Annotated in this window: 103 protein-coding genes and 1 riboswitch (2 of these 104 cut by a window edge); of the genes, 43 read left to right on the top strand and 60 right to left on the bottom strand. The window is 43.9% G+C overall.

Going from position 1 to position 115,343, the window contains the following annotated elements:
- Nucleotides 1-295 carry the 3' end of a kynureninase gene (gene kynU, locus GLV98_RS08870; RefSeq protein WP_160914119.1) on the top strand. Its footprint begins 983 nt before the window's first position, so only the last 295 of its 1,278 coding nucleotides appear in the window; its start codon lies off the left edge, out of view; it ends in the stop codon at nucleotides 293-295.
- A 14-nt stretch (nucleotides 296-309) separates the two neighbouring features.
- On the top strand, nucleotides 310-939 hold the full coding sequence (gene kynB / locus GLV98_RS08875; protein WP_160914122.1) for an arylformamidase: 630 nt from the start codon (nucleotides 310-312) through the stop codon (nucleotides 937-939).
- A gap of 157 nt (nucleotides 940-1,096) precedes the next feature.
- Here the strand turns inward: kynB and GLV98_RS08880 are convergent, their stop codons facing one another.
- From GLV98_RS08880 to GLV98_RS08885, 3 genes are all read right to left on the bottom strand, one after another.
- Entirely contained in the window at nucleotides 1,097-2,623 is a 1,527-nt protein-coding gene (locus GLV98_RS08880; protein WP_160914124.1) for a BCCT family transporter, read from the bottom strand.
- A gap of 159 nt (nucleotides 2,624-2,782) precedes the next feature.
- Nucleotides 2,783-2,956, bottom strand: a complete 174-nt coding sequence (locus GLV98_RS19970) for a hypothetical protein (RefSeq protein ID WP_202409967.1) — start codon at nucleotides 2,954-2,956, stop codon at nucleotides 2,783-2,785.
- Nucleotides 2,957-3,017: 61 nt separating this feature from the next.
- Complete coding sequence (locus tag GLV98_RS08885) at nucleotides 3,018-4,496, bottom strand: phytoene desaturase family protein (protein ID WP_160914126.1); 1,479 nt, start codon at nucleotides 4,494-4,496, stop codon at nucleotides 3,018-3,020.
- 659 nt (nucleotides 4,497-5,155) lie between these two features.
- On the opposite strand from GLV98_RS08885, the gene GLV98_RS08890 reads away from it, so the two are divergent.
- The 3 genes from GLV98_RS08890 (at nucleotide 5,156) to asnB (ending at nucleotide 8,829) form a co-directional block, all read left to right on the top strand.
- On the top strand, nucleotides 5,156-5,704 hold the full coding sequence (locus GLV98_RS08890; RefSeq protein ID WP_337193733.1) for a sigma-70 family RNA polymerase sigma factor: 549 nt from the start codon (nucleotides 5,156-5,158) through the stop codon (nucleotides 5,702-5,704).
- Nucleotides 5,686-6,846 carry a hypothetical protein gene (locus GLV98_RS08895; RefSeq protein ID WP_160914130.1) on the top strand — a complete coding sequence of 387 codons (1,161 nt, stop codon included), beginning with the start codon at nucleotides 5,686-5,688 and terminating at the stop codon, nucleotides 6,844-6,846. Before GLV98_RS08890 ends, GLV98_RS08895 begins: the two co-directional genes overlap by 19 nt.
- 99 nt (nucleotides 6,847-6,945) lie before the next feature.
- Nucleotides 6,946-8,829 carry an asparagine synthase (glutamine-hydrolyzing) gene (gene asnB / locus GLV98_RS08900; protein ID WP_160914132.1) on the top strand — a complete coding sequence of 628 codons (1,884 nt, stop codon included), beginning with the start codon at nucleotides 6,946-6,948 and terminating at the stop codon, nucleotides 8,827-8,829.
- 40 nt (nucleotides 8,830-8,869) lie between these two features.
- Here the strand turns inward: asnB and GLV98_RS08905 are convergent, their stop codons facing one another.
- The 3 genes from GLV98_RS08905 to GLV98_RS08915 all read right to left on the bottom strand — a co-directional run bounded on the left by GLV98_RS08905 (nucleotide 8,870) and on the right by GLV98_RS08915 (nucleotide 13,735).
- Complete coding sequence (locus GLV98_RS08905) at nucleotides 8,870-10,117, bottom strand: aminopeptidase (RefSeq protein ID WP_160914134.1); 1,248 nt, start codon at nucleotides 10,115-10,117, stop codon at nucleotides 8,870-8,872.
- Nucleotides 10,118-10,248: 131 nt separating this feature from the next.
- A complete protein-coding gene (locus GLV98_RS08910) occupies nucleotides 10,249-12,144 on the bottom strand; it encodes an ABC-F family ATP-binding cassette domain-containing protein (RefSeq protein ID WP_160914136.1) in 1,896 nt (631 codons plus the stop codon).
- 169 nt (nucleotides 12,145-12,313) lie between these two features.
- The gene (locus GLV98_RS08915) at nucleotides 12,314-13,735 is read right to left on the bottom strand and encodes an alanine/glycine:cation symporter family protein (RefSeq protein ID WP_160914138.1); all 1,422 of its coding nucleotides are present in this window, start codon (nucleotides 13,733-13,735) and stop codon (nucleotides 12,314-12,316) included.
- A 325-nt stretch (nucleotides 13,736-14,060) separates the two neighbouring features.
- On the opposite strand from GLV98_RS08915, the gene GLV98_RS08920 reads away from it, so the two are divergent.
- From GLV98_RS08920 to GLV98_RS08930, 3 genes are all read left to right on the top strand, one after another.
- The gene (locus GLV98_RS08920) at nucleotides 14,061-15,173 is read left to right on the top strand and encodes a Fe(3+) ABC transporter substrate-binding protein (RefSeq protein WP_160914140.1); all 1,113 of its coding nucleotides are present in this window, start codon (nucleotides 14,061-14,063) and stop codon (nucleotides 15,171-15,173) included.
- A 191-nt stretch (nucleotides 15,174-15,364) separates the two neighbouring features.
- Entirely contained in the window at nucleotides 15,365-16,975 is a 1,611-nt protein-coding gene (locus tag GLV98_RS08925; RefSeq protein WP_160914534.1) for an ABC transporter permease, read from the top strand.
- A 1-nt stretch (nucleotide 16,976) separates the two neighbouring features.
- Nucleotides 16,977-17,699: an ABC transporter ATP-binding protein gene (locus GLV98_RS08930; RefSeq protein ID WP_160914143.1), complete on the top strand. Its 723-nt coding sequence runs from the start codon at nucleotides 16,977-16,979 to the stop codon at nucleotides 17,697-17,699.
- Between the two features lie 38 nt (nucleotides 17,700-17,737).
- On the opposite strand, the gene GLV98_RS08935 is transcribed toward GLV98_RS08930, so the two are convergent.
- The 3 genes from GLV98_RS08935 to GLV98_RS08945 all read right to left on the bottom strand — a co-directional run bounded on the left by GLV98_RS08935 (nucleotide 17,738) and on the right by GLV98_RS08945 (nucleotide 20,338).
- Nucleotides 17,738-18,259 (bottom strand): acyl-CoA thioesterase, encoded by a 522-nt coding sequence (locus tag GLV98_RS08935; RefSeq protein WP_089653695.1) that lies wholly within the window; start codon nucleotides 18,257-18,259, stop codon nucleotides 17,738-17,740.
- Nucleotides 18,260-18,323: 64 nt separating this feature from the next.
- Entirely contained in the window at nucleotides 18,324-19,655 is a 1,332-nt protein-coding gene (locus tag GLV98_RS08940; RefSeq protein WP_160914145.1) for a sensor histidine kinase, read from the bottom strand.
- Nucleotides 19,652-20,338: a response regulator transcription factor gene (locus tag GLV98_RS08945; RefSeq protein ID WP_160914147.1), complete on the bottom strand. Its 687-nt coding sequence runs from the start codon at nucleotides 20,336-20,338 to the stop codon at nucleotides 19,652-19,654. Before GLV98_RS08945 ends, GLV98_RS08940 begins: the two co-directional genes overlap by 4 nt.
- Before the next feature lie 192 nt (nucleotides 20,339-20,530).
- Between GLV98_RS08945 and GLV98_RS08950 the strand changes: the two genes are divergently transcribed.
- Nucleotides 20,531-21,679, top strand: a complete 1,149-nt coding sequence (locus GLV98_RS08950; protein ID WP_160914149.1) for a S1C family serine protease — start codon at nucleotides 20,531-20,533, stop codon at nucleotides 21,677-21,679.
- Nucleotides 21,680-22,469: 790 nt separating this feature from the next.
- Here GLV98_RS08950 and cls read toward each other — a convergent pair.
- The 8 genes from cls to GLV98_RS08990 all read right to left on the bottom strand — a co-directional run bounded on the left by cls (nucleotide 22,470) and on the right by GLV98_RS08990 (nucleotide 31,251).
- Nucleotides 22,470-23,912: a cardiolipin synthase gene (cls, locus tag GLV98_RS08955; RefSeq protein ID WP_160914151.1), complete on the bottom strand. Its 1,443-nt coding sequence runs from the start codon at nucleotides 23,910-23,912 to the stop codon at nucleotides 22,470-22,472.
- 164 nt (nucleotides 23,913-24,076) lie between these two features.
- Nucleotides 24,077-24,619, bottom strand: a complete 543-nt coding sequence (locus tag GLV98_RS08960) for a transcription repressor NadR (protein WP_160914153.1) — start codon at nucleotides 24,617-24,619, stop codon at nucleotides 24,077-24,079.
- A 78-nt stretch (nucleotides 24,620-24,697) separates the two neighbouring features.
- Entirely contained in the window at nucleotides 24,698-26,155 is a 1,458-nt protein-coding gene (locus GLV98_RS08965) for a glycoside hydrolase family 32 protein (RefSeq protein ID WP_160914155.1), read from the bottom strand.
- A gap of 169 nt (nucleotides 26,156-26,324) precedes the next feature.
- The gene (locus GLV98_RS08970) at nucleotides 26,325-26,822 is read right to left on the bottom strand and encodes a PTS sugar transporter subunit IIA (protein ID WP_160914157.1); all 498 of its coding nucleotides are present in this window, start codon (nucleotides 26,820-26,822) and stop codon (nucleotides 26,325-26,327) included.
- 189 nt (nucleotides 26,823-27,011) lie between these two features.
- Nucleotides 27,012-28,196, bottom strand: coding sequence for a methionine gamma-lyase (megL, locus tag GLV98_RS08975; RefSeq protein WP_160914159.1), 1,185 nt, complete (start codon nucleotides 28,194-28,196; stop codon nucleotides 27,012-27,014).
- Between the two features lie 73 nt (nucleotides 28,197-28,269).
- Complete coding sequence (locus tag GLV98_RS08980; RefSeq protein ID WP_160914162.1) at nucleotides 28,270-29,463, bottom strand: MFS transporter; 1,194 nt, start codon at nucleotides 29,461-29,463, stop codon at nucleotides 28,270-28,272.
- Nucleotides 29,463-29,891, bottom strand: coding sequence for a MarR family winged helix-turn-helix transcriptional regulator (locus tag GLV98_RS08985; RefSeq protein WP_160914164.1), 429 nt, complete (start codon nucleotides 29,889-29,891; stop codon nucleotides 29,463-29,465). Before GLV98_RS08985 ends, GLV98_RS08980 begins: the two co-directional genes overlap by 1 nt.
- A gap of 103 nt (nucleotides 29,892-29,994) precedes the next feature.
- Entirely contained in the window at nucleotides 29,995-31,251 is a 1,257-nt protein-coding gene (locus GLV98_RS08990; protein WP_160914166.1) for an EAL and HDOD domain-containing protein, read from the bottom strand.
- Nucleotides 31,252-31,396: 145 nt separating this feature from the next.
- On the opposite strand from GLV98_RS08990, the gene GLV98_RS08995 reads away from it, so the two are divergent.
- Both GLV98_RS08995 and rarD read left to right on the top strand, forming a co-directional pair.
- Entirely contained in the window at nucleotides 31,397-32,986 is a 1,590-nt protein-coding gene (locus GLV98_RS08995) for an FAD-dependent oxidoreductase (RefSeq protein ID WP_160914168.1), read from the top strand.
- Between the two features lie 108 nt (nucleotides 32,987-33,094).
- Complete coding sequence (rarD, locus tag GLV98_RS09000; RefSeq protein WP_160914189.1) at nucleotides 33,095-34,000, top strand: EamA family transporter RarD; 906 nt, start codon at nucleotides 33,095-33,097, stop codon at nucleotides 33,998-34,000.
- An 87-nt stretch (nucleotides 34,001-34,087) separates the two neighbouring features.
- Here the strand turns inward: rarD and GLV98_RS09005 are convergent, their stop codons facing one another.
- Together GLV98_RS09005 and GLV98_RS09010 are read right to left on the bottom strand one after the other, a co-directional pair.
- Nucleotides 34,088-35,053, bottom strand: a complete 966-nt coding sequence (locus GLV98_RS09005) for an NAD(P)/FAD-dependent oxidoreductase (RefSeq protein ID WP_160914191.1) — start codon at nucleotides 35,051-35,053, stop codon at nucleotides 34,088-34,090.
- 125 nt (nucleotides 35,054-35,178) lie between these two features.
- Nucleotides 35,179-38,346, bottom strand: a complete 3,168-nt coding sequence (locus tag GLV98_RS09010; protein ID WP_160914193.1) for an efflux RND transporter permease subunit — start codon at nucleotides 38,344-38,346, stop codon at nucleotides 35,179-35,181.
- A 117-nt stretch (nucleotides 38,347-38,463) separates the two neighbouring features.
- On the opposite strand from GLV98_RS09010, the gene GLV98_RS09015 reads away from it, so the two are divergent.
- Nucleotides 38,464-39,309, top strand: coding sequence for a TetR/AcrR family transcriptional regulator (locus GLV98_RS09015; protein ID WP_160914195.1), 846 nt, complete (start codon nucleotides 38,464-38,466; stop codon nucleotides 39,307-39,309).
- A 60-nt stretch (nucleotides 39,310-39,369) separates the two neighbouring features.
- Here the strand turns inward: GLV98_RS09015 and GLV98_RS09020 are convergent, their stop codons facing one another.
- The 3 genes from GLV98_RS09020 to GLV98_RS09030 all read right to left on the bottom strand — a co-directional run bounded on the left by GLV98_RS09020 (nucleotide 39,370) and on the right by GLV98_RS09030 (nucleotide 41,970).
- Nucleotides 39,370-39,825 (bottom strand): hypothetical protein, encoded by a 456-nt coding sequence (locus tag GLV98_RS09020; protein ID WP_160914197.1) that lies wholly within the window; start codon nucleotides 39,823-39,825, stop codon nucleotides 39,370-39,372.
- Between the two features lie 35 nt (nucleotides 39,826-39,860).
- The gene (locus tag GLV98_RS09025) at nucleotides 39,861-41,081 is read right to left on the bottom strand and encodes an NAD(P)/FAD-dependent oxidoreductase (RefSeq protein ID WP_160914199.1); all 1,221 of its coding nucleotides are present in this window, start codon (nucleotides 41,079-41,081) and stop codon (nucleotides 39,861-39,863) included.
- A 691-nt stretch (nucleotides 41,082-41,772) separates the two neighbouring features.
- On the bottom strand, nucleotides 41,773-41,970 hold the full coding sequence (locus tag GLV98_RS09030) for a DUF2188 domain-containing protein (RefSeq protein ID WP_146815073.1): 198 nt from the start codon (nucleotides 41,968-41,970) through the stop codon (nucleotides 41,773-41,775).
- 136 nt (nucleotides 41,971-42,106) lie between these two features.
- Nucleotides 42,107-42,217, top strand: a riboswitch (SAM riboswitch).
- 108 nt (nucleotides 42,218-42,325) lie between these two features.
- On the opposite strand from GLV98_RS09030, the gene GLV98_RS09035 reads away from it, so the two are divergent.
- Both GLV98_RS09035 and metX read left to right on the top strand, forming a co-directional pair.
- A complete protein-coding gene (locus GLV98_RS09035; protein WP_160914201.1) occupies nucleotides 42,326-44,020 on the top strand; it encodes an O-acetylhomoserine aminocarboxypropyltransferase/cysteine synthase family protein in 1,695 nt (564 codons plus the stop codon).
- A gap of 23 nt (nucleotides 44,021-44,043) precedes the next feature.
- Nucleotides 44,044-45,096, top strand: coding sequence for a homoserine O-acetyltransferase MetX (metX, locus tag GLV98_RS09040; protein WP_160914203.1), 1,053 nt, complete (start codon nucleotides 44,044-44,046; stop codon nucleotides 45,094-45,096).
- Nucleotides 45,097-45,145: 49 nt separating this feature from the next.
- Here the strand turns inward: metX and GLV98_RS09045 are convergent, their stop codons facing one another.
- The 11 genes from GLV98_RS09045 to GLV98_RS09095 all read right to left on the bottom strand — a co-directional run bounded on the left by GLV98_RS09045 (nucleotide 45,146) and on the right by GLV98_RS09095 (nucleotide 57,228).
- On the bottom strand, nucleotides 45,146-46,525 hold the full coding sequence (locus GLV98_RS09045) for a polysaccharide deacetylase family protein (RefSeq protein ID WP_160914205.1): 1,380 nt from the start codon (nucleotides 46,523-46,525) through the stop codon (nucleotides 45,146-45,148).
- Between the two features lie 800 nt (nucleotides 46,526-47,325).
- A complete protein-coding gene (gene kynA, locus GLV98_RS09050; RefSeq protein ID WP_160914208.1) occupies nucleotides 47,326-48,162 on the bottom strand; it encodes a tryptophan 2,3-dioxygenase in 837 nt (278 codons plus the stop codon).
- 13 nt (nucleotides 48,163-48,175) lie between these two features.
- The gene (locus GLV98_RS09055; protein WP_160914210.1) at nucleotides 48,176-48,820 is read right to left on the bottom strand and encodes a DUF4166 domain-containing protein; all 645 of its coding nucleotides are present in this window, start codon (nucleotides 48,818-48,820) and stop codon (nucleotides 48,176-48,178) included.
- Nucleotides 48,821-49,242: 422 nt separating this feature from the next.
- Nucleotides 49,243-50,769 (bottom strand): RQC-minor-2 family DNA-binding protein, encoded by a 1,527-nt coding sequence (locus GLV98_RS09060; protein ID WP_160914212.1) that lies wholly within the window; start codon nucleotides 50,767-50,769, stop codon nucleotides 49,243-49,245.
- Between the two features lie 82 nt (nucleotides 50,770-50,851).
- On the bottom strand, nucleotides 50,852-51,550 hold the full coding sequence (gene rpiA, locus GLV98_RS09065; protein WP_160914214.1) for a ribose 5-phosphate isomerase A: 699 nt from the start codon (nucleotides 51,548-51,550) through the stop codon (nucleotides 50,852-50,854).
- 899 nt (nucleotides 51,551-52,449) lie between these two features.
- Nucleotides 52,450-53,082: a response regulator transcription factor gene (locus tag GLV98_RS09070; RefSeq protein ID WP_160914216.1), complete on the bottom strand. Its 633-nt coding sequence runs from the start codon at nucleotides 53,080-53,082 to the stop codon at nucleotides 52,450-52,452.
- Complete coding sequence (locus tag GLV98_RS09075) at nucleotides 53,079-54,119, bottom strand: sensor histidine kinase (protein ID WP_160914219.1); 1,041 nt, start codon at nucleotides 54,117-54,119, stop codon at nucleotides 53,079-53,081. Before GLV98_RS09075 ends, GLV98_RS09070 begins: the two co-directional genes overlap by 4 nt.
- A complete protein-coding gene (gene liaF / locus GLV98_RS09080; protein ID WP_160914221.1) occupies nucleotides 54,116-54,835 on the bottom strand; it encodes a cell wall-active antibiotics response protein LiaF in 720 nt (239 codons plus the stop codon). Before liaF ends, GLV98_RS09075 begins: the two co-directional genes overlap by 4 nt.
- Before the next feature lie 67 nt (nucleotides 54,836-54,902).
- On the bottom strand, nucleotides 54,903-55,544 hold the full coding sequence (locus GLV98_RS09085; RefSeq protein ID WP_160914222.1) for a PspA/IM30 family protein: 642 nt from the start codon (nucleotides 55,542-55,544) through the stop codon (nucleotides 54,903-54,905).
- 21 nt (nucleotides 55,545-55,565) lie between these two features.
- Nucleotides 55,566-55,913 (bottom strand): flagellar basal body rod protein, encoded by a 348-nt coding sequence (locus tag GLV98_RS09090; protein ID WP_160914224.1) that lies wholly within the window; start codon nucleotides 55,911-55,913, stop codon nucleotides 55,566-55,568.
- A 214-nt stretch (nucleotides 55,914-56,127) separates the two neighbouring features.
- A complete protein-coding gene (locus tag GLV98_RS09095; RefSeq protein WP_423785007.1) occupies nucleotides 56,128-57,228 on the bottom strand; it encodes a M24 family metallopeptidase in 1,101 nt (366 codons plus the stop codon).
- Between the two features lie 181 nt (nucleotides 57,229-57,409).
- Between GLV98_RS09095 and GLV98_RS09100 the strand changes: the two genes are divergently transcribed.
- Nucleotides 57,410-57,811 carry a hypothetical protein gene (locus GLV98_RS09100; RefSeq protein ID WP_160914229.1) on the top strand — a complete coding sequence of 134 codons (402 nt, stop codon included), beginning with the start codon at nucleotides 57,410-57,412 and terminating at the stop codon, nucleotides 57,809-57,811.
- Nucleotides 57,812-57,846: 35 nt separating this feature from the next.
- Here the strand turns inward: GLV98_RS09100 and GLV98_RS09105 are convergent, their stop codons facing one another.
- Both GLV98_RS09105 and GLV98_RS09110 read right to left on the bottom strand, forming a co-directional pair.
- Nucleotides 57,847-58,434: a biotin transporter BioY gene (locus tag GLV98_RS09105; RefSeq protein ID WP_160914231.1), complete on the bottom strand. Its 588-nt coding sequence runs from the start codon at nucleotides 58,432-58,434 to the stop codon at nucleotides 57,847-57,849.
- A 132-nt stretch (nucleotides 58,435-58,566) separates the two neighbouring features.
- Entirely contained in the window at nucleotides 58,567-59,064 is a 498-nt protein-coding gene (locus GLV98_RS09110) for a carboxymuconolactone decarboxylase family protein (protein ID WP_160914233.1), read from the bottom strand.
- Nucleotides 59,065-59,176: 112 nt separating this feature from the next.
- On the opposite strand from GLV98_RS09110, the gene GLV98_RS09115 reads away from it, so the two are divergent.
- The gene (locus GLV98_RS09115) at nucleotides 59,177-60,625 is read left to right on the top strand and encodes an HsdM family class I SAM-dependent methyltransferase (RefSeq protein WP_160914235.1); all 1,449 of its coding nucleotides are present in this window, start codon (nucleotides 59,177-59,179) and stop codon (nucleotides 60,623-60,625) included.
- Nucleotides 60,626-60,679: 54 nt separating this feature from the next.
- Here GLV98_RS09115 and GLV98_RS09120 read toward each other — a convergent pair whose 3' ends face one another.
- Nucleotides 60,680-62,959, bottom strand: coding sequence for an ATP-dependent DNA helicase (locus GLV98_RS09120; RefSeq protein ID WP_160914237.1), 2,280 nt, complete (start codon nucleotides 62,957-62,959; stop codon nucleotides 60,680-60,682).
- 172 nt (nucleotides 62,960-63,131) lie between these two features.
- Between GLV98_RS09120 and GLV98_RS09125 the strand changes: the two genes are divergently transcribed.
- The 3 genes from GLV98_RS09125 (at nucleotide 63,132) to cysK (ending at nucleotide 65,719) form a co-directional block, all read left to right on the top strand.
- Nucleotides 63,132-64,058 (top strand): SGNH/GDSL hydrolase family protein, encoded by a 927-nt coding sequence (locus GLV98_RS09125; protein ID WP_160914239.1) that lies wholly within the window; start codon nucleotides 63,132-63,134, stop codon nucleotides 64,056-64,058.
- 17 nt (nucleotides 64,059-64,075) lie between these two features.
- A complete protein-coding gene (locus GLV98_RS09130) occupies nucleotides 64,076-64,711 on the top strand; it encodes a YpmS family protein (RefSeq protein ID WP_160914241.1) in 636 nt (211 codons plus the stop codon).
- A gap of 78 nt (nucleotides 64,712-64,789) precedes the next feature.
- Nucleotides 64,790-65,719, top strand: a complete 930-nt coding sequence (cysK, locus tag GLV98_RS09135) for a cysteine synthase A (RefSeq protein ID WP_160914243.1) — start codon at nucleotides 64,790-64,792, stop codon at nucleotides 65,717-65,719.
- Between the two features lie 509 nt (nucleotides 65,720-66,228).
- Here the strand turns inward: cysK and GLV98_RS09140 are convergent.
- On the bottom strand, nucleotides 66,229-66,840 hold the full coding sequence (locus GLV98_RS09140) for a trimeric intracellular cation channel family protein (protein ID WP_160914245.1): 612 nt from the start codon (nucleotides 66,838-66,840) through the stop codon (nucleotides 66,229-66,231).
- A 300-nt stretch (nucleotides 66,841-67,140) separates the two neighbouring features.
- Between GLV98_RS09140 and GLV98_RS09145 the strand changes: the two genes are divergently transcribed.
- The 4 genes from GLV98_RS09145 to GLV98_RS09160 all read left to right on the top strand — a co-directional run bounded on the left by GLV98_RS09145 (nucleotide 67,141) and on the right by GLV98_RS09160 (nucleotide 69,661).
- Nucleotides 67,141-67,677: a helix-turn-helix domain-containing protein gene (locus tag GLV98_RS09145; RefSeq protein WP_160914248.1), complete on the top strand. Its 537-nt coding sequence runs from the start codon at nucleotides 67,141-67,143 to the stop codon at nucleotides 67,675-67,677.
- An 11-nt stretch (nucleotides 67,678-67,688) separates the two neighbouring features.
- Nucleotides 67,689-67,835, top strand: coding sequence for a sporulation histidine kinase inhibitor Sda (sda, locus tag GLV98_RS09150; protein WP_160914250.1), 147 nt, complete (start codon nucleotides 67,689-67,691; stop codon nucleotides 67,833-67,835).
- A gap of 87 nt (nucleotides 67,836-67,922) precedes the next feature.
- Nucleotides 67,923-68,627: a YqjF family protein gene (locus tag GLV98_RS09155; protein ID WP_160914252.1), complete on the top strand. Its 705-nt coding sequence runs from the start codon at nucleotides 67,923-67,925 to the stop codon at nucleotides 68,625-68,627.
- 80 nt (nucleotides 68,628-68,707) lie between these two features.
- Nucleotides 68,708-69,661 (top strand): ring-cleaving dioxygenase, encoded by a 954-nt coding sequence (locus GLV98_RS09160; protein ID WP_160914254.1) that lies wholly within the window; start codon nucleotides 68,708-68,710, stop codon nucleotides 69,659-69,661.
- A 50-nt stretch (nucleotides 69,662-69,711) separates the two neighbouring features.
- Here GLV98_RS09160 and GLV98_RS09165 read toward each other — a convergent pair whose 3' ends face one another.
- On the bottom strand, nucleotides 69,712-71,661 hold the full coding sequence (locus GLV98_RS09165) for an aconitate hydratase (RefSeq protein ID WP_160914257.1): 1,950 nt from the start codon (nucleotides 71,659-71,661) through the stop codon (nucleotides 69,712-69,714).
- A gap of 318 nt (nucleotides 71,662-71,979) precedes the next feature.
- Here GLV98_RS09165 and GLV98_RS09170 point away from each other — a divergent pair, with 318 nt between their 5' ends.
- Together GLV98_RS09170 and GLV98_RS20250 are read left to right on the top strand one after the other, a co-directional pair.
- Nucleotides 71,980-73,260 (top strand): helix-turn-helix transcriptional regulator, encoded by a 1,281-nt coding sequence (locus tag GLV98_RS09170; protein WP_160914259.1) that lies wholly within the window; start codon nucleotides 71,980-71,982, stop codon nucleotides 73,258-73,260.
- On the top strand, nucleotides 73,257-73,379 hold the full coding sequence (locus GLV98_RS20250) for a hypothetical protein (RefSeq protein ID WP_272917285.1): 123 nt from the start codon (nucleotides 73,257-73,259) through the stop codon (nucleotides 73,377-73,379). The genes GLV98_RS09170 and GLV98_RS20250 overlap by 4 nt, the downstream gene beginning before the upstream one ends.
- A gap of 172 nt (nucleotides 73,380-73,551) precedes the next feature.
- Here GLV98_RS20250 and GLV98_RS09175 read toward each other — a convergent pair whose 3' ends face one another.
- The 6 genes from GLV98_RS09175 to GLV98_RS09200 form a co-directional block, all read right to left on the bottom strand.
- On the bottom strand, nucleotides 73,552-74,961 hold the full coding sequence (locus tag GLV98_RS09175; RefSeq protein ID WP_160914261.1) for an MBL fold metallo-hydrolase: 1,410 nt from the start codon (nucleotides 74,959-74,961) through the stop codon (nucleotides 73,552-73,554).
- Between the two features lie 170 nt (nucleotides 74,962-75,131).
- Nucleotides 75,132-75,641: a DUF6933 domain-containing protein gene (locus GLV98_RS09180; RefSeq protein ID WP_160914263.1), complete on the bottom strand. Its 510-nt coding sequence runs from the start codon at nucleotides 75,639-75,641 to the stop codon at nucleotides 75,132-75,134.
- 91 nt (nucleotides 75,642-75,732) lie between these two features.
- The gene (treR, locus tag GLV98_RS09185; protein ID WP_160914265.1) at nucleotides 75,733-76,446 is read right to left on the bottom strand and encodes a trehalose operon repressor; all 714 of its coding nucleotides are present in this window, start codon (nucleotides 76,444-76,446) and stop codon (nucleotides 75,733-75,735) included.
- 18 nt (nucleotides 76,447-76,464) lie between these two features.
- Nucleotides 76,465-78,147, bottom strand: a complete 1,683-nt coding sequence (gene treC, locus GLV98_RS09190) for an alpha,alpha-phosphotrehalase (RefSeq protein ID WP_202409968.1) — start codon at nucleotides 78,145-78,147, stop codon at nucleotides 76,465-76,467.
- Nucleotides 78,148-78,171: 24 nt separating this feature from the next.
- Nucleotides 78,172-79,581, bottom strand: coding sequence for a PTS system trehalose-specific EIIBC component (gene treP, locus GLV98_RS09195; RefSeq protein ID WP_160914267.1), 1,410 nt, complete (start codon nucleotides 79,579-79,581; stop codon nucleotides 78,172-78,174).
- A gap of 25 nt (nucleotides 79,582-79,606) precedes the next feature.
- Nucleotides 79,607-80,095, bottom strand: coding sequence for a PTS sugar transporter subunit IIA (locus GLV98_RS09200; RefSeq protein ID WP_160914269.1), 489 nt, complete (start codon nucleotides 80,093-80,095; stop codon nucleotides 79,607-79,609).
- 236 nt (nucleotides 80,096-80,331) lie between these two features.
- On the opposite strand from GLV98_RS09200, the gene GLV98_RS09205 reads away from it, so the two are divergent.
- From GLV98_RS09205 to GLV98_RS09220, 4 genes are all read left to right on the top strand, one after another.
- Entirely contained in the window at nucleotides 80,332-81,579 is a 1,248-nt protein-coding gene (locus tag GLV98_RS09205) for an MFS transporter (protein ID WP_202409969.1), read from the top strand.
- A gap of 59 nt (nucleotides 81,580-81,638) precedes the next feature.
- Nucleotides 81,639-82,187 (top strand): cysteine hydrolase family protein, encoded by a 549-nt coding sequence (locus GLV98_RS09210; RefSeq protein WP_160914271.1) that lies wholly within the window; start codon nucleotides 81,639-81,641, stop codon nucleotides 82,185-82,187.
- A gap of 197 nt (nucleotides 82,188-82,384) precedes the next feature.
- The gene (locus GLV98_RS09215; protein WP_160914273.1) at nucleotides 82,385-83,746 is read left to right on the top strand and encodes an MFS transporter; all 1,362 of its coding nucleotides are present in this window, start codon (nucleotides 82,385-82,387) and stop codon (nucleotides 83,744-83,746) included.
- An 86-nt stretch (nucleotides 83,747-83,832) separates the two neighbouring features.
- On the top strand, nucleotides 83,833-84,774 hold the full coding sequence (locus GLV98_RS09220; RefSeq protein WP_160914276.1) for a rhodanese-related sulfurtransferase: 942 nt from the start codon (nucleotides 83,833-83,835) through the stop codon (nucleotides 84,772-84,774).
- Nucleotides 84,775-85,334: 560 nt separating this feature from the next.
- Here GLV98_RS09220 and thiD read toward each other — a convergent pair.
- Entirely contained in the window at nucleotides 85,335-86,138 is an 804-nt protein-coding gene (gene thiD, locus GLV98_RS09225) for a bifunctional hydroxymethylpyrimidine kinase/phosphomethylpyrimidine kinase (RefSeq protein WP_160914278.1), read from the bottom strand.
- A 108-nt stretch (nucleotides 86,139-86,246) separates the two neighbouring features.
- Between thiD and GLV98_RS09230 the strand changes: the two genes are divergently transcribed.
- The 4 genes from GLV98_RS09230 (at nucleotide 86,247) to GLV98_RS09245 (ending at nucleotide 89,675) form a co-directional block, all read left to right on the top strand.
- The gene (locus GLV98_RS09230) at nucleotides 86,247-86,558 is read left to right on the top strand and encodes an MGMT family protein (RefSeq protein WP_160914280.1); all 312 of its coding nucleotides are present in this window, start codon (nucleotides 86,247-86,249) and stop codon (nucleotides 86,556-86,558) included.
- A gap of 44 nt (nucleotides 86,559-86,602) precedes the next feature.
- On the top strand, nucleotides 86,603-87,541 hold the full coding sequence (locus tag GLV98_RS09235) for a PD-(D/E)XK nuclease family protein (protein ID WP_160914282.1): 939 nt from the start codon (nucleotides 86,603-86,605) through the stop codon (nucleotides 87,539-87,541).
- 84 nt (nucleotides 87,542-87,625) lie between these two features.
- Entirely contained in the window at nucleotides 87,626-88,261 is a 636-nt protein-coding gene (locus GLV98_RS09240) for an SDR family oxidoreductase (protein WP_160914284.1), read from the top strand.
- Nucleotides 88,262-88,412: 151 nt separating this feature from the next.
- Nucleotides 88,413-89,675: a helix-turn-helix domain-containing protein gene (locus GLV98_RS09245; protein ID WP_160914287.1), complete on the top strand. Its 1,263-nt coding sequence runs from the start codon at nucleotides 88,413-88,415 to the stop codon at nucleotides 89,673-89,675.
- Between the two features lie 36 nt (nucleotides 89,676-89,711).
- Here the strand turns inward: GLV98_RS09245 and GLV98_RS09250 are convergent, their stop codons facing one another.
- Nucleotides 89,712-90,587 carry a 5'-3' exonuclease gene (locus tag GLV98_RS09250; protein ID WP_160914289.1) on the bottom strand — a complete coding sequence of 292 codons (876 nt, stop codon included), beginning with the start codon at nucleotides 90,585-90,587 and terminating at the stop codon, nucleotides 89,712-89,714.
- 197 nt (nucleotides 90,588-90,784) lie between these two features.
- Here GLV98_RS09250 and exaC point away from each other — a divergent pair, with 197 nt between their 5' ends.
- Nucleotides 90,785-92,305 (top strand): acetaldehyde dehydrogenase ExaC, encoded by a 1,521-nt coding sequence (gene exaC / locus GLV98_RS09255; RefSeq protein ID WP_160914291.1) that lies wholly within the window; start codon nucleotides 90,785-90,787, stop codon nucleotides 92,303-92,305.
- A 52-nt stretch (nucleotides 92,306-92,357) separates the two neighbouring features.
- Entirely contained in the window at nucleotides 92,358-92,726 is a 369-nt protein-coding gene (locus GLV98_RS09260) for a DUF779 domain-containing protein (RefSeq protein WP_160914293.1), read from the top strand.
- Nucleotides 92,727-92,767: 41 nt separating this feature from the next.
- Here the strand turns inward: GLV98_RS09260 and GLV98_RS09265 are convergent, their stop codons facing one another.
- A complete protein-coding gene (locus GLV98_RS09265; RefSeq protein WP_160914296.1) occupies nucleotides 92,768-93,043 on the bottom strand; it encodes a hypothetical protein in 276 nt (91 codons plus the stop codon).
- A 44-nt stretch (nucleotides 93,044-93,087) separates the two neighbouring features.
- A complete protein-coding gene (locus tag GLV98_RS09270) occupies nucleotides 93,088-93,822 on the bottom strand; it encodes a GNAT family N-acetyltransferase (protein ID WP_160914298.1) in 735 nt (244 codons plus the stop codon).
- Between the two features lie 102 nt (nucleotides 93,823-93,924).
- Between GLV98_RS09270 and GLV98_RS09275 the strand changes: the two genes are divergently transcribed.
- Nucleotides 93,925-94,932 carry an NADP-dependent oxidoreductase gene (locus tag GLV98_RS09275; protein ID WP_160914300.1) on the top strand — a complete coding sequence of 336 codons (1,008 nt, stop codon included), beginning with the start codon at nucleotides 93,925-93,927 and terminating at the stop codon, nucleotides 94,930-94,932.
- Between the two features lie 65 nt (nucleotides 94,933-94,997).
- Here the strand turns inward: GLV98_RS09275 and GLV98_RS09280 are convergent, their stop codons facing one another.
- Nucleotides 94,998-95,822 carry an STAS domain-containing protein gene (locus GLV98_RS09280; protein ID WP_160914302.1) on the bottom strand — a complete coding sequence of 275 codons (825 nt, stop codon included), beginning with the start codon at nucleotides 95,820-95,822 and terminating at the stop codon, nucleotides 94,998-95,000.
- A 111-nt stretch (nucleotides 95,823-95,933) separates the two neighbouring features.
- On the opposite strand from GLV98_RS09280, the gene GLV98_RS09285 reads away from it, so the two are divergent.
- Nucleotides 95,934-96,095: a hypothetical protein gene (locus GLV98_RS09285; RefSeq protein ID WP_160914305.1), complete on the top strand. Its 162-nt coding sequence runs from the start codon at nucleotides 95,934-95,936 to the stop codon at nucleotides 96,093-96,095.
- A gap of 283 nt (nucleotides 96,096-96,378) precedes the next feature.
- Here GLV98_RS09285 and GLV98_RS09290 read toward each other — a convergent pair whose 3' ends face one another.
- The 3 genes from GLV98_RS09290 to GLV98_RS19975 are packed head-to-tail and all read right to left on the bottom strand — an operon-like array spanning nucleotide 96,379 to nucleotide 99,119.
- Nucleotides 96,379-96,750, bottom strand: a complete 372-nt coding sequence (locus tag GLV98_RS09290; RefSeq protein ID WP_160914307.1) for a thiol-disulfide oxidoreductase DCC family protein — start codon at nucleotides 96,748-96,750, stop codon at nucleotides 96,379-96,381.
- Nucleotides 96,751-96,771: 21 nt separating this feature from the next.
- Nucleotides 96,772-98,517, bottom strand: coding sequence for an aminodeoxychorismate synthase component I (gene pabB, locus GLV98_RS09295; protein WP_202409970.1), 1,746 nt, complete (start codon nucleotides 98,515-98,517; stop codon nucleotides 96,772-96,774).
- Nucleotides 98,514-99,119 carry an anthranilate synthase component II gene (locus GLV98_RS19975; RefSeq protein ID WP_202409971.1) on the bottom strand — a complete coding sequence of 202 codons (606 nt, stop codon included), beginning with the start codon at nucleotides 99,117-99,119 and terminating at the stop codon, nucleotides 98,514-98,516. Before GLV98_RS19975 ends, pabB begins: the two co-directional genes overlap by 4 nt.
- Nucleotides 99,120-99,297: 178 nt before the next feature.
- Between GLV98_RS19975 and GLV98_RS09300 the strand changes: the two genes are divergently transcribed.
- The 3 genes from GLV98_RS09300 to GLV98_RS09310 are packed head-to-tail and all read left to right on the top strand — an operon-like array spanning nucleotide 99,298 to nucleotide 102,034.
- The gene (locus tag GLV98_RS09300) at nucleotides 99,298-100,653 is read left to right on the top strand and encodes a sensor histidine kinase (RefSeq protein ID WP_160914309.1); all 1,356 of its coding nucleotides are present in this window, start codon (nucleotides 99,298-99,300) and stop codon (nucleotides 100,651-100,653) included.
- Nucleotides 100,631-101,251 (top strand): response regulator, encoded by a 621-nt coding sequence (locus GLV98_RS09305; protein ID WP_160914311.1) that lies wholly within the window; start codon nucleotides 100,631-100,633, stop codon nucleotides 101,249-101,251. The genes GLV98_RS09300 and GLV98_RS09305 overlap by 23 nt, the downstream gene beginning before the upstream one ends.
- Before the next feature lie 60 nt (nucleotides 101,252-101,311).
- Nucleotides 101,312-102,034, top strand: a complete 723-nt coding sequence (locus GLV98_RS09310; RefSeq protein WP_160914313.1) for a Bax inhibitor-1/YccA family protein — start codon at nucleotides 101,312-101,314, stop codon at nucleotides 102,032-102,034.
- A 100-nt stretch (nucleotides 102,035-102,134) separates the two neighbouring features.
- Here the strand turns inward: GLV98_RS09310 and GLV98_RS09315 are convergent, their stop codons facing one another.
- The 3 genes from GLV98_RS09315 to GLV98_RS09325 all read right to left on the bottom strand — a co-directional run bounded on the left by GLV98_RS09315 (nucleotide 102,135) and on the right by GLV98_RS09325 (nucleotide 105,943).
- Nucleotides 102,135-103,424, bottom strand: a complete 1,290-nt coding sequence (locus GLV98_RS09315) for an alpha/beta hydrolase family protein (protein WP_160914316.1) — start codon at nucleotides 103,422-103,424, stop codon at nucleotides 102,135-102,137.
- Nucleotides 103,425-103,561: 137 nt separating this feature from the next.
- Nucleotides 103,562-104,734 carry an MFS transporter gene (locus tag GLV98_RS09320; RefSeq protein WP_160914318.1) on the bottom strand — a complete coding sequence of 391 codons (1,173 nt, stop codon included), beginning with the start codon at nucleotides 104,732-104,734 and terminating at the stop codon, nucleotides 103,562-103,564.
- A gap of 168 nt (nucleotides 104,735-104,902) precedes the next feature.
- Complete coding sequence (locus tag GLV98_RS09325; protein ID WP_160914320.1) at nucleotides 104,903-105,943, bottom strand: hypothetical protein; 1,041 nt, start codon at nucleotides 105,941-105,943, stop codon at nucleotides 104,903-104,905.
- A 152-nt stretch (nucleotides 105,944-106,095) separates the two neighbouring features.
- Between GLV98_RS09325 and GLV98_RS09330 the strand changes: the two genes are divergently transcribed.
- Nucleotides 106,096-106,848: an alpha/beta hydrolase family protein gene (locus GLV98_RS09330; protein ID WP_160914322.1), complete on the top strand. Its 753-nt coding sequence runs from the start codon at nucleotides 106,096-106,098 to the stop codon at nucleotides 106,846-106,848.
- Between the two features lie 605 nt (nucleotides 106,849-107,453).
- Here the strand turns inward: GLV98_RS09330 and GLV98_RS09335 are convergent.
- Nucleotides 107,454-108,845: an amidase gene (locus GLV98_RS09335; protein ID WP_160914324.1), complete on the bottom strand. Its 1,392-nt coding sequence runs from the start codon at nucleotides 108,843-108,845 to the stop codon at nucleotides 107,454-107,456.
- A 14-nt stretch (nucleotides 108,846-108,859) separates the two neighbouring features.
- Complete coding sequence (locus GLV98_RS09340) at nucleotides 108,860-110,137, bottom strand: sensor domain-containing diguanylate cyclase (RefSeq protein WP_160914332.1); 1,278 nt, start codon at nucleotides 110,135-110,137, stop codon at nucleotides 108,860-108,862.
- A 219-nt stretch (nucleotides 110,138-110,356) separates the two neighbouring features.
- On the opposite strand from GLV98_RS09340, the gene GLV98_RS09345 reads away from it, so the two are divergent.
- On the top strand, nucleotides 110,357-110,995 hold the full coding sequence (locus GLV98_RS09345; RefSeq protein ID WP_160914334.1) for a hypothetical protein: 639 nt from the start codon (nucleotides 110,357-110,359) through the stop codon (nucleotides 110,993-110,995).
- Between the two features lie 139 nt (nucleotides 110,996-111,134).
- Here GLV98_RS09345 and GLV98_RS09350 read toward each other — a convergent pair whose 3' ends face one another.
- The 3 genes from GLV98_RS09350 to GLV98_RS09360 form a co-directional block, all read right to left on the bottom strand.
- Complete coding sequence (locus GLV98_RS09350; RefSeq protein WP_160914336.1) at nucleotides 111,135-111,839, bottom strand: CAP domain-containing protein; 705 nt, start codon at nucleotides 111,837-111,839, stop codon at nucleotides 111,135-111,137.
- A gap of 80 nt (nucleotides 111,840-111,919) precedes the next feature.
- Nucleotides 111,920-113,056 (bottom strand): DEAD/DEAH box helicase, encoded by a 1,137-nt coding sequence (locus GLV98_RS09355; protein ID WP_423785008.1) that lies wholly within the window; start codon nucleotides 113,054-113,056, stop codon nucleotides 111,920-111,922.
- 727 nt (nucleotides 113,057-113,783) lie between these two features.
- On the bottom strand, nucleotides 113,784-114,224 hold the full coding sequence (locus tag GLV98_RS09360; RefSeq protein WP_160914340.1) for an SRPBCC family protein: 441 nt from the start codon (nucleotides 114,222-114,224) through the stop codon (nucleotides 113,784-113,786).
- Nucleotides 114,225-114,361: 137 nt separating this feature from the next.
- Here GLV98_RS09360 and GLV98_RS09365 point away from each other — a divergent pair, with 137 nt between their 5' ends.
- Nucleotides 114,362-115,343 carry the 5' portion of a Na+/H+ antiporter NhaC family protein gene (locus tag GLV98_RS09365; protein ID WP_160914342.1) on the top strand. The gene runs 428 nt beyond the window's last position, so the window shows 982 of its 1,410 coding nt (coding positions 1-982); the start codon lies at nucleotides 114,362-114,364; the stop codon falls past the right edge of the window.

The following is a 115,343-nucleotide window of genomic DNA, read 5'->3' on the forward strand; positions in this document are numbered from 1 at the left end:
GGACCTCATCCATCAGGAGATCTCAGGGCTTGGTTTCAGAGTTGGCAACCCTTTGAATGATGAGCACCGCGGGGGCCATGTCTGTCTCGTTCATGACGAGGCGGCAAGTATCTGTAAAGCGTTAAAAAAAGAAGCCATCATCCCTGACTTCCGTTCACCGAACGTCATCCGCCTGGCCCCGATCGCTTTTTATACGTCTTACGAAGATGTGTATGACGTCGTGTTAACCTTGAAAGACATCATGGAGAATGAAAAACAAAAGCAATTCAAAAATGAAAGAGACACCATCGCCTAAGGAGGTTTGTGATCATGAAATTCATCGATATTACGATGCCACTAAATAACGAAACGCCACCCTGGCCGGGAGATGAGCCGTTTGAATACAAGTTGACATGGTCCATGGAAGATACGGGATCAGTCAATGTTGGCCAATTTAAAGGCAGTAACCATATCGGGACACACGTAGATGCTCCCTATCACTATGATTCAGCCGGCTTGAAAATCGCAGACCTTCCCGTTGGTCGATTTTCAGGCCAAGCTCTAGTCGTGTCCGTAAAGGATCATTCGGTCATCACTAAAAAGCTGTTGGAAGATATAGACTTGAGCAAGGTAAGTAAAGTTTTATTTCATACAGATAGCTGGAAAGACCGCACCCGCTTCCCAGATCCATACACGGTCATCGGTGAAGATGTAGGTCCTTTTTTAAAACAGCATGACATCGACCTCATCGGCATCGATACCCCTTCTGTTGATCCTGAAACGAGCAAAGAGTTGAAAGGCCATCATACCCTCTACCAGAATGATATCTTAATTCTTGAAGGGATCGACCTTTCTCCAGTGTCTCCAGGAATTTATGAGCTTTTTGCTTTTCCATTAAAAATGGAGCAAGCTGACGGAAGCCCCGTCCGCGCCGTCCTGCGAACCATCGACGCTTCCTAAGCGGCTCCCGTTTTTTGAAGAATCAGTTTCAAGACGCTTATGTGGTCCTAGGAACTCTGGGGAAATGGTTCACTTTCCCGATTCCTTTTCTATATCTGCTTAAAGTTTAAAAAATGCCCAGGAGACTAGTCCTGGGCACTTTTCGTATAAGAATATTTTATTTCTTCGTGATGCGTTGGTCGATGGCCATCTTCTTCGCTACTTTTGGTGCGAGCCAAATCATTGGCAGCAGAAGAATGGATACAGGTACCGCTGTGACCACGATGAAGTTTTGAAGCTGAGTAATCCCACTGTCTCCTGTGATTAACAGAATAACAGCGATGGCGCCCATCAATACGGCCCAGAACACCCTAAGCCAGCTTTGTGGGTTTCCTTCTCCTGTGACGGCCATGGCAATCGTGTAGGACATGGAGTCACTCGTCGTTACAACGAAAAGAATCGTTAATAACAAGAATAACGGAGAAATTATGCTTGCTAGCGGGAATTGTTCAGTAATGGCAAACATGGCTGCCGGATTCCCTGCTTCATTTAGTGCATTGGATACAGATCCAGGATTGTTCAATTCAAAGAAAATTCCGGATCCGCCAAGGACTGTAAACCAGAACGTAGAAATAACAGGGGCAAAGACAGATACAGCAATGATGATCTCTCTGATTGTCCGGCCCCTTGAAATACGGCTGACGAGAATGGCCATCATTGGTCCATACCCGATGAACCATCCCCAGAAGAATACGGTCCATAGAGAAAGCCAACCTTCATCCCCTCGATACGTACTCATCGGAATGAATTGATCCACATAGTATCCGAACCCTGCCAAGAAGTGGTCAATGATAAAACCACCAGGCCCGAAGACGACGATGAACGCCATTAGTACAATGGCCATGCGGACGTTGAAGCTACTTAAAATTTGTATCCCTTTATATAACCCAGTGACTGCTGAAATCGTCGAGATGATCACAACGGCAAAAATAATGGAAAACTGTGTGCTGAACTGATTAGGAATCCCGAAGATTTCCTGAAGTCCGTAACTCGCTTGCAGACCAAGGAAACCAATTGGACCAATCGTCCCTGCCGCTACTGCAATGACGGAGAAGGCATCAATAATCGTACCTAACCAGCTGTGGCGTAATTTTTCACCAAAAATCGGGTATAGCAACGTTCTAGGTTTCATTGGCATGCCTTTATGATAGTGGCCATACATCATGACGACTGCACTGATCGTACCAAGAATAGCCCATGCCAGGAATCCCCAGTGCATAAAGCTTTGCGCCAATGCTGGGTTGATGGCTGCTTCTGTACCAGCTTCAATTCCAGACTGAGACGGGGGCACAGTCAAAAAGTGCCACATCGGTTCAGCGGCTGCCCAGAAAACGCCTCCGCCAGCCAACAGAGTGGCCATAATGATGGATAGCCATTTGTATAATCCTATCTCAGGCTTTTCCATATCCCCCATTTTGATTTTTCCATAACGTGAAAAAGCTAAATATAACCCTACAAAGAAGGTAGCCAGCATGAGCACTTGCCAAAAAGCACCGAAGTACTTGGCTGACCATGCAAAGCTATCACTAACGATCATTTCAATCAAATCAATATCAATGAGTGCAAGAATAACGAAGAGGACTAATAATCCTCCACTTATAACAAATACCGGCCAGTCAATACGGCCTGAGTTTTTATTTTCCATAGTTGTCTCCTTTAATTCATAATGTGTTTGAATGCACAATGTACAACTTTATCACTCTTTTTATTATGGTGTAAAGCTATTTCCTTTATCCTTTAGGGGGATGGTTTTTTAAAAAGAAAGGCATGAAAAAGGCGATCCCTTGAAAGAGATCGCTTCTCTTTAATCTTCTTTAGACTCAACCTTATGATCTTCCTGCCTTCTCTGGCATTCCTTACAAAGATTGATTTCCCTCTCTTCTTTGATCTGAAGCGGTTTGCCACAACGCTGGCACTCATCATAGTTATTCGGATTTGTTTGGAATCCTGGCATTTCATTGCTTCCATCATTATACATATAAGTTCATCTCCTTCTCTTTTACCTTTTCTTTTCTTATTCCCTAATCGCTTTTCGTTAATCATCTCGCCATTTCCTTTGCCGCCGTCATTCCTGACAATGTCACCCCTAGTGTTCCAGCGCCAGGGAAAACCGTATCCCCACACTGATAAACATCCGGAATTCCAGTGCGAATGGAATAACTGTTTAGCCAGCTATATTTTCCAGTAGGTGTGTACCCCCCCACTTTTCCATATTTTCTTCTCAACCACTTTTGAAAAGTAATCGGAGTTCCGGGAAGAACGAGATCTAACTCTTCTTTAAAACTGGGGAAGTAAAAATCCACCGTATCCAGGAGTCGGTTCTTCATTTGTTCTTTATCCGCTTCATATTGTTCCGAATTCCACCAAGGTGAAATGGATGTGTGAGTGGAGATCGTCAATGAGCGTTTTCCTGCAGGCGCCATCGTTGAATCGTGCGGATGAGATAGAGACATTAAAAACTGCCCCCCATCATGAAGGTCGTCCGGGTGATCTGGATCAATAAACTGGTGATACAAAACATCATCTCCTTCAAAAATCGACCCATCCACACCTCCATGAATGATAAACGCTCCCCATGAATCCATTTTTTCTTCTTTTAACGCTTTAATATAGGATTGTTTACCCATATCTTTTGATACCGTATCATGGAAATTGTGAACTGAATTGTTCAATAGAACCTTTTGCGCTCGAAAGACTCGATCACGTTTCGTATGAAATTCAAAATGCTGGCCGTTTTTCTCTACTTTATGAATGGGATGACGCATATAAAGGTCGCTCCCTGAATCCTTAATGAAAGATGCCAAACGTTCAGCAACCGCGGCGAGACCTCCATGGACAGCATAAGCGCCTTTATGGAATGTTTGTAACGCAGCATACCCGAGAAACGCCGGGCAATGTTCAACACTTGTTTGTACACTATCCATCAATTCGCCATTCAAAAAAACTCGGAAAAGACGATGATTATGAAGACCATACTTTTTAAGCCGATCTTCCACCGTCTGATTCATGAACGGGAGAATTTGCAACGCATCTTTGTTCACTAATGGTACGAAACGCATGAAATCTTTCAAGGTTCTTGGAGGAAATACAGGAAGACCTTCCGTCAAACGATCGACAATCGCTCCGACTCTATACACTTCGTCATAGAACGATTGAATGGCAGAAGATTGTGTTGGAAAAACTCTTTGAATCTCTTGATACCATTGATTGCGTTCACGAAAATAATGAATGGTTCGATCCGGCATGTGAATGTCCATTATGGTATCCAGCAGCGTCATAGTCGGCGTTTCGATACTCAACTGGTCAAAGAGTCGACGGAGAACCCCTCCTTCTTCAAATCCCATCCCAAGGGTTGCTCCTGACTGAAAACGATAGCCGTTCCGTTCGAATTTCCCCGCACTGCCTCCGAGTTCATTGGACGCTTCAAAGACGGCAACTTTCATTCCTTTTTGGGCGAGAGAAGCTGCAGCTGCCAGACCACCAAAGCCTGCACCTACAACTCCAACATCATAAATCATCCACTCACCTCCCTCCCCTTCTTTTCCCCCATCTCCCCATTTTTAGGCGTGACGAATGTTCTTAAGGTATATGGCAGGATTGTGGAAGACTTGATTTCGAGATGGCTGGGGGACGTTGCTGAGTTGAGCGTCAGGGGTAACTGGGAAGCTACTCGCTTTCCTGTGAGGGAGTCTCGCAGCTTCACAATCACCCCATTCCATGAAGGTGAGAAACGATCCCCTTCACTGTGGGAGGGTGCCTTCCACTATCCTGGTTTTATAAGCATAAAACGCTCTATAACAAGCTTTCCGCATTCTGAACAGCGTCCTTAGGAGTTCATGCCCTTCGGATTACCTTGTGCATAAATGCAGCTTATTCCGGTAGTGGTTTCGAGATACTTATATAGCAAAGGGGCGGAGGGGAATGGCGAGACTCCTGCGGGGAAAAAGTGCATGGTGAGACCCCACAGGACGCAGTCCGAGGAGGCTCACCGCGCTCCCGCGGAAAGCGAGCTATTCCCCGCAGCCCCCATCCACTCAACAATGACCTCGAAACTGAGTCTTCCACATTCAGGAGCTTTAGAGGAGAAAATTTATGGATTTATTGAAGAAATTTGTATTTTTGCAGACCTTTTGGATGAGACACTCGTCTAATGAAGAGGAAAGGAGAGGAAAGCCTGGTGTCCGTACATACACAAACTCATTACACACGCGAGGAAGCGGTTGAGTACATTATGGACCAATACGGAGAATCGTTGAAACGAACCATTTTTACATATGTGAAGAATCACCATACCACAGACGATATTTTTCAGGATGTTCTCCTGCAGATTTATCGGAAGTGGGACAGGTTCAACGGAAATTCCCAATTGAAGACATGGGCGATGAGAATCGCCATCAACCGATGCAAAGATTATTTACGATCCCCTATTCACCGCATTAAAATCGCTACAGATAAATGGCGCGAACAAAAAGACCCTCACTATACGGAGCAAAAAGTTGTCCAAAAGGAACAGTGGGATGAAATAGCGGAAGCCATCCTTCATCTCCCTGTCAAATACCGGGAAGTCATGATTCTCACTTTCCAGCAAGATATGACGCAGAAACAGATTGCTGAAGCGACCGGCACACCTTTAAGCACGATTAAAACAAGGATGCAGCGTGCACGTCAACTGCTTAGAGAAAAAGCAGATGAAGGAGGGATAGACCCGTGGATCATCAACGAATAAAAGAAGCCATCAACCGTCAAATTGGGGAGGATCCTTTATTCACAGATAGAGATAAAGAACGCTTTTATAAAAACAAGCTGAAACGACGGCCACGTTTCCCTGCTGCTCCGAAAATTGTTACGGTCCTTCTTGCTTTCATTGTCTTGAGCGGATCCTTTTATACCTTTATAAAGACAGACTGGTTTGAGCAACCTTCTTCACCGACACAAGAAGAAAAAGACCCAACAGAAGAAACACCCCCTGCTCCTGATCCGGATCCAGAAGAACCTACCCATGTAAAGGTTGAAAAGCTCAAGGAAGTCATTACTTCTATCCCGAGCAAAAGCAAGATGAAAGTCGCCATTGATCAATTTAAAGGAACCGAAGTTGAATTCAAACTAGCAGATACAGAGAGTGCAGATGGAAAAGAGTATGAATTGTATGAGAGTTATTATGCATTCGCCAGGCGGATCGAATCAGGAAATCAGCCTGCTTATGACGGCCCTCTCCCTCCCCCAAAAGAAGCCTTTGAAAATGGTGAGATAGAAATTTCTATGAAGCTTAACTGGGTAGAGGGGGGAGAGCGGGTTTTACTAAATGAAGCGACACTCCTTTACTTATCAGAAGAAGGAGATCTGATCGAAGAAAACTACAAAGTACACGAGCGTGAACGAAATTTCATCAAGGTTAAAAATCCGAATGAACCCGTCGTCATGGACGACTTAATCCTTCGCTCCATTGCAAGATCTGTAGATAAAGAGCCGGATGCCATCACAAAGCGCGACCTATTATATTTAGAAGAATTGACGATAAACGCTTCCCATTTGAGTGGCATCTACGAAGTAGACGAAGATATTGAATATTTTAAAGCGATGCAGTCGCTTTTCGTGCTGAAGCTGAATCAAGCCATCATTCCAGGCGAGTTATTAAAAGAAGTTCCTTACTTGGATCAGGCGACTTTCGTCGGCCCTACCGTCGACGACTTGAGTCGTGTCAAAGAAGGGCTACAAACCATCACGTACTTGAATCTGATTAATTCCTCATTTAGAGGTACGGCTGAAGATATTCTTGAACTGAAATCTTTGAATATTGTCAGGGTCGACCCGGCCGTTGTTCCTAATTACGAAGATTTACAATTTGAAGGTATGGACGTTCGGTGGTAATCAACAGAAAAAATAGAAAAGGGTACGGGGACCTGCTTCCGACCGGAGGCGAGCTCCCCTCCCCTATTTAGTATAGGATTTTAAAAAGGAGGAATTTCCATGTGTGGAATTGTTGGAATTTTCAATAAAAACGGCGTTGAAAATCATGCACTCATCCAGGACATGATGGAAAAAATTCATCACCGCGGACCAGACAATCAAGGTTCATATACAAACCGAGAAATCAGTTTAGGATTTAAGAGACTGACGATTATCGATGTTTCTGAAAATGGAAATCAACCGATGTTCAGTGAACATGATCGCTATGTGATGATTTTCAACGGGGAGATCTATAATTTTCAAAGCTTGAAAGAGGATTTACTTTTAAAAGGGCATACGTTTCAAAGCCAGGCGGATAGTGAAGTTGTCCTTCATGGGTTTGAAGAATACGGCCCTTCGATTTTGAAAAAGTTACGGGGCATGTTTGCTTTTTCCATATGGGACAAAGTGGAAGAACGTCTCTTTCTTGCCAGGGACCCTTTCGGTATCAAACCGCTTTATTATACGCATGAAACGACAGACGGTTCCTTCTTGTTTGGTTCAGAAATCAAATCGTTTCTCCCTCACCCGGGATTCCGCAAATCATTCAACCTTGAAGCCCTGCAGCCCTATCTCACCTTTCAATATTCGGCTATGGAGGAAACATTTTTCGAGGGCGTGTACAAACTTCCCCACGGCCACTATATGATCCATGATGGAAAAGATTTTGAAATTCAACCTTACTGGGAGCCTTCTTATTCTGAACAGACAACGGATTTAAATGAAGCCATAGAGAAAATCCAGGAAGCAATGGAGGATTCCATCCGTCATCACAAAATCAGTGATGTTGAAGTAGGATCTTTCCTTTCTGGAGGCATTGACTCCAGCTATGTGACAAGTTTATTGAATCCGAATAAAACATTCTCCATCGGCTTTAAAGATTACGAAGGCATGTTTAATGAAACAACACTCGCTGAAGAGTTATCACAAAAAATAGAAGTGGAAAACCATAAACGGTTAATTTCAGCGGAGGATTTTTTCCAGGCGGTTCCTACGATTCAGTATCATATGGATGAACCCCACGCGAACCTTTCTTCCGTCCCTCTTTTCTTCTTAAGTGAATTGGCTAAAGAACATGTGACGGTTGTTCTCTCAGGAGAAGGAGCCGATGAACTTTTTGGAGGATATGATTGGTACAAGATTAGTCCTGAACAGAAGATCTATGAAAAAGTGCCGTTTACCATTCGCAAATCCATTGCCACTGTTTCTTCTAAGCTTCCTAAAAATAGAATCACCAGATTTTTGAAGAGTGGCGGAGAGAAAATTGAAGAAAAATTCATCGGACACGCAAAAGTCTTCCGCCCTGAGGACGCTCGCGAAGTCCTTAAACCCGCTTACCGGCAGAATCGTAAACCCGCAGACCTTTTATCAAAGACTTATGCCAAAGTTTCCGGAGCGAATGATTCGACCAAGATGCAATATGCCGATCTTCATCATTGGCTCCCTGGGGATATTCTTCAGAAAGCCGATAAAATGAGCTCCGCTCACTCTCTTGAGTTACGTGTTCCTTTTTTAGATCCAAAAGTAATGGAAGTCGCATCTTCTCTCGCTCCTTCCTTAAGAGCGAATGGCAAGGACACAAAGTATGCCCTGAGAGAAGCGGCTAAGTCTGTGCTCCCTGAAGAATGGGCGAACCGTAAAAAGGTCGGCTTTCCAGTCCCTATCCGTGATTGGCTGAGACAAAAAGAATACTATGACTTAGTGAAAATATCTTTAACATCTGAAACAGCTCAAGAATTTTTCCATACTGATACGTTAGTCCAGTACTTGGACGACCATTACGAAGGAAAAGGAAATCATCATCGTTATATTTGGACTGTTTATGTGTTCCTTCAATGGTATGACGTCTACTTTGGAAAAGAGGTACACCTACAAAAAGAAGATACACACCTCGCTTATGCATAACAAAACCGGCAGCCTTCATGCGCTGCCGGTTTTCGTTGTTTTATTCGAATGTAATGGCCCAGCTTCCTTTACGCATAACCGGTTCTGTCGTTCCGTCTGCTCGTACGCCATCAATATCAAGCTCACCGGATCCCATCATGAAATCAACGTGCGATAAACTGTCATTCACACCATTCTGATCAAGTTCTTCTGCGCTCATATCTGACCCGCCTGTCATGTTGTTCGGATAAGCTTTTCCGAGGGCAAGGTGACAAGAAGCATTCTCATCATAAAGGGTGTTATAGAAAATCAAACCAGATTGAGAAATCGGTGACTCATGCGGGACAAGTGCCAATTCCCCAAGTCTGCGTGAGCCTTCATCAGTTTCAAGAAGATGCTTGAGTGTTTCTTCGCCTTCTTCCGCTGTGAAGTCAACAACTTTCCCCTCTTTGAACGTCAAGGTGAAATTGTCGATGACGTTTCCACCATAGTTCAACGGTTTCGTACTGGAAACTTTCCCATCGACTCCATATTTATGAGGGGCTGTAAATACTTCTTCTGTCGGCATGTTCGGATTGAATTGGACTTTACCTTCCACCGTCTTCGAAGGTCCACCCTTCCAGATGTGTCCTTCAGGCAGAGCTACTTCAAGATCCGTACCGGGGGCTTTGTAAATCAACTTCTGGTACTGTTTTTCATTCAAATATTCACGAGCTTTGATCAAGGTTTGGTTATGCTCTTCCCATGCAGCTACCGGATCTTCACGATCGACACGGACAATACTGAAGATTTGCTCCCAAAGCTTTTCCACAGCTGTATCTTCATCTTCACCAGGGAAGATCTTCTGTGCCCACTTAGGAATCGGAATACTGACGATCGACCATTGGATCCGGTCATTCATCGTATAGTCACGGAACTTGGACATCGCTTCTGATCTCGCTTTTGTAGCAGCTGCGACTTTACTTGCATCAATGCCTTTCAAAAGATCAGGATCTGTTGAACGAATTGAAAGGATGGCCGCTCCCTGCTCCGCGAAGTACGTGTATTGCTGTTTCTGCCACTCTGGAACGTCTGATAACGTCTCCTGGTCAGCATGTTCATATTTCATGCGTGTCAGTTCATCATCGCCCCAGTTAATATGTACATCTTTCGCTCCCATTTCGAAAGCTTTGCGTGCGACGATGCGCGTGAAGTCCGCTCCAGCAATCGTAGAGTTGATCATTAGTAATTGATCCTTTTGCAAATTGACGCCTGTACGTAAGGCTAATTCCGCATATTTTTCCAAGTTTTCTTTGCTTGGCATTTTCATAATTACACTCCTCCTGACTAGGTTTGTATCCGTATTCATTATTCCATAAAACGCACAGAACTACAAAAATAAGCCGATCATTATATAAAAAAAAGAGAGCGGAAAACAAAGGTTCTCCCCTCTCCATTCAGTCATTCATCCTCTGCCCCTTCAACAATTAAGGAAAGCTCTTCCCACCGTTCCATTTTGGCTTCCAATTCGGATTCAGCTTCATCTTTTTCCTTTGAAAGTTCCTGGACACGATCGTAGTTCGTCGCTTCTGCCGCAAGCTGCTCATCAAGAAGTTCAACCTTCTCTTCCAAAGCAGAGATATCGTCTTCAATTGTCTCCCATTCTTGCTTTTCGCGATAGGATAGCTTGCGTTTCCGATTCGCCCGGCGTGTATCTTCTTGAGTGGAAGGCTTCTTGTTTACTTGTTCCACCTTCTTCTCATCTTTTCTCTTTTCAAGGTATTCCGTGTAATTGCCGTAAAACTTCCGGACGTCTCCATCCCCTTCAAAAGCTATCAGGCGGTCAACGACACGATCTAAGAAATATCGATCGTGTGAAACCGTAATGACGACACCTGGGAACTGTTCCAAATAGTCTTCCAGCACACTAAGCGTCTCTGTGTCGAGATCGTTGGTCGGTTCGTCTAAGAAAAGAACATTCGGTTCGCTCATCAGTACTCGAAGTAAATACAAACGACGGCGTTCCCCTCCAGAAAGACGCTTAATATAAGTCCACTGCTGCGGTCGGGGGAATAAGAAACGCTCCAGCATCTGTTCTGCTGTAATTTCATCCCCATCGGCTGTCGTAATGACTTCCGCTACTTCTTTAATATATTCAATGACTTTCAGACTCTCATCGAGTTCTCCGTGATCCTGTGTGTAATAGCCTATTTTCACGGTCGAACCGATGTGGACGCTTCCGGCTGCCGGGTGGATTCGTTCAGCCATAATGTTCAGCAATGTCGTTTTACCTGATCCATTCGGCCCGATGATCCCAAGTCTTTCTCCCGGCACCACAAGATAATCCAGGTCGTCAATCAACGTTTGTTCCCCAAAGCTGTGGGTAATTCCCTCCAGCTCTATAACCTGATTTCCTAATCTTGTTGAACCGATCGCCATTTCCACGTTTTCCTTCTTCGTATCAAAGGTTTCTTCCTTCATGGTTTCCACGCGCTGTTTACGAGCCTTTTGTTTGGTTGTTCTCGCTTTCACACCAGCTTTCAACCAGGCAAGCTCTCTACGTAGCGTATTTTGGTGCTTTTGTTCAGCCTGACGCTCCCATTCTTCTCTTTCCGCTTTTTTCTCAAGAAACGTTTCATAATTCCCCTCATAGATATACAAACGGCTTTTATCCAGTTCATAAATCAAATTCGTCACACGATTCAAAAAGTACCTGTCGTGCGTGACAATTACGAGAGACCCTCTATAAGAAGCTAAATGCTCTTCCAGCCACTCAATCGTTTCATTATCAAGATGGTTCGTAGGCTCATCCAACAAGAGCAAGTCGGCCGGCTGAATCAGAGCTTTCGCAATAGCGACCCTTTTTTTCTGTCCTCCAGAAAGTTCGCTGACCTTCTTATCGAAAAACTCGATCCCCAACTTGGATAGGACCGTTTTGGCCACCGTGTTGGCTTCCCAGGCCCCTTTCTCATCCATCTTCTGCTGAAGGTCAAGCATACGTTCCTGGACACGCGAATCTTCCGGATGAGCTGCTAAGTCCAATAGAACTTTTTCATAGGCTCTCATGACGACCATGATCTCCGCATCGCCATGATAGATTTGCTCCAGAACTGTTTTGCTTTCATCTAATTCCGGTTCCTGTGGCAAGTATTCCACCGTGAAATCCTTCGCATGATCCATATTTCCTGAGTCTCCACTCTCTATGCCTGCAATGATCTTCATTAGCGTGGATTTCCCCGTACCGTTCACTCCAATCAGACCGATCCGCTGTTGGTTGGAAATCGTGAAAGTAAGGTCGTCGAACAGATCTTTATCTCCATAACTTTTACTCAATTGATTGACTGATAGTAAACTCATTCCGCTCATCCCTTTTACTGAATATCTCTGTCCATCATATCACAACTGAACGTGTGAAGACTGATGCAGCGTTTCAGCCCTCGTTTGGCGCGAACGGGCATCCTATCAATGGATGCCACGCCATAAGAAAAACAGCCTCTGGACTGGATCCTAAGGCTGTTTATGTTTATTATCCTTGTTCTTTTTCTGAGGATTGGTCTCTTCTCCAGTATTCCATCCCGTCAACACCCGGGAGATGATCTTGATAAAAGACCGGATCTTTTCCTGCTTTCTTTTGCTTACGATAGTCTTGCAAGGCAGCATAGGCCACGGATGACAATCGGAAAATCGCGTACAAGTTAATTAATGCCATGATCCCCATCGTCAGGTCGGCCAGCGACCATACAAGGCCAAACTCTGCAATCGCACCGAACATGACCATAAACAGTACAGCCAATCTGTAAATGAAGATGGCCGTTTTGCTGGTTTTGATGAATTCGATGTTCGTCTCTCCATAATAGTAGTTTCCGATAATGGAGCTGAATGCGAAAAGGAAAATGGCGATAGCAATAAAAATGGCCGCCCATGTACCAAGTTGGGATTCAAACGCTTCCTGGGTCAGTTGAATTCCATCAAGGTCTGTCCCTACATAATCTCCAGCAAAAAGAATAATGACGGCAGTGGCACTACAAATCAGCAAAGTATCCGTGAATACACCTAATGTTTGAATCAAACCTTGTTTGACCGGGTGCGTGACTTCAGAAGTAGCGGCGGCGTTTGGCGCACTACCCATACCTGCTTCATTGGAGAACAAGCCACGCTTGATTCCAATTAAAATCATACCGCCGAACGTACCCCCGGCAACTTCACGAAAACCGAATGCACCGGCAAAAATCTGTCCAAACATCGTTGGCACTTGTCCAATGTTCACAACTAATACGTAGGCTGCAAGAATGATATAGAAAATAGCCATGATGGGAATAATGAACTGGGTCACTTGAGCAATTCGTTTCAACCCACCAAAAATAATAAGAGCTACAATAAAAGTAAGAATTCCGCCAAGCAGCCATTTATCCATATTAAAGGAATTTTCAAAAGCAAGACGGATGGTATTGGATTGCACGGAGCTGAAAACTAACCCGTACGTAAATGTGATGGTGATCGCAAAAACAATCCCCAGCCCTCTATTTTTTAACCCTTTTTCAATATAATAGGCCGGGCCGCCCCGATACTGATTTTTTTCAGGGACTTTATAGATTTGTGCAAGCGTACTTTCAATAAAGCTTGAAGCTCCACCAAGAATAGCTACAATCCACATCCAGAAAACGGCGCCGGGACCACCGACCGTGATCGCAGCGGCAACTCCTGCCAAGTTTCCTGTACCGACACGTGAAGCGGTACTTATAGCAAAAGCCTGGAAGGGAGAAGTTCCCTTTTTGCCTTCTGCAGAAATGGATCGCTTATCAAAGAGAACACGAAACATTTCTGGTATGTAAGTGAACTGGGCAAAATTCAGTTTGATCGAAAACCATAATCCTAAGCCGAGCAAGGCGGCAACGAGAATAGTCCCCCACATCCAGTCGTTCAGAAAAGCAAGTATATCTTCCACCATAATCTTCACCTCTCTAAGTATTATTTTCCATTTTAAGTCATTTCCCAAAACCGCTTACAAACAAACACAAAACTCCAAGAACTCAACTATTTTACCACAGGTGCTCCAATACCCTCTACTTCCTATTTGAGAAAATCCTACTTCTCTAACACTCCCTATACTTCAAAAATTAGTTCGAGACGTTTGTTGAGTGGTGGGTAATACTCTAAATGAAAAAAATTCTCAATATTCACTTGACTTCTTTGCTCAATCTATTAGAATTGAATCTGGAATGAAAATCATTATCAATGATTGATAAAAATTTTACATAAGAGGTGGAAAGAACATGAGAAACAAATGGTTTTTAATGAGCTTCATCCTTATCCTTTCTATGTTCGTACTCGCTGCTTGCGGTGGAGACGATCAGGAAGAAGCAACAGAATCAAATGAAGAAGAAACAACAAACACAGAAGAAAACAGTGAAGAAAATGCGTCAGAAGAAACTGGCGGAGAGGTCAACCTATATACTGGTCGTCACTATGACACAGATCAGGAGCTTTATGACAAGTTCGAGGAAGAAACAGGTATTAAAGTGAATGTGATTGAAGGAAAAGACGATGAATTGATTGCACGTCTTGACCGTGAAGGCGAAGCTTCTGAAGCAGACCTTTTAATTACAGCTGATGCTGGACGTCTGCACCGTGCAAAATCACAAGAACTTCTGCAACCCATTGAAAGTGATGTATTAAGTGAAAACATTCCGGAGAAATTCCGTGATGAAGACAACAATTGGTTCGGATTAACGAAACGTGCTCGTGTCATTGCTTACCATAAAGAACGTGTAAATGAAGAAGATATTCAGACATACATGGACTTAACGAAAGATGAGTTTCAGGACAAAGTCTTGATCCGCTCCTCTTCTAACATCTACAACCAGTCTCTTGTCGCTTCTATGATCGCTACAGAAGGTGAAGAAGCTGCGAAGGAATGGGCACAAGGCATCGTGGATAACATGGCACGCGATCCTCAAGGTGGAGACCGTGATCAGGCGAAAGCTGTGGCTGCCGGTGAAGGTGATGTAGCCGTTATGAATACCTACTACATGGGTAAAATGTTGAATTCCGAAGATGAAGAAGAAGTTAAAGTTGCTGAACAGTTAGGGATTATCTTCCCGAACCAGGATACAACAGGGACTCACGTAAACATCAGTGGTGTCGGTGTGACAGCTAGCAGTCAAAATACGGAAAACGCTAAGAAATTCATTGAATTCCTTTCCAAAGAGGAAGCTCAAAAGCAATTTGCTGAAGCAAACTATGAATATCCAGTTAACCCTAATGTAGAGCCTTCTGAGCTTCTACAAAGCTGGGGTGAGTTCAAAGAGCAGGACATTCGTCTGAATGAACTTGGAGAGAACAACGACCGTGCGATTCAAATCATGAATGAAGTCGGCTGGAAATAATAAGTGTAGTAACCGCATCATGCCTTCCATGATGCGGTTTTTTCTATACAAAACAGTTGAGAACTGTTATCATTAAAGCGGACTCAACCTTGAGTGAAGAAAGCTCACTGGCTTTTTTCATTCAAGGCTGAGCGATTGGTAGAATAAAGGACGTGTCACGCTTGAATTTGTTACGTAAGCTTCCTGGATATATGAATATTTGGTCGATCCTCAGTCTAGCGATTGTCATCTTGATTCTCATTCCCAACGTGACGATCCTATTCAACTTCTTTACACAAAAGGCTGAAAACTGGAATCACATCCAGGAATACATTTTGCCGGATCTATTAAAAAATACCGGCTTGCTCATTGTTTTCACAGGGTTTTTAACCATCATCATCGGTACGAGTTTAGCATGGATTGTATCGGCTTATGATTTTCCTATGAAAAAGTTCTTTAAATGGGGATTGATTCTGCCACTGGCGATCCCTCCCTATATTGCAGGATACACGTACAATGGAATTCTGAACTATACAGGCGTTATCCAGACGACTTTAAGAAACAACTGGGGTATCGAGGTGGATCAGGTCTATTTCAACATTCTCAACCTACCGGGGGCCGTCTTTATATTCACACTCTTTCTCTTCCCATATGTGTACACAATCACAAGAGCTTTTCTGGCGAACCAGTCTGCCTCACTCATTGAAAATGCCAGGCTCCTCGGCCGCTCTCCGGTAGATATCTTTTTCAGGGTGGTTCTCCCTATTTCTCGTGGGGCGATTGTCGGAGGCGTGAGTCTTGTGCTATTGGAAGTATTAAACGACTATGGTGTCGTTCAATATTTTGGTGTACCGACTTTCAGTACAGCCATCTTTCAGACATGGTTTGGGATGAATGATCTTAATTCAGCCATCAAATTATCGGCAACCCTCATGTTTATCGTATTTGCCATCCTTACCCTGGAAAAAGTTCTCCGAGGCCGTAAAAAATATGCATCAACGACGGCAAAAGCTCGCCCCCTCCACCCTACGCAGTTACAAGGTTGGAAAGCATGGGGAGCTTTTGGATATTGTTTATTCATTTTCTTATTGGGGTTTCTTATCCCTTTCATCCAACTCGTCGACTGGATGTTGTTAACTTTTGAAAAAATCGCGTCTCCCGAATTTACAACGCTCATATGGAATTCACTTCTAGTCTCTTTCGTCGGTGCCTTACTGATTGTCTTGTTCGCTGTGATCATTGGTAACTTTGCCCGGATGCATCAGAGCGCATTATCAAAATCGGCAGCGAAAGTGACGATTTTAGGGTATTCTATTCCAGGAGCCGTCATCGCGGTCGGAATCAGTACCGTCTTCATTGGTTTAGATAGTGGCCTTTCACGTTTCTATGAAGCCACTGGTTTGGAAAGCCGCCTATTCTTGAGCACGAGCTTGATCATCCTAATTTCTGCTTACATCATTCGCTTCCTTGCGATCGGATACAATTCCATCGAATCTGGCTTTGATAAAATCGGAAATAAGTACACGGAAGCTTCAAGGATGCTCGGCATGAATATGACACGCACCTTTTTCAAGGTTGATTTGAAAATGATCAAAGCCCCGCTCATCAGTGGGTTTCTACTCGCTTTCATCGAAATCATTAAAGAATTGCCGCTCACTTTAATATTAAGGCCCTTTAATTTTGGAACACTATCCACGAATGCCTTTAAGTACGCGAGTGATGAACAAATTCATGAGGCTGCTCTTGCCTCCATCATAATCGTTGTGATCAGTGCCATTGCCGTTTTTGTTTTTCATCAAGTTTTAGAAAAGGAGTCGAATTGATATGTACGTTCAAATCAAAGATCTCTGTTTCGGTTATAAAAACGCACAAAATTTGACGATCCACCATTTCAACCTCGATATTGAACAAGGAGAGATCATCTCCATTCTTGGTGAAAGTGGCAGTGGAAAAAGCACGGTCCTGCGCCTTTTGTGTGGTCTTGAAACACCTTCCAAAGGAACCATAAAAATAGGTAGCGAGACGATGACCGATGAACGGACTTTTGTTCTTCCTGAAAAAAGAGGGATTGGCATGGTCTTTCAAGATTATGCCCTGTTCCCCCACATGACAGTTTACGAAAATGTTCAATTCGGATTGAAGAATTGGAAAAGAAAAGAGAGAAAGAATCGCGTACATGAAGTGCTTGAACTGGTGAATATGAGCAGCTATGCGAAAAGATACCCTCACGAATTGAGTGGTGGACAGCAGCAGCGAATTGCTTTGGCTCGTTCTCTTGCACCGGAGCCTTCCCTTCTCCTTTTGGATGAACCATTCAGTAATTTGGATGCAGACCTCCAGATTAAAATTAGAAGTGAATTAAAAGAAATCATCAAACAAACAGGCACAACTTCTATTTTCGTCACCCACGATCGCGAGGACTCGAGAGCAATTGCTGATCGCATCATTACAATGAGAGACGGCGCAGCCCACGATTGGGATTCCCTTTGTACAACGACCCGTGCTGAAGAAGAGGTGCGCCAACCGGAGCTCGTTCGGCTGAAATAAAGAAAAGCTTGGCTGCCTATAACGGCAGCCAAGCTTTTTTAGCAATCACGTTTCCAAGGAAGACTCGTTCCAAACTTCTCAGCAAGCTCCTTGGATTCTTTTCTTCTGTTTTTCCGATGTTCGTGGCGCTTCTGCGCATTCTCATGCAGCCACTTTTCTTCATCTGATTCAGGGTACACCCCTGGCACCGGGGATGGTTCGTTCTTTTCGTCCACGGCTACCATGGATAGAAAAGCGGTCGTACATACCTTTCTTTCTCCAGTCAAAAGGTTTTCCGTCGTTGCTTTGACGAACACTTCCATGGACGTGTTATGTGTCCATGTGACGAAGGCCTCTAGGCAAATGGTGTCTCCCTCAAATACCGGCTGCAGGAAATCGACGGAATCTGTAGACGCCGTCACGACCGGCTTTCTGGCATGCCTGACAGCTGCAATCGCTGCTACATCATCAATATGTGCCATTAATTTTCCACCGAACAACGTTCCATGACTATTGGTATCTGGTGGTAAAACGTGTGAACTTTTTACTGTTAATGAATCGATACAAGGTTTTGCTTCCATCCTGTATTCCTCACTTCCATATGGAATCGTTCTCTGCCTTCTATTATACCATGTTTGGTATTTCTCACTCTTTTTCACGGAATACAATTTCAAAAACTGCACCCTTCGTGTCTTCCCGGTTGTAGGCGTGGATTTCCCCGCCGCTCCGTTCAATGATCGCTCTGGATATAGCAAGCCCAAGCCCTGTTTCCCCTTCTTTTCCTTTAATAAAACGTTCGAAAAGCTGAGGAAGAAGTTCCTCTGGAATGCCAGGTCCGTCATCGAGCACTTTCACTCTATACTGATTCTGCCCTTTCTCCGTTGCCATGGTTACTTTACTCTCCGCATGTCTGACCGCATTGCTCAATATATTGATCATGGCCTGAAGCACTCTTTCCCTGTCAACGAAGGTATGGTACAAATGGATATTTTCCGTTCTGAGTTCAATTCCTTTTTCCTTTGCCAGTGGATACAACCGATCCCTCGCCTGACTAATCACTTCAGATATCTCCGTTCCTTCTGGGTTATACACGTCTTCGCTGCTGTCGAGCTTGGCTAACAGAATCATTTCATTGACGATCTTTTTCAAACGCTCCGTCTCGCTAACCATCACATTCAAACCCTTCTCTGCTGCTTCTCCTTCAAACACTCCATCCCTGATCCCTTCGGCGTACCCTTGAATCGACATCAGAGGTGTTTTGAGTTCATGGGAGGCATTTTGAAAGAACTGCTTTTGGGAGTGTATGTACCTGGAGAGCTCTGCAGCCATGTGTCTGAGGCTTTGCTCTACTTCACCAATTTCACCGGAAGCGTGTACCTTTTTCACATCAGAAAACTGACGCTTTTCGATTTTTTTCACTTCTTCTTTCAGCTTTGTAAGAGGGGTCACGAGACGCCAGGTCAGTACATAACTCACGATGATTGCAAGGAAGAGTCCAATGAGAAAAACAACAATCATACGTGAAGCAAAAACGGACTGGACCGCCTGTAAGTCATTAAGGGGCGTGGCCATTACGAGCACCTGGCTTTCGTCTTTGCTCACAGGAAAATCATAAGCTACGTATTTTTCTCCCATCGTTTCCCATACTTCCTGATCGATGAGTTCCTCTTCATAACGTTCCACCCAGGCATAGGCAACGACTGCCGGCATCGTACGGAACAATATCTCGTCATTTTCCCGATCGAATAATAAAATCGGATAATTTCTGTCCTGCAATAGTTGGGAGAGTTCCGGGCTACGCTCAGGATCTTGATCATTGATAATGTCCACAAGAAGATCCGCTCTCCCCTCAAGCTGTCGTTGTTCATCCTGAATGAGCATGTCCATGAGCAACGAGTAGATAAAAAATGCGGTGATGGACATGATGACAATGATTAACGTTGCAAAAGCGGCATTCAATTGGTACAAAAGCTTCATGTACGCTTCTCCTTCAATCGATATCCGTGTCCCCAAACCGTTTCAATCGGCAGGTCTTTCATCTTTTTGCGTAATCGTTTGATCAGATCGTCCACGGCCCGGTCACTTCCGTAATAATCTTCTCCCCAAACTTTGATTAATAGTTCTTCACGGGCAAAGGCGCGGTTCTCTTGAGAAGCCAAAATCTTCAGCATTTCAAATTCCTTTGTTGTCACTTCGATCTCTTCACCTTTGAAGTACGCTTGTCTCTCCGCATCATTCAATTCGAGTTCACCAGCTACTATCGTGTCCTGTTCTTCATCTTCACTCGGCTTCATGGCCTGCCAACGCTTCAAATGGCGCTTAGCCCTTGCCACTAACTCTCTTGGACTGAATGGTTTAGTTAAATAATCGTCCCCACCCAGTTCCAGACCTAGTATTTTATCGACCTCTTCATCTTTGGCGGATATAATAATTATCGGGACTTCTGAGGTCTGACGGATTTTTTTACAGAACTCATACCCATCCATCCCAGGGAGCATGATGTCCAGTACCCAAAGATCAGGGGTCTGTTCCTGAAAAATATCCCATGCCTTCTCTGCCGTATCGACAGCGATCACCCGATACCCTTCTTTATTTAAATAACCTTCTACAATATCTCGAATATTCGGATCATCTTCTACAAGTCCAATCATCTGATTCATAGATGGTATCCTCCTCTATCCACATCTGCGTTTGCTTTATTCTCTCATATTTTTATGGATTACTCCTACATTACACACTTTTTCCACAATTACACCAAAGTCATTCCATAACTCTGTCGTAGAATAAAAATTGTCAGAGGGAAACACCAAAGATCAACAGCGAATCATATGGAAAGGGGCGTCGTTTCTCTAATGTTTGATGAACAGAAGCGAAATGATAAGAAACAATACAAACGTTCCGGTATAGCTTTCAGTGTTTTAGGAGCCATTGCAGCTGTTTTTCTAGTTACAACCGTTTTTCAGTGGCAGGGCATTTCGATAGATATCAATACAGAAAAGCCGACAGCACAAGCCAATGAACTGAATCTCGGAAAAAACCAGGAGGAAGTGACTCAAGCAGTCAATGAAGCTTCCGAAGCGGTTGTCGGAATCAGTAATGTCCAAAATACAGGACAAGGCGCTAAAAAAGCCGGTACAGGTTCCGGGGTCATTTATAAGGAAGAAGGCGGAAAAGCTTTTGTTGCCACCAACCATCACGTCATCGAAAAGGCTTCCGAACTTGAAGTTATTCTGAGTGATGGAACAAAAGTGAAAGCCGAATTAAAAGGTAGTGACCCTTTAACAGACCTGGCCGTTTTACAAATAGATAGCGAACATGTGCAAAAGGTTGCTGAATTAGGTAAAGCCAGTGACGTAGAGGTCGGGCAAACAGCCATTGCCATCGGTAACCCACTGGGCATGGAGTTCGCAGGATCCGTAACCAAAGGAATTGTCAGTGGATTGAACCGTAATATTCCAGTCGATATTAACGGTGACCAACAGCCAGATTGGCAAACCGAAGTCCTTCAAACCGATGCAGCCATCAACCCAGGTAACAGTGGTGGCGCGCTCATTAATCTGCAAGGCGAAGTCATTGGAATCAACTCTATGAAAATCGCAAAAGCAGAAGTTGAAGGCATAGGATTCTCTATCCCTATGGACGTTGCTAAACCTGTCATCGAAGACTTAGAGACAAACGGCGAAGTGGAACGTCCTTACATGGGAGTTTCCCTGCAAGACTTGAACCAAATCCCTAACCCTGTGTTGCAACGTGAACTAGGGTTGCCAGAAGATGTGACTCAAGGCGTCCTTGTCCAAGGCGTCGAAAAAGGCTCCCCTGCTGATGAAGCAGGACTCGAAAAATACGATGTGATCACCGCCATCGACGGAAATGAAATTGAGTCTCTCATCAGCTTGCGACAGTATCTCTACAACCAAGCACAAGACGGAGATACAGCAGAGCTTGAAGTTTACCGTGACGGCAAACCAACCACCGTCCAAATCACGCTAACCTCTCAATAATTGAACAGATATGAAGAATACGTGATGAAGAAAGATTGAAAAGTGGAAACGCTGATGGGGATTCGACATCCAATAGATACGATCCCCCCTCCAAATAGCTATTAGATTAAAGAATTCCCTTCAGCCTTTCTCGTGTTACAAAGGAAAACCAATACCAAAACAACCTCTCTCAAAAAGCCCTGCGCAAGATGCGCAGGGCTTTTTAATCTATTTAACTATCTGGCAGGGTTGTTGAAGACTCGATTTCGAGATGTTTCCGGGGTTCGTTGCCTTGTCGAGCGTCAGGGGTGGTTGGGAAGCTACTCGCTTTCCTGTGGGGGAGTGCCGAGCTTCCTCGGACTGCGTCCTGCGGGATCTCGCCTATCTCCTTTCTCCCACGGGAGTCTCGCAGCTTCCCCACCGCCCCATTCGATGTAGGGGAGAAACGAACCCACTTCCACGGCTGGATCGTTTTCCATAACCACTGCTCTATCGCTGAAAAGGTCTCTATAGCAAGCTTCAGAATGCAAGTACTGCTGTTTTAAGAGTGAATCCACCAATTTCTGTTACGCTCGAAAGCTGCTTATTTTGGGAGTAGTTTCGAGACACTTATATGGTAAGGGGCGGAGGGAAACGGTGAGACTCCTATGGGACGTGTGGGTCAGGTGAGACCCCGCAGAGCGAAGCTCGAGGAGGCTCACCGCCCGCCCCATGGAAAGCGAACCTTTTCCCGCAGCCCCCTAAACTCACACTAAATCTCGAAACTGAGTCTTCCACAATCGGGAGCTTTTCTTCTTTAAGACTAGTGTGATTATAGGATTGGTGATAGTAGTCTTGAGATGGCTTCTTTGAAGCGGATCCATTTTGTCCTGCCTTGATAAAGCTTGAATGTAAGCTCTGTCGACTCGACAATGTCCTCATGGAAACGGTCGGCTAAGGACTGGGCGACTTCTGGATGATACAAAAAGGCGTTCACTTCAAAGTTCAGACGGAAGCTTCGCACATCAATATTGGCGGTCCCTACGGAAGCAATCTTGCCATCAACGACGATCGTCTTCGCGTGGAGGAATCCTTTTTGGTACACATAAATGTTGGCGCCTGCTTTTAACATATCGCCTATGTTTGAAAACGTTGCCCAGTAAACGAAGGGGTGATCCGGTTTATTGGGAATCATGATCCGCACGTCCACTCCTGACAGGACCGCTACGCGGAGCGCATCAAGTAAGCTGTCATCTGGAATGAAGTATGGGGTTTGAATGTACACATACTCTTTGGCAGAAAGAATCATTTTCAAGTAGCCATGCTTGATTTGTTCCCATTCCGAATCAGGGCCGCTGGAGACGATTTGCATACCAACATCGCCTTTTGGTTTAGATTGATAATATCTCTGCTCATAGACGATATCTCTGCGTGAAGCATGATTCCAATCAAGGATGAAGCGTGTCTGCATGTTGTTCACCGCTTCTCCTTCCACCCGTAAATGAGTGTCCCTCCAATATCCGAACCTTTTACTGAAGCCTAAATATTCATCTCCGATGTTGAAGCCGCCGATATATCCGATTTCACCGTCAATAATCGCAAGCTTTCTATGGTTCCGATAGTTGATTTTCATGTTCACTTTAGGGATCAAGGAAGGGAAAAACGACTCGACTTGCACACCAGCTTCTTTCAAGCTCCGTATGTATGAACGCTTCAATAGCCTTGAACCCATGTCATCATACAAGAGTTTGACTTCCACACCTTCCATGGCCTTCTTTTTCAATACATCTGCAAGGCGGTGACCCAAGTTATCGTCTCTTAAAATATAGTAAAGCAAGTGAATATGATCTTCTGCTTTTTCAAGATCTTCAATAAGTGCATGAAACTTCTTTTGACCATCCGTGAAAATTTCAACTTCGTTATTTTGTGATAATAACGCATCATTGTTTTTCAGGTGCATATAAATTAAATCTTCATATGGAATGATATCTTCATGTTGGACTTTCAATTCATTATTTTTGATGGCTGTCAATTGTTCCTGGACAGCAGCAAGAAGTCCAAGACGACTCTTTTTGTCCCAAGTGAATATTTCTTTATTGCTGAGTCTGCGTCCAAAAATCAAATAAAGAAAGAAACCTGCGACAGGGATAAATAATAAAACCATCAACCAAGCCCATGTTGCACTGGCATCTCTTCGTTCAAGGAAGATGATGGCTAAAGCAAGCAACACGTTCAAGGTAAGAATGATACTCACAAAAATCGGCAGGATGTTCAACGTGGCCACCTTCCTTTTTCTAACAAGAAATCACTGATACAAATATATCATATTCTTTCTATTGGTTGATTACGACATGCCCAGCATTTAGTTATTGTTTAAAAAATGTAAAAAGAGATAAGCCCTCCTTTAAGAACGCCTATCTCTTTTACAAGATTTCACTGTTATTTCGTCATCAATATCCCTACTTCTTCCAATGCCATTTGCGCCTCATCCAGGGCTTCCTGGCTGTCCGCCGCTATGGTATGGGTATGGATGCCATCGGTCAATTCGAGTAAGTAAGAGGCATTGGTGCTGTTCACTTTCTCGATGAATTTCTTTACATCCCGGCGATTCGAAATTCTGAGCCTGGCTGTCAAATCACCATAAATAGGGTGCTCGACAACGACATCCTGGACATGTACACCATGATCAACCAGAATATTGAGTTCCTGCTCTGTATCATCGCCTTGATGCTGGCATACAATCGTACGTTGATATGGCAGTTCTTCTTTTCCATCCATCATGTACATATACCCTTGACTCGTGGCGACAATGGGCTCATTCTTTGCTTTCAGCAGGGAGACATCACCGACAATCACTTGCCGGGTCACGTTCATTTCCTCCGCAAGAGAACTGCCTGTCACAGGAGCACCTTTTTGTTTTAATAAAGCGAGAATATACTCTCTTCTTTCATTCGCTTTCATTTTCTTTGAAGATTGACTCATAGACATGACCCCTTCGTCCAATTTACATAAAATTATCTTACCACAATAAACAAGCTTTCAGAAAGTGAGTCCCAACCATCAGGAAAACTCATAACCTTTCAATTCCCATTTTTCAACAGAGAAAGTGGTCGAACCTAATGACGTAAAGAGAATGTGTTCTTCTTCTGCTTGAGGATAAATTCTGGAAGTAAATACTTCTTCCCCACCATTAATAAAAATCTCCAATGATGACTGATCGATAAACAAACGAAGATTCTTCAATCCCTCATCCAATTTCACCCGACGGAACTCTGTTTTTGACAGGTCTTCTAAATGGGGCCTGGATAATGTGACGACATGGTCCTTGTAACTTAGAGAGGCGTATTGGAAAAGTTCGATAGCGAACATATCTTCCAGTGATTCAAAATCAAGGTTCAACTCTATCGATCTCCCTTGTACCCCTCGTACCGCTTTTTGGTCATTTTCAATCGTAATCGATGAATGCATTAATACGGGCCCACGCATATGGGCAAGCTCAGGAACGGGAGTCTGAATGATTCTTTCACCATTCCACTTCAATTCACGAGGAATCGTCAAGCAATGAACCCATCCATGTTCAACAGTCGGGTGGGCTTGTTCATACTGATCCGGGACACCCATCCAGCCAACGAGCAATCTTCTCCCTTTTTCATCCCGAGTGGTTTGAGGAGCATAAAACTCGAAACCTCGATCCAACTCGCGAAAATCGCCATGCTGGAATGTTTCACCGGTTTCGTCCCATTGCCCGATAAAATACCCGCTCTGATATGTATTCGCATAGTCCATTCCATCAGCCTCGATCCCCTGCGGACAGACCATCAGTACGTCTGTACCATCCAGCTCGAATACATCCGGACACTCCCACATGTAACCGAACTCGCCTAGCTTCCCTACTTTACTGCCAGCGATGGGACCGACGTGCTCCCATGTATGAAGGTCCGCCGAACGGAACAGGACAACCTTCCCTTGCCTGTCTTCTGTTTGGGCGCCGACCACCATGAACCATTGGTCACCCTCTTTCCATACTTTTGGATCTCTAAAATGACCGGTATAACCTTTGGGAGTTTCAACAATTACGCCTTTTTTCTCAAAGTGTAGGCCATCCTGGGAAACAGCCAGGCATTGATATTCTACCTCTGGTTCACTTTCTCCCTCAATATTTCCAGTATAGAAAAGGTGTAATTGGTCATCATGAACGATTGCGCTGCCCGAATAAACACCATCCTCGTCATACCAATCAGATGGGGTCAGAGCGACATCTTCCTGCTTCCAATTCACAAGATCTTCAGAGGTGAAATGTCCCCAGTATTTTGCACCATGAGCTGTATCGAAAGGCATCCATTGATAAAAGAGATGATACGTCCCTTTCCATTGAATGAATCCATTCGGGTCGTTCATCAAACCGACAGGCGGCATATGATGGTAGTTCTGACGATACGTGTCCGCTTCTACGGTTTGTTTATGTTCTTGGATTTCTGTCTCTACTTTCTTACGCAGCTCTGCATCATGTTTAGACATAGCGCTTCTCCTCCTTTTTCTTCCTTATCCGTCATCTTTCTTGCCCCATTATAAAACATCCAACCTTCCTCCGCCATGAAAGCTCCCTATAATGGAAGACGACTAACTTTCGAGATCAATGTAGAAAAAGCCTGAAGTACTAGGGGTACCTCAGGCTTTGTGGATGTGATTATTTCGTTTTTAGTGTCGCGATGGTAGATTCGCCGGCGTTGGCACCGTCACTATAAGATGGATCGAAGTTTTCGACGACATCGTCATAGTTTGTAATAACTACAGGCGTGATCGTGCTTTTCGCTTTCTCTCTGACAAGGTCCATGTCAAAGGTGATCAAGTGGTCGCCCGCATTTACTTTATCTCCGGTGGTGACATGTCCTTCGAAACCTTCCCCTTCCATAGAAACCGTTTCAAGGCCGATGTGTACAAGAACTTCCACCCCTGACTTTGTTTTGATTCCTACAGCGTGGTTGGTAGGGAAAAGTTGGACGATTTCTCCCGATACAGGGCTCACTACTTTTCCATCTGTCGGCTCAATAGCTACCCCGTCCCCCATCATTCGCTGACTGAATACAGGGTCGTCTACTTCATCTAAAGGAACCACTTTTCCATTTACCGGAGCAACAATCTGTTCCTCAACACTTTTGTTGTTACCAAATAGTTTTTTTAACATAACTCCATCGTCCCTTCTATGTTTTTTTAAGCTACATGCTTGAGCTTTTATTTCTCTTCATACTGGTATTACTTTTCCCCATGTGTTAATCGATAAACACATATCCGCTTTCTATTGTGAAAGACTCTCTTGTGAATATGAAAAGAGCCCTATGTTTTCGCCATAGAGCTCTTGATTGAACCTATGCAATTACACTTCCTTCAACGTCTGTTCGAGATCTTCCCATAGATCTTCGACGGATTCGAGTCCGGCGGATAGGCGGATCAGTGTATCCGTGATCCCCATTTCCTGTCTCTTTTCTTCTGGGACGACGGCGTGGGTCATGGTGGCCGGATGTTGAATCAGTGTTTCTGCATCCCCAAGGCTGACCGCGATTTGAATCAGCTTCAGCCGGTCCATGAATTGCTGCGCCTCTTTTTTCCCACCTTCGATTTCAAAAGCAAGCACGCCTCCGCCTGTTTTCATTTGTTTTTGTACAATGTTGGATTGCTCGTTTCCTTCCATTCCTGGATAATACACTTGTTTCACTTTGGGATGATGATCCAACCTTTTGGCCAGGTCATGAGCGTTGATGCTATGGCGATCCATACGGACATGGAGAGTCTTCAAGCCTCTGAGTAAAAGCCAGGCATCAAATGGAGAAAGGACTCCTCCAATATCTTTCTGTTGAGACATAGCTAAATCATCCATGAACGCTTTTTTCCCTACGACAAGACCTGCAATGACATCTCCGTGTCCACCGATGTATTTGGTGGCACTATGCAACACGATCTCACACCCAAGATCCAACGGGCGCTGGAGGTATGGAGTGCAAAAAGTGTTGTCGACAACGACAGGAATGCCATGCTCTTTTGCCACCCGTGCTACCATAGCCAGATCAATGATTTTCATCGTGGGATTGATGGGGGTCTCAATAAAGATGCAGCGGGTATCAGGAGTGATCTTCGCCCTCACGTCTTCCTCTGTTTCCATATAGCTGAAGTCATGGGTGATCGCATATTTTTCTTCAAACATTTGCAGTAAACCATAAGTACAGCCATAAAGACCGTTCGAACACAATACATGATCACCAGTTTTTGTGAGTGCTATTAAAACCGCGGATACCGCAGCCATGCCTGAGGCGAAAGCAAGGCCCCGCTCTCCTCCCTCAAGAGTGGCGATGCGATCCTCTAATGTTCGTACAGTCGGATTTCCGAGTCTTGTATAAATGTATCCTTCCTCTTCTCCCGCAAACCTTCTTTCTCCTTCAGCGGCAGAAGAAAAAGAAAAGGTAGAGGTTTGGAAGATTGGTGTCGTCAAGCTTCCATCATACTTCTCTGCTTTTTCATGATTATGGATCATCGCTGTTTCTATCCGCTTTTCTTTGTTTTTCAAAACGGCCTTCCCCCTTCACTTTGTAAGCGTTTTCAATTAATTTTAACAAAAGAAGGAGAAAAAGACCTCCTTCTTAACTACTATATTCAACCCTATGCTCAGCGTTCGAACGAACCTTTCTTCCATGCAGGAGAATATAAAGGCCGACCGCCCCGAATACGACAAAAGAACTGTTGAAATAAAGGGAGGAAAATCCAATGCCTGTGGCAATCGCACCAACAACATAGGACCCTATTCCAATTCCAATATCAAAAATCGTAAAGAAGGTCGCTGTTGCTGAACCTGCTCTTCCGGGTACTTTCTTCAAAGCAATCGTCTGCATGCTTGGGACGAGCGTTCCCCATCCTAATCCAATCAATCCACCAGCCAATAACAAGACAAAAGCTGTGTTGGCAAAACTTAAAACCATCATCCCTGCACCAAAAATAAGGATGGATGGAATAACGATCACATTTTCTCCATATTGGTCAAACCATCTTCCGGTGAATGGACGGGAGACAAGCAGCACAAGAGCATAGACGACGAAGAAATAACTAGCCGCCTCCGCAAGACCGAGCTGGTTTGCATAGACGGAAACAAACGATAACACTCCTGCGTAGGCTAGAGCCATGACAGCACCGGTTAAGGCGATAGGAATGACAGGCTTTTCTAAAAGGTTGTGCACGCTTGGTACTATGCTTCTCTTGGCGGGGTCTTTGAGAGGCTCCACGCGGATAACAATCCCTGTAAACAAAGCCATAACGGCAAGGACGACACAAACATAGAACATCATAGTAAAGCCGGCTTTCTGAATTAATGTAAGACCCAAGAAAGGACCGATCACCATTGCAAAGTTCATCGACATCGCAAAATAACCAAGCCCCTCTCCTTTTCTCTGATCTGGAACAATGTCCGCTGCAATGGCTCCCAAAGCTGTCGTCCCCATCCCGAAACCGATGCCTTGGATGAAGCGAATGATCAAAAGCGTAGAAAAGGAGTCAAACCATAGATACAAAAAAGAACTCCCTAAAAAGATGCTTAAAGCAATTACGACCACAGGCTTCCGTCCAAAGGATTCCACCCACTGCCCGGAAAGTGGACGAATGAGAATGGCGGCAAGCAGGAAGACCGTGATAATTAATCCCGCTTCCCCTTCGGCTACTCCGATAGATTCAATTGTATAGATCGGCATGGTGACGAACAAAAGATAAAAGACTAGAAATACGAGAAAATTGCTTGCACATACATTAAGAAAACTGGACGTCCATAAACGAGGCTGCCTTTCCATCAGCTTCTTCCCCTTTCTTCTTCAATCAGACGGGAGAGCGTCCGTACATGCTCTTCCAATACCATTTCCCTTTGTTCACCGAAACGTTCCAGTAAACGCGCTTCTGCTTTTTTTATGGCCTGCTGCCACACCGGATAACGGTCTTTTCCTGCTTTCGTCATGGTAATATCATTCGTTCGCTGATCGCTGCTTTTGTTTTTTTGGATATACCCTAGGGCCTCCAGTTTAGCTATGACTCTCGATAATGGCGGGGCTTCAATATTCAATCGCTCTTTGAGCTCCGCCTGTGTCATTGACCCTCCATGGCTGTGCAGTTGAAATAATACCGCCCAGTGAGACATATAAATGTCTTCATCCTGCAACCCTTCATTTAAAAATTGATTCACGTTTCTCGACAATTGTTGAATATGGTGAAAAATTAAACTCATGATGATCTCTCCTTTTCGTTACCTAGGTAACATTCTTAACAAAAAAAGGGCTCTCTTTACGAGAGCATCTTAAAAAATCTTAACATACACGGTTCGTTTTATGCTATTTTCCCACCTTGCCGGTAAAGTGTTCATGATAGAGCTGTTCAGACCATGCAATCGCCTGGCCGTAGACTTCAAACACTTCCGAATAGGACAAATTCCAGTCAGCCAGGTGGCTTTCCAACCATTCAAAATCTGCTTTTTCCATTGCAACAGCCAAATCCAAAACGAGCCGGTACGTATTTTGCTGTCCTTCCAGCGCTTTCTTTATCTCTCCATCGAGCGGCAGCGACCCTATCACTTCGTGGGCAGGGCGTTGGGTGATGACATCAATCAGCGACATGAACCCTGTCAGGAAATATCCATCCGCCTTGTTCTCCGCCCTGATTCTGACGGCCATCTGTTCACATAATTTAGCACGGACGAGACTTGTTTTGATGACGAGCTGGGATTGTGTCGAAGTGACCGCTGTCGTTTGTTCGACCGATAATACGTACAACCACTTTTTCAACCCCTCTGTACCTAACAACATCACGGCTTGCCTGATCGATTGAACCGGTACTCTTGTCCGCTGTTGGGAGGAGTTGATCAAGCGCAGCAATTTATAAGTAAGAGCTAGATCCTGCTCCATAATTTCCGTTACTTTTTCAATATTGATTTCGTCATCCGTAGCCGTGAGCTCTTTGATCATTTGAAAATAAGTCGATGAAAGAAAAGGAATATCCATCCCTTTCACGATCACTGGCTTACTGAAATAAAATCCCTGGAAGAGCGAAAAACCTTCCTCTATACAACGTTGGTGCTCTTCATGGGTTTCCACTTTTTCAGCTAACAAGGTCAATCCATACTCTTCTCCCAACTGTATGATCCGTGCCCTATTCTCATCCGTCACTTCACGTATGTCCACTTTTAAAATGTCGACATAATGCAGGAGTTCATACACGGACGGGCGGTCGATATCGATGACATCATCAAGAGCAATCAAATACCCTTTTTCTTTCAACGTTCTGCACACTCTGATGAGGTCAAGGCTGAAGGAAACATGTTCAAGGATTTCCACAACCAGTTGTTCAGAATTAAAGTATTCAGGGACTTGCTCGAGCAGAAGATCCTCCGTGAAGTTGATGAAACATGGCTTATTGTGTGACAAACGCTCCAAGCCGATCGTGACAAAACTGTTCATCAAAACTTCTGAGGTTGCCTGGCTCCCATCCATCGGGACGAACCGATTTTCTTCACTGTTCCGGTATAGTAGTTCATAGGCATATACATTATTCTCGACTGTCAAAATCGGCTGCCGTGCCACGAATACTTCCATCCTGCTTACCACCTTCATGCGTTTCTTCCCATCTTGTTCAAGTATACTACAAAGCCTAAATGTTGTTAATTTTTCCATGGAAAAATACATGAAACCTTTGGAGAGGGAAAGACTGAGAGAAACGAGTCACTCAGGAGGGAAAGTCATGGAACAACACGAGAAATGGACTCAACCAGAACCTTTATGGCGCGAGAATATGTCATTGCCGACTTTTGAAGCAATGAAAGAGGATACAACGACAGAGGTGGCTGTTGTGGGCGGCGGAATCACCGGTATTACGACCGCTTACCTTTTAGCAAAAGCAGGGAAAAAAGTAACCCTTATCGAAGCGGACCAGTTGTTGAATGGTACCACAGGTCATACGACCGCAAAAGTAACCGCTCAACACGGGTTGATCTACCACGAATTGTTGAAACACTTTGGTGAAGAAGAAGCTTCGCTTTACTATCAGGCTCAAATGAGTGCCTTGCAATCCATGGAAGAATGGATAGATAAATATCAAATCGATTGCAACTGGGTAAAAGAGGATGCTTATCTTTTCGCTACGACGAAAACTGGCGCGCATAAACTGGAAAATGAGTATGAGGCCTATCAAAAGCTTGGCATTCCAGGTGGCACAGTTGACGCCCTTCCTTTTGAGATGGAAGCTACCAAAGCGCTCAGCATGAAAAATCAAGCCCGCTTCCACCCCATTAAATACTTAGCTGCCCTCATTGACGAATTCACTAATTTAGGTGGGGAAATTTTTGAACAAACGAAAGCGACAGATGTGAAAGAAAAAGACCGCATCGAGATCCAAACAGGGGATGGACATACGCTTGCCTGTGAAAAATTGGTTTCATGCAGCCACTTCCCTTTTTATGATGGAAAAGGGCTCTATTTCAGCCGCATGTATGCCGAGCGCTCCTACCTCCTCGCTATTGAACCCGAGAAAGAAGTTCCTGAGGGGATGTATTTGTCGATCGATGAGCCAAAACGCTCCATTCGTACAGCTGACTACAATGGAAAACCTGTGCTGTTGATTGGTGGAGAAAGCCACAAAACAGGACAAGGGGTCGACACCTCCTTCCATTACAACGCCTTGGAGGAATTCGCAGCACAGACGTTCGGCATTAAAGAAAAGCTGTTTCAATGGTCGGCGCAAGATCTCACCACACTGGATAAAGTCCCTTATATCGGACCGATCACACGGAATAACGATCGCGTCTTCATCGCTACCGGCTTCCGAAAATGGGGCATGACGAACGGAACACTCGCTGCCAAGCTGATTTGTGATTATGTCCTTGGTGAGGAATCTCTTTTTCATGAACTGTTCAAACCTACACGCTTCAAGTCCGATCCAAGCATGAAACAATTCTTATCCCAGAACTTCGATGTCGCTGTACACCTGGTCGAAGGGAAACTGGAACTTGTAGCCGATCGTCCGAATTCACTGAAAAAAGGAGAAGGGATGGTCGTCCAGTGGCGCGGAGAAAGAGCCGGTGCTTACAGAGATGACGAAGGTCAACTGCATGTCCTGGACACAACCTGCACACATATGGGGTGTGAAGTCGAATGGAATAGTGGTGAGCATACCTGGGATTGTCCTTGTCACGGATCCCGATTTTCCTATGATGGAGCGGTTGTCGAAGGACCTGCTGACAAGCCTCTAATGAAGATTGCATTGGAAGGAAACCACGATATGCACGCTCCATTAGGAGAAAGCAATGATGAAGAACACGGTGAACAACCTTAACATGCATGGCCCTCATTTTGGGCCATGCATTTTTCAAGCTTCCCCTTTCGAACGGTGATATAATGAAGCGAATGAACAAATATTTCGCCTAACGAAAGGGTCCTCACCATGATCAATGATGAAAAACTCGGTATTTTCTATACGGCCGGAGCTTACATATTGTGGGGTGTGCTCCCCATTTACTGGAAGATGATTCAAGAGATTCCTGCTTTCGAAATCCTAGCTCACCGAATCGTCTGGTCCTTTCTTTTCATGGGAATTGTAATCATGATTGCAAGGAAACAGAAAGAATTTATGCGGGAATGCCGACAAATCGTAAAAAATAAAAAACAGTTAATCGGCATCACCCTTGCCTCCATCACGATCAGCATCAACTGGGTCACATACATTCTTGCGGTCAACACCGATCACGTCGTTGAAGCGAGTCTCGGTTATTACATCAATCCGCTCGTCAGTATTTTGCTTGGAATGATTGTATTAAAAGAAAAATTTTCAAAAGCCCAATGGCTCGCCTTTTTACTAGCCGCACTAGGGGTGATCTATATGACAGTCAACTTCGGTTCTGTGCCATGGCTTGCCCTGCTGCTTGCCTTCAGTTTTGGGTCGTACGGCCTTTTGAAAAAACTCGTGCCTCTGAATGCGATGTTCGGTTTGACGATTGAAACACTGATCGTCACCCCCATTGCTATGGTCTTTCTTTTTCAACAACAGACAGGCCAATGGTCCACGATTGACTTTTGGTCATGGACGACGGCCATCGTTTTCGGAGCAGGAATCGTGACAGCTATCCCTCTCCTTTTGTTTTCGGCAGGCGCCAAAAGGATCCCATTATCGATGGTGGGATTCCTTCAGTATTTCGCACCGACCATCATGCTGATTATAGGCATCTTCCTATATGATGAACCATTTACCGATGTACACGCTGTATCCTTCACCCTTATTTGGGCAGGACTTGCGGTTTATACCGTCACGAGAGTGAAACGATTGAAAAAATATGAAGCGAAAGCAAGTTAAAAAAGGTTGGGCTGCGTGTATGCTGCCCAACCTTTTCCCATTTCACCGGGACCCTTTCGCTTGTTATGCAAAACGCCTAAAGTAAGCTCACCAACTCAAGTAGGCCGCCGCATCCTTCCCTGATAGATAAGCACTTTCAAACCGCGTGCGTCCTGCTTCATCATTCAGTCTCAAAAATGCATCACCGGCGACTACCAAGCGTCCATTCCCGGAGAGATCGACATAAGGCTGCCGCATCACTTTTTTGGCCTGGGCGTATCTCCAACGTTTCAACTGTTCAGACTCGAGCTGCTTCCAGTTCAAGTAACCAGCTGCTTTTTCTTTTATTAAAGACATCACATAGTCTTCACCATAATGTTTCCGTGACCATTCCGATTCCATATAGACGCTTACAACCGTACCATCCGATATCCCTTTTTTCCGATGATCGACCATCCGTTCCATTCCTTCAGGCAGGCCAACGTCTACATGGCCACCGTCCGGCAGTTCCGTCTCTTCTGTGAATTGGAAAATGCCCACATACGTCGGTTCGAAATAAATGTTCTTGAGCTGCTTCAATTCTTCTTCATCCACCTCCACCTCACTTTTTTTCAAAAGTTCAATGATTTGAGGGGCCGGCATCGTCAGTAGCACTTTATCTGATTGCCACTCCTTCCCGTCTTCACTATAAAGGCGGTATCCTCCCTCCACTTCAAGCATTTTGACTACTTTTGTATGTAGGGAAGTAGGCAGATCTTCAGCTAAATGTTTGGCAAGGCCGTTCATGCCCTGAACAGCGGTGTAGCGTGGGTATTTCTCTCCAAACCATTGTTTAATCCATCCTTGTGCGAGCCACTCCTGTACTTCTTCTTCTAATTCACCTGTTCTTACGGTGAAGAATTGCGCCCCGTGATCGGCTCGTCCATCTGCCACTCTTCTTGTTGCCAGTCGTCCACCGACACTTTTACTTTTATCTGTTAACAATAGGTTGCTTCTTCCCTGTTTCTTCAATCTACGTGCTGCGGTTATGCCAGCCAGTCCAGCACCTACGATCATAATTTCATAATGTTCCATCCTAACCCCTCCATTACACGGTTTATAGTCCATTCCCACTGCCATATAAATAAAACAATGAACTTTCTCCTAATGTTAAAAAAGAACATCCCCGCCACGTGGGGATGTTCTTATTCTACCAAAACCTATTTCGTAGTTTCTGTCTTTTTCTGTCTACGGAACTTCATTAATGTTTCGTACGCGAGCGGTACAATGAGTAGTGTTAGGAGTGTAGAGCTCGCTAACCCTCCGATAACCGTAACTCCAAGACCTTTACTGATGATCGAACCACCTTCAAATCCAAGCGCCAGCGGAAGCAGGGCGCCGATTGTGGCAAGGGCTGTCATCAAGATTGGACGCAGCCTTGTCATTCCTGCATCGAGTAAAGCTTCGCGTGTAGAGAAGCCTTCTTTTTCTTTATAAATGACCCGGTCGATGAGAACGATCGCATTGGTTACGACAATTCCGATGAGCATCAATGCACCGATCATGGCTGAAATACTAAGCGTTTCTCCACTGATCAATAGTCCAAGAACCGCTCCGATTATGGTAAACGGTAAGGAGAATAGGATCGCTAGTGGCGCCAGTCCTCCGCCAAAGAAGACGACAAGGATCAAGTACACGATCGCGATCGCCGCGAGCATCGCTAATCCTAATTGGGAGAAGGACTCATTGATATCTTCCGCTACCCCGCCTTGAGTAATTTCAATACCGGACGGCGTGTCAATCTCCTGTACTTTTTCATTGACTTCTTGTGAAACGGCACCTACATCATCCACTGTAATCTCTGCACTGACACTTGCATACACGCGTCCATTTCTCCGTGTAATTGTATCAGCTGTTGTTCCCTCTTCGACTTCGACAAGTTCACTGATGGCGACTGTCTGACCCGTTGGGGAAGTAATTTCTTTACCTGTTAAGTCTTCAATTCCAGTAATATCTTCTTTCTCTACTTCGAGATAGACATTCAATTCCTCTCCATCCCGTTCAATCGTCGTAATCACAGGCTCCTGACGATTCTGCCCGAGCTCCATGCCGATTTGTGCAGCTGTAAGACCTAACTCACTCAGACGTTCATGGTCGGCTACGAGCGTGTACTCCTCGTAGGATTCGGAAAGGCTGGAATCGACGTTTCTCAGCTTCCCTTCATCTGCAAGAAGTTCTTCAACTTCAGCAACGACCGGCTTGATTTCTTCTGTATTATCTCCGTACACACGCAGTTCAAGACCACTGCTCGATCCTGCACCGGAGAAATCCTGACTCATCCATTCGCCTTTTTCCGTTTGTTCATTCAGGCTGTCTATGACGGCTTGCGTTTCTTCCGAAAATTCTTCGGTATCATCAGCATATTCCACGTAGAACATCGCCTGGTTGGAAGCGCCAGGGTTCATCGGGTTTTCGCCACCGACAGAGTATTGAACCGTTTCCGCTCCATCACGGTCCATAAAGAATTGCTGTGCATCTTCAGCAATACGTTCCACGTCTTCTGACGTCTGCCCCGGTTCTGGACTGAAGGTTGCAACGACCATCTTCTGCTCTTGTTCAGGAAGAAAACTTGTTCCTACAAGTGGAAGAAGAGCGATACTTCCGACAAGAACCAAGACAGCAATGATGCTTGAAATGATTTTATGATTCAGCGTACTATTTAGCACCTTTTTGTAAAAGAGAGCGAGTTTACCTGCCCCTTCTTCATGTGTACGGCCTTTTATTTTCGACTCTTTTAATAGAGAATGTGACAGCATAGGGACAATGGTAACGGCCACAAGTAAAGATGCTAACAAGGCGAAAACAACCGTTAATGCAAACGGCAAGAATATTTGACCGACTGTACCTTCAACAAGGCCCAGTGGTAGGAACACAGCGATCGTTACAAGCGTCGAAGAAAGGATCGGCATGAACATTTCTTTCGTCGATTCGCGGATCAGTGCTTTTCCTTTTAACTTCTCTTCCGATAAGGACATGCGCCGGTATATATTCTCGACCACGACAATGGAGTCATCCACCACACGTCCAATCGCAACCGTCATGGCTCCGAGGGTCATGATATTCAACGTGATATCCATCCAGTTCAAGAATAGAATGGCGATCAGTAAGGATAGTGGAATGGAAATGACTGAAATGAGTGTCGTCTTGATGTTACGTAAGAACAACAGGATGACGAGGACAGCGAAAATCCCACCAAACAACGCTTTATTAAGCATCGTACTGACCGACTCTTCAATCGGCTCGCCCTGGTCGAAGGAGTAAACGAATTCTACTCCATCCAGTTCTTCCTTAAAAGACTCTGTTTCTTCTTTTACAAGATTTACGACGTCAACCGTATTCGCTTCTTGAGATTTGACGATCTGCAAGGATATGGAATCTTCCCCATTCGTACGGGAGATGGATTCAGCTTCTCCAACGACCTCCACATCAGCAATTTCACCTAAGGTAACGGTCGGAATGCCGTCCATGGCAGGGATGTCACCACTCGCTTCTCCCTGTCCCTGGCCTCCTTGCTGCGCCTGTGGAGGGGTCTGACCCGCTCCTTGAGAAGGCATTTGTTGACCTGATTGAGCCCCTCCTGCAGATGGAATAGCCGGGATCTGCAATTCTCTTAATTCTTCTACACTTGTAAGGTTGCCATCGATGACGACAGATTTCTGCGTATCGTCAAACGTGTACAAACCTAATGGGAAGGATACATCCGACCCTTGAATGAAACTTGTGATGGTTTCTTGATCAAGACCCCGTTCATTCATTTCTTCTTCATCCAAATCGATTCGGACTTCTTCAAGCTGCTGGCCGGAAACTTGCACATCCGCGACACCTTCAAGCCCCTCAAGAGCTGGAACAACCTCTTCCTCTACTGTTGTCGTCAATTGTTCAAGAGACCCATCTCCATTGATGGCACTTAAGCTCACGACAGGAAAAGCATTGAAGTTCAAACGTGATACGGAAGGGTCTTCTGCTCCTTCTGGCAAAGTCACCTGACTGACGGCTTCTTGCAATTCATCCTCTGCTTCGTCTAAACTTTTATCAAAGCTATATTCCAACTGAAGCGAAGAAGCATTTTGAAATGAGGAAGAACTGACCGTTTTCACTCCACTCAAATTGCTCACTTGCTTTTCTAGTGGTTCTGATATTTGATCGGCCACCTCTTCTGGTGTAGCCCCTGGATACGTTGTTGTCACCGTAATGATCGGTGGTTCAATATCCGGTATCGTTTCAAGCTTCATATTCAATCCTGCATATAATCCTGCAGCGGTAATGAGGATTGTCATAAGCCAAATCGCAAATTTGTTATTCATCGAAAAATCGATGATTCTTTTCATACTCAACTCTCCCCTTTATTGACCAGTTAGTCACAACACTATAAAATATAAATGACCAACTGGTCAGAGGTCAAGAAAAAAATCATTAACTTCTCCAATTTTGAAGGAGCGACAACCATGGAACAAAAATCAATATATATTATCGAACAGTCCATCAAGCTATTTGCGAAAAAAGGATTCAGCTCTACTTCCGTGCAGGAAATCGCAAGTGCATGCGGAATATCCAAAGGGGCTTTTTACCTTCATTTCAAATCGAAAGATGCTTTGCTGTTAAACATATTCAATTATTATTATCAGCGGATCCAGACGCGTATTGACGAAATTCAAAAGCTCCATGCTGATGACCGCACGAAGTTCAAAAAACAATTGCAAGTCACATTTGAAGAACTAGCCGATCACCGCGAATTCATTATCATGCAAATCCGGGAACAAGCCATTCCCTTCAATGAAAATATCGAAGAGTTTCTCACCCAAATGCGGGTGAATTCCTACCTTTTCTACAAAGGTCACTTGCAAAACATCTACCAACATCGAGTGAATGAAGTCCTATGGGAGGTAAGCCTAATTTTGCAGGGAATGTTCAAAGGATATATGGATTTAATTATAATCGAAGGGGCTGATTTGGACCTTGAGTCCCTGGCGGAAGCGATGTTACGTAGGACAGACTACATTGTCGAAGGATTTGAAAAGAGTGGTGACCAACCAGTCATAACCGGAGAAATGATGCACCAGCTCCTACCTACTGACTTCTCTGGAGAAGAAAAAGAGCAATTGCTATCGAGTTTAGAGGAACTAGCTCATGAAGGGAACCAGGATATTAAAGATACCGTTCATGTTCTGACGGAAGAGATGAAGAGAGATCAGCCTCGCCCGGCGATTCTAAAAGGAATGATCGGAAACCTCGAAGGCACCTCCCATTTCACCATAACTATTGCTAGAATCAAACAGTTTTATCAATTATAAGAAATTCGTTCACCATCCTATGGATATAACAAAAGCTCAGGCGCGGCCTGAGCTTTTTTATTATACACGTTCTGCTTCTAGTACTTCATCGAGAATTGGATAGACAGCGTCTACTCCCTCTTCTGCTACTAAACAAGCTACACCAAGCGGGGTTTCCCAAAAGGAATCAGGAATATAAGGATTTTTAAGCCCTGCCGGCTGATAAAGCGAACGGTAGATCCGATTCAAATGTTGGCGTGTCTCTTCCGGATCCCTTTCTTTTTCACCCCGGGCAATTAAGAATACGTAGCGCATCGATTGAAACAGGTTGTCTCCTGGCATGAACGTATATTCCTTAAAGAATTTCAGCTGTTCCTGCGCTTTTTCCTTCAATCCCGATTGGACCGCAAGATCATCGAGATGCTGTTGCAAATGGTTATGCACTTGTTGGAAGACTCTCCGTTTTTCATCTTGCATGACTTTATCATTATAGATTTCCTGCAATTTTGTAAATGCGGTTTCTTTCGTCCATTCCACCTTGATCACCTCATTACTACATTCGACTTTTATTGCTAGGATTCCTTTTTAAAACCAAACTGTTCCGCTTCCATTTCCATCGCTGTATGAAGAAGAGGAAAATCAGCAGCATCGTCTTTTAAATGACGGGATAAATTCGGGACAAGTTTGTTCCATACCATTGGATTTGCTGCCATCGCTTGAAACAGAGCTACTTCATTATCTGTCCATTTTCTTAAGGACTGGATATAATGAAGCGTCATTTGGAAACCAGGGAGAAGCTGCTCGTCTCTCTTCCTTGCAAATTCCTCCAATGCTTCTTCTTTGGAGATTCCTTCATCCATTTTCAAGCATGCATCGGCCAATAAGAATGACTGCATAAAGGCATCATTGATTCCTAAACCTGTACTGGGATCTTTGCTGTGACCCGCGTCGCCGATTAATGCCCATCCATCCCCATAGGCCGTCCGGAAGAAGTTCGGCATACCGGGTGTTCCAATCATCTTTCCTTGAAGCCGGGCACCTTCCATTCGCTCTTTCATGCCATACATTTGATCAAACGTTTGTTTAAATGATTCTTCCGGATTCTTCATCATCGTTTTGAATTCCTCTGGATGGATTTCTATGCCCAGGCAGTCGCGGTTAGGCTCCATCGGAAACACAAAGCCGATACGTCCTTCATGAAGGAAGATCTCTGTGGCGGGTTCTGGTAACGGGGCTATTCCTTCAAAGTATCCATAAATGACCGGGCGTAATGGCTTCGTTTCTTCATATTTCTCTGCCCCTGTCCAATGAGCCATGTTCGAGTTCTTCCCGTCTGCCCCAACAATCAAATCAGCATAGACATCTTGCGAGTTCCCTTTTTCTATTAGATGGATGCCAACGACCTTCTCCTCTTCCCATATTAATTCTCTGGCCGATGTTTCGGGTTTGAAATGGACGGATGGGAAAGTAAGCGCTCGTTCAATCAACATGGAGTCGAGCTTGTCTCTTCTTGGTATGATCGTATAGGACGTCCTTGGTCCTTCAACGAAACTGCTTCCGATATAGGTCCTCATCCTCGTTACTTTTCTCAAACCCGACTCCTCGAGCTGCTCAAGCACGCCTAATTTTTCTAAGAATCCTGTGTGGGACATAAAATGGGTGGATAATGTATCACTCGGAAAACTGGCTTTATCAACAAGGAGGACCTTCTTCCCCATCTCTCCTAGTATAATAGCTAAACTTGCGCCGGCTACTCGTGCACCGACGATAATGACATCATAATGATGATTCATGATAGCACACACCTTCATGGATCGTTTACCTCCATCATAACTGGAGCACCATGAAAACTCTAGAGGCAGCTACGTTGGTTTTATTGTAGATAAGCTTCCGATTGTGGAACACTCAGTTTCGAGATGTTCCCGGGGTTCGTTGCCTGGTTGAGAGTTAGGGGTGGCTGGGAAGCAACTCGCTTTCCTGTGGAGGAGCGCCGAGCTTCCTCGGACTGCGTCCTGCGGGATCTCGCCTATCTCCTTCTCCCACGGGAGTCTCGCAGCTCCCCAACCACCCCATTCCATGTAAGGGAGAAACGAACCTCTATACCAAGTTGGACTGTCTCCCTACTATCCCATCGATAGAAGTATGAAGCGCTCTGTATCAAGCCTTTACGTACTCTGGAGCGGTTTATACGATTCGCTTTTTCAATCATAAATACCGATTATTGCGGAAGTGGTTTCGAGAATCTTCCATGGCAAAGGGGCGGAGGGGAATGGCGAGACTCCTGCGGGAACAGAGTGCTTGGTGAGACCCCGCAAGGCGTTAGCCTGAGGAGGCTCACCGCGCTCCCGCGGAAAGCGAGTCATTCCCCTCCGCCCCACCCACTTAACAAAAGTCTCGAAATCGAGTCTTACACAATACTGCCATTTACTTTAATAACCAATCAATCTATGAACATAAAAAAACTCCCGCGATGGGGAGTTTTGATTAGTAGGTGCGTTCTTCTTCAACTTCATGGTTTTGATCCATGATTTGAAGTTTACTCGGTTTGTTTTCTTTTGCGATTTCCTCTGCTTTCGCAACAGCAGTATCACGCTCATCATAAAGGTCTGTCGGAGCGACATCCTCGATTTTTACAAACCAACCGGTTACATCTTTATTAGGTACAACACTATATTGTTTCATGAACTTCACTCCTATCTCATAGACTTAATTAACCATTCCCACAGCAAGGAGGGTTCAAACGTATCGAAATTGTTTGACATTGAGAAAGGACGGCTTTATAATTTCAAACAAGTCAGAAAAATTGAATAAAAAACAACTCTTATCGAGAGCGGCAGAGGGACTAGGCCCTACGACGCCCGGCAACCTTCAAGGAAAACCCTTGAAAAGGTGCTACATCCTACAGATCACATGATCTGAAAGATAAGGGGAGGTATGAGATACATAAAGCCCTCTTCTTACTTACAGAAGAGGGCTTTTTCGTTTTTCTCTTCTAGAAAGTGGATGACCTAGAAAAAATCTGAGGAGGAACTTTTCTATGACTTTACCATTCCATACGTTCGGTCCTGAAACGAATTTGCTTCACGGTGGCCAAGAGCCTGATCCCGCTACAGGTTCTCGTGCTGTCCCGATTTATCAGACGACATCGTATGTTTTCAATGATACGGAACATGCTCAAAATCTTTTTTCGCTTGCGGAACCTGGCAATATTTATTCACGCATTGGAAACCCGACCGTCGATGTATTCGAACAACGAATGGCCCTTCTTGAAGACGGTGCCGCGGCGGTGGCGACAGCCTCAGGCATGTCGGCCATCACGATGGCCATACTGAATGTCGCTAAAGCCGGAGATGACATTGTCACTTCGACGAACCTTTATGGAGGGACCTACAATTTGTTTGTCCACACCCTCCCTCGTTATGGAATCAATGTCCATTTTGTAGAAGGAGAGGATCCCGAATCATTCGCCAAGGCGATCACTCCTCATACAAAAGCGATTTTTGCCGAAACCATCGGGAACCCGAGTTTGAATGTACTGGACATTGAAGCCATCGCAGATGTCGCGCATGACCACCATATTCCTTTCATCATCGATAACACATTCGCTACTCCGTATGTGTGCAGACCCATCGACTGGGGAGCAGATATCGTTGTGCACTCTGCCACGAAATGGATTGGTGGACACGGAACGGCCATTGGCGGTGTTGTCGTTGACAGTGGACGTTTTGACTGGAATGATGAGAAATTCCCAGGGTTCACAGAACCGGATGAAAGCTATAACGGGATCCGATTCGGGGTAGATGTAGGCCCTGCCGCTTTTGCCATAAAACTGCGCGTACAGCTGCTTCGAGATATTGGTGCCTGTCTAAGCCCACAGAACGCGTTCTTACTTTTGCAAGGTCTGGAAACTTTACACTTGCGTGTGAAAACACATGCGGATCAGGCATTAGAAATCGCTGAATACTTAAACCATCACGATGGTGTTGAATGGGTGAATTACCCGGGATTGAAAGACCACCCAACTTATTCTTTAGCGCAAAAATACTTCCACTACGGCCATGGATCCATTGTTGTCTTTGGAATTAAAGGAGGACGGGATGCAGGTCGCAAACTGATTGATCAAAGCACAATCTGGTCGCATGTAGCCAATGTCGGGGATGCCAAATCTTTAATCATCCATCCAGCCTCTACGACTCACCAGCAATTAAGCGACGAAAACTTGAGTAAATCTGGTGTAACAGAAGAACTTGTCCGCTTGTCTGTCGGGTTAGAGTCTGTAAAAGATTTAATTCAGGACCTGGACAACGCCATCTTCCATGCCACAGGATATAGGAAATCATATGGTAAGAGCAAGCATGTAGCAGAGCCTGTTTTATCCTCATCCCTTGACCGTTCGAACGGGGACTTGAGAAAAAGAGTGATCGGAATTGTAGGCACAAGTACTCTTCTTGTGGAGCAAAACAAATTGGAAAGGTTAGGGTTTGAAGTTCTTACCTTCTCTCACCTTGAGGACCTTCAAAAAGAAACGAATGTCAACTGGGATATCGTCTATGTTGAAGAAGCGAATGAGGATGTCTTGAACAGAGCAAAAGAAATAAAGCCGACACTACTCTGGTCAAGAAAACCAATCACTCACGAAGATGCAGCCATCATTTCCGGGGTTAGCCTTTATGAAGCTGTCGTGAATATCCGGTCAGGGAAAGATTTTTCCACTTCCCTCGTATCAGTCTAGTGAAAGAAAGGAGAATGAAAAGCATGTCATTAAGAAACCCCACCAGCCACCCACGAACCAATCAATCGATATCGATTGGCACTTTCACCTTCGAGTCTGGTGAAGTGCTTTCGGATGTCGAACTTGCCTACGAAAGATACGGGCCGACAAATGCTCCCGTCATTCTCGTATGCCACGCATTAACGGGCAACCAGCTCGCCGTCGGTTCAAGGGATGAACGTGGCTGGTGGGCCGGTTTGATTGGCGAAGACTGCCCAATCGATACCAATCGCTATCAAGTGATCACCTTCAATGTTCTAGGTGGATGTCACGGATCCACTGGCCCTGCGAGCATTAACCCGGACACAGGCAAACCATACCGTCAAACCTTTCCCAAAGTCACGATTAGGGATATGGTCCACGCTCAATATGAAGCTTTACAGCACTTAGGCATCACACATGTCCATGCGATCGCAGGCGGATCACTTGGAGGTATGCAGACGTACGAATGGGGACTTCTTTATCCTGACTTCATGAAAAAATTATTCATTCTCGCAGCCACACCTTACTTAAGTGATTACGGCATTGCTTTTAATCATATTGGTGCCAGAGCCATAAAGAGTGACCCTCATTTCCGAAATGGAGACTACCACTCAAATGAAGACCTAAGGGGATTTGAAATTGCGCGCATGACCGGGATGGTCACGTACCGAAGCAGCACCTTATTTGAGAAAAGGTTCGACCGTTCTTATCACGCGGATACCTCGTATGAAATCCAATCTTATTTGGATTACCAGGGCGATAAGATTAAAGAACGGTTTGATGCCAATAGCTATCTTTACCTTCTTGAGGCGATGAACAACCATGACATCGGACGCGGGAGAAACGGATGGCCTCAAGCAGCGAATCAATACAAAGCAGAGGTTCATACTTTCAGTTTCGAACATGACCTTCTTTATCCAGAAGCTTTGATCCAGCCATTCTCTACAGCCTGTAATAAAGGGAAGCATCACCACATTTCCACCGACTACGGTCATGATGGATTCCTCGTAGAGTTTGACCGTTGGGGTAAATGGGTGGAAGAACAACTAACCTAACTTCCTGGCGATGCTTTTCTACCTATAAAAAACAAAAACCGTTCCGTTTTTAATTCAAAACGGAACGGTTTTCTTGTTTATTGATCAAATGACTGACAGGAACTACTTTATACCCTTTAACGTACAGCTTTTCCAATAAGAGATCTACAGTTTCCACAGTAGAAAGTTGAAGATCATGAAGCAGAACAATTGAATCTTCTTCTACTTTTGAAAGAATATCTTCAGCCACCGCATCCGGTTTTAGTTCTTCCCACTTTTCGGAATAGATCGTCCACGGAACTACATAGCCTTCTTCTTGATAGTTAGCAGAAGGCAGATTTCCAAAAGGCAATCTCAATAAATCCACCTTCTGACCGGTCACTTGTTCCAGGATCGTTTGAGTAGATGAAATCTGTTGATTGACCCGCTCATCCGACAAGCGTCCCAAACGAGCATGATTCCACGTATGGTTACCGATTTCGTGCCCGCGTTCACTCACTTCCCGAGCTACTTCAGGATAGTAACCTACCCGTTTTCCAATCATGAAAAAAGAGGCTTTGGCTTCATACTTGTCTAGTACATCAAGGATTTTTCTGGTCACCTCAGGGTGAGGGCCATCATCGAAGGTTAAAGCCACTTCTTTCCCTTCGTGTAAATGGTTATCTAAAGAAAAGTCCTTGTAATGATCGTCGCTTCCCTGCCCCTCTAATATGGGCTCAGCTAATTCTTCAGGCACCTCTTTAAAGGCATCGGTATATTCTGAACGAAGCAGTTTGGATACTTTATCCCTCTCAATCATCACACGGATTGGTTCCTCATTAGCTGAATCATCTATAAAAACAAGGATACCTTCCCCCGTCAAAGCAACATCTTCGTAGAATTCAGGTCTAGCCTCAAGCTTATCCAGAAGCTTCGAGTTTTCTTCACCTGTATCTATCATTTTCTCTTTTGTCCAATCGTGAAGACGATCGACATAATAGATATCTTCCTTGAATAATTCTTCAAGCGACAAGGCTTTGCCTTTCTTCTTATCGAAATTCATGACGGTTTGATTGGTCACGACTCCGTCTTTCCCAAGGTCGATCGTTTCTATAAACCTCACAACAAAGAAACGTTCATTTTGATGAATCACTTCAAAATCAATGTGCAATTCATGCGACTGGCTTCCAGCACTTTTTTGTTTACTTTTATAGCTTTCTTGTTTGAACAAAGCTTTCTGCTGATTCACGTAATCTATAATGGTTTGGTCAATTTGGTTATTCGGTGTTTGTGGATAATGTGCGGTCATATGATACTCTTCAAATTCACTGATATCTGTTTCTATACTTACGTCATACATCGCCTGATTACCCGTCTTCTCTCCCGACTCTTCATTAGCATTTGCAATGAAAGAACAGCCGGACGCCGTCAACAAAACAAACAAAATGGTATATATAATCGGTTGTCTCATGCTCTTCCCTCTTTATCTCATAGTTACACAATCTATTGTAACACAAATGTAACAATGACTTAATCACTAAGTTATATTCAGTAAATTAAATTAATTCAACAAAGTCCTCTTTCAGAAATGCTCCCTATACTTGAAGACTCAGTTTCGAGACATTTGTTGTATGGATGGGGCGGAGGGGAATAGCTCGCTTTCCGCGGGAGCGCGGTGAGCCTCCTCGGACGGCGTCCTGTGGGGTCTCACCATGCATTTTTTCCTCTTTGATATCCGGTTCCGGCACCTAGCGGCTAGTAAGACTTCCCTCGCTTCTGTACGATAAGTCAACATCGAATCACTCCGTTCTTCGTGTTTCCTTTATCTCCGCCAGCTCAGTCCAGTCCATACGCCACTGAACGAGGCGCCTCCACACTTAAGATAGGAGTCTCGCCATTCCCCTCCGCCCCTTTACCAAATAAACTTCTCGAAACCACTTCCGAAAAAAGAAGGTTTTACTCCTGAGGAAAGTGAAGCAATATGGATTCTCCAACCGCTATTCTGAATGATAAAGCCTGTTATAGAGCGCTTTATGCTTATAACACCAGGATAGTGGAAGACATTCTCCCCCGGTGTAAGGGTTCGTTACCCACATACGACGAACGGGTTGGCTGGGAAGCTGTGAGACTCCCCCACAGAAAAGCGAGTAGCTTCCCAGCCAGCCCTGACGCTCATCCAAAGCAACGAACCCGAAAAACATCTCGAATCTGAGTCTTCAAGTATCCTGCCATTTAGCGAAATAAAAAAAGAACTTTCCAATAAGGAAAGTTCTAGATGTTGGTGCGGACGTCCCATAGTTCGGGGAAGAAACGGTGATCGAGGACTTTCTTTAAGTAGCCGACCCCTGAAGAGCCGCCTGTACCTTTTTTGTGACCGATGATCCGTTCCACGGTTTTCATGTGACGGAAGCGCCATTGCTGGAGGCTGTCTTCAATGTCAACAAGCTTCTCCCCTAATTGGTACAAATCCCAGTATTGTTCCACATCTTTATAGACATTCGTCCAGGCAGCTTCTACGCTGGAGTCTTTTTCATACAGCTGTGTGTAATCGCGGTCCAACAATTTTTCTGAAATCGGAAAACCGGAATCCGATAACTTCTCAATGGCAGCATCGTAAAGGCTTGGTGCACGATAAGCCGATTCAAGTCGATGGTGTAGATCGGGATCTTTTTCGTATATTTTTAACACGTGAGGGGTTTTATAACCCAGTGCAAATTCAATCATTCTGTACTGATAGGATTGGAAGCCGGAAGCTTGTCCTAGGTGATCACGGAACTCCATATATTCTGAAGGCGTCAATGTTGATAGGACATCCCACGCTTGGATGATCTGTTTCTGTATGCTCGATACCCGCGCCAGCATCTTAAAAGCCGCCTGCATGTGATCTTTTCTGATGGCTTCTATAGCTGCATGAAGTTCGTGTAAAGTCAGCTTCATCCACAGTTCACTGACTTGATGAATGATAATGAAAAGCATCTCATCATGATGAGAGGATAAACGATTTTGCGCAGAAAGCAGTTCATCCAAGTTCAAGTATTCACCATAGGTCATCCGGCTGGAAAAATCAGTATGGATATTCTCGTTGCTATCATTTTTATGATTGGTCACTGGTGTCCCTCCTTCAATCCAATACGCCACGTTCAGGAATGTTGGAAAAAGTCATCGGTAAGAATTCCGTATGTACCGTTCCCTCATACATAAGAAGCGTTCCTAAAACAGGGTGCTCTGCGTGCACATGGACACGAAAAGCTTGTTCCTCTTCATCATAATGTTCGTACACGCTGGTAGTCGGATTGGCCATAGACATAAGACCATCCACATTTATTGCTTTCGACTCCATATATAGTCCACCTTCAGCTGTGACATGGAGCTCCAGCTCGGTTTGGATGAGTCCTGTCTTTCCTAGATCATCCACGATGCAACCTTTCTCTTCATCAAACCGCATCGCTGCATCAAAACCCCGAATAGAGTAAGGGAAGAAAAATCTCCGAATCCAGCTGATCGTCTCACGTCCTCTTTCATCTACATAAATATAATTCTCAAGGGTGAACGGGACATCCTTTCCTCGTTCTGCAAAGACAAGGTGATCTTTTGTTCCCACCTGAAGGAAAGGACGCAGTAAAGGATGAGTCCCTCTGATCTCCGTCATTCTCCCTTGCCCAAGAATCATTAGATTTTGTTTACTTGTCAAACCGTACTTCTTTTGAAGCTCGGGATGAAGATGATGGAATTGCTCACCTAGTGCTCGATAAAAAATCGACTTCATGGAAAAACTCCTCCTAAATCAGGCTGCCATCCAATTTTATTTGTGGATGGTTATCAAATATTTACCCCGTGCCATTTATGTAACGTTCCATATTTAAACTGGGTAAATAAAAAAGGTATGAATGGATTCAAATCAGAATATGGTTTCATTTAGAAACCTATTTTCTTTGATGTATGTAATGGCATTATAGCATAAGTAACCGCTTCCCATTAAACATGCAACGAAATAAGACCTGCCTTTCAGCAGGTCTTTAAGCTTGTGTTTGAGGAATAGCAATGGTTCCATAAAAATGTTTTCCGCATTTCATTCGAAGAGTGCCAGGGGTGCAGACGTTTGTAACATGAGCCGCTCTGAGATTCAGTAAAGGCTACCCGCCCACGACTTTACTTGTGCATCCCGTCCTCCCCCCTGCAGAAACACAATTACATGACTTCTTCTGCGTAGTCACTTATGGAGTAGCCTTTTTGTTGTTTCATAAGCCATCCTTGTTTTTCGAGCTGGTTGAAAAGTTTTTGAATATGTTTTTCAGGCCAATTTGAGAGGATGCCAAACCATCGTGTTTCGTGTAAATGAAGCTTCCTCAGCTTGTTGGTTGCTTTCCCAGCAAGCACTTGTACCAAGGTATGGGCTGGATAATCTGTTCCGTAATAATAGATCAAGTCCAGCACCTGTTGAGTTTCTGCATACGTCAGCGTTCTCCCTTTGACGGTAATGATGATGTCATCCTCTTCATAACGAACCTCACTCAACTTATTTTTCAACTCTTCTAAAACATGGCTTGTCATCGGATATACATTTTCTGGAACAATTTTTTGCCAATCCCGTAGTTCTTTCAACATTCTTACGTCGTCGAGCTGAATTCCAGAAAGCCATATCAGCTCAGATTCAGACGTACGGTCCGGGATCCGACTCCGATTTAACTTATCGTACATGTAGAGAAGTGGGTGCGTTTCCATATCTTCTACTTTACGTTGATAACGTTGAATCTGTTTGACAAGATCTAAACTCTCATCGAGCGTTTTCCTGGCGACAGTCAACTGTTTTTTCAAACCCCTTAACTGAATCAGTTGATCAAGGAGGCGCTGGTTTTGTTCAGCGATCTCATTGAACTGTTTCTCAATGGTCATGACGCGCTTTGTGGCTCGATCTACATCGAATTCCTCTTCAAGAGCAACCCTGTCTTCATCGATATAATAATGCAGAGTATAATCGCATCGTTCACAAGAACAACAGATGCAGCGCTCCTTCGAAAGAAAGGTGAGAGATTTAGTATGTGAACAGCTCTCTCCCCTCCCCTCCAACCAATCTGCCGGTAAAGTGCGGAAAGGACGCATAACGATGCTGACTCTATGACGCCAATAAGCCACATCTTCCGGGTAATTAAGAACAGAAAGGAGAGCGGATTGGTTCATGACCTCAACCGCATCAATGACGTCCCTTTTTTCATGGAACAATCGTACAATCGGATGATTGTGAAAAGCAGCAGATATTCTATCAATCCAATCTTTGCGGTCGTTCTCACTTATATGTGATAAAAACAGATAGTCCTCAAGTACTTCCCCAACGTGTTCATAAAGTTGTTCCGCGGAGAGTTGAGTAAAATCTGTACTATATAAAAACTCTTCTTTTAAAGGTAGTCCATGATCTTCTGGCAAGGACCTCCATAAAAACAATTCTGGGCGCAACAAATGTGGATGAATCGTCTCTTCTTTTTCAAAAGAAACCGGTAGGACAGCTCTTCCTGACAACCCTAGGAAGGGGCGAATTTTCGCAACATCAAGAGATTTGTCGTTGATTTGATCCACGATTGCGTCGTTAAGCCTGGATAGTAACCCCCGTTCAGTTTTATGTCCGATCGACCGGATTTGTTTGTTCTTCTTTCCGATCGGTGCAAGTACTACATACGGGTATCGTTGATCCTGGTAAGCAATCCTGTTTGGCAGTCCCATAATGATTCCCCTTTGAATAAGGATTTACTACTATTATAGAAAAAGTATTACGATGTACCAATAAATATAAGTAAAATGGGCGTCATACTGTTAAAATTTCCACGGAATACCCAATGAACAGCCCCGTTTCTATGACACCCGGGATCGCACTTAACTCTTTTTCCAACGTATCGGGTATATGAGCAAACCTTACATCCATCAGCACATTGCCGGCCTCGGTCAATACCGGCCCGTCCTTCGCTGTCGCCATACGCAGCTGCACGTGTTCACAATCAAAAGTTTGAAGGGCTGTTTCTACAAGATGGACTGCTCGTGGATCCACTTCTAATGGAACCGCAAACTTCTTCCCAAGCTTTTCGACATGCTTGCTTTCATCTACTAAAATATACGTCTTTGCCGCACTTGCCATCACAAGCTTTTCAGCAAAAAGAGCGCCCCCTCTTCCTTTGATGAGACGTTGTTTCCCATCCACCTCGTCTGCCCCATCAAATCCCCAATCCGGTTGATGGTTTAGCAGGGAAGTGATCGTCAGGCCGTAGTAACTACAGTTCATTTCTGCCTCTTTAGAAGTAGGAATTGCCAGGATCTCCAGCCTATCCTCAGCGACTCTTTCGGCAATCTTTTCGAGAGCAAGAAATGATGTCGAACCTGACCCGATGCCAATGACATCTCCATCTTTTACAAAACGGCTCACTTTTTGAGCGACTTCATCTTTTCGATCACGATTTGATATCTCCCCTGACCACACTGGCTGTTCAGCGAGATTATTCTTCCATTTCACAGGTATCACCTCTTTCTTTGGTATTCCCGAATGACTTGGAAAACAAGCATGGGTGGTAAAGAAAGTGTATCAGATCAAGAAGCCTCTTCTCCTCTCAACGCCAAAACTTTGTCATTCTTAACGTATTCTTCACATAAATATAAGGTAATCCATTTTTCTAGAAAGAAGGGGATGGAATTGAAACGAGTGTACTGGAAGTTGTTCATCTTCTATCTCATCCTCATCTCAGCCATCATACTCGTCACACTAAATCAATAACATACTCCTCCATAAAAGCTCCCTATTCTTGAAGACTCAGTTTCGAGACAATTGTGAGGTTCTAGGGGCTTTGGGAAAAGGTTCGCTTTCCATGGGGCGGGCGGTGAGCCTCCTCAGGCTACGCCTTCCGGGGTCTCACCTGTCCCACACGTCCCATAGGAGTCTCACCGTTTCCCTCCGCCCCTTTACCATATAAGTGTCTCGAAACTACATTTAAAATAAGCAGCTTTTATCCTAGTAAAAACAAAAGAATAACTAACTACAACGGTGACTATTTCAGGTGCGTAAAGCTTGCTATATAGCGTTTTACGCATATAATACCATGGGAGTGGAAGACACTCTCCCCGGTAAAGGCGTCCGTTTCTCCTTTACATCTAAAGGGGTGGATGGGAAGCTGCGAGACTCCCGTGGGAGAAAGGAGATAGGCGAGATCCCGCAGGACGTAGTCCGAGGAAGCTCGGCGCTCCCCCACAGAAAAGCGAGTTGCTTCGCAGCCACCCCTAACGCTCAACATGGCAACGAACCACGAAACATCTCGAAATTGAGTCTTCAACAATCCTGCCATATTGTTGAACAAGCGTTTAATTAATGTTGAGTTTTCTATATATCCAAAAAACCTCGACCGCTCCATGGTCGAGGTTTTACTTGATTAAGTCGTGTTTGAAGGCATAGATGACCGCCTGGGTACGGTCGGAAACTTGGAGTTTTCCAAGGATGTTGCTGACGTGTACCTTTACGGTTTTCAGGGCAATGAACAATTGATCGGAGATTTCCTGGTTGGTCTTCCCTTCCGCCATTAATAGAAGAACTTCTTTTTCTCTTCCCGTAAGTTGGTCGTGAAGTTCAGCGCCATCTGGCGTCCGCATTTTTGTCATGATTTTCCCTGTCACTTCAGGTTCTAGGATGGACTGGCCTGCGTATGTAGAACGAATGGCCTTGGCGATTTCTTCTGCCTTTGAAGTTTTGAGCATATAGCTCGTCGCTCCCGCTTCGAGTGCCGGGTACACTTTTTCATCATCTAGAAAACTTGTGACGATAATGACTTTGGCTTCCGGCCATTGTTCAGTAATCCGCTTCGTCGCTTCAATACCATCCATCTCGTCCATGACCAAGTCCATCAAAATGATATCAGGACGATGTTCCAATGCAAGGTCCACAGCTGCTTTTCCATCGTCTGCTTCCGCAATAACTTCGATATCTGATTGTGCAGATAAGTATGCTGATACACCGATGCGCACCATTTCATGATCATCAGCAAATAAAACGGTAATCATTCTTCTTCGCCTCCTTTTATCCGATGGGGAACCTTCACTTCTAGCCGAGTGCCCTGTTCCCTCACGCTTACCACCTTTAATGTCCCTCCAATTTCAAACGCTCGTTCCTGCATGTTTTGCAGTCCATATGAGCTTGTCTTCGCTTCTTCTACATTAAAACCGATGCCATCATCCACGATACGCAGGATGACGTTTTGATCCCTTTCTATCAACATGACATTTAAGGAATGAGCTTTTGCATGCCTTAAGGTATTTGAAACCGATTCTTGAAGAATCCGGAATAGCTGATCTTCGATGCCTTTTTCAAGGTTCAGAGGTTCCACGGACCATTCAATTTCCATCGGTACTTTTTGTGTGAGTTCATAAAGCAGTTCTTCTGCTCCTTCCGATAGAGACTTATCCTTGAGGGCTACTGGCCTTAAATGCAGAAGTAGAGCTCTCATTTCAAGCTGAGACTGATGAATCATGCGTTCAACCATCTGCATTTGTTTTTTCGTTGCCTGCCAATCATCCGAATCGGTTTCGTTAATGGCAGACATCATCATGGAAGCTGCAAATAATTGCTGACTGACGGAATCATGAAGTTCTCTCGCAAGCCGGTTCCTTTCCTGGATCACCACTTCCTGCAGACTCTTCTCACGTTCTTCCGCTCTCTCTGTAACCATACGTTGAGCAAGCTCTGTTTGTTTCGTCATTCTCTCTTCCAGTTGTTTAAGAGCGATGTCGATCTGCTCTATCTCTTTCAAATCAACCTCTTCTTCCACAAGTTCATTTCCCTTTGTCAATTCTGACACGCGATGTTCGATGTTGAAGAGCTGCCTGCGCCAAAACCACCCCTGGATGACGCCGACTACAAATCCAAAAGATAAAGAAATGAATAAAACAAAGAAAATATAAGGAAGATCAAAAACATCCCTTTCCAGGAGATCTCCCCACGAGTCAAAAGGAAAGGCATAGAACGTAATGGCCAGCAACAGAATGGTGAACCCCAAAAAAGTCAGGGTGCCTGACAACAATTGTCTCTGCCATACATTCATACGCGCTTCACCTCAAGTTCTCCGGAAACCATAGACGTGATAATTTTCACGCGTGGCTTTTCTTTTCGATACCCTTCGGTTTGATAGGAGATCACCTGGTTGAACACTTTCGACTTCTTATATTGAAAGATGGCAGCACGTCCAATGAGAGCACTATGATGAATACTTACCTCTACTTCATAAGGGACATAAACGGTCAGGTTCCCAATCCATTGGCGTATGGAAATGACGGCCTCATCGTGAGGAAGGACCGTCTGACTCAAATCCACGATTTTGTCCCCAAACCCACCATGGATGTTGATATCCTTCCATTCGTAAGAAGTTTTTGGTGTAGCATCATCTCCAAAAAACTTTTGCCTTAGTAATGGTTCCTGCTCCGGGAGCTCCTGGTGGTAATCAATGATCTCGGGTTGGATGTGTTCCGGCTTTTCTCTTGATTTGAAGTAATCCCTTAGGAACATGAGAATCAATGCGATGACCAGAAATCTTACAGCAATCATACTTAATACAGTGAAGATTAAACTGATCAACCCAATCCAGAAAAGGATTTTCCTCCATAATGGACGATAGTTTTTCCATCCGATATACATAAGGACTCCGGAAAAAACGACAGAAAATACAAGTCCTCCGTTGAAAAAGACAATTTCCACAACGAGGAGAATCACCCCTATGATTAAAATCGTGTTGATCGTATCGGTTGAAAGCTTTTTAAGCATAAAGGTCATCCCCCTCTCTTAAATCGATAAAGACGCAGAAATCTGCGCCTTCATCATACCATGTTTTCTATTTAGCGGGTACTTCCTCCCGTTTCTCCATTTCTTTCTCCAAATGAGCCATTTTACTGTCAAAGGTATTGTGATCGTACGCACTGTTTACCTTGTACTCGAGGTCCTCAATATAACGGTCGATTTCTGAAAATCTTGAGTAAGGCTTGTCCGCTGCGTCCTCGATCACACGATTCATGCGGTGATGAGCACGAGCGATATTTTCACGCCCCATCAGTTCCATCCGCTTCAAATGCATGTCCTTCAGCTTGTGTTTCATTTCTTCATATTTGCGCTCTAGCGCTTCCAGTTGTTCGACACTATCCCTTCTTGATGCTTGAAGGCGATCAGCTCTTGCCTCATATTCCTGCTGCTCTTTGACGGCAAATTCATACATTGTGGTTTCTCCGGCTTTTTCAGCAATTTCAGCCTGGCGTCTGCGCTTGTCCGCCATATCCTGTGCTTTCTGAACCTCACGGGAAAACTCATCTTTCAATCGGTACTGCCGCTCCACAAGCTTCCTGACCTTCTCGGTTTCTTTTTCACTTTCACGCAAATACTGATTTAACATTGCGATCGGGTTCTTTTGTTCTTTTTGATCCAACGCCTCGTGCAAGTCTGCGGTAATGGAATCTTTCAACCTCGTAAATAAATTAGCCATATTGTGTATCTCTCCTTTGGTTTATTTGTTCATTTCTGCCCATTGGCGTTCAAAGTTGGTAAAAGGATCATCGGACTTGGTAGATCGTAACTCTTCGCTTTTGCTTGTCCAATTTTTATAGATCCAGTACAGCACAAAAGCAGCGGCTACGCCGATTACGGCATAGACATTGGAGACGGCTATACTGAGGATGATCAGTCCGACAACGACCCAGCCGATCTTCGCTGCCGTAGAGTCAGTCTTCATGAACTGTTTGAACACGACATAAAGCAACCAGACACTTACACCCAGGAGGATCATCGGTCCTAAATTGACGAGCAATACGGTAAGGGCGACTAATCCAGCCAGGAATAGTAAAAATTTCTTCATCGTTTTTCCCTCCTTGCTGATTTCTTGTCTTTATCATATCGATAATAGAATTTTGGCGTAATGAGCCAGAGATATATTTTCAACTAAGACCAGAGGCGTATCGTAGGATAAGAAAATGTGGAGATGGAACTAATGGTAGAGGATAGTAAACAATTAGAACGAGGGCGCCGCCCCCCATAACAAAAAAAGCCGCCCAAAAAAGGCGGCCTTTCTTCTATTCAATAATACGCAGTTCTTTGGGTGTTTTTGTCAATGTCACATACCCGTTTTCCGTAACGAGTACATCGTCTTCCAAGCGAACGCCGCCGACTTCCGGGTCATAGATGCCAGGCTCAATCGTGTACGTCATCCCTTCTTTCAAGACGCCATCATTCAAATGACTCATGGAAGGGAATTCGTGCACATTGATTCCAAGACCGTGACCGATGCGGTGTGGGAATTTGTCTCCGTATCCTGCATCTGTAATGATGTCACGTGCCACTTGGTCAAGGTCACCGATCCGTGTCCCCGGCTTACTGATGGCTAGTGAAGCGTCCAGGGCTTCCTTCACTTTATTGTAAATCGCCTTCTGTTCTTCATTTACCGAGCGATAGGCAAACGTACGGGTAATATCGGACGTGTACCCTTTCCATACGACGCCAAGGTCGAATAAGACAAAGTCCCCTGGCTTCAGGCGGCGGTCACCAGGATTCCCATGGGGCTGGCCTGATTTTTCACCGAACAGGACCATCGTAGAAAAGGACATCTCCGCAACGCCTTTCTTCTTCAGTTCATATTCAATCTTCGCGAGCACTTCCATTTCGGTGATTCCTTCTTCCAGGGCTTCAACTCCCACGCTCACACCGAAGTCTGCAAGCTCAGCTGCTTCTTTCATAATGCTGATTTCGTGATCATCTTTGACCACCCGCATGTTGTTCAATTCTCCTTCGATGTCTTCAACTTTCACATCTTCAAAGAGCTCGAAAAACGATTCACTTCTGCCATAAGAAAGGACTTGTTTTTCTATCCCTACCGTTCTTACATTGACGATGCCGTTCTCTTTCATCTTGTCTGCCATCATCTGCCATGGATTTTCGTGATCGGCATAACCAATCACTTCCTTCGTCCACCCAGCATCACGGATTTGACCTTTCTCCATTCCAGGCAGGATAGCAATCGGATCTGCTTCAGGGAAAACGAGCAACCCCAGCAACCTTTCATGTGGGTCTGTATGAAATCCCGTCAAATAGAAAAAGTTCTCTGTTGAATTAATAAACGCTGCATCAACGTTTGTATCTTTCAGGTATTGTGAAAATTGTTCCAATCGATGTTCCAACATTCATCACTCCTCTTCGCTTCTTTTTTCATCATAGCTCAATCTTTCAAGCAATCCAAATCACACAAAAGTCCGAAAACGGGAGTGAACGTTTAACGACACTTTTATCTTTTTCATTCTCAATAGGGGGAGCATTCGATATAATGGCGAAAGGTGATTAAATTTTAGGAGGTGAACAAATATGGACCGTACTCGTTTTTTTGTGCGGGTAGCTGCAATCTATGCATTGATCGGCGCATTTATGGGTTCCCATATGGCCGGCGGAGGGGGTCTGCAATTGAGCGCGATTCACGCTCACATTCTCGTTGTTGGATGGCTTTCCCTTTTTGCTTTCGGTGTTTATTATAGAGTATTCTCTATCCCCAAGGATTCCAAGCTCGCGACAGCACACGTATGGACATCGTTCTTTGGTGTCTTCGGCTTGACGGTTGGTATGTGGCTGTATTATACCCAACCAATTCCAGGGTTGAGCACGTTCAACACGACTTTCTTCATCGTTGGAGGGACCGTCCTTCTCATCGCTTTCGTCTTATTTGCGATTATGACTTTCGTTCATGGAAAACAAATTTCAGAAAACGCATAAAAAGAGATCCGCTCTCCATAGCGGATCTCTTTTTCTTATGCAGCTTGCCTTAGCGGTGTACGGTGCAACAACGACTTTTCTAGTCGGATCGCAAAAAAAGCGGACACGACGGCTAAGCCGATATCTTTAATTAAAAATGGCACCATGCTTGACCAGGCCAAAACAAAACCAATACCATCCCCTCCAACCCAGAAGTTCATAGCAAGATAGAATAGATTGACACCAATAAAATAGTTCAACACAATTCCGACAAGGGCTGCGGCGATATAAGTACGAAGGTTCCGTTTAGACTCTGCAATCTTTCCAACAGCGTAAGCAACGATAATAAAAGATAAAATAAATCCAAATGTTGGGGATATGAGCATGGATATTCCACCTTTAAATCCAGCAAAAATGGGTGCACCTACCAGCCCTAGAAGGGCATAAACAAGAACAGAGAATGAGCCTAACCTACTACCCAAGACGAGTCCTGCCAGGATAGCAAAGAATGTTTGAAGCGTGAGCGGTACGCCCATAACTTGTAAAAATGGCATAAATGCAGTGATGTTGGCTCCGATCGCCATGAGAGCGACGAACAAGCTGCCCAAGGTAATATCGTAAGCCGATAAACGAGATGATTTCATTACGGTGTCCTCCTACATATAAAATCTCTTTAACTATTATTAAGATAAGAGAATACACCTTTAATGTCAACTAAGTTTTTTTATAGTTAACAAAAAAGAACTGCCGTTAGAATCGGCAGTTCTTTTTTGTTTTTATAGTCCCAACCCCATTGAAAGTTGGTTCGTATAACTTGTATAAGCAACGATTTGATTCAACGCTGCCATTTTCTGATCATCATACCTATGCTCCTTCAGACGTTCCACATCTTCTTTCGTCACTTCCACCGGTTTAGCAATTAAGCGCTCCGCGTACGTGAGCACAGCTTTCCATTCCTCACTCATGTCGGATTCCTTATAATTATTAAGCCAGTTCAGCACATCCTCCTGATCCACCAATTCTTCAAGCAATTTAGAGTGGCTATCGGTACAGTATTTGCAGCCATTCTTCATAGAAACGAACGTGATAACCACTTCTCTCAAATCGTCTGGAAAGTCTGTCTCTTTAATCGCTTTCTGCAAGGGAAGAAAAGCTTCATACAATTTTTCATCATTCGCCAGCAGCCGATCAAACAGAGGGGCTGGATTGGGCATATTGTTTTGTACATTTAGTTCCTTCATTTCTTTTTGTTTTACAGGTTTAATCCATGGCATCACTATACCGCTCCTTCATCATTCTATTTGACTAGTATTAAAAACCTATTAAATGGTGACTTTTCCCTACAGATATAGTAATATAGACTCAAAAAGTAGGAGGGGGAGTATTATGTTTTCTCCTCAAAGGACGATGGGGCAATATACAACCCCTAAAAAAACAGTGCAATATATGACTCGGAAGCTCCTATCTGAACTTCCTGAGAAAAGCACTCTTAAGGTTCTCGACCCTGCGACCGGGGATGGTATCTTCATCCATACGTTGCTGGAAGAAGGCCTTACAGCAGAAAACCTCTATGCCTTTGATATCGACCAAAAAACAGCGTCTCCTCACCCTGAAGTTCATTTCTACTATGAAGATTTTCTAAAGGTTGATCAACGAGGGCAATATGACGCAATTATAGGCAATCCTCCCTATAAATCCAAACGACAAAGCCCTTACTTTTCCGAAAACCGCGAAAGAATAGAACGCGAATTTGGAAAAATCGGCACTCATAATTTATATTCCCTCTTCATTCACAAAGGCATACAATGTTTGAAGCCCGGTGGAGTGATGACCATGATTGTACAGGACTCATTTCTTACGAACATTTACTACAAAAACTTTCGTGAATTTCTACTAAAAGAGACCGAAATCAAAGAAATCATCCTCGCTCCCAGACGCCTTTTTCATAAAGGGAAGGCTGATGTACGTACAGCCATCATAACTCTCAAGAAAAGAGACCTAAAAGCACCCGTCTCCACACAAATGAGATTGGTTGACCGTCTGAATGAGCAAAATTACGATCATCCACCAGAGGGCACCATCCAGTATCTATCCCAACAAACGTTTGAGCAGATGCCTGCTTATAACTTTTCAATCAATGTTCCTGAAGACATATTGAGACATTTCGAAGCTCCCTACCAGGCGCTGGGAAGTGTTCTTAAAGGAGGGACAGGCATATCTACCGGTGATGATCGTTCTTTCTTACGGCCATTTAAAGAAGGGCATGCACCCTCGGACTGGATTCCTTTTTATAAAAATGGCGGGAGAAAAGACGCCTGGTTTTATGAACCGAAATACTACATCCACAAAGATTGGCCGGACTATGTCGACAGTGGAGGAAACTTCACGGTACGGAACCGAGCCTATTTTTACAAGAGAGGCATTACCTGTTCGTCCATGGGGGTGGATTTCTCGGCAGCATTACTTCCAGAAGGCTCCTTGTTCGGTGTGAACGCCAACCTTTTTCCAGAACATGAGGAAGACTTGTACTACTTCCTCGGGCTGCTAAACAGCAAGTTGATGAAATACATGGTAAGAAAAGTTCTCAACCGAACCAATATGATCACGTCCGGCTACATCAAGAAGATTCCTTACATAGAACCTGATCCTCTACAAAAACAGGTAATGATTGAAACAGCTCGGAGTATCGTTGAGAAGAAAAAAGAAGATCCAACTTTCCAAACCGGTGAATGGGAGATGTTGGTGGATCAAACCGTTTATGAAATCTATGGAATATCGAAGTCCAGTCGTTCGAAAGTCCATGATTTCTGCCATGACATTATGGAGAAGATTTGACTCTTCTCCACCTCCCCTCTCATTTTCCGGCACAATATTTCCTGGGAAATCAAATCATTTTATAATTCGATAATTTCCCCAATCATCAGGTAGAAGCTGCAAATATTTGCGCGAAAGAAAGCGATCATCGACAAGCTGAATGGATCCGTGATCTTCTTCTGATCGAATCAACCGCCCCCCTGCCTGCAACACCTTGTTCATTCCAGGATAGACATAGGCATAATCATATCCGTTTCTCCCTTTTTGGTTAAAGTACTCTTTGATCAACTCCTTTTCAAAGCTTCTGGGAGCAAGCCCTATACCTACTACTGCCACACCGTTCAACCGATCCCCTCGAAGGTCTACACCCTCAGAAAATATCCCTCCCAGCACAGCGAAACCAACAAGTCGGCCTCCTTCCTCGAATTGAGCAAGGAAGTCTTCTCTTCTTTCTTCATCCATCCCCCGCTCCTGCATAACCGCATCCACAGGAAAGACGTTTTTGAATTCACGATAGACCATTTCCATATAGTGATACGAAGGGAAAAAGAAAAGGTTATTCCCTTCGTGGAGTTCCACCTGATCATACAGTCGCTTGGTCAGTTCACCAACGGTCTTCTCCCTGCTCTTATACCTCGTCGATAAAGGAGTGATCATCACATCAATTTGCGATGAGTCGTACGGGGAAGGTAAATGTAAGATATAATCGTCTTTCGTGCCCCCAAGCATCTCTTTATAATAAGCAAAGGGTGAAAGGGTCGCTGAAAAAAACACCCCTGACCTGAACGTTTTCGTCGTTTCCCTTAGAACGTGAGAAGGATCAAGACAAAACAGTTTCAATACGAAGTCTCCCTCTCTTGTACTCTCTCCCAACAAACGATAGTGTTCGTCCACATATTCGAGTATTTTTAAAAACCTCTGAGACTGAAAATATACATCCACCAGCCGTTCAGATCTTTCCCCTTCCGTATTCTCCTGTAAAAGCGATTCTGCCTCGGACAAGAAGCGTTCCATATTTTCTTCCAATTCCCCTGGCACCTGTTCCAATTGGAGGAATTCCTCCGTAGGTGAATAAAAACGCTCTAAATCTTTACCAATCGCCTCAGCCACTTTGACTAAGTGATCTTCTTCCCCCTCCCATTCAGCCGCAACGCTTTCGTAGGATTGCTTGGTAATGGAGGCCGAATACATCTCGCGAGCACGCTCGACAAGGTTATGGCTTTCATCCACGAGCAGTGCTGTTTTTTTCTTCCGATCAGGCATCAGCCGCTTCAACGAAACCCGAGGGTCAAAGATATAATTGTAGTCACCGATAATCACGTCCGAAACATCTGTAAGGTCCAGTGAAAATTCAAAGGGGCAAACTTTATGTTTCCTTGCATAGGATTCAATAACCGGACGTGTCATCTGTGTTTCATGGAGTAGAATATCGACAATTGCCCCATTGATTCGGTCATAGTAACCGTCAGCAAATTCACAGTAGTCCGGCTGGCATATCGTTTCTTCCTGGAAACAGATTTTATCTTTTGCTGTTAATGTAACCGAACGAAGCTTAAGTCCCATCTCCTGCATCTTCAGTAGAGCTTCTTCAGCTGTCGCTCTTGTAATCGTCTTTGCTGTTAAATAATAAATTCTTTCCAAACCTTCCAACTGTAACGCTTTAATCGCTGGAAAAAGGGTCGATATCGTCTTTCCAATCCCTGTCGGAGCTTGAGCGAACAGATTTCTTTTTTCCTCTATCGTGCGGTAAACACTTCCTGCTAGTTTCCGCTGACCGTCACGATAGCTTGGAAATGGAAAGTTCAAATCAGGGACTGTTTTTTCTTTTTGCTCTCGTATATGAAGGAGAATTCGCGCATAAGATGTGTATTCACTAACGGTTTCATGCATGAATTGATGCAATTCCTCGTATGTAAATGTACGTAAAATCCGCTTTTTTTCTTTTGTTCTTTTCTGAACATACGTCAACTGGACCTGAATTTTCTGAAGCTCTTCTTTTGCTGCATAGATAAAGGCATACCCTTTGGCTTGAGCCCAGTAGAGAGGATAAGTGGTACCATCAATTTCATCAAGATCCCTTGAGGTAGATTTGATTTCATCAATCACCGGTCCTTCTTCCGTGTCCAATAATCCATCACACCGCCCTTGGACCTTAAGGTTTACCCCTTCCTGATAAAACTCATATTCCAGAAATACTTCGGATTCGTCCTTTTCTTTATACTTCTTTTGAACTTCTTGATGGATGGCCGTTCCTTCCACAAGCGCTGTATTCGTTTGGAAACGTTCGTCAATACTCCCCGTCCTGTACACATAGGAGACAAGGTCTCGAACGGAAATCGTCATTTGTGTGTCCATCGATTCCCCTCCTGCTTAGCGGTTTTATTTTCTTACCCTCATCTTCTTACACTCTTTTCCGTATGTCTATTGTATAGGACCATGATATAATTGTGGTTAAAACTTTTCATTTCCCATTAGATGGGAAGCACATATAATAGAAGTGAGATTACCCTTCAGGAGGGATTCAGCCTTGAAAAAATGGAGATGGATGGCAGCCGTCGCACTCTCCTTCTTGATCGCCTTTTTCATCATAGCAGCCTTTATATATACCCCGGAAGAAGAACCGTCGACTGAATCGAAAGACTCACAGCAAACAGCGGAAACCATCCCCGATCAAGAAGAACAAATGGAAACCGAAGAACCCGAAGAGGTTGAACAGGAAAGTGAAGCAAAAGAAGGGAAGCTGAGTGAAGGATTACGCGAGGTCTTTACTAGTGTGATTGAAAGTGCCCGTGACGTGTTTATTAAGGACGACCTGAATATCGTAGCTATTGGCGACTCTTTGACCCAAGGTGTAGGAGATTCTACAGAAAATGGTGGATACATTGGGATCCTTGAGGAAACTTTCAATGCAAATCCGGATACAGAGACCCTCAATATAACAAACTACGGAAAACGAGGAAATCGGACAGACCAAATGCTGGAACGGATGGAAGATGAAGAAATTGCCGATTCCCTGCAAGAAGCAGACCTGATCCTGATTACCATCGGCGCTAACGATGTGATGAAAGTAGTGAAAAATAATTTTACAAGCTTGAATTATCAGGACTTTGTCGAGGAACAGGAAGGTTATGAAAACCGAATACGTGATATTTTCAATCGGGTTCAGGAATTGAATCCTGATGCCCCTGTGTATCTACTGGGGCTCTATAATCCTTTTAACCAATACTTCACGAACATTCCCGAACTTGGAAAAATCATGGGAGATTGGAATGCCATCAGCCGGCGAGTCACCGATGACTACGAGCAGGCCACCTTCATCCCCATTAGAGACTTATTTGAAGGAAACGAAGAAGAGCTCCTTTGGGAAGAAGACCTTTTCCATCCCAATGAAAGAGGTTATAAAAAGATGGCGGAGCGCGTGTTACAATACATTAGAGAAGACATCGAACAATAACAGGTGGAATGTATAAGATGAAACGACTATTGTTAAATAATAAATGGAGAACATCCTTTTGGCTTTTGGCTCTAATCAATGTAGGGGTTGTCATTTGGCTTGTCGCTTTAGTTTTCTTACCAAGCTCTTATACCATCGTTAATGTGGATCAGGAAAAAGAAAGCCCTGATGCAGAGTTCACCATCGTTTCTACAAAGGAGAATATGGAGCAACTCGCCAATGAATATCTTTCAGAGCTTTCAACCCAGACCGTTTTCGATTACTCGATCACCCTGGATCGAAATGTTACATTATCAGGGAACATCAAGGCCTTTGATCAGGTCATTCCTATTAATGTAGAATTACATCCTGAAGTGCAGAAAAATGGAGACCTTATTTTAAGACAAGAGAAAATCTCCTTAGGGAAACTTCCCCTCCCCAATAAAAAGGTATTGGAATTTGTAAAAGATAACTATAACTTACCTGAATGGGTCATCGTAAATCCAAATGAAGAAAACATCTATGTTGCGGTCACTCAAATGGACACGGCAAGCAATTTCAATGTGAAAGTCGACCGGTTCAACTTGAACTCCAATCAGCTAGCATTCAAAATTGCTGTACCGAGCAACTCTTTCCAATTCGCACAACGAGTTGTAAATGAACATATAGAGTGACAAGCAAAGCAGATGAATGCCTTCATTCAACTATGATAAAATTGGACTACCATTCCCAATGATAAGGAAGTGACAGATATGCGCGTCGTTAACAATATTGCCGATTTAATTGGAGATACACCATTAGTTAAATTGAATCGTCTAGCGCCAGAAGGCGGAGCCGATATTTATATGAAATTGGAAAAATACAATCCAAGTGGAAGTGTCAAAGACCGTGCTGCTTTCAACATGATGGAACAGGCGGAGAAGGATGGCCACCTTAAAAAAGGAGCAACGATCATCGAACCGACCAGCGGGAACACAGGTATCGGAATTGCTATGAATGCTGCTGCAAGAGGATATAAAGCCATCCTTGTCATGCCAGATACAATGACTCAAGAACGGATTAACCTTTTGAAGGCTTACGGTGCCGAAATCGTTCTGACACCTGGAGATGAAAAAATGCCAGGGGCCATCGCCAAAGCGAAAGAACTGGTTGAGGAAATTGAAGGAAGCTTTATGCCTATGCAATTTGAAAACATGGCCAACCCAGACGCCCACCGCCATACAACGGCCGCAGAAATTATAGAAGCTATGGATGAGCTCGGCAAACCTTTATCTGCTTTTGTTTCTACTGCTGGAACAGGCGGTACCATAACAGGCACAGGTGAAGAGCTAAAAAAACGTTACGAAGATCTAACCATCCATGTAGCCGAACCCGCCGGCTCTCCTGTACTTTCCGGTGGAAAGCCTGGGAAGCATAAGCTTGTAGGGACGAGCCCAGGTTTTGTTCCTTCGATTTTGAATCAGGAAGTGTACGACGAGATTTTCAAAGTGACAGATGAAGATGCCTATGACATCACTCGTAGGCTTGCTCGTGAAGAGGGCTTGCTGCTTGGAACTTCTTGCGGAGCTGCCTGCTGGGCAGCTATTCAGGTTGCCAAAAAGAAAAAGCCGGGTGAAGTGATCATATGTATCGCCCCCGACACCGGAGAGCGTTACCTCTCAGGAGACTTATTCCGCTACTAAAACAAGCAAAGCACTCAGAGCTCCAAACTCTGAGTGCTTTTTTATATCCTTCTTCCACTATAGCTCCCGATTGTGGAACACTCAGTTTCGAGATGTTTCCGGGGTTCGTTGCCTGGTTGAGCGTTAGGGTTGGCTGGGAAGCCACTCGCTTTCCTGCGGGGGAGCACCGAGCTTCCTCGGACTGCGTCCTGCGGGATCTCGCCTATCTCCTTTCTCCCACGGGAGTCTCGCAGCTTCCCAACCACCCCATTCCATGTAAGGGAGAAACGAACCCCTGTACCAAGTTGGACTGTCTCCCCACTTATCCCACCGTTAGAAGTATGAAGCGCTCTGTATCAAGCCTTTACGTACTCTGGAGCGGTTTATACGATCCGCTTATTCAATCATAAATACTGATTATTGCGGAAGTGGTTTCGAGAATCTTCCCCGCAGCCCCACCCACTCAACAAAAGTCTCGAAATCCAGTCTTCCACAATCCTGCCATTTAGCTTAAGAAAAGCTACAGTGATTTACAGGCGGTATAGATCTCTGAAGCGTAAATGCCACCCAAGGTGGAAGGAAGCGACACGGCAGATGATGACGAGAAGGAAGATCATATAGGTCTGCCAGGCGCTTTCAATATCGATCCAACCTAATCCTATAAGGAGCCCTGCCATCAATGCCCACACAGCGTAAATTTCTTGGTGCATAACCATAGGACGTCGCTGAGCGAGGACATCCCTTGTGACCCCTCCCCCTACGCCTGTCAGGATAGCTGCGAAGATAACCCCTCCAAGTGGAAAACCATTTTCTATAGCAAAAGACGCTCCTTGAAGAGCAAATGCAGATAAGCCAATGGCATCAGGGTATATGTTCCAACGGTCCCAGGTCATAACCCACGTCTTAGGGAAGAAATAGACAATGGCAATCGTACCGAGGGCTACATAAAAGAGATAGCCTTGTTCCCAAACATGGACCACCGGTACATCCAGGGCAATATTTCTGATGATCCCTCCCGCAAAGGGTGTCGCAATACCAAGAATAAATGTGCCAAATATATCATATCTTTCATTTAATGCTACAATCGCTCCACTAAAAGCAAACGCCGAAACGGCTAGTATATTCAATATTTCCCATGTCATGGTCTACCTCCTCCCTGAAGATGCTTTTCTTTGTAATTCTTTCCGTTTATTTCAGACTGATTGATTATAACAAATTCTCAGCAATTAAATAGGCGTTTTTTTATATTTTTGCTAGAATACTAATGCTAGAAAGAGAATAGACGAGAATACACCCATGCATGTTCCTTTTATCACCTTTAATGGAAAGTATATTGATAAATTCAACAAAAATCCATAATATTGTAGCAATCTGCCACAAGGAATCGAGCTAAGAAAAACGAACTAATTATTATGAAAACAGAAATCAGGATGTGGAAAAATATGAGAAGATGGCTAATTCAATTAAGAAAAGAACAACAATTAACACAACAAGATGTTGCAGCAGGAGCCCACATTGACCGGGCCTATTATGCTCAAATCGAAAACGGAACACGAAACCCAAGCATGACGGTCGCTTCTCGCATTGCTTCCTACCTTCATATTAATCCTTCACTCTTTTTTTCCGAACATTTGAGTGAACCTTTTGAAACAGCACTCACAGATTCCCCCATTACAATCGCCCATTGTGATCTTGAACATCGTTATACATGGCTCTTCAATAATCATCCTGACTTTACTATGAGTAAAGTCATTGGGAAAAGGGTGGATGAAATCTTTCAAAATGAAGCTACAGAGGAATTACTGAACATAAAGAAAGAAGTGGTGTTAGAAAAGAAACCAATAAGAAAAGTGGTATCATTCCCACTATCAGAAGGGTCCATCGACTATGATATATTTTGCAAGCCGATATATGATTCCAATGGCCATATCATAGGAACGGCAAGTGTTGCGATGGAAATGATGAAACCGCTCAAGTAGGGGGCAAAAATTTGATCATTGAACAGCTCTCTTCAAGATTATTAAAAGATACACTCTTAAGAGCTATAGACTTAAAGTTGGAAGACGACTTCATTTATCTTTTAAAAACGGAAATTTCAAAAAGGGAAAAGGAAGAGAAGATGATGGAAAAACTGTGACCTAATTCCTCACCATAAACCATAATGAAAACACTGAGATGTATGATTCAATGATCGTGGGGGTAAACCATGATAGAGGTGATACACATGGACCGAAATCATTGGATTATGCATCAAGAATGGAATGACTTAGTTTTTATGCATTGGCCTGTTCCTGCAGAAATTTTGCGCCCTTTCATTCCATCTGCTTTTACTATTGACGAATATGACCATTCCGCCTGGATTGCCATCGTTCCCTTCCGCATGCAGAATATCCGCTTTCGTACCCTCCCCTCTCTCCCGTTTGGAAATCAATTCCTTGAATTGAATGTCCGAACATATGTTACGTTCAATGGTGAACCAGGGGTCTATTTCATCACTCTTGATGCCAACCACCCCCTTGGTGTATTTTTAGCCCGCACGCTGTTTGGACTGCCATATGTACATGCAAAAATGAGAATGGACCAAACAGAATCAGGATATCAGTTTACGAGCAGGCGCATTCATGAAGGGTATCCTGCTTCTCATTTTCACGCAAGCTTTCATACGGTATCAGAACCAATACACGCTCAGCCAGGATCCCTCCTTTATTGGTTAACAGAGAGATATGCCTTGTGGGTGATGAAAGGCCGTTCTAAGATTTACAAAGGTCCTATTCTTCATAAGAACTGGAGGCTCCAAAAAGCGGAAGCCGATATCCAAATCAACCAACTGGTGGATTTCCTTCCCCCTTCTATATTTGCAACAAAGCCTATCACTTATTTCTCAAAATCCCTGCATACTAGAATCTTCCCTTTTGAAAGAAAAGCCTGAAACAGAAACTTTGACAGTTTTGAGTAAGAATTATATAATTATCTTGAATTCAAGATAATCGAAAACAAGGAGGAATGACCATGCAGCTCAAGGGCATTCATCACGTTTCAGCTATAACCGCCAATGCAAAAAACAACTACGATTTCTATACAGATGTTATGGGCATGCGATTAGTCAAAAAGACAGTCAATCAGGATGCACCCTCCATGTACCACCTGTTCTATGCTGATGAGAAAGGTCGACCTGGTACGGACTTGACCTTCTTCGAAATCCATCGAGCAGGACATACGTATCCTGGCACGAGAAGCATTTCTACTACATCCCTCCGTGTGAAAAGCGATGAAGCTTTGGAGTATTGGAAGAAACGCTTCGAAGAACATTCCGTTGAACAAGAGGGTATAAAAGAGAGATTCGGGCGAAAGACGCTCTCTTTCCGAGACCCTGAAGGACAACGACTCATTCTCATTTCTGATGAACACAATAACGGTGTGGAAGCCGGCCAAGCATGGGAACATTCTTCCGTTCCTAAGGAATACGGAATTACCGGACTTGGTCCTGTTCACCTTACCGTAAATGAAGCAGCTAAAACAGAAAAAGTTCTTACCGAGCTCTTAGGATTTCGGAAAAAAGGAACCTATGAACAATGGGACGTCTATGAAACCGGCGAGGGAGGAACCGGCGCAGAAGTTCATGTTGAGGAAGTGCCCGATGGTCAGCCCGAAAAACCTGGCCGCGGAAGCGTTCACCATGTGGCCTTCCGTGTAAATGATGAAAACGAACTGAAGAAATGGCAGGAAATCATCCAGGCTGCAGGTTACCCTAACTCCGGTCTTGTTGATCGTTACTATTTTAAGTCCCTATATTTCCGGGAGGCTAATCACATCCTTTTTGAACTGGCTACAGATGGACCTGGGTTCGCTACAGATGAGGACGTGGATCGTCTTGGAGAGAGCCTTGCTCTTCCTCCTTTCCTAGAGCACAAACGCCAGGAGATTGAAGAAAGCTTGACCCCACTGGACACATCAAGATCTTAAATGGATAGATACTAAAAACTCCGGCGGGATAAACCCAGCCGGAGTTTCTTTTATGATTCCAATCTATTCTTCACCCAGTTGATTAAGCCACCCATTTGCATAATTTCAATCTGCCGATCAGAAAGGGCATGCTCAAGTTTAAGGGTTTTATCTTTCCCTTTCACTTCAACTTCCACTTGAGGAGACTGCTTGATTTTATCTCTGAGGCCTTTAAACACAAGCACATCCCCTTGCTCTAAATCATTGAGATCAGATGGATCGGTGAATGTCAATGGCAATACTCCGAAGTTGGCAAGGTTCTGCCAGTGAATACGTGCAAAGTCTTCGACAATAGCAACCTTAAGTCCAAGATATTTCGGTGCGAGAGCTGCATGCTCACGACTGGATCCCTGTCCGTAGTTTGCACCGGCGACGACAGCGTGACCACCGTCATCTCTTGCTTCCATTGCACGATCATAATACGTTTCGTCAACAATTTCGAACGTGAATTTACTGATTTCCGGCAAGTTGCTTCGATAAGGAAGCACTCGGGCACCACCTGCTAGAATTTCATCTGTGGAGATATCGTTCCCCATCTTCAATAAAATCGGTAGTTCCATGTCATCAGGGAGTTCACCCATCTCTGGGATGGAAGCTACATTCGGACCTTTGACTAATTCTACATCCTTCGCTTCCTCAAAAGGTAAAGGTTCATCAAGTAATCGTGTATCCACCGTTGGATTGTCCAAGTCCTTCACCTTCGGAAAATCAAAGTTTGACTTTCTAGGATCCGTAATTTCCCCTGTCAGAGCTGATACGGCAGCCGTTTCAGGACTGCATAAGAAAACACTATCCTCTTTCGTCCCGGAGCGCCCCGGGAAGTTCCGTGGAGTGGTACGCAAACTGTTCCTCCCCGTCGCTGGTGCCTGTCCCATTCCAATACATCCGTTACAGCCGGCCTGGTGCAATCGTCCTCCTGCTTGAAGGAAGTTAGCAATATGACCTTCTTGAGACAAGTCGATCAGCATTTGCCGCGAAGTAGGATTCAAGTCAAAGGATACCCCATCTGCAATGTGCCGTCCTTCTACGATTTTCGAAGCAATCGCAAAGTCCCGATACCCAGGGTTCGCTGATGAACCGATATACGACTGGTAGATCGGTTCCCCTTCTACTTCTTCTACAGGAACGACATTTCCCGGGCTGGATGGCTTGGCAACCATTGGACCTAATACAGACAGATCCAACTCATCATGAACGTCATACGTCGCATCATCATCCGCAACTAGTTCCAGCCACTCATCTTCTCTCCCTTGAAGCTTCATGAAACGCTTCGTTTCTTCGTCTGATGGAAAGACCGTGCCTGTGGCTCCAAGCTCAGCCCCCATGTTGGCAATCACATGACGATCCATGGCTGTTAAGTTCTTCAAACCAGGACCATAGTATTCAAAGACATGGTTGACCCCGCCTTTGACTCCATGCCTTTTGAGCATTTCCAGAATGGCATCTTTCGCACTGACCCAGTCCGGAAGCTCTCCAGTCACTTTCACGCCCCAGACTTTTGGCATTTTCACGTAAAAAGGTTCACCGGCAATAGCCATGGCTACGTCAATCCCGCCAGCACCCATGGCAAGCATCCCCATACAACCATTCGCACATGTATGGCTGTCTGAACCAAGCAACGTCTTCCCAGGCTTCGCTAATCGCTGCATATGAACAGGGTGGCTCACGCCATTTCCCGGTCTACTGAAATGCAGTCCAAATCGCTTTGCGGCACTCTCAAGAAAAAGGTGATCATCGGGGTTTTTACTATCTTCCTGAATTAAGTTATGATCCACATATTGCGCGGAAGCTTCCGTTTTTGCCCGATCAATACCCATCGCTTCCAGTTCGAGCATAACCATTGTCCCGGTTGCATCCTGTGTAAGCGTTTGATCAATTTTCAATCCAATTTCCGAACCCGGGTTCATCTCCCCCTCTACTAAGTGATCCTTAATCAATTTTTGTGTGACATTATATCCCACATCTATTCCTCCTTCTCACTTGTAGTTGATGACGATCTTGATGATACTTTTTATAAAATTCCTATACCTTTTATACCCTTAATGTTGTATGATTACTCATAGGTTCCAAAAAGTTCCTTTACAAGGATTGATCAAACCATTAAATGGAAATCTATGAAAGTCCCCCTTCCAAAGTCCCCTTAAAGCCATAAAATTTTCCCGACTTGGGAAACTAGTGAATTTTGTTGAAAATCCCAGGACGAACATGTATTCTAAATATAGATTTGAAAGAGCAAACACTCTGAAAAATCAACAGTTGATCAACTAGGTGTGAGAAAAATGGAATATGGTAAAGTGCTTCGATTCCATCGCGTGAAGCAAGGTTTGACACAGAACCAGCTCGCAGATGGGATAATCTCGCCGGCGTATTTGTCTAAGATTGAGAACGACCAAACCGTTCCCGCGTTCGAGGTACTTGAACACCTCTACGAACGTCTAGGACTCGATTTCCATGACTCTTCTTATCATCACCCTTCGAAGGAAAAATTGAAGGAATGGTATGAGATGATCGTCTTTAAACGGAAAGAAGAGGCCAGGGAATTAAAAGAAGAACTCAAACAACAAAAAGATACGCTGAATAATCATCACTTGTATATATTTTTCGAGCTGTTCCGCATTCGCCATCTGCTGTTAGAAAACGAGGTGGAGGAGGCTTACGAAGCATGGAAAAATATTCGCCAACATGAGGATACATTTGATGAAGAGATGGAGTATTATTTCCATTTAAGTTCAGGCCTTATAAGTTATTATCGCGAAGATTACGAAGAGTCCTATTTTGAATTAATGGAAGCTAAGAATTACAGCGTTTCCATTAATTTAGAAGGTTGGGAGGAAAGTGATTTATATTACCTCTTGGCCTTAAGTGCAAGTCAAGCCAATAACATATCTGCCTCTATTTTTAATGCAGAACATGCACTTGAAATATACCAAAAGCAATATAATTTATTTAAAAGTGCAAACTGCCATATATTATTGGGAATCAACTATGGTCGACTCAAAAATTATGGTAAAGCATTAGAAAATTACCACTTAGTCAGCAAAATTGCTACTCAAACAAACAACCATTACCAATTAGGTGTTATATACCATAACATTGGCGTTATTGAATCAAGGCTTGGTAATTTCGAGTCAGCTATATTAAATTACAAAAAATGCCTTTCATATAGGACAGAAACTGCATCCGACCACGAAATATTTGAAACAATATATTGTTTAGTGGTTGAAACATATAAAATAGGTGAGTTAGATGATTGTAAAAATTGGATTGATGAAGGTTTTTCACATTTAAAATCTTCAACATCAGACACTACCACTGATGAAATTCACCTTATTATATATAAAATGCTTATCGATCAGGACAAAAACACAAGCGATTATTTAGAAACTGTTGCTATTCCACATTTCTTAGAAAAGAAGCACCATAGATTTGTTATTCGTTATTGCATGATTGTTTCTGAACTATTGGAAGCTGAACGAAGTTATAAAAAATCTACTAAATATTTAAGGTTAGCAATTGATTTGTTAAATAAATATTCCAATTTAGGAGGCATTGTTATATGAAAAAGCTTATTGGTGTTGTTGTTGCATTGGGAATTGCTTTATCAGTTTCATCAGGTGTGAACTACATTGACACTGCAGATGAAAGGCATCCCCAACCACTAGTTGTGGATCAAATTTAATTTTGCAACATTTATTTTTAGTTTTTTAATTTTGTGTGTTAATTCAATTTTTATATAATTAACACCTCCCCTAATCCTATACCTATACAAACTTTTGCCTCTATCTTTATGGTAGAGGTCTTTTTTTTGCTTAAAAAACCTGCCCTGGATATCAGGGCAGGTTTCTGTATGACTAAGAGTTCACTTTTTCTTTATGCTTTTTCCAGGCTGAAAATCCGCCCTTCAAGTTAAGAACATCCTTATATCCAAAGGCCTGTAGTAAACTTGCGGCAATTGCTGACCTCATGCCTGACTGGCAATGGACAATCGGTGTTTTATTGGAAGGTATATCTTTCATGCTTTCTTTTAGCTTCCCAAGCATGATGTGCTGGGCTTCTTCGATATGGTCATCGTCCCACTCACTATCATTTCTTACATCAATGATGACATAATCATCGTGCCCTCTAAATTTATTTTCGAGTTCTTCTGCTGTAATACTTGCATACGTTTCTAATCCACCGTAGCCATTAATTTCTACTTCATCCACATAACCGACAAGATCATCCAACCCGATCGACTCTAAGGATCGTTTAATCGCAGGGATGTTTTCTTTAGAGGCGATTACTACGATTTTTTGGTCATATTCGACCAACCAACCTGCCCAATTTGTAAACGAACGATTATATGGGATGTTGATTGTTCCTTTTAAGTGTCCATTCGAGAATTCAGATGATGGCCTTGTATCCACTATCATATATTCCTCAGACATGTAACGATCCGTATCTGACAGGGAAACTTCCTCTACCTCTCTTCCCTTTTCTAGAGACGGGCCTTCTTTGTTCAGTTTTTTCATCATGGAGAAATATTTTGGCGGTTCGGGTTGTCCATCCAATAATTCTTCTGCGAATGCTTTTTCATTGGTGTGTTTTAATGCCCAATTGTTTTCTTTTTCGTACCCGATCGTTGAGGAAGGAACGGCTCCTAATGATTTCCCGCAGGCACTACCTGCTCCGTGTCCAGGCCATACTTGCACGTAATCAGGCAGTTCTTTGAAGCGCTGAACAGACTGATACATATCCGCAGCTCCCTTACTTGCTGTTCCTTCGGCTCCGGCTGATTTTTCAAGTAAGTCCGGGCGTCCTACATCACCAACGAAGACGAAGTCTCCTGTGAAGATTCCCATAGGTACACTAGAACCTCCCCCTTCGTCCGTCAATAAGAATGAAAGGCTCTCAGGGGTATGACCAGGTGTGTGAATGACATCGAGCCTGACATTTCCTACATATATTTCATCGCCATCTTTAACAAGTTGGTGATTGATTTCATTAAGGTATTGATACTTCCAATCATCGTCACCTTCATCTGATAGATACAATTTCAAATCTTTTTCAGCGTTTGCCAGTTCTCTCGCACCCGAAAGGAAGTCTGCATGGATATGGGTTTCGGCAGCTGCAGCCAGATGAAACCCTTCCTTTTTGGCTGTTTCATAATAAGGAGATAAATCCCGAGCAGGGTCAATGACTATGGCTTCCCCTGTCTTTTGGCAGCCAATCATGTAAGACATTTGAGCTAACTCTTCGTCAAAATACGATTTAAAAAACATTCAATAACCCTCCATTTTAATAGTCCTTGTTATGTAATATACCCTTATGCGTATTAAAGAAACATAACCTTTTATTATTATTATCCATATCAGCTATAAAATCCTTCATAAAGGAGACGTATGCAAGTTCATGAACGACGAAAAAAACAAAAAGCAGCAATGCCTAGGCACTACTGCTTTTCAAAGTAACGAGCAAATTCTTTATAAGGAGTGATCTGATCCAAATTAGAAAATACGAGTTCTTTATTATTATATTCATTAATTTCCGCAGCATCTATGTCTTCGTAAGCTTTTCCTGCAGCCATATCCTCAGAGAAGAACTTAATTTCATTCAGCATTCCGAGTACTTTACGACTTTTCGTTTTCGTATAAACGATTTCGTCGGCTGCTCCCAACATTTGATCGACAATTTCCTTTTCTACCCCTAACAATTGAAACAATTGCTTTAGTGAACCTTTAATTACGCTGTCAAGATGTTGAAATTGCTGTTTTCTCAATCCAAACAACGTCAGGTTCAATCCTGTTGCATTGTTCATTAACAGTAGACATTTCCTTCGATTGATGGTGACGATGTTTGCATGCCACTGGTATATTTCCGGTACATCCGTATATTCTTCGACCTCTTCTATCGGTTGATCGATTTCATTTTGTAACTTTTTTGTTGCTCCGATAACGAACAATTTTTCCACCTCGTCCTTACTAGTCGTATCCTTATTTTAACGTGTAACGATAAAAAAACAAAGAGGAACCAAAAACCGGCTCCCCTTCCTCTTACACCTTTGTTCTCCGTGCAAAGTCAACGAATTGAAATTTATCGGGTCTATGTCTGGATTCTGTAAATTGAAAGGCTGTCGTATCTCCTAAATAGACATAACTTCGAATAACAACGACTTGGTCATGACCGTTCAAATCCAAAAATTCTTCGTCTTCAGCCGTCACCGGCTCGATGACGATTTCTTTTTTCGCGAAGCTGATATCGAGCCCTAGTTCATTTTCTATATAATGATAAAGCGACGTTTGAGCAATTTCTTTGGTTAGGTCATACACTAGGTCCTGTCTTAGGAAGTCTTTATCCAGTATGATTCGTTCTCCACCAATTTCCCGGGAACGTACGACTTTCCAAAGGTGAGAACCTTCCGGACAGTTGAGTTGACGGCAAACTCCCGCCTCTTTGACAAGAGTGAGCTCATGCACATGGGTTTGAAAACTTTGGCCTAATCGCTCGGAGAGCTCTTTGAAACTCGTTAAACCTGAAACAGGAAACTCAAATTTATCACGATCAAGGACAACAGATCCTTTTCCACGTACTTTTTGAATATAACCATTTTGCGATAGCAGGTTCAAAGCTTTCCGAATCGTCTCCCTGGATGTCTCAAAGCGTGCACATAAGTCGTGCTCAGAAGGGAGAGTACCACCTGCTGTGTACTCTCCCTTCTGAATATCTTTCACGAGTTTATGATAAATCTCGACATATTTGTTTTTCATTTTGCGCCCCCTCACCTTTTAATCGGTAAGATGATAAACAACCGACTCGTATGGGCGAAGGCTGATTTCACGGTAATCTTTTGGAGAATCATCATAGTTGCTCAAAAGGATGTCAGCCTCACCAGATACCTGGACATCTTCTGGTACTGTGAACGTCGTTTCTTCGCCGTAGAAGTTATTCACAACCAGCAACTGTTCCCCATTCCATTCACGGAGATAAGCAAATACTTGATCGTGGTCTGGTGTAAGCAAATGGTAATCGCCATGGGTGATGATATCGTGAGACTTACGTAATTCAATCAATTTTTGATAGTGGTTGAAGATGGATTCTTGTTTGTTCATCACCACTTCTGCATTGATTTCTTTATAATTATCCGCTACATCAATCCATGGGGTTCCTTCAGTAAAGCCGGCATTTTCTTCTCTATTCCATTGTACAGGAGTACGAGAATTGTCACGAGACTTCTGTTTTAAAATCTCAATGATTTCCTTTTCACTGAACCCTTTGGCTTTGAACTCTTCATACATATTGAGTGATTCGACATCACGGTAACGCTCGATGCTTTCGAACTTAGGATTGGTCATCCCAAATTCTTCTCCTTGGTAAATGTAAGGCGTTCCTTGCATCATGTGGATGGTGGTTGCCAGCATTTTCCCAGATTCTTCAGGATAGTTTTCATCATCTCCGAATCTTGACAGTACACGAGGCTGGTCGTGGTTACACCAGAACAAAGCGTTCCAACCATTTCCTTTATTCATTTCCCGCTGCCACTTCGAAAGGATCTGCTTCAACTCATGGAAATTGAAATCAGCGACTGTCCATTTTTCACCGTTTGGATAGTCCACTTTCAAATGATGGAAATTGAACGTCATGCTCAATTCATCGCGGTCAGGGGCCGTGTATTTTATGCAATGTTCAATGCTCGTCGAAGACATTTCTCCTACGGTCATCAGGTCATAAGGCTTGAAAACTTCACGATTCATTTCCTGCATAAATTCATGGACGCGCGGTCCGTCGGTATAGTATTTACGCCCGTCTCCAGGTGCGACACTTCCATCATCATTCGGAAACTCCTGATTTTTGGAGATCAGGTTGATGACATCAAGACGGAAGCCATCCACTCCCTTTTCACCCCAGAAACGCATCATTTCATAGATATCTTCACGCATCTGTTCGTTTTCCCAGTTTAAATCGGCTTGAGTGACATCGAACAAGTGCAAATAATACTGACCTGTTTGTTCATCGTACTCCCACGCATTGCCCCCGAATTTAGATTGCCAATTCGTCGGCTCTTCCCCATTCACAGGATCACGCCAGATATAATAGTCGCGATAAGGATTGTCTTTTGATTTTTTAGCCTCTTGGAACCATTGATGTTCCGTAGACGTGTGGTTGACGACGATGTCCATAATGAGCTTCATGCCACGGTTATGCGTTTCTTCAAGCAGCCTTTCGAAGTCCTGCATCGTCCCGTATTCATCGTGGATGTCATAATAATCACTGATGTCATATCCATTATCGTTTTGAGGAGACTTGTACATCGGGGTCAGCCAAAGGACATCGACCCCGAGTTTATGCAAGTAATCCAATTTTCCAATAATTCCCTGGATATCACCGACACCGTTTCCTGTCGTATCATTGAAGCTCTTCGGATAAATTTGATAAACGACAGCTTTTTTCCACCAAGGTTGTTCAATCATTGTAGCACCACCGTTTTTAAATTTTTATACGTCTTTTTTACGCTTCGCATAGAGATACGTTCCTACTAGCGGAAGAACAATGACGATGACCATACCGATGGCAAAGTCCAGCCAGTACTCCGCAACGATCGAGAAGATCCCCGGCACACCACCGACACCGATGGAACTTGCCAATACACCTTGGGCTGAGATATAAAGGCCGGCAAGGGCGGAAGAGGTGATCGCAATAATGAATGGATACTTAAAGCGCAGGTTCACCCCGAATAATGCTGGTTCTGTGATCCCTAGCCATGCAGAAATACCAGAAGATACACTCAAACCTTTGAGCTTATCATCTTTGGAAGCTAACCAGATGGCGAATGCAGCAGAACCTTGAGCGATATTGGATAGAGCAAGCATCGGCCACAAGAATGTTGTTCCCGTGCTCCCAACCAGCTGAATATCAACAGCAAGGAATGTATGGTGCATCCCTGTTATGACGAGCACACCATATAAACCACCATAGATAAGACCACCTAACCAAGCAAAAGTATCAAAAGTGGCGACAAGGCCATCTGTGATCCAGTTACCAATCGCAAATGTAATTGGTCCAATGATGATGAACGTCAAGAAACCAGTCACTAACAAGGAAATCGGTCCGACGAACAATAATTGTATATTATCAGGAATACGGTTACGTAAGAATAGTTCAATTTTAGTCAATAAATAAGACGCAACAAGTACAGGCAGGACTTGTCCTTGGTAACCGATTTTTTCAACGGTTAATCCAAATAAATCCCAGGTTGGTACAGACCCTTCAGCTACGGCATCCCCGTAAGACCAGGCATTCAATAGATCAGGGTGTACAAGCACGAGACCTATGACAATACCTAAGATTGGACTACCACCGAACTTTTTAACCGCGGACCAACCAATGAGTCCGGGTAAGAACACGAAGGCAGTATTGGCTATGATGATAATCATGTTCGCTATGCCTGACCACTGTGGATACACATCAATAATGGACTGTTCGTCCCAGAAAATCCCCTGCGCTGTCAAGATATTATTGATACCAAGCAGCAAACCAGCGGTTACGATCGCTGGTAGAATCGGAATGAAAATATCAGCAAGCGTTTTTATTGCTCGTTGAATAGGATTCATATTTCCTTTGGAAGCCTCTTTCACTTCTTCTTTAGAAGATTCACCTACACCAGCAAGAGCTACGAACTCTTTATAAACTTTATCAACAGTCCCCTGTCCGACAACGATTTGAAACTGACCGTTTGTTGAAAAAGATCCTTTCACAGCATCAATATTGTTCAGTTTCTCCTGGTCGACGATGCCTTCATCATGTAACGCCAAACGCAAACGTGTGACACAGTGGGTTGCAGCAGACAAGTTTTCCTTTCCGCCGATCGCTTCTAAAATCTGCTCGGCCTGCTTCTTATGGTTCATTTTTTCTACCTCCCGGCGTGTTTTTTTACTTTTTCTTCACAGTCATCAATGGTGTAGAACCGGCGTTCAATTCAACTTCCTCAGCTACTTGTACATCAAAGTCATCACTGTTCGTGACAATGATTGGTGTTACCGTACTCTTCGCTTTCTCTTTCACAAGATCCAAGTCGAAGGCAATCAGTTTGTCTCCTACTTTCACTTTGTCCCCTTGTGACACAAAAGCTTCAAAACCTTCACCACCCATTGCAACGGTTTCAAGTCCAATATGGATTAGAATTTCTGCACCACTTTTCGTTTCCAAGCCTACTGCGTGCTTCGTTGGGAATAATTGAACAATCGTACCTTCTACAGGGCTAAGTACTTCGCCGTCCTTTGGATCGACTGCAATTCCTTCCCCCATCATTTTCTGAGAAAACACCGGGTCCGGCACTTCCTCCAAAGCTACCTTTTTTCCAGTTAATGGTGACGCCATTTTCAATTCTGTCTCTTTATTTCCAAACAATTTCTTAAACATATGTTTCTCCTCCTCAAACGCTTTCATTGAAGCTCTTGTGACTTGTATATACATCAATTAACTATGATTATAATTTGTATATACATGTTTTGCAACCGTTAACAATCCGGCGATATAATTGGAATTCCCTTCCTGGCCAATTGGAAACTTATAAATGTTAAAAAATTGTTGGAACTTAGTGGTTTATGGTTCCCCTTTTTTAAGAATTGTGTTATGTATTTAGGGTGTCGAAATAAATGGGAAGAAGGGATATTATCCTTACTAACGAATCTCGGGCGAAACGGAACCTGTGGATCATGTGGTTTGCCAATTTTTTTATAGCCGGAAGTATTACGATGGTTCTGCCGTTTTTATCTTTATATATAGAAGAACTCGGAAATTATACAGATGCCTATGTCCAGTCCTGGTCTGGTTGGGTTTTCGGCATCACGTTCGTATCTGCTTTTCTATGTTCCCCAATCTGGGGGAAAATTGGAGATAGATATGGAAGAAAGAATATTTTGATCATCTCTGCTGCAGGGCTCGCGCTTTCCGTATTTCTTATGGGATTCGTCACATCCGTGTGGCAGCTCTTTCTCCTTCGTTTATTCATGGGCATCTTCACAGGATTTATCCCCATGTCCCAAGCATTGATTTCTACCCAAACCCCTAAAAATATCGCCGGTCAAGTTCTAGGATCATTGCAGACAGGAAGCATTACCGGAAGTTTAATGGGGCCGTTGCTCGGAGGTTGGATTGCAGATTCCATTGGTTATGCGACCACTTTTCAATATGTATCCATCACAGTCGCCCTATCTGCTCTCATTGTTTTCTTCGGTATTCATGAACAGCGGATTAAAAAAGAAGGAGACCATGAAAAAACAAGCTATCAATCCAGAGAGGTCCTTGCGCATATCTTCAAGCACCCTATGCTGTTCATGGTTATGATTGTTTCTTTATTTGTTCAAATCGCCCATTTTAGTATTCAACCGATTCTGTCCTTATTCGTTGGTGATTTACACGGGCCGGAAAATTTAGCCTTATTCTCAGGAATCGCCTTTTCAGCTGCAGGTCTTGGGAACTTGATGATGTCCAAACAGTGGGGGAAAATCGCCGATCGGATCGGTTATGTGAAGATCCTCGTTTTCCTTTTGTTCATGGCAGGAATCGTTTACTTCCCCGCTGCCTTCGTTACGAACATATGGCAACTGGTTGTCCTCCGCTTTTTATTAGGAGTATCTATTGGTGGCATTATTCCAGTCCGTACCGCTTACATTCGCCAGGAGGCTCCCGTCGCTATGCAAGGGGAAGTATTAGGTTATAATACAAGCATCCGTTTCCTTGGGAATATTATTGGTCCGTCCATGGGCGGAATGATTGCAGGAGCTTATGGGTTTTCTATGGTATTTTTCGTTACAAGTGCCCTTTTGGTCATCTCTGGCACACTCTTGTTCATGGCTATGAATAGAAGTGTCACCTCCACGAAGCATATTCCTGGCTATTAAGCACGCGTTTCCGCCTTGCATCTGTTAAGATAAGTGTAAAGACACTTGGAGGGGATAGAATGAAACGTGCTTTAATCATCATCGATTATACGAACGACTTTGTAGAAAATGATGGGGCGTTGACCTGCGGACCACCCGCACAAGTTCTGGAAAAGTACATTCATGATGTAACGGAGACATTTATGAATGAAGGAAATCTTGTCGTATTCGGAGTAGACGTTCACGAAGAAGGGGACCCTTACCATCCCGAGACAGACCTCTTCCCTCCCCATAACATCCGTGGAACGAAAGGACGGGAGTTGTACGGATCACTTCAAAGGCTCTATAAAGAAAATAAGCATAAGCCCAACACCCTTTACATGGATAAAACCCGTTACAGTGCTTTCGCTGGAACTGATCTGGATTTAAAGCTGAGAGAACGCGGAATCACCGAACTCCACCTTGTTGGAGTCTGTACAGATATCTGTGTGCTCCACTCAGCAATCGATGCTTATAACCTTGGTTATCACATCCATGTCCACAAAGATGGAGTGGCAAGCTTTAATGAAGCCGGCCACACATGGGCTCTATCACACTTTGAGTCCACACTGGGGGCGAAAATTCTATAACACTAAATCCCCTGACTGAAGGCCGCTTTATAGAGCAATAGGTTCAAAACTAGAATTCCAACCATTCCCAGATGATAATTAAACACCCGTTGATGCCGTCAACGGGTGTTTTTGTGCTCGTTATTTTTCTCTCTAGGAAACTTGTGGTATAGTATTTCGAGTGTCTAATGAAATCATAGAAAGGAAGAAGAGACGATATGCCACTGACCTCTCGTCCTTCCCAGGAACATTTTCGTACAGTATTCATTTTAGCTGCTACAATCTTAATTGTTGTTATGAACACAACGATGTTCAACATCGCTTTACCAAATATATTAAAAGATTTCTCGCTCATGCCTTCAGAAGGAGCCTGGATTGTTTCCGGCTATTCGATTGTGTTAGCCATTTTCACAATTACCTTTACGCGCTTGTCTGACTATTTGCCAATCCGGACATTATTAACGATAGGGATCTGTATTTTCAGCCTCTCTTCCATTATCGGATTTTTAGCAGACAGTTATCTCTGGTTGTTGATCGCTCGGTTATGTCAGGCTGCAGGAGCGGCATCGATTCCTGGTTTATCCATGGTCTTTGCCGGAAGGTATATCCCTATGACGAGACGAGGAAGCGCCTATGCACTGATTGCCTCTGCAACCTCCTTAGGGTTTGGACTAGGCCCCGTTATTGGCGGGTTGATTACAGACTACCTCGATTGGAACTACCTGTTCATCGTGACGATTATGGTTTTCATTGTCATTCCAGTCTTGTACAAGTTCATGCCTGTTGAAAAAGCTGAGAAAGGGCATTTTGATGTCATCGGAGCTTTGTTATCCGGAATCAGCGCCACCATGTTCTTGCTTTATATTTCAACATTAACATCCTACTACTTGCTGGGTGGACTCCTGTCTGCTTCTCTCCTATGGTGGAGAATCAATCGGACGAAATCGCCTTTCATCCAACCAGAACTTGTAAAAAACAGCCATTACCGCCGCATTGTCTTTACAAGCTACATTGGCTTTACTTTGCATTTCGCTGTGCTTTTTCTAATGCCGATCATGCTGGAGCAAGTGTATGGACGCGGGGCAGCCGCCATCGGATTTATCATTTTCCCTGGCGCTATGCTATCAGCAGCTGCCGCGATTTACGTAGGACGACTGATAGATGCCTACGGTAACATCAAAATTTTATTCTTATCTCAAGTCCTACTGATGATTTCAGCCTTCATTTTCTTTTTCCTGGCAGGAAAGAGTCCGTATATGATTATGATTGCTTATATGTTTACGAGTTTCGGGTTCTCCAGTTTATCTTCAAGTTCGACCAATGAAGTTTCCCGAATCCTGCCTAAAGAACAGATCGGTGCCGGAATCGGTCTTAAGCAACAGATGCAATTCATCGGTAGTGCGACCGGTTCTGTCCTTGCCGGTATACTATTAGAGTTTAGTGCTCAACCTTATACCGCCAAGAACTTTATCCTACCGTTCGGTTCCCTCATCGTTTTAATGACGGCCTCCACCTTGGTTCTGTGGCTGTATTCATACAAGATCAGACGGTTGGAATTTGTTCAAAAAACTGATATTTGAAATCCGGATATAAATCGAATATGATGGAGTATGGACATTTCTGTTATTTACTACTGTATAGATATAAATATTAGGAGGAATCACTTATGAGCTCAAAAGATTACCGAGTTCTGCTGTATTATAAGTATGTCGACCTTCCTGACTATGAAGAATATTGCCAAAACCATCTGAATTTCTGTAAAGACCTTGGTTTGAAGGGACGTATCATCGTTTCTCACGAAGGGATTAACGGAACGGTTTCAGGTACCGTTGAACAAGTGGAAGAATATATGAACTATGTACGCTCTGATGAGCGTTTTGCAGATATCCACTTCAAAATTGATGAGCATGAAGGACACGCTTTCAAGAAAATGCATTGCCGCGTGAAGCCTGAGCTAGTCAACTGGAGTATTGAAGAAGACGATATTGACCCCAAGACGTTCGGTGGTAAACACTTAAAACCTAAAGAGTTTAATGAAATGCTGAAAGATGATGACACCATCGTCATCGACGGACGTAATGAATATGAATACCGCATCGGACACTTCCGCAATGCGATCCAGCCGGATGTTAACCACTCCCGTGAGTTCCCTGAATGGATCGCCGAAAATGCCGACCAGTGGAAGGATAAGAAAGTCCTCACCTACTGCACTGGCGGAATTCGCTGCGAAAAACTGACAGGTATTCTTAAGAAAAACGGAGTCGAAGATGTCTATCAGCTTGAAGGTGGAATTACCACTTACGGCAAAGACCCAGAAGTCAAAGGCGAGCTCTTCGATGGAAAAATGTATGTATTTGACGAGCGTATCTCTGTTCCGATCAACCAAGTAGAAGAAAAGGTCATTTCAGAGTGCGAACATTGTGGAAAAGCAGAAGATCGTATTATTAACTGCAGTAACCCGGTGTGTAACCGTCAATATGTATGCTGTAAAGAGTGTGAAGAAGAGCAACATGCCGCATGTACAGCAGAATGTAAAGAACACCCAGAAAACCGCTGGGACGTTGTCCGCAAGAAACAAATTGATAAATATGACCGCATTAACGGTTAACTCTCATCCCCTCTCTCACATCCGTGAAGAGGGGATTTCTTATATCATACATATGCTCCCTATTCTTGAAGACTCAGTTTCGAGACTTTTGTTGAGTGGGTGTGGCTGCGGGGGATGGCTCGCTTTCCGCGGGAGCGCGGTGAGCCTCCTCGGACTGCGTCCTGTGGGGTCTCACCATGCACTTTTTCCCACAGGAGTCTCCCCATCCCCCTCCGCCCCTTGCCATATAAGTATTTCGAAACTACTTCAGAAAATAGTGAAGCATACTATATTAGGGTGCAACTGCTAAAAAGGGTATATTCTCCAACACTCCTGCAACAAGAGTGATTTTGTCTATATGAAAGCGGTAAGTTGAAGACTCTCACCCTTGGGATAAGGGGAACGTTTTTCACACACACATCCAATGGGGTGGTTGGGAAACTGCGTTACACCCGTGGGAGAAGGAGGTAGGCGATATCCCGCAGGAAAGCGAGTAGCTCCCAACCACCCCTGCTGCTCAAAATAAGCTACGAACCTCGAAACGTATCGATTTCGAGTCTTCAAGAATAATGCTATATCCTTTAATCATTGATTACTCTATGAGCGGCGTGGTAGGTGGAGCCTATGCCGCGGTCGAAAGATAAGGCGTGGCGGATGGCACTTGTTACGAATGACTTCGCCCGTCTGACCGCTTCTTCGACAGAATATCCATTGGCAAGTTCTGCCGTAATGGCAGCGGAATACGTACACCCTGCCCCACTCGTATGAATGGTCTCCACTCTTTCGGTTTCAAGTTCGGTGATACTTGATCCATCATAAAGCATGTCGACCGCCGGGTATCCTTTTAAGCTCCCTCCTTTTACAAGAACATACTCTGCCCCCAGGTGATACAGGTCCCTTGCCACGACTTTCATATCTTCAGGAGTTTCAGGAACCTCACATTGAAGCATCCTTGCTGCTTCATGTAAATTAGGGGTGACGACTTTTGCCAGAGGAACAAGTTCTTGTGTCAGGGTTTCAATCGCCTCATCTTTTAATAACTGAGACCCCATCTTCCCAATCATTACAGGATCCACCACTACATTCGTGACTTCAGACGCTTTAATCAGACCAGCCACTTTTTTTATAATATCCTCGGTGAACAACATGCCTGTTTTAAGAGCATCGACTCCGACATGTTCGAATGAAGCATAGATTTGGGCTTCTATGGCATCCATTGGCTGCGTGAAAATCCCTCTTTCTGTTTGTTTATTATTCGCTACAATAGCTGTAACAGCACTCATTCCATATACATTGAATTCTTGGAACGTCTTAAGATCTGCTTGAATGCCGGCACTTCCCTGTGCAGCTGAACCGGCGATTGTTAAAACTTTTGGTATACTCATCCTGCTTGTCCCCTCTCTTTCATCTATAGAAATTGTATCAATTATAGAAACATGCTTCTATTCAAAAAGCCTTTTCATCTTGTAAAATTTAAGTAAGGAGGCCGATTTATGCAGCCATTCACTCAACGTATCATTCAAATCATCCATAGTATTCCAAAAGGACGTGTCATGTCATACGGGCAAATTGCGGCATGTGCTGGGAACCCCCGAGCAGCAAGACAAGTGGCCCGTGCGCTTCACAGTATGAGTGATAAACACGACCTTCCCTGGCATCGTGTCGTCAATGCCAAAGGGGAGATTGCTGTGAAGGATCCTTCTAGACAACGAAAGCTCTTAGAAATGGATGGCGTTGTAGTCATTCATGATAAAATATCAATGAGAGAATACCAACACGATGATCCACTCTGTTTTGAAGAATAGAAATGGAAACATTAAATCTATGAAACTAACGAAGGATGTTACTCATGTTCGAAGTGAAACCCTACCCGGAATTATCCTGGTCTCTGTCCAGGCATAAAACGATGTTATCCTGCCTAAGGAAATATGCGTACGATTATTATGTATCCCATAATGGATGGCTCCGTTCGGCCGATACTTTGGCCAAACAAGCGTACCGATTGAAAAAAATGACCAACTTGGAAATGCACTTCGGAAGTGTGGTCCACGATTTGATCTATCAGACCATTCAATGCGTATTGAAGAACCAACCGGTCATGACTGAACAAGATTTCATGGATGAAGTCCGCCATCATTTGAACCGCGGGTTTATCGAATCTACGAAGAAAGAACATTTATGGATGAACAGGCCGAAGCATTATACGATGCTTCACGAAATTTATTACAGTCAGACAGACACTCTGCCAGAAGCCAAAGTGCGCAAAATTACCGATCGCCTACAGAAAACGGTCTCTAATTTTTATTCAAGTAAAACCTTTACAGATGTGCAGAACAAGGAACAAATGAAGTTCATGGAATCTGAAACTTTCCGTTTCCTCAAAACGGATGAAGCCAAAGTTTATATTGTGATGGACCTTGTGTACAAAGATCTCGATCATGACAAGTGGATTATTGTCGATTGGAAAACGGGAAAAGCATCCGATGAGGACCGGAACCAACTTGCCCTTTATGCCCTTTATTTGCAAAACAAGCACGAAATTGAATCCCTTGACGATATCATCATTCGAAACGAATATTTAGTTGATGGTACACATGTCGAACATCAATTAACAGAGCAGGACCTGATCAATGTCCAACATCTGTACCAGATCAGTATGGAGCAGATGAAACTCTATTTAGAAGATGCAGTGAAAAATGAACCCCTCCCTATCGATCAATTCCCTATGCAGGATGACCCCAGGGTCTGTGCACGTTGTAACTACCAGGAGCTTTGCTTCCCTTCTTGATGGCAGGTCCGTATGTTTACCAAATACGGAAACGGGCTAAATAAGTATTGTAAACTTATTAACCAGAAGGAGTCGTGATTATAGATGAAAGTACTCGTAGCAGGAGCAAACGGAGATACAGGACGACTACTTATTCAAAACTTAAAAGCTGATGGTCACGAGCCGTTCGGCATGGTACGGAAAGAAGAACAAAAAGGGACGATTGAGAAGTTAGGTGGTACCCCCGTACTGGCAGATCTGACAAAAGATGTCGGTTATGCGATCAAAGGAATGGACGCTGTCATGTTTGCTGCTGGATCAGGCTCAAGCACAGGTGCTGAGCAAACAGAAGCCGTGGATCGTGACGGAGCCATCAACCTTGCGAAAGCAACAGAAAACCTCGGCATTAAGAAATTCATTATGTTAAGCGGCATGGGGGCTGGAGATCCAGAACGAGGCCCTGAAGAATTGAAGCATTACCTTGAAATGAAAGGGGAAGCAGATGACTTCCTGAAGTCCACCGAGCTTGATTACACCATCGTACGCCCAGGCGGTTTGACGAACGATGAAGGGACCAGCAAAATACAAGTCGGCGAAACTGTTGAAAGAGGGACAATTCCTCGCGCAGACGTAGCTAAGACAATGATTGCATCCCTGCAGGAACCAAACGCTTACCATAAAACATTTGAGATGATTTCAGGAGATACTCAAATCGAAGAAGCCCTGAAGACACTATCATGATCAGACTGCTCAACCACCTCAAGTGGTTGAGCTTTTTACATATCCCTCTCCCTTACACTCCTATAAAACCCTCAAAAGGAAATTATATACATTGAACATGAAGGTATTTTGCTATAATGTAAGTAATTGGCGCTTTAAAGGAGTAGTGAATATGAAAGGTTCGTTAATTAAACAACACCGCAAATTCAAGAATTTAACATTAGAAGATCTTGCATCCGGTATTTGCTCCGTATCCTACTTGAGTAAAATTGAGCATGATATCATTAGTGCCAGCGATGATATATACCGTCTTCTTGGAGAAAGACTGAACATTAAGCTAACCGACATCAACGAAGAGTTTGATGAACAGATTCATAACGCCCTCCTTGAATGGAATTATGCTGCACAAATGAGAGACTTTCCTCTAATGGATGAATTATATGAAAAATGTAAAACATCTTTAGAAGACAACCAAAACATTGAACTCGTTAATTTATATCAAATTATAGAAGTACGTCACATCATGACTAAAGAAAGAAAACCCATTGATGAGAAAAAACTGAAAGAAATTCGTACAACTTATGAAGGTGCAACAAACGAATATAAATTTTTCTTCCACAAAATAGTAGGAGTTCATCACCTGTTCTTAGGAGAATTACCTCAAGCTTTGCACCATTTCAATGATACTGAGAAACTAATGAAAAAATTACCAATAGACGATGGTGAAGTCTACATGCATTTAGCTCTCACTTATTCAAAGTCAAGAGCATATGTCGAGTCTACCCATTATGCTTTCCGTGCATTAGATCTATATAAATCTACATTGCATTATTCACGGATGGTCGATTCCTATATCATTATCGCCATCAATTATAATTCATTAGGCGCCTTGCAAATTGCTGAAGAATATTTGTTGAAAGTTTTAAGGATAGCAAAATACCATCTTCCCATCCATGAAACCCGCCGAATATACCACAACCTTGGAAGTAATTATATCAACCAAGAAAAATACGACCAAGCATACCATTACCTCCAAAAAGCATATGACATCGAAACAGAGGAAACTCCCTTCAAAGCAGCTACCATATATATGCTTGCATTGGCTAGCTTCCATAATAGGGAAAAACAATTGTGTGAGGAGTATATTCACCAGGGAGAAAAGATAGCCGAAGAAAATAATTACCTTAAATATAAGCATAAGTTTTATATTTTAAAGTACATGCTTAATGAAAAAACCCTAAATGAGGAGTTTATTAAAAAACTAGAAGACATAATTATTCCTGATTTCAGAAGGCTTAATGAATATAAAGATTACAAAGAATTTACAGAAATGCTAGGAAATCTATTTTATGAAAAACGTATGTACAAAAAGGCTGCTATGTATTACAAAGAATCAAATAATTATCGTGATACTCAAAAGAAAGATCTTCTGTAGAAAAAAAGGTCGGAGGGCACATGCCTCCGACCTTTTTTACATTCGTACAATATTTTTCTCCCAATTTTTAAATTCAAGCTCATCAAACTTGGCGCTCATCTTTTCATCATTAATATAAAACAGAGCTTCTTCTAATGAACAGTCCACATCCGCTTCACAATGGATAGCAGCAAGCTTTCTGGATAGATGCAGCATATCCAAGTTGTCTTCAATCTTCGTACGCTGCCCCTTCGTCAGTTCTTCGATATTCTCCAGGATTCCTTCGATGGATCCGTATTTAAGGAGAAGCTTCAGAGCGGTTTTCTCTCCGATTCCTTTTACACCAGGGTAGTTATCACTTGAATCCCCCATGAGAGCCTTCAAATCAATCATTTGCTGTGGCGTAATTCCTTTTTCTTCTGTAAAGGATTCCTCTTGATACTCTGCATAATTGCCATACCCTTTCTTCAATAACACGACATGCACATTGGGTTGCAACAATTGTAGAAGGTCCTGATCTCCCGTTAACAGGAAGACTTGAGAATGTTCACTGTACGCTCGACTCAGCGTTCCCATGCAATCATCCGCTTCATAACCGACTTGCCCAACATTAGGAATATCGAGAGACTCTACAACTTCTTTGGCTAAATCAAATTGTGGAATCAATTCTTCTGGAGGAGCTCCCCGATTCGCTTTGTAGTCGGGAAAAAGATCATTACGGAACGTCTTACTTCCCATATCCCAGCAGCAAATCACGTGTGTGGGCTGGTAGGTTTCTATTGCCGTGAACATGTGTTTCATCATGCCATAGACCCCATTGGTCGGCATACCTTTGCTGTTGATCATATAATAATTGCTCATAGCTGTCGCATAAAACGCACGGAAAAGCAACGCCATGCCGTCTACGAGCATCACTCGATTCGTTGTTGTCATTATTTACTAACTCCTTTTGCCTATGAATAGTTCCATTATAACAATCTTTCTCCTGTGTTCGTACTAGAAATTTTCACATATTTGTCTGTAAATTGACAATATTCTGTACAAGTGATAATTTAAAAAGTAAGCGCGCCTACTTACATAAAACTTTTTGTAAGCGGTTGCATAAGTAAATTACTAGGAGGATGTTTTTTATGGTATATGCTTTTCCTAATACAAAAGGATCTAAAGTTCAGTTCAAGAAACGTTATGACAACTTCATTGGCGGTGAATGGACAGCGCCTGTCAAAGGACAATACTTCGATAATGTCACCCCTGTAACAGGACAAACGTTTTGTCAGGTTGCACGTTCGACGGAGGAGGATATCGAGCTTGCCCTTGATGCCGCACACCAAGCGAAGGATGCCTGGGGAAAAGCATCCGTGACGGAACGTTCTTTGGTTCTTAACCGCATTGCAGACCGTATGGAGGAAAACCTCGAAAGTTTGGCTATTGCGGAAACGTGGGAGAACGGAAAAGCTGTCCGTGAAACTTTGAACGCTGACCTTCCCCTTGCTGTTGATCACTTCCGTTATTTCGCTTCGGTGATTCGTTCTCAAGAAGGATCCATCGGTGAAATTGATAACGATACAATCGCCTATCATTTCCAAGAGCCACTAGGAGTCGTCGGTCAAATTATTCCATGGAACTTCCCACTGTTGATGGCGACATGGAAAATAGCTCCCGCTCTCGCTGCTGGGAACGCGATTGTCCTGAAGCCTGCGGAACAGACACCAGCATCCATCATGTACCTGCTGGAACTAATTGAAGATTTGTTGCCTGCAGGGGTATTGAATGTCGTCAACGGTTACGGTTTAGAAGCTGGGAAACCGTTAGCTCAAAGCCCTCGCATTAGTAAAATCGCTTTTACTGGGGAAACAACGACCGGACGAATGATCATGCAATATGCCTCTCAAAACATCATTCCTGTCACCCTGGAGCTTGGTGGGAAATCACCGAACATCATATTTGAAGATGTCATGCGTGAAGATGACGATTTCTTAGATAAAACGATCGAAGGAATGGTCATGTTTGCTCTGAACCAGGGTGAAGTATGTACATGTCCTTCTCGTGCCCTCATTCAGGAGTCCATCTATGACGAGTTTATGGAACGGGCTATCAAACGCGTCAAAGAAATCAAGACAGGGAATCCGCTTGACCCTGAAGTGATGATGGGTGCTCAAGCTTCCTCTGAACAACTGGAGAAAATCTTGTCTTACCTTGAAGTCGGTAAAGAAGAAGGAGCCGAGTGCCTCACTGGAGGAGCACGCAATCAAATGGAAGGTGACTTCAAAGAAGGATACTACGTGCAGCCGACCGTATTTAAAGGCGATAACAGCATGAGAATTTTCCAGGAAGAAATCTTCGGTCCAGTCCTATCTGTAACGACATTCAAAGATAAAGAAGAAGCGATGAAGCTCGCCAATGACACGCTTTATGGCTTGGGGGCTGGTGTGTGGACACGTGATATGAATACAGCCTACCGTTTTGGTCGCGGAATCGAAGCCGGTCGTGTTTGGACCAACTGTTACCACGCCTACCCTGCTCATGCAGCCTTCGGCGGATATAAAATGTCCGGTGTCGGAAGAGAAAACCATAAGATGATGCTCAGCCATTATCAACAAACGAAAAATATGCTCGTCAGCTACAGCCCGCAGAAGCTTGGATTCTTTTAAAAAAAGCGTGTGAAACTGCTTGATTTTCGGCACAACGAAAGGAGCTGAAAAGATGGTTGAACGTGTAAAAGCAACAGACGCCGCTCTTGAGCTGATCGAGATGCTGAAAGAAAAGCACGGATCCCTTCTTTTTCACCAATCGGGTGGGTGCTGTGATGGCAGCTCGCCCATGTGCTATGAAGAAGGAGATCTTTTGATTGGCAGTCAAGATGTTTTACTTGGAAGAATCGGAGATACCCCTTTTTACATCAATAAAAAGCAGTATGATTACTGGAAGCATACACAGCTGATCATTGATGTCGTGGATGGACGCGGTGGAATGTTTTCACTGGAAGGTGTCGAAGGAAAAAGATTCCTCACTCGCTCGCGCGCGTTTACAGATGAAGAGTACAAAGAACTGAAGGAAACCATAGATTCATAAAAAGGAAACGTCCAGGATAAGTCCTGGGCGTTTCTTACTCTTTAACCAAGGTTTTTCTCTATGGTTTGGTGATCCCAATAAGCCAGATTTCCTTTGACCTCTAAAATGAGCTCATTTTCTTCAATCCCGCCTCCATTTAATGAACCCCTTTTTCTTACTACGTTCCTTTTCAGATCAATGAATAACTGTATAAGCACCTGTTGTTTTTCCATGTCGATGATGTTGACCTCTCCATAGTGAGCCGTAGAATCGATTTTTACATAATCATATTTTAGCGATAAGGCTAACGATGCCCGTGACGTCCAATTCTCCTTCATGGAATACCTCTCCCCTTATCCTGTACCGAAAGTGTCTTCTACGATTACTTTGAGTATTTGTACACCCGTACTTTTTCTGTCATTGTACAACCGCAGTTCTCAAAAACTTTCAACATCGGCTTGTTATGGACGCTTGTTGCCCCCACACTATAGGACGCATGGAAACGGTTTTTAAGGACGTTCAACCCCTCCTTATATAAGGCCGTTGCTTTGTTCTTTCCTCGTTCTTCCGGAACCAAACCAAAGTAAAAAATTCTCCCTTCCTCCTTTGTTCCTGGTTCAATATGTGGCATGATCACTCCTATAGGGATACCATTTTCATAAGCCGTCAAACAGGTATCCACATAGCCTGGTCCCAATTCTTTTTTGACGGTCTTCATTTGTTCGTCCATATTTAAAGATTGTGGAGCGTTCAAGGACCCTTCCATCGACCTGCGCCATGTTTCTTTGAAAACGACTTCCTCTTCCTGTCTGAGCGATGTGCATTCAAAAGTTCGTGCTTCCTCATTCACCATACCTATCTCGTCTAAACCACAACGGACAAAATAAACGTCATCATGGTGTTTGAATCCAAGACCTTTTATGTATTGGGTTGTTTCTTCTTTAAAGGTGGAGGAAACAAGGATTGTCCGGTTTTTCACTCCATCATACTTTGGATCTCTTACAAATTTAAGAGCCAGTGATTGCATTTCTTCATTTGTGAGATCCCGTGTCTCTTCAATGGTTACGAAATTTTCTCCTTCAACGAATTTTACCTTTTCATAAAGTCTACCCATCATTCTTCCGCCTCCCTTTCATCTATCGTACCTTACATTTTCAAACATATCATTTCCCAATAAAGGAATGGACCCGTTATGATACAAGCAAGGAGAGTGATAAAAATGAACAAAGAAATTCAATTAGTTAAACGACCAGAAGCCGCTCCTACGCATGAACATATTAAAATCGCAGAAACGGAGCGTCCGGTCCCATCTCAAGGGGAAGTCCTCGTCAAACTGCTTTATGTTTCCGTCGATCCTTACATGAGAGGCCGCATGAGCGCCGCTAAATCGTATATCGCTCCTTTCCAATTGAACGAACCTATGGAAGGCGGGGTTGTTGGGGAAGTTGTGGAATCGAAAGCAGATGCTCTACAGGAAGGTGACATTGTCACAGGCATGCTCCCGTGGAAAGAGTATGCAGCAGCTCCAGCAGACACGCTCAGAAAAGTTGATCCAAGTCTTGGACCCGTCACTACATCTCTAGGAATCCTAGGTATGCCTGGATTAACAGCATATTTCGGACTGATGGATATTGGACAGCCAAAAGAAGGCGAAACATTAGTCGTTTCAGGAGCTGCCGGAGCCGTTGGTTCTACTGTTGTACAAATAGGTAAAATATCAGGCTGTCATGTGGTCGGCATTGCCGGTTCAGATGAAAAGTTAGCCTACTTGAAAAATGAACTTGGCGTTGACGAAGTCATCAACTACAAAACTGAAAGCGTGCCTGACCGTCTGGAAGAAGCTTGTCCAAATGGCGTAGACATCTATTTTGATAATGTCGGAGGCGATATTTCAGATGCTGTCTATCCATTGTTGAACAAATTCGCGCGCATCGCCCAGTGCGGAGCCATCGCATCCTACAACGTCCCGAACGATCAAGGACCACGGATGCAGATGCATTTAATTAAATCCAGCGCCCTCATCAAAGGGTTCACAGTCGGAGATTATCAGGACCAATTTAAGGAAGGCTTTTCCCACTTAGCTCAATGGCTACAGGAAGGCCGTTTGAAATATGAAGAAACGATCACAGAAGGATTTGAAAATATTCCAGATGCATTCTTCGGGTTATTTGAAGGAGCGAACCTAGGTAAACAACTTGTCAAAGTTGCAGAACCCTCTCAAAAGTAATAGCCGATAAAAATCAAAATAAAAAGGACGGGGAAACGTGATTTCCCCGTCCTTTTTCAATTATATTAAGACTCACCATGATGAATGTAAATGCCGATCTCTTCTAAAGCCTGATGCAAACCTGCCTTCGTATGTACGTGAGTGAAATCGACACCCATATCTACAAGAGATTTTGCTGTTTCCGGCCTTAATCCTGTTAAAGTCGCATGAACACCAACAAGTTCAAGGGCATGAACAACCTGATAAATGTAGTTAGCGATGAGCGTGTCAATCACCGGAACACCGGATACATCAATAAAAATGTAATCCAATTCGAATTCCGAACTCTTATTCAATGAGGTTTCCATGATTAATTGGGCTCGATTGGTATCCACTTCTCCGATTAATGGAAGCACAGCCACTCCCTTTGTGATTGGTACAACGGGCACAGACAGTTCAGCCATCCGCATTTCCTTTCTTTCCCATTCCAAGCGGATATTTCTGGAGTACGTTTGACTGAAGTGTTTCGTAATTTCGTCTAATACTTCATTAATGGTTTTGCAGATGTGGACAACCGTGGAAGAAGAAAATTGATCGTTGGATAATTCTTCAGAAAATATCCCCCAAATCGCTCGACGAACAAAGTTCATCGTTCGAAGGGATTGATCCAGCTCGACTTCCGCCTCTACCTTCTGCTCCCCTTCACGATCTGCCCACATTTCAATGTGATGCATGGAAGAAGGACCATCCCCCGTAATCACTTCACCAATATAGGAGAAAAGCTCTTCCCAATTCGCTGTTCGGATGGTAGCAGATCCAAACTCCTCTGTTTTTAATTCTCGCACTCGATTAGCTAGGTTGTCCGAGTTTTTTGCGATCTTTTCGCCGATATATGTAATTTCTTCTCTCATCTTGGAAACCCCTCAACTCATATTATTATCCAATAATAATGTAACACAGAACACTAGATAAAACGAACGTCCTCCGGTATGATAAAGGAAGTTTACGCATAGGAGGACACTATGAATAAAGTATCGTTCGTCTTGTTTCTGATTTTATGTTTATTGTTTCTTTCTCATGGTCTTTATCAAGGGGTTGCCAATGACCAGTGGACATCCCTAACCTTCGCCATCACCGTTATCGCCCTCGGTTCATACAGCATGTTGAGAAAAAAACAAAAATAATTCTTCCCCACAATAGCTCCCGCTTGTTGAAGACTCAGTTTCGAGATCACCGGGATTCGTTTTCCAGATTGAGCATAAGGGGTGGTTGGGAAGCTACTCGCTTTCCTGCGGGAAAAGAGTGCTAGATGAGACCCCGCAAGGCGTCAGCCTGAGGAGGATTATCGCGCTCCCGCGGAAAGCGAGCTATTCCCCGTAGCCCCTATCCACTCAATAAAAATCTCGAAACTGAGTCTTCCACAATCCTGCCATTTACCATAATAAAAACCCTCGTTGATGAGGGTTTTTATGCGTATCTAGGAAGGTCGTAGCGGCCGAACCATTGGTGTCTGTGATCAGAAAACCAGCGGTATAACGGAGAACCAATCCGGTCAACTCCCGGAAAGGAAAGAAGAATGCCGATCACAGTGAATAAAGGCAAAGAAAGAAGCAGTTTCCGAATGGTTTCAAAACCTTGTTTCACTTCTCCTTCTTTTGTCAGCATATGAATCTCATCCAGCGTATTGCGCCCTTCCAAGTAAGGATACTTCCCCGTCCCTTCTGTTTCCTGGACAGCTACCCATTTAATCTGATGAAGGAAGTCAAACGTTCGGAACGTTTTCTTCACATAAAAACAAAACGGACACTGTGCGTCATAAAAAACGATATGTTTTTTCATAAAACCAAACACTCCTTTGAATTATTGAGCGTTCTCTTGTAGTTCAACCTTCACCCAGCCTCTAACTGCGTTAATCATCCATATTTCATCGAACTTGTGGATATCCTCTTTATAGAGAATCTTTTCTTTCAGTTTTCCACATCTTAATAAGTTTTTCCTATACGTTCCTGCTAGTAATCCACATTCAACAGGAGGGGTGTAGTATTGATCTTCGATGTTAACGACGAGATTAGCTATTGTGAATTCCGTCAATTCACCTCTTCGATTCCATAGCAACGTCGCTTCCGCTTCATCGGATTGATGACGATGATAGACATCACGATGAGTCGTTTTGTGATACAGAAAAGGATTCTCTTCATTTATAGGATCTTTAGATAAAATCCCGGTTACACATGAAACGGGTGGTTGTACACCATAGACTTCTATATCAGCTTTCCCTTCTTCGTCAACGAGCATGCGAGTTTTATAGAGACCATTTGGATATGCGTTAGCTATTAGAGAACATTTCTTTTCTAAATCACTTCTTTTAATGGGATAGGCAAAATACGAAGCCGATGCCATCATTCGGTCCAGGTGGTCGCCAAGTAAGTCAATCGATCCATTTTCCAACTTCATCGTCTCCAAAAGTTGAAATCTTGGTCGATCTTCTGTGAGGAGACGCGCCTTCGTCTGCAATTCCTCAAACTCTCCTTCAGAAGTAGAGTCCCACGTAATGCCCCCGCCTGTACCATAAACGGCTTTTCCTTGTTTTTGATCAATCATGACCGTACGAATAGGGACATTGAAAATAGCTTCTTTGGCTGGCGTCATATAACCGATGGCTCCGCAATACACTTCACGAGGGGAGTCTTCCAGCCTTTGAATATATTCCATGGTCCTTACTTTGGGAGCTCCCGTAATCGACCCACACGGGAACAGCGCTTGAAATAATTCGTACATCGTGTAATTTCCAGGTAAACGTCCTTCCACAGTCGAAGTCATCTGATGGACCGTTGGATAGGTTTCCACTTCAAAGAGATTAGGGACATGGACACTGCCAGGTACAGCGATTCTACCTAAATCATTTCTCAACAAATCAACAATCATAAGGTTCTCGGAGCGTTCCTTTTCTGATGACTGAAGATGCCGGCGCAAGGATTCATCCTCTTTTCCATTACGCCCTCTTGCTGCTGTGCCTTTCATCGGCTTTGTTTTCAATTGGTTTCCATCCACTCGGAAAAACAATTCCGGAGAAGCAGAAAGAATCCGCCTCTCCCCCATGTTCAAGTAGGCACTATAGGAGGACTGCTGATTCCTCACAAGTTTTCTATAAAAAGTGTAATCATCCCCAGTGAAAGAGGCCTCCAATCTGGTTGTAAAGTTCACCTGATACGTATCGCCTCGTTCAATCCCCGCTTTCACTTCTTCTATTCCTTTTTGATAGGAAGCATAATCCCCACGCAACTTCCAGTTGGATACTTGAAAAGGCGCAGAATCTGCCTGCTGCTGACCGGTTTCACATCCATCGAACACTCCCAACCACACAAGCGGCCATTCAGGGTGAGGGTGAACGTGGAGGGCTTGATCAAAAGCTGGGGCAGCTTCATAGGAAACATAACCAGCTACATAGTACCCCTCTTCAAGCCTTTCTTCCACTCGCTTGAAGACTGCTTTCACCTCGTTCACATCATCGGTAGTGAGAATCTCAACAGGGTGTTGAAACACTTTAGGGTCCGGGTCTCCTTGAGCATTTGTGAATTCAAATTGTAAAAAAGGGGAGGTTGTCATACGCCCACTTCCTCTCTTCTGCTTGCTTTACAGCGAACAGCCCGGTTATAAAAGTTTTGAAGCAGATCATACCCGTGTTCCGTCAATATGGACTCCGGATGGAATTGGATACCTTCCATCATCTTATTCCGGTGGCGTACACCCATAATGACCCCATCTTCAGAAAGGGCCGTTACTTCAAGCTCTTCCGGCAATGAAGGTAAATCTGCCTGCAGAGAGTGGTAACGGGTGACTCGGAATGATCCGGGGAGCTTGCGAAACAGGGTCCGGCCATCATTCGTAATTGTCGTGACTTTCCCGTGCATCGGTTGATTTCCTTTGACGACGATTCCACCAAAATGTTCAACCATCAGTTGGTGGCCCAGACAGATGCCTAATAAGGGAATTTCTCCCCCAAAATGGTCCAGGACATCCTTGCAAATCCCTGATTCTTCCGGCCTCCCCGGTCCTGGGGAAAGAACAATAAGACTCGGTTCGAGCGAACGGATCTCTTCAATCTGCCATTCGTCGTTTCGTTTTACGACGACTTCCGAATCCATCTGTTTGAAGTATTGAGCTAAATTATATGTGAATGAATCATAGTTATCGATGATTATGATCATAGTTGCGGACACCTTTCATCCTTGATATATGTCTATTATACTACCGCCTGCTACGTTTTCCATAGAAGATAAGAATGGAAAGTCATCACTTTGTAGTGCTTCAAAGGAAAAAAGCATCGAAAATATCAGTCTCATATATTAGAATATATAGAAAGATATCGTCGTTAGGGTGACTGTCATGAAATCAGAATTGCTAAAGTCGAAGAGTATATGGATTAAAATCGTTCTCATATTGATTGGCATGACGATGCCACTCTGGCTAAGTGTTGAGAGATCAGGCCTTGCAGCTATAATCGAAAGGCTTCAGACTGCTCCATCAGGGTCCACACTGATGATGGCTGCGTTCGGACTCGTCATGTTAAACACTGTGCGAGCCCTCCCCCATTACATTGGTGCTCTTCTGCTCGGAGATGAACTTGGAGTAAGGTTGAATCGGCCTTGGTTGAAAGTTGCCGTCCCTGTAATAATCATCCCGTTGGTTTACGCCATGATTAACGGGTACAATTCAATCAACTATCATTTCGGAGGCCCGGCCATTTTTCTTTTATTATCGATCGCCGTTCTTCATTTTTTAGGAAATGGTCAATTACGCCCGGTTTTCAAAGCTTTCATTCTCGCCCAATTGCTATTCGGTTTCCAGTGGTTGGATACAGTACTTTTCCTAAGCGCTTTCGGATTCGGTGGCGGGGAAATTTCTATGGAAGTGAAAAGAACGGCCGCGGAGTTAGGGTTCGGAAGCACCTTGAGTTTTTACAGCCTCGTCTTTTTTGCTGTATTCATCGTAAATGCTACTTTCCTTGCCGTGTACTTAACTGTTGCTGAACAAAAAGCGAAAATGAGACAGGACTTGGACATCGCACGGCTGGACATGGTAGAGTCACGCTCTGGGAGAGAAGCGTTACATCTCGTCCATGACCTGAAAACTCCATTGTCCCTGATGGAGGGGCTGAACAGTCTTATTCAAATGAAAACAAAGGATGACGAAATCCTTCAATACACCAACAAAATCTCCTCGTCCATTCAGGCGACCAGCGATATGGTTTCTGAAATCTTGTATCACGAGAAGAAAAATTGGTGCACATTGAAAACGTTCATCGAATATGTACGCGCGAATAAACTATCGGACTCAGCAACCATCTATGCGTTCGATCTAGACGCCGATGAAAATATTGAAATCTATATTAATAAAATTAGAATGACACGAGCGCTTGTCAACTTGATTGATAATGCCAGTGATGCGGTGGAAGGAAAAAAAGACGCTAAAGTAACCATTGCTACAAAAGTGGAACAATCAGGCATTCTCATTGGTGTAAAAGACAACGGCCATGGCATCAGCCAATCCAATATCAATAAAATCTGGAATGCAGGATACAGTACGAAATCCCATCCTGGTGTTGGGCTGACATTCGTTAAAAATGTCGTCAAAGAGCATGGTGCGGAGCTATCTATTGAAAGCGAACAAGGAGTCGGAACGACATTCTGGATCCATTTACCGAAGGAGAGAGTACAAGATGAAAATATTGATCATGGATAATGACGAATCCTTACGTTACATGCTGACAGAGTTTTGTAAACATGCCGGGTGGGAATCGGAAACGGCAGTGAACGGTCGCGAAGGTGTTGATATGTTCTTAAAAGGAACGTATGACGTCATCCTGGTCGATTATCACATGCCCGAAATGGATGGCCTTCAAACGGTCAGGGAAATCCGTAAACACAATACCGTCGTCCCTATTCTCGTGCTGACAGTTGACGAACGGCAGGAAGTGGCGGATCGCTTCCTGGAAGAAGGCGCCACCGACTTTGCCTTAAAACCAGTAAAAGCCCCCGACCTCATTTCCAGAATCAAGCTGCATGCACAAATTGCTAATATGAAAAACAAGAAGGATGACGATGATGATGTATTCACCGCCAAAGGAATCAGTAAAGGAACATTAAGTTCCATTTCCAACTACTTGCAGGAAAATCGTGATGCCTATCCTGTGGACGTCATCTCAAAAGACATCGGCCTTGCCTACCCGACCGTATACCGATACCTCATGCATTTACTAGAGGAAGGCAAAGTCAAGCAAGTGGTCAGCCATCAGAGAATCGGCCGACCAAAAAAGCTTTACAAGTGGTATGCCCATTAAGTGTCTCTCATGTTCAGGAAGGGTATACCACATAGAGATGCATAGAGAAGGAGTGGTCAAATGAGATCGGGAAACCCCGTTTTAAAAGATGATATATTTCAGCGTTCTGCAGCATCTGGAAAGACGATGACCTTGGGCGGTACGACAGCAAAAATAACCCTTCTGTTTTTATTTTTATTAGGAACAGCGGCGTACACATGGTACCAATACTCACTGGGAGTCGATGTGACGCTCATGATGATCATCGGTGCCATTGGAGGACTTATCTTTGCTTTGATTACTGCCTTCTTTCCTAAAGCTGCGCCAGTAACTGCACCGATATACGCGGCACTCGAAGGTTTTTTCATCGGCGGCATATCCGCCTTCGTCGAGGGAGCTTATTCCGGAATTGTCATTCAAGCGGTCAGCTTAACACTCGCCGTTATGGGAGCTTTATTGATCCTTTATGCAACAAGAGTCATTAAGGTCACAAGAAACTTTCGACTGATGGTTGTTTCTGCTACTTTAGGAATTTTCCTCGTCTATCTTGTGAACTTTATCTTAAACTTTTTCGGTATGACCGTTCCCTATCTCCATTCCAGTGGACCTATAGGGATCGGAATCAGCCTCATCATTGTGGCGATTGCTGCCTTGAACCTCGTTCTCGACTTTGACTTCATTGAAAAAGGCGTGAACCGCGGTGCACCTAAACACATGGAATGGTACGGAGCTTTCGGCTTAATCGTAACCCTCGTCTGGTTATACATCGAAATTCTCCGCCTTCTTCAAAAGCTCAGACGCTAGACGCTTAAAAAGAGAGTGACCCCCTGACACAGGAGGCCACTCTCTTTTCTTTCTCTATTCAAACTCCTTATGCCGAAGACTCCGCTCAAAGATGAATCCTTTACTGGTCAAAACCATGTTGGTTTAGGAAATTCATGATGCCTTCGACAAGTCCATCCGCTAGAGGCAGGTCAGGGTTTGTGTAGGTTGCCAAGTTTTCATCTCTATCCTCAGGAGCTTTCTTCAGCACATGATTCATCCCTTCCACAAGCATGAGTTCCGCCTCTGGCTCTGCTGTTTTCAACAGCTGTGCTTCTGATTCTGGTACCTGAATATCGTTCGTCCCATTCACAATTAATGTCGGAACATCCAATTCAGCCAATTGCTCAGCAGGATCGTAAGCCATCCATGAAAGGAGAAAAGGTTGGACATCTGGAGCAAACACCCCTTGCAGAGACTGACTGACATCAGGAACCGTCTCCCCTTCCCGCATTTCACTAAGAATCGTTTGACTTTCTTTGAACAAGTCGTCCGGTAGACTATCACCGAGTTGATCTTCTAATACATGATCAATGGTCTGACCGGCGCCCGCCAAGGAAACAAACGCTTCTGTCGTTTCAGCACCTGCCGCCATCATTCCGACAAGGGAACCTTGACTGTGGCCAATCACAGCTATGTTTGTAAAGCGTTTATCACCTTCTAACGTTTCCAGCCACTGTTTAGCATCATCAATAAAAACTTCAAATCTCATTTCACCGTTGCCGGTTACAGCATTCATATTTTTGCCTGCGCCTCTTTTATCATATCTTAAGGAAGCAACCCCTTTGTCTGCTAAGGATTCTGCCAAAAGTTTAAGACTGTTATTGTTTCCCGCACCTTGAGAGTTTCCATTCCGATCGATCGGTCCTGAACCTGGAATAATTAAAGCAACAGGATAAGGCCCTTCTTTTTCAGGTAGCAATAACTCGCCATATAATAGGCCTGTCGAGGTTTCAATGGATAAGAACTCGCCTTCATCTTCCTTCGTTTCTTTCTCCCCTTTTCTCAGTAAAAAGGGAAACGTTTGTCCGTTTTGTGTAAAAGTGCCGCTCAATTGTTCTCCTTCTATTTCTCCATCAAACTGAACAGACTGCCCAGGAAGAGGCATTTGAAAAGAGATACTTCCATCATTGGTATCGATCTCGGTTAATGAAAAATCCGTAACATTCTGTGCAGGAATGGTGATTGTCCCTGTCCACTCTTCTCCAGACTGAAAATCGACCAAAATGTTCAATGGTTGATTGGGAATTTGAATCTCCCCCTCCCAATGACCCTCCAATTCTTTATTTCCTTGGCTCTCCGCTTCCTCATTTTTATCGTTACAGCCTGTAAATATAAAAAGTACGATTCCTAACATAAGTAGCTTTCTCATCGTCATCCTCCCTCATATCTATCATTTTACAAGAGATAAAGGAAAATTATAACAAGATGAAAGCAAACCATTTTATTTCTTTTGGAAGATCGTACCCCACAAAAAAAACTCCGCCATAAGTGACGGAGTTTTTACATCTATGCTTGGGTCTGACTAGATTTCTTACTATTCAGGAAGAATGTTGTGATAAACATGAGAGCAAGGAAAACAATCACGATACTGAAACCGCCTGTCATTCCGAAAGCTTCGGAAGCTAGGCCAACGATGTAACCGGCAAGACCGCCGCCAATTCCCGCAGCGATATAAATGAGTCCAAGCGCTGAACCCCCTGTTTTAGATAACTGAGTACCAAACGCTGTCGCGGTCGGGAACAATGTGGAGAAGAACAACCCTGCCCCAGCGAACAAGTATGGGAAATTTTCAGCGACTAGGAAACTGGCTCCTACCATCAACAAGGCTCCGGCAGAAAACGTAATTAAAATGATCCGCTCATTAATCCAATTAGTCAAGTAGGCGACACCAAGGCGTCCCGCCATGAAGAAGATGGAGAAGACAGACAGGATGGTCGCCACCATATCCTCCTTATCAGCCGTTGACATTCCCCCGAGATCCAGTGACTTCAAGTATGTCGGAAAGAAATTCATGAATGATACTTCTGCAGACACCTGGAATACAAGGAAGATCATGAGAAATACGAACTGCGCATCTTTCAACATAGGAATGAATGCTTTCAAATCGATTTTTTCTGCTTTCCCTGATGGAAAAGCTACGCTAGTAATATAGATAATAACAGCTACCAAGCTCACGGCAATCCCTATATAAAAATAACGCCATGATGCAAATTGGAACATGTAGTTCAGAAACTGTGGAAATAGCACCATTCCCAACCCATACACTCCCATTGCAAAGTTAAACATCTGATTTTGCTTTTTAGGATAAGCCGCAGGAATGATCGCATTGGAAGCGACACCGAGCGCTCCTAAACCGAATCCTACAATCATATAGAAACCTAAGAAGAACATAATATTAGGCGCAAGGCCTGTGCCAAGAAAACCAAGTCCCATAATGATCGACCCGATAATCGTCATTGTCCGCAGGCCTTTTTTATCGGTGTAGTAACCGATAACGACACTGGCAAGCGTGAAGCCGAGTTGGAAAATGAAAACGACCAGACCGAATTCACTCATATCCAGCCCTAGATCATTTTCCACTTGATCCAGTACAATCCCTTTTGTATTGGTGACACCACCCGAAATGAATTGGGTGAACATAAGAATAATTAATGCATGTATACTTTTTCCCTTTGTCATGTGGGTACCTCCTGAAATTTGTGTAAATCGGAACATTTTCAGGAGATTCCCCGCTGTATTCTAGTTAAAACTGCATTTTTTCATGTAAACGTTTTTTCATGAAAATTTTTTTCGTCCTTTTATTTTTCTACACAAGTGGATGCCCTTCCCGATATACAACTTTTGAAATTAGTCGAGGCTGCCGACCATAGCGAATTCTTCGACCCCTTTGTGATCGTAACCACCATCGGTAATTTTTCTTACGTCTGTAAGCATCTTTTTCATTGGAACATGAGTCCCTTTTACACCTGTAAAGGCTTCGGCTACGAAAAATGGTTGAGTTAAGTAAGACTCTAATTTCTCTCCACGCTTGAACAGCTGCGCATCGGTATCTGACAGGGGCTCCATCCCGCTCGCCCGGACGATAGATTTCAATTCACGATACCGGCGCAACAGCTTTTGAGCTTTTTGTTGGGTTGAAAAATGCTCCTGATCCAAGTTTGCCCCTTCTAACACGGAAGACGTGGAGTAGATCGGATGAATAGCGGGATACATATGCCGTGCAGATAGATCCATATCAAACTGCCATAAGGTCTCAAGAGGTCCGTATGGTAAATCTTCATCCACAGCCTCTCCTTTCAGATCTACGAGAAATGTAGTGACCGACGCCTCTCCAGCCCATTTTTCCTGAAGCTGATAGATACTTCCATTCTGCACATGAGAACGATCCGATACAAAAATGACTTCATGCGTTTTCGCTGCTTGAATAACAGCCTTTTCTGCTTCGTTTATGGTGAGGTGAACGGAATCTACATCAGCTGTAATGTCCGAAATCTCCGGATGATCTCCTTCCGGCTGAAGCATGACGATAGAATATCCTTCCTTTTTCAACCGATGAAAGATTTCTGCTAAAACCACTAGCTGCCCCATCCCCGGCCTTGCTACTAAGCCAGCTGTGCCACCTTTAGCTAAGGGTGCGAACAAGTCGATTGTCTTAATTCCTGTTTCAATCATTTCGAATTTCTCCCCTCTGATAATCAGTTCATCTACACTGCATTCTGCTAAGCTTGCCAAAGCGACTAACGTTCGTACTTCGGTTCTTCCCAACGCAATTTTACCTGTACAAAGATTCGAAACTGTTGCAGGCCTTAAACCGACAGACCTTGCTGCTTTCGTTAAGTTTGGCACACGCCTTCTTAAAAGCGCGACATTCAAGTGAATAGATTCCATCATTTACCTCCTTCGTTACCTTATATAGTAATCCTAATTACTTTAAAAAGCAATATATTTTACTTTAAAAAGAAATTTTAATTACGTTTAAAATTAGAAATTCCAGCCTCCATTTTATGGTAAGCTGTTAGAAAAGCTTTGGAGGTAAGGAAATGGAGAAGATTACTTTTGGGAATACCCAAGGATTGAAACTAAGAGGAGTTTTTCAAAAGGGGACCAATGACAAACTGATAATCATGTGCCATGGCTTTCGTTCCAACCGCTCATCACGCGGGCGGTTCGATCGATTTGCAAAACGCTTCCAAAACCTCGGATACCATGTGATGCGCTTCGATTTCGGGGGGTGTGGAGAAAGTGAAGACCGGCCGTTGAGCCTTGAAGCTGAAGTCAGTGACCTTACCGCTGCCATTGATTATGCGGTTTCCAAAGGATTTACCGATATCGCTCTTTACGGCCACAGCTTAGGAGCACGCGTTTGCCTCGAAAGCTATCAACCTACTTATATTAAAACCATGATCCTTACAGGAGCAGGAACCGGTCCCGTTACCTACGATTGGCCAGAGGAATTCACTTCCTTTCAACTAGAAGAACTTAAAGAGACCGGATATCTGAAACAACCCGTACAAGACCCCTACCGTGAAGAGATTGTGATATCAAAACAAATGTTAGTAGACTTTGAACAAGTAAATCAGGAGAGATTGTTGTCCTCCATCCAATGCCCTGTCCTGATTGTGCATGGCGATCAGGGTGAAGAAGAAATTTTGCTGCCTTTAACTCAAAAAGGAATAAAGTGGCTCCCGTCCTCCTCACAATTGACAGTGATTGAAGGGGCTCCCCACAGCTTCGAAGGATACCTGGACCACGTTGAAAAAGCAGCCATCGACTGGCTCCACAAACACTTCTAAACTAACAGTCCCTTTTCTGGAAGACTCAGTTTCGAGATGTTTCCGGGGTTCGTTGCCTGGTTGAGCGTTAGGAGTGGCTGGGAAGCAACTCGCTTTCCTGTGGGGGAGCGCCGAGCTTCCTCGGACTGCGTCCTGCGGGATCTCGCCTATCTCCTTCTCCCACGGGAGTCTCGCAGCTTCCCAACCACCCCATTCCATGAAAGGGAGAAACGAACCCCTGTACCAAGTTGGATTGTATCCCACTACCCCACTGTTAGAACTATAAAGCGCTCTGTATCAGGCTTTCACGTAATCTGGAGCGTTTAATACGATCATCTTCCTACTATCATACATACCTGATTATTGCAGAAGTGGTTTCGAGTATCTTCCATGGCAAGGGGCGGAGGGGAATGGCGAGACTCCTGCGGGAACAGAGTGCTTGGTGAGACCCCGCAAGGCGTTAGCCTGAGGAGGCTCACCGCGCTCCCGCGGAAAGCGAGTCATTCCCCGCAGCCCCACCCACTCAACAAAAGTCTTGAAATCAAATCTTCCACAATCCTGCCCTATTGTTCAATAAGGGACATAGATAAAGAACCAGAAATCCCCTTGCAGGGACTTCTGGTTCTTTAGATGATCTCGTTATATTTTTGCCACCAGGGGCGTGCTTCTTCAAGCTGGGAGGCTAACTTCAACAACGTTCGCTCATCACCAAATTTCCCGGTGAAGTGAGAACCAATTGGAACGTTTTCTTCATTCCAGTAAAGAGGAACACTCATCGCCGGTTGCCCCGTTACGTTCGCTACCGGGGAAAGGTGGGCATATTCGGCAGAAACAGCCAATATCTCATCGATCGTTTTTTCTTCTCCGTTATAACAACCTAAAGGTAAAGCGGACTTGGAGTTGACGGGATGCAACAGGACATCATACTGATCAAAGAACGAGTGGAATTTCACACTTTCCGTCGCTAGAAACATGCGTGCTTGCTCGTATTCCATCGCCGTGTAACCTTCCGCCTTTTTAATCAATGTCGAAAGCATCTTTTCCAAATTCTGATCATTAGGCTTGACCCCATTCATTTTAGCTGCCCCTTGAACAGCTAAAGCGCCACCGACGACCCATACCGTAACGAACGCATCCATGAAGCGATGGAGATCAAAATCTGGATAAGCAACTTCCACTTCATGCCCGAGTGACTCACAAAGTTCCGCTGTATGACGAATGGCGCGTTGCACATCTGTCTGTATAGGCATCTCTTCTCCAAAGTCGGCCATATAAGCTATTTTCAATGATCCGAGATTATCATGAGAAATCCCGGCGTAACGATCCTCTTTGGCTGGGGTTGCAAACAGATCCCCTTTTTGCGGGCCTTCGAGTAGATCAAGAAGTGCGGCGCTGTCTCTTACTGATTTTGTTACCCCATGACTGACGGCAAGACTGTTCAGATGCATGGAAAAAGGCGTCCTTCCCCTCGTCGGTTTCAATCCGAACAAACCACAGTTGGAAGCGGGGATGCGAATGGAACCCCCTCCATCACTGGCATGTGCAAAAGGGACCATACCGGCTGCAACGGCTGCAGCTGCTCCACCGCTTGAACCTCCAGGTGAATATTTCTTGTTCCAAGGGTTTTTCGTGAATCCAAGGTGGACAGATTCCGTTGCAGGCGTGAAGCCGAATTCAGGTGTATTGCTTTTCCCAATAAAGGTAAGTCCTCCCCTTCTGAAGCGCTTGACGATTTCATCATCACCCTTCGCCTCAAAGCCTTCCATCACTTTAGATCCATAGGACAATGGATGTCCTTGGACGGCATTTAAATCTTTGATAAGAAAAGGAAGCCCCCGAAAATATCCGTCTGTATTGACAGGTTCCTCTATGTAGTGAACGACAGCATTCAATTGAGGATTCTTACGTTCCATCACTGCTTTGTAGTGACGAATGACTTCTGATATGTTCAATTCCCTGCTTTCTAGTTTCGCCTTTAATGCAATGGCATCAAACTGATGAAGCTCTTGGATTTCCAAGGCTGACTCTCCTTTCATGAACCATAAGTGTAAACCGACACACAGCTTCTTCCATTTTCTTTTGCCTTGTATAGCGCCCGGTCGGCTTTGGTGAGGAGTTCTCCCTGATCCACCCCATGTTCAGGATAAATGGAAACTCCAATCGACACACTGATTTCAATTTCACAACCTTGCAGATAGATCGGTTGGAGCACACGACCCAGCATTCGATCCGCCACTTGACGCGGGTGATTGGTGTCAGCTAAGTCTGATAAAAGAATAACAAATTCATCGCCACCCAGGCGAGAGAGCGTGTCCGTTTTTCTTAAACCTTGATTGAGACGTTTCGTAAAGATCACAAGTAATTCATCTCCGATTTGATGTCCATAGCGATCATTGATGTGTTTGAAATTATCCAGATCAAAAAATAATAAAGCAAAAATCGAGTCCTGGTGTTTCACCCGCTTCAGCTCATCCTCCAGCTTCTCGAAAAAGTACCGCCTGTTCGGAATATTTGTCAATTGGTCGTGGTAAGCCATCTCTTCTAATTGATGCTGCTGCTTCCTCCTTTCCGAAATATTACGACAAATGGTCTGCACCGCTTTTACTTGGTGGTATTCCACAAGACCTCCATGCAGCTCAACATCAATGATGGATCCATCCACTCTTTGAAGTTGGCGTTCGATCGGACCTTTCACATATCCCCCTGTTAGTAAGGTGTTCAGACGTTCGCGTACATCTTCATACGGTTCATTGTAAAGGAATTTCTTTATATCCTGACCAAGTAACTCTACCGCTTTTTCCGCTCCCAGCAAGCCCACTCCTGCTTGGTTTACATAAATGATGCGATCTTCTTCATCATGCAGAAAAATGGAATCCGGTGAAGTTTCGACTACCGATTCATATCGGCTCTCACTTTCTACGCGTTGACGTTCTTTCTCTTCAATTAACTTCATCGTTTGGGTAGATCCCATTTTTATGTATAGGAGATAAGCCTCTCTATTTTCTAAAGATTGTATAGCGTATGATATTTGAAACGGATTAGGAGAACGGTCAGAGCTCTCAACTAAAGTTTCCCGAAAATAATCTGCCCTTTCCATCGTCTCCTCGATATGGTTCCTTTTTGCCTCACAATAAAGGTATTTCAATGCACAACCTTGAAGATCGCTATATACCCGCTTCATGGTTGCGTTGATGTAGGTAAAGGTCATGTTCCCTTTTACATTCTGAATGATGGCTACCGCGTCACTTAAATGATGAAACAAGTTTTTTAATATCGATGGTTGGTTGATCAAGGAATGGATGGCATTCATATATAAGCACTTCTTTCCTGTTAATAATAAGGTGAAAAGAACTAGAAAATAATGTTTTAACTTAAAAAATTATAACACTAGTTCATCATCCTCTTCCATTTATAAACAGATTTTTTACATTTTTCTCAATTATTCCCACAAGCAAATCATGTGTTTGATTTCCTTTTCTCTACTGGAAACATTTTTCTACATAGGTTTATTTGAAAAGGGGGAGGGTAAATGAACCGAAAGCTTTCAGGAGATGAGTCACAAATGAAGGTCTACAAAAATACCGTCCCATTCCTCCATTATTTTATATTCATTCTCACTGCTCTGGCGATCCATCTTTTTTTATCGCCCGCCCCTATTCAATATGTCAGAAGTATCATCTGCTTCGGACTAGTCCCTGCTTGCATTCTTTATGCAAATCACAAACAACTTTGGTTCCGTTCCAATCTCCGCTGGGTCATAAGACTGAGCCGTCGTCCCATTTTAAGCTCATTCATCTTCATAATTAGTGTACTGGCAAGCATAGACCTGATTTCTCACCTTCCGCTTAGTAATTTTGTTCACTTGTTTCTTCTAGGGTTCGGGTCTTTGATTTACTGGGCACCTCTATTGTTGCAGTGCTCTTTCATCCAGCTCCAAAACTACATGAGGCGCTTTCTTTATTTAGTGCTGACATCTTTATTATTTGTACTTTATCATGAAGCTTCTTTCTATTTCAGTGAAAGAGCTGATGCTGAGGCCTTTTTGTACACAGGTGTGATGATCATGATTATTCAGCTGTTTTCCTTAATCATGGAGTGGGCCGAAGCAGAGAAAGGAACGGATCCCATTAACGTCAAAGGATATTTCAAATCCGTCTCTAAAAATTAATCTTCCAAGCTCTCTGTTCTTGAGAACTCAATGTCCAAGAAAATTCTTCCTGTGGTTATTTCAGTCATCTGGAAACCAAAACATTTAAAATCCTATATAACTAGAAAAATCCGGATTCCTAATTAGGAATCCGGATTTTTTAACGAGGAGTCATGAATAGTTGTGTCCAGTATCTTTTATAAGGTCCTGCACCTTCCATGTACCCTACACCAATATGGGTGAAGTCTTCGTGTAGAATGTTGGCTCTATGACCGTCACTGTTCATCCAACCTTCTACGACTTCTTCGGGTGTCCGTTGACCGGCGGCGATGTTTTCCCCTGCTGCACGGTAACGAAAATCGAATTCGTCCATCATATCAAATGGCGATCCGTAAGTCGGTGAGGTATGGCTGAAATAACGTTTGTCCGCCATATCCTGTGACTTTACGTTCGCTAATGCACTCAAACGATTATGGGTTTGTAATGGCTTAAGCCCTCGCTCTTCCCGCTCTTTATTGACCAGTGCAACAACTTCTTGTTCGAACTCTTTCAATTCATAACCAGAGAGTGAATCCTCTGATACCCGTTCACTCGGTGAATCTGTAGTTACTTGCTCTTCTGGAGGAGCATCAGGGTATTTCCATTCCACATCTTCAAGAAATTTGAAGAAGGACTGGACATCTACTGCAAAATTCTGAAACTCGTTTTTTATATTTGTATTCTCTACTAAGCCCTGCACATGTTGCGATACCCTCTCATAGGAAGCCCGCGGCCCTTCTTTCCAAAAGTCCTGGGCAGAAACTGGTGTCGCAATGACAATGATGACAAACAAGGCCACAAGAAAGAGAAAGAACTTTTTAATCATATCGATTCTCTCCTCACTTCAGGCTAGAAGTACTCTCTTCCAGTATTCCATGGCATCGCTCCAAAGGCAAACGGCAATATTTAACGCTGGGAGATTCTTAATTTCCCTTTATAAATCTCCGCTTTATGAAGGGGCAGCTCCAAATCACGTGCAAACTTCTTCAAACGTTTCTCTTCTACAGGGTTCACTAGGGAAACGACCGTTCCTTCTTGAGATCCAATTCGCCCAGTCCGACCTGCACGGTGAATATAGGAAGTCATATCTTTAGGAACATCAAGGTTGATGATATGGTTAATTTCAATAATATCCAGTCCTCTGGCAGCCACATCTGTTGCAAGTAGTAATGGATATTCCCCTTTTCGGAATTCCTTAATCGCCTTCGCCCGCTGTTCTTTTTTGGCATCACTGTGCAACAGACCGACATCCAAGTGTTTGTACGTAAGTTTCTCGGCCATGATGTTCAGCTTGGCAATATCCTGCATAAAGGCAAGACCTTTGAATGCTTCCATCCGCGCCAGTTTTCTTAATGTTTCGATCTTATCTCTGTCTTCAGAAACAATATAGGTATGAGTCACATCCGGTTTCTTCAGCTCTTCTGTAACCCGAATCACTTCTGCCTCTTCATCCATGAACGTTTGAGCTATTTCAATAACCTCATCAGGCAATGTAGCAGAAAACAACAACGTTTGCGTATCACGAATTGTACTTTTCAACACATCTTCCACTGTATGGATGTGTTCTGGAACAAGTAATTGATCTGCTTCGTCCATAACGACTGCCTTAATTTCATGCGCCTTCAATTTTTTCTTCTGTATCAGTTCATACACACGACCTGGTGTCCCAACAACGATGTGCGGCTTTTTCTTCAGCTTATCCATCTGTCGCTTAATATTCGCTCCACCAATCATCGTCATGCTGGTGATGCCGCTTCCTTTTGTCCAAGTCTGGACTTCCTGGTGAATCTGCATGACTAGTTCATGGGATGAAGCCATGATCAACACTTGTGTATGCTTTTGTTCGGGGTCCACTTTTTCAATCAGCGGCAGTACATAAGCCAACGTTTTCCCACTGCCTGTAGGCGCCTCAGCTACTACATCTGTACCTTGTAAAATGAAAGGAATGGCCTGTTCTTGAACTTTCGTCAAGCTTTCATATCCTGAAACCTGCCATGCCTCTTTCGTAGATGGGGATAATTCCTCAAGCCACGATTGGTTGATATCTGTCATCTATATCTTTCCTTTCCATATATCTTTAGAATTCCTACTATACCCTTCTATTACCCACCCCACCCTTCAACTAAAGCTCCCTATTCTTAAAAACTCAGTTTCGAGATGTTTCCGGGGTCCGGTGCCTGGTTGAGCGTTAGGGGTGGCTGGGAAGCCACTCGCTTTCCTGTGGGGGAGCGCCGAGCTTCCTCGGACTGCGTCCTGCGGGATCTCGCCTATCTCCTTCTCCCACGGGAGTCTCGCAGCTTCCCAACCACCCCATTCAATGTATGGGAGATACGAACCCCTATACCAAGAGGGAGTGTCTGCTACTCTCCCCTCCTAAGCATGCATAAAGCGCTCTATATCAAGCTTTTACGTTCTGTAGAGCGGTTTATATATCCACTATCGTAATGAAAAAAGCTGATCTTTTAGAAGTGGTTTCGAGAATCTTCCATAGCAAGGGGCGGAGGGGAATGGCGAGACTCCTGCGGGAAAAGAGTGCTTGGTGAGACCCCACAAGGCGTCAGCCTGAGGAGGCTCACCGCGCTCCCGCGGAAAGCGAGTCATTTCCCCGCAGCCCCAATCCACTCAACAAAAGTCTCGAAATCGAGTCTTACACAATCCTGCTATTTAGTTTAAGAGGGAGTTTTGTATATAAAAAATAGACCTCTTTCCATATTGGATAATGGAGAGGCCTTTCATACATGATCCATAGCTTATTCTTATTATACCACCATTAAGAAGAAGATTCGATAAACTTCTTCAAATGCTGAAGGTGGTCCTGATCTTCCTTTTTAATGATCTGCTTGATGAGCGGTTTCATCAATTTGTTTCGTAAACCCTCCGTGTGAAGCTCCCCTTGGAAGTCTACCCTTGTTCCCTCTGAAGTCTGTACAAATTCATAATGGTAGCGTAAATCCAATCCATGCTGATGACTGCGTACAGAGTATTTTCGATTGGGATCAAAGTCGGTGACCTCAATGATCGAGCGTGCTTTTCTGCCTCTGATTTCACGAGTTTCCTGAAACCTATACCCTTCTTTGACAGGTCCCTCACTCAAGAGTTGCACATCAATGACTGTATCCATTATTTCAGTGCTGTTGCTGAAATCCGTCGCCTTCTCAAAAACTTCTTCTACAGGTTTTTCTATGATGACGGACTGATTCATAAAAGCCATATGCATCCTCCTCTGTTAAAAGCTCTACCCCCTATATTCGCTTTCTACGCTCCGACTCCTTTTTTACATGACAAGAATATCCTGGCAAAACACACACAAGCTAAAGGAAGCACTCAAGAAAAGCGAGGTATATCTATATGGGTTGGATCTCCGTTGTTCCTTTCATCGTGGTCATTATTGCAGCTATATGGACCAAACAAGTCATTCCTAGTTTACTATTCGCTGTTGTCGTGGCCGGTTACATTATCGACCCGCACTGGCTAGGAGGGATGATGACAGCCTTAGGATTCATCATCGAAGGATTAAGGGATGAAGCCAACTTGAAGATCATCCTTTTCCTATATGCCTTCTCCGCTTTAATCGGACTTGTGAAAATGTCAGGGGGTATCAAAGGATTCGTTAAAGAAGCAACCGAACGGATCGATCATAAAAAAGGCGCGTTCATCCTAACCTGGTTGTCTTCTTTAGGGACGTTCAGTGCCCCGAGCTTTCGGATTGTGACCATTGGACCTGTGATGAAAGCATTGAGAAGGAACATCCCGATGACAAAACAGGAGCTGGGGTTCGTCATTGAAACAACAGCCTCTCCTCTCGTCGTCCTGATTCCTATTGCCACAGCGTTTGTTGGATATATGACATCGGTCATTGAACTTTCCTTACAGCAGGCGGGTACAGAGGGAGATGCTTATTCCTTATATATCAGCAGCATTCCGTTTAACTTTTTTGCGTTTTCTATGCTGGCTGTCGGTTTTTATATGAGCTTTTTCCATAAGAACAAAAAGCCTGCAACCGATGCTGAGAACATGGACCAAGAAAAAAGAGAAGATGATGACCAATGGGAAGACTGCCATCCGGCCGTTACGAAAAATCTTCCCGCTCAACCATGGCATTTGATAGTTCCGTTGATCAGTGTCATCGTCTTGACGTTCTTTCTCATGTATATGGTCGGAATCAGAGGTGGAAAATCAGGATTTGATGCTCTGATCAATGCCAATGTACTTGATGCTATGGTACTTGCAGTTGTCCTGACCCTCATTGGATTTGTTGTTTACTTGAAGTTCCGTAACGAGGAACTTAGGAAAATGATGAACACGCTGATCGATGGAGGAAACGAAATGA

It is taken from the genome of Halobacillus litoralis, assembly GCF_009856415.1.
GTDB lineage: Bacteria > Bacillota > Bacilli > Bacillales > Halobacillaceae > Halobacillus > Halobacillus litoralis_C.

Coding starts and splice junctions, on each gene's coding strand:
- GLV98_RS09070 (WP_160914216.1), bottom strand. CDS start 53,082: ATGATTACCGTTTTATTTGCTGATGATCATGAAATGGTGCGCATCGGT.
- GLV98_RS09025 (WP_160914199.1), bottom strand. CDS start 41,081: ATGAATCATCATTATGATGTCATTATCGTCGGTGCACGAGTAGCCGGC.
- GLV98_RS08950 (WP_160914149.1), top strand. CDS start 20,531: ATGTTTGATGAACAGAAGCGAAATGATAAGAAACAATACAAACGTTCC.
- GLV98_RS09345 (WP_160914334.1), top strand. CDS start 110,357: ATGAACCGAAAGCTTTCAGGAGATGAGTCACAAATGAAGGTCTACAAA.
- GLV98_RS09280 (WP_160914302.1), bottom strand. CDS start 95,822: ATGAGAGAAGAAATTACATATATCGGCGAAAAGATCGCAAAAAACTCG.
- GLV98_RS09265 (WP_160914296.1), bottom strand. CDS start 93,043: ATGAAGGAGAATTGGACGTCACGGGCATCGTTAGCCTTATCGCTAAAA.
- GLV98_RS09325 (WP_160914320.1), bottom strand. CDS start 105,943: ATGGAATCTATTCACTTGAATGTCGCGCTTTTAAGAAGGCGTGTGCCA.
- GLV98_RS08980 (WP_160914162.1), bottom strand. CDS start 29,463: ATGGAAAGGCAGCCTCGTTTATGGACGTCCAGTTTTCTTAATGTATGT.
- GLV98_RS08935 (WP_089653695.1), bottom strand. CDS start 18,259: ATGGAAGCAAAACCTTGTATCGATTCATTAACAGTAAAAAGTTCACAC.
- GLV98_RS09245 (WP_160914287.1), top strand. CDS start 88,413: ATGAAAGGTTCGTTAATTAAACAACACCGCAAATTCAAGAATTTAACA.
- GLV98_RS09110 (WP_160914233.1), bottom strand. CDS start 59,064: ATGCCATGGATTAAACCTGTAAAACAAAAAGAAATGAAGGAACTAAAT.
- GLV98_RS09075 (WP_160914219.1), bottom strand. CDS start 54,119: ATGAATGTATGGCAGAGACAATTGTTGTCAGGCACCCTGACTTTTTTG.
- GLV98_RS09340 (WP_160914332.1), bottom strand. CDS start 110,137: ATGAATGCCATCCATTCCTTGATCAACCAACCATCGATATTAAAAAAC.
- GLV98_RS09220 (WP_160914276.1), top strand. CDS start 83,833: ATGAGCTCAAAAGATTACCGAGTTCTGCTGTATTATAAGTATGTCGAC.
- GLV98_RS09010 (WP_160914193.1), bottom strand. CDS start 38,346: ATGAAAAGAATCATCGATTTTTCGATGAATAACAAATTTGCGATTTGG.
- GLV98_RS09130 (WP_160914241.1), top strand. CDS start 64,076: ATGAAACGACTATTGTTAAATAATAAATGGAGAACATCCTTTTGGCTT.
- GLV98_RS08910 (WP_160914136.1), bottom strand. CDS start 12,144: ATGAGTTTACTATCAGTCAATCAATTGAGTAAAAGTTATGGAGATAAA.
- treP (WP_160914267.1), bottom strand. CDS start 79,581: ATGAACCATAAGAAGCAGGCCGAGCAGATTTTAGAAGCGATCGGCGGA.
- metX (WP_160914203.1), top strand. CDS start 44,044: ATGTCATTAAGAAACCCCACCAGCCACCCACGAACCAATCAATCGATA.
- GLV98_RS09160 (WP_160914254.1), top strand. CDS start 68,708: ATGCAGCTCAAGGGCATTCATCACGTTTCAGCTATAACCGCCAATGCA.
- GLV98_RS09310 (WP_160914313.1), top strand. CDS start 101,312: ATGAGATCGGGAAACCCCGTTTTAAAAGATGATATATTTCAGCGTTCT.
- GLV98_RS09105 (WP_160914231.1), bottom strand. CDS start 58,434: ATGAAATCATCTCGTTTATCGGCTTACGATATTACCTTGGGCAGCTTG.
- GLV98_RS09290 (WP_160914307.1), bottom strand. CDS start 96,750: ATGAAAAAACATATCGTTTTTTATGACGCACAGTGTCCGTTTTGTTTT.
- GLV98_RS09005 (WP_160914191.1), bottom strand. CDS start 35,053: ATGGAACATTATGAAATTATGATCGTAGGTGCTGGACTGGCTGGCATA.
- GLV98_RS09360 (WP_160914340.1), bottom strand. CDS start 114,224: ATGGCTTTTATGAATCAGTCCGTCATCATAGAAAAACCTGTAGAAGAA.
- GLV98_RS08915 (WP_160914138.1), bottom strand. CDS start 13,735: ATGGTGGAAGATATACTTGCTTTTCTGAACGACTGGATGTGGGGGACT.
- GLV98_RS08940 (WP_160914145.1), bottom strand. CDS start 19,655: ATGAAGCTTTTGTACCAATTGAATGCCGCTTTTGCAACGTTAATCATT.
- GLV98_RS08990 (WP_160914166.1), bottom strand. CDS start 31,251: ATGGAAGTATTCGTGGCACGGCAGCCGATTTTGACAGTCGAGAATAAT.
- GLV98_RS09305 (WP_160914311.1), top strand. CDS start 100,631: ATGAAAATATTGATCATGGATAATGACGAATCCTTACGTTACATGCTG.
- GLV98_RS09315 (WP_160914316.1), bottom strand. CDS start 103,424: ATGAGAAAGCTACTTATGTTAGGAATCGTACTTTTTATATTTACAGGC.
- GLV98_RS08930 (WP_160914143.1), top strand. CDS start 16,977: ATGTACGTTCAAATCAAAGATCTCTGTTTCGGTTATAAAAACGCACAA.
- GLV98_RS09055 (WP_160914210.1), bottom strand. CDS start 48,820: ATGAAGTCGATTTTTTATCGAGCACTAGGTGAGCAATTCCATCATCTT.
- GLV98_RS19970 (WP_202409967.1), bottom strand. CDS start 2,956: ATGTATAATGATGGAAGCAATGAAATGCCAGGATTCCAAACAAATCCG.
- pabB (WP_202409970.1), bottom strand. CDS start 98,517: ATGACAACCTCCCCTTTTTTACAATTTGAATTCACAAATGCTCAAGGA.
- cysK (WP_160914243.1), top strand. CDS start 64,790: ATGCGCGTCGTTAACAATATTGCCGATTTAATTGGAGATACACCATTA.
- GLV98_RS09200 (WP_160914269.1), bottom strand. CDS start 80,095: ATGTTTAAGAAATTGTTTGGAAATAAAGAGACAGAATTGAAAATGGCG.
- GLV98_RS09090 (WP_160914224.1), bottom strand. CDS start 55,913: ATGAAGAAATTTTTACTATTCCTGGCTGGATTAGTCGCCCTTACCGTA.
- GLV98_RS20250 (WP_272917285.1), top strand. CDS start 73,257: ATGAAAAAGCTTATTGGTGTTGTTGTTGCATTGGGAATTGCTTTATCA.
- GLV98_RS09120 (WP_160914237.1), bottom strand. CDS start 62,959: ATGGACACACAAATGACGATTTCCGTTCGAGACCTTGTCTCCTATGTG.
- GLV98_RS08965 (WP_160914155.1), bottom strand. CDS start 26,155: ATGTCTAAACATGATGCAGAGCTGCGTAAGAAAGTAGAGACAGAAATC.
- GLV98_RS09235 (WP_160914282.1), top strand. CDS start 86,603: ATGTTCGAAGTGAAACCCTACCCGGAATTATCCTGGTCTCTGTCCAGG.
- GLV98_RS09140 (WP_160914245.1), bottom strand. CDS start 66,840: ATGACATGGGAAATATTGAATATACTAGCCGTTTCGGCGTTTGCTTTT.
- GLV98_RS09045 (WP_160914205.1), bottom strand. CDS start 46,525: ATGAGACAACCGATTATATATACCATTTTGTTTGTTTTGTTGACGGCG.
- GLV98_RS09215 (WP_160914273.1), top strand. CDS start 82,385: ATGCCACTGACCTCTCGTCCTTCCCAGGAACATTTTCGTACAGTATTC.
- GLV98_RS09320 (WP_160914318.1), bottom strand. CDS start 104,734: ATGACAAAGGGAAAAAGTATACATGCATTAATTATTCTTATGTTCACC.
- treR (WP_160914265.1), bottom strand. CDS start 76,446: ATGAAAAACAAATATGTCGAGATTTATCATAAACTCGTGAAAGATATT.
- GLV98_RS09275 (WP_160914300.1), top strand. CDS start 93,925: ATGAACAAAGAAATTCAATTAGTTAAACGACCAGAAGCCGCTCCTACG.
- GLV98_RS09230 (WP_160914280.1), top strand. CDS start 86,247: ATGCAGCCATTCACTCAACGTATCATTCAAATCATCCATAGTATTCCA.
- kynB (WP_160914122.1), top strand. CDS start 310: ATGAAATTCATCGATATTACGATGCCACTAAATAACGAAACGCCACCC.
- GLV98_RS08970 (WP_160914157.1), bottom strand. CDS start 26,822: ATGTTAAAAAAACTATTTGGTAACAACAAAAGTGTTGAGGAACAGATT.
- GLV98_RS08985 (WP_160914164.1), bottom strand. CDS start 29,891: ATGAGTTTAATTTTTCACCATATTCAACAATTGTCGAGAAACGTGAAT.
- GLV98_RS09030 (WP_146815073.1), bottom strand. CDS start 41,970: ATGAAACAATATAGTGTTGTACCTAATAAAGATGTAACCGGTTGGTTT.
- GLV98_RS08885 (WP_160914126.1), bottom strand. CDS start 4,496: ATGATTTATGATGTTGGAGTTGTAGGTGCAGGCTTTGGTGGTCTGGCA.
- GLV98_RS09035 (WP_160914201.1), top strand. CDS start 42,326: ATGACTTTACCATTCCATACGTTCGGTCCTGAAACGAATTTGCTTCAC.
- GLV98_RS09285 (WP_160914305.1), top strand. CDS start 95,934: ATGAATAAAGTATCGTTCGTCTTGTTTCTGATTTTATGTTTATTGTTT.
- GLV98_RS09085 (WP_160914222.1), bottom strand. CDS start 55,544: ATGGCTAATTTATTTACGAGGTTGAAAGATTCCATTACCGCAGACTTG.
- GLV98_RS09155 (WP_160914252.1), top strand. CDS start 67,923: ATGGACCGAAATCATTGGATTATGCATCAAGAATGGAATGACTTAGTT.
- asnB (WP_160914132.1), top strand. CDS start 6,946: ATGTGTGGAATTGTTGGAATTTTCAATAAAAACGGCGTTGAAAATCAT.
- liaF (WP_160914221.1), bottom strand. CDS start 54,835: ATGCTTAAAAAGCTTTCAACCGATACGATCAACACGATTTTAATCATA.
- thiD (WP_160914278.1), bottom strand. CDS start 86,138: ATGAGTATACCAAAAGTTTTAACAATCGCCGGTTCAGCTGCACAGGGA.
- GLV98_RS09240 (WP_160914284.1), top strand. CDS start 87,626: ATGAAAGTACTCGTAGCAGGAGCAAACGGAGATACAGGACGACTACTT.
- GLV98_RS09250 (WP_160914289.1), bottom strand. CDS start 90,587: ATGACAACAACGAATCGAGTGATGCTCGTAGACGGCATGGCGTTGCTT.
- GLV98_RS08945 (WP_160914147.1), bottom strand. CDS start 20,338: ATGAATCAGATGATTGGACTTGTAGAAGATGATCCGAATATTCGAGAT.
- GLV98_RS09205 (WP_202409969.1), top strand. CDS start 80,332: ATGGGAAGAAGGGATATTATCCTTACTAACGAATCTCGGGCGAAACGG.
- GLV98_RS09170 (WP_160914259.1), top strand. CDS start 71,980: ATGGAATATGGTAAAGTGCTTCGATTCCATCGCGTGAAGCAAGGTTTG.
- GLV98_RS09350 (WP_160914336.1), bottom strand. CDS start 111,839: ATGATTAAAAAGTTCTTTCTCTTTCTTGTGGCCTTGTTTGTCATCATT.
- GLV98_RS08920 (WP_160914140.1), top strand. CDS start 14,061: ATGAGAAACAAATGGTTTTTAATGAGCTTCATCCTTATCCTTTCTATG.
- GLV98_RS09260 (WP_160914293.1), top strand. CDS start 92,358: ATGGTTGAACGTGTAAAAGCAACAGACGCCGCTCTTGAGCTGATCGAG.
- GLV98_RS08960 (WP_160914153.1), bottom strand. CDS start 24,619: ATGAGTCAATCTTCAAAGAAAATGAAAGCGAATGAAAGAAGAGAGTAT.
- treC (WP_202409968.1), bottom strand. CDS start 78,147: ATGATTGAACAACCTTGGTGGAAAAAAGCTGTCGTTTATCAAATTTAT.
- GLV98_RS08925 (WP_160914534.1), top strand. CDS start 15,365: ATGAATATTTGGTCGATCCTCAGTCTAGCGATTGTCATCTTGATTCTC.
- rarD (WP_160914189.1), top strand. CDS start 33,095: ATGATCAATGATGAAAAACTCGGTATTTTCTATACGGCCGGAGCTTAC.
- GLV98_RS09015 (WP_160914195.1), top strand. CDS start 38,464: ATGGAACAAAAATCAATATATATTATCGAACAGTCCATCAAGCTATTT.
- GLV98_RS08880 (WP_160914124.1), bottom strand. CDS start 2,623: ATGGAAAATAAAAACTCAGGCCGTATTGACTGGCCGGTATTTGTTATA.
- GLV98_RS09210 (WP_160914271.1), top strand. CDS start 81,639: ATGAAACGTGCTTTAATCATCATCGATTATACGAACGACTTTGTAGAA.
- GLV98_RS09115 (WP_160914235.1), top strand. CDS start 59,177: ATGTTTTCTCCTCAAAGGACGATGGGGCAATATACAACCCCTAAAAAA.
- GLV98_RS09100 (WP_160914229.1), top strand. CDS start 57,410: ATGGACCGTACTCGTTTTTTTGTGCGGGTAGCTGCAATCTATGCATTG.
- GLV98_RS09175 (WP_160914261.1), bottom strand. CDS start 74,961: ATGTTTTTTAAATCGTATTTTGACGAAGAGTTAGCTCAAATGTCTTAC.
- GLV98_RS09300 (WP_160914309.1), top strand. CDS start 99,298: ATGAAATCAGAATTGCTAAAGTCGAAGAGTATATGGATTAAAATCGTT.
- GLV98_RS08905 (WP_160914134.1), bottom strand. CDS start 10,117: ATGAAAATGCCAAGCAAAGAAAACTTGGAAAAATATGCGGAATTAGCC.
- GLV98_RS09270 (WP_160914298.1), bottom strand. CDS start 93,822: ATGATGGGTAGACTTTATGAAAAGGTAAAATTCGTTGAAGGAGAAAAT.
- GLV98_RS09330 (WP_160914322.1), top strand. CDS start 106,096: ATGGAGAAGATTACTTTTGGGAATACCCAAGGATTGAAACTAAGAGGA.
- GLV98_RS08995 (WP_160914168.1), top strand. CDS start 31,397: ATGGAACAACACGAGAAATGGACTCAACCAGAACCTTTATGGCGCGAG.
- GLV98_RS09060 (WP_160914212.1), bottom strand. CDS start 50,769: ATGGGACTGCCAAACAGGATTGCTTACCAGGATCAACGATACCCGTAT.
- exaC (WP_160914291.1), top strand. CDS start 90,785: ATGGTATATGCTTTTCCTAATACAAAAGGATCTAAAGTTCAGTTCAAG.
- GLV98_RS09145 (WP_160914248.1), top strand. CDS start 67,141: ATGAGAAGATGGCTAATTCAATTAAGAAAAGAACAACAATTAACACAA.
- GLV98_RS19975 (WP_202409971.1), bottom strand. CDS start 99,119: ATGATCATAATCATCGATAACTATGATTCATTCACATATAATTTAGCT.